Source organism: Curtobacterium sp. ER1/6 (genome assembly GCF_001742745.1).
GTDB classification, from domain to species: Bacteria; Actinomycetota; Actinomycetes; order Actinomycetales; family Microbacteriaceae; genus Curtobacterium; species Curtobacterium citri.
Map to the genome: position 1 here is coordinate 170130 of NZ_MJAK01000005.1, position 97113 is coordinate 267242.

The 97113-nt window shown below is 71.1% G+C and carries 91 protein-coding genes and 1 tRNA gene (1 of these 92 cut by a window edge); 49 read left to right on the forward strand and 43 right to left on the reverse strand.

Annotated elements, in window-relative coordinates; translation table 11 throughout:
• The 8 genes from Cus16_RS09935 to Cus16_RS09970 all read left to right on the forward strand — a co-directional run.
• Positions 1–921, forward strand: the 3' portion of a protein-coding gene (locus Cus16_RS09935; RefSeq protein ID WP_223246581.1) for a molybdopterin molybdotransferase MoeA. It extends 330 nt beyond the left edge of the window; only the last 921 of its 1251 coding nucleotides appear in the window; its start codon lies off the left edge, out of view; the stop codon is at positions 919–921.
• On the forward strand, positions 918–1433 hold the full coding sequence (moaC, locus tag Cus16_RS09940) for a cyclic pyranopterin monophosphate synthase MoaC (protein ID WP_069712503.1): 516 nt from the start codon (positions 918–920) through the stop codon (positions 1431–1433). Before Cus16_RS09935 ends, moaC begins: the two co-directional genes overlap by 4 nt.
• Positions 1430–1942, forward strand: a complete 513-nt coding sequence (locus Cus16_RS09945; protein ID WP_069712504.1) for a molybdenum cofactor biosynthesis protein B — start codon at positions 1430–1432, stop codon at positions 1940–1942. Before moaC ends, Cus16_RS09945 begins: the two co-directional genes overlap by 4 nt.
• Entirely contained in the window at positions 1939–2367 is a 429-nt protein-coding gene (locus Cus16_RS09950) for a molybdenum cofactor biosynthesis protein MoaE (RefSeq protein WP_069712505.1), read from the forward strand. Before Cus16_RS09945 ends, Cus16_RS09950 begins: the two co-directional genes overlap by 4 nt.
• 34 nt (positions 2368–2401) lie before the next feature.
• The gene (locus Cus16_RS09955; protein WP_141718922.1) at positions 2402–3043 is read left to right on the forward strand and encodes a hypothetical protein; all 642 of its coding nucleotides are present in this window, start codon (positions 2402–2404) and stop codon (positions 3041–3043) included.
• A gap of 57 nt (positions 3044–3100) precedes the next feature.
• Positions 3101–3499, forward strand: a complete 399-nt coding sequence (locus tag Cus16_RS09960; protein WP_069712507.1) for a PLD nuclease N-terminal domain-containing protein — start codon at positions 3101–3103, stop codon at positions 3497–3499.
• The gene (locus Cus16_RS09965; RefSeq protein ID WP_069712508.1) at positions 3499–4158 is read left to right on the forward strand and encodes a hypothetical protein; all 660 of its coding nucleotides are present in this window, start codon (positions 3499–3501) and stop codon (positions 4156–4158) included. Before Cus16_RS09960 ends, Cus16_RS09965 begins: the two co-directional genes overlap by 1 nt.
• Positions 4159–4368: 210 nt before the next feature.
• Positions 4369–6216: an ABC-F family ATP-binding cassette domain-containing protein gene (locus tag Cus16_RS09970; protein ID WP_069712509.1), complete on the forward strand. Its 1848-nt coding sequence runs from the start codon at positions 4369–4371 to the stop codon at positions 6214–6216.
• A 236-nt stretch (positions 6217–6452) separates the two neighbouring features.
• Here the strand turns inward: Cus16_RS09970 and Cus16_RS09975 are convergent, their stop codons facing one another.
• Genes Cus16_RS09975 through Cus16_RS09990 form a run of 4 tightly spaced genes read right to left on the reverse strand, consistent with a single transcriptional unit; the run spans position 6453 to position 9177 of the window.
• A complete protein-coding gene (locus Cus16_RS09975) occupies positions 6453–7016 on the reverse strand; it encodes a hypothetical protein (protein WP_069712510.1) in 564 nt (187 codons plus the stop codon).
• Between the two features lie 18 nt (positions 7017–7034).
• Complete coding sequence (locus tag Cus16_RS09980; protein WP_069712511.1) at positions 7035–7532, reverse strand: VOC family protein; 498 nt, start codon at positions 7530–7532, stop codon at positions 7035–7037.
• Positions 7533–7562: 30 nt separating this feature from the next.
• Positions 7563–8057 carry a MarR family winged helix-turn-helix transcriptional regulator gene (locus tag Cus16_RS09985; RefSeq protein ID WP_069712512.1) on the reverse strand — a complete coding sequence of 165 codons (495 nt, stop codon included), beginning with the start codon at positions 8055–8057 and terminating at the stop codon, positions 7563–7565.
• A gap of 55 nt (positions 8058–8112) precedes the next feature.
• Positions 8113–9177: a hypothetical protein gene (locus tag Cus16_RS09990; protein ID WP_141718923.1), complete on the reverse strand. Its 1065-nt coding sequence runs from the start codon at positions 9175–9177 to the stop codon at positions 8113–8115.
• Between the two features lie 72 nt (positions 9178–9249).
• On the opposite strand from Cus16_RS09990, the gene Cus16_RS09995 reads away from it, so the two are divergent.
• Together Cus16_RS09995 and Cus16_RS10000 are read left to right on the forward strand one after the other, a co-directional pair.
• Positions 9250–9321 (forward strand) — tRNA-Gln (locus tag Cus16_RS09995).
• 333 nt (positions 9322–9654) lie between these two features.
• Complete coding sequence (locus tag Cus16_RS10000; RefSeq protein WP_069712514.1) at positions 9655–9975, forward strand: hypothetical protein; 321 nt, start codon at positions 9655–9657, stop codon at positions 9973–9975.
• A 335-nt stretch (positions 9976–10310) separates the two neighbouring features.
• Here Cus16_RS10000 and Cus16_RS16330 read toward each other — a convergent pair whose 3' ends face one another.
• Genes Cus16_RS16330 through Cus16_RS16335 form a run of 3 tightly spaced genes read right to left on the reverse strand, consistent with a single transcriptional unit; the run spans position 10311 to position 13643 of the window.
• Positions 10311–12089 carry an ATP-binding protein gene (locus Cus16_RS16330; RefSeq protein WP_141718924.1) on the reverse strand — a complete coding sequence of 593 codons (1779 nt, stop codon included), beginning with the start codon at positions 12087–12089 and terminating at the stop codon, positions 10311–10313.
• Between the two features lie 46 nt (positions 12090–12135).
• Positions 12136–12600, reverse strand: coding sequence for an ABC-three component system middle component 2 (locus Cus16_RS17125; RefSeq protein WP_411266606.1), 465 nt, complete (start codon positions 12598–12600; stop codon positions 12136–12138).
• On the reverse strand, positions 12597–13643 hold the full coding sequence (locus Cus16_RS16335; protein WP_141718925.1) for an ABC-three component system protein: 1047 nt from the start codon (positions 13641–13643) through the stop codon (positions 12597–12599). The genes Cus16_RS17125 and Cus16_RS16335 overlap by 4 nt, the downstream gene beginning before the upstream one ends.
• Before the next feature lie 348 nt (positions 13644–13991).
• Here Cus16_RS16335 and Cus16_RS10005 point away from each other — a divergent pair, with 348 nt between their 5' ends.
• The 3 genes from Cus16_RS10005 to Cus16_RS10015 all read left to right on the forward strand — a co-directional run bounded on the left by Cus16_RS10005 (position 13992) and on the right by Cus16_RS10015 (position 16415).
• A complete protein-coding gene (locus Cus16_RS10005) occupies positions 13992–15023 on the forward strand; it encodes an SHOCT domain-containing protein (RefSeq protein ID WP_141718926.1) in 1032 nt (343 codons plus the stop codon).
• Positions 15024–15090: 67 nt separating this feature from the next.
• Positions 15091–15822, forward strand: a complete 732-nt coding sequence (locus tag Cus16_RS16340; protein ID WP_141718927.1) for a hypothetical protein — start codon at positions 15091–15093, stop codon at positions 15820–15822.
• An 11-nt stretch (positions 15823–15833) separates the two neighbouring features.
• Positions 15834–16415, forward strand: coding sequence for a hypothetical protein (locus Cus16_RS10015; RefSeq protein ID WP_069712517.1), 582 nt, complete (start codon positions 15834–15836; stop codon positions 16413–16415).
• Between the two features lie 122 nt (positions 16416–16537).
• Here the strand turns inward: Cus16_RS10015 and Cus16_RS10020 are convergent, their stop codons facing one another.
• Positions 16538–17113 (reverse strand): DUF2510 domain-containing protein, encoded by a 576-nt coding sequence (locus Cus16_RS10020; protein WP_069712518.1) that lies wholly within the window; start codon positions 17111–17113, stop codon positions 16538–16540.
• Between the two features lie 57 nt (positions 17114–17170).
• Positions 17171–18211: a LacI family DNA-binding transcriptional regulator gene (locus Cus16_RS10025; RefSeq protein WP_069712519.1), complete on the reverse strand. Its 1041-nt coding sequence runs from the start codon at positions 18209–18211 to the stop codon at positions 17171–17173.
• Positions 18212–18395: 184 nt separating this feature from the next.
• On the opposite strand from Cus16_RS10025, the gene Cus16_RS10030 reads away from it, so the two are divergent.
• The 10 genes from Cus16_RS10030 (at position 18396) to dapA (ending at position 29969) form a co-directional block, all read left to right on the forward strand.
• Positions 18396–19646, forward strand: a complete 1251-nt coding sequence (locus Cus16_RS10030) for an extracellular solute-binding protein (RefSeq protein ID WP_069712587.1) — start codon at positions 18396–18398, stop codon at positions 19644–19646.
• A 58-nt stretch (positions 19647–19704) separates the two neighbouring features.
• Positions 19705–20676 (forward strand): carbohydrate ABC transporter permease, encoded by a 972-nt coding sequence (locus Cus16_RS10035; protein WP_069712520.1) that lies wholly within the window; start codon positions 19705–19707, stop codon positions 20674–20676.
• 130 nt (positions 20677–20806) lie between these two features.
• On the forward strand, positions 20807–21568 hold the full coding sequence (locus tag Cus16_RS10040; protein ID WP_069712588.1) for a carbohydrate ABC transporter permease: 762 nt from the start codon (positions 20807–20809) through the stop codon (positions 21566–21568).
• Between the two features lie 32 nt (positions 21569–21600).
• The gene (locus Cus16_RS10045; RefSeq protein ID WP_069712521.1) at positions 21601–23535 is read left to right on the forward strand and encodes a glycoside hydrolase family 127 protein; all 1935 of its coding nucleotides are present in this window, start codon (positions 21601–21603) and stop codon (positions 23533–23535) included.
• An 82-nt stretch (positions 23536–23617) separates the two neighbouring features.
• Positions 23618–23839 (forward strand): LacI family DNA-binding transcriptional regulator, encoded by a 222-nt coding sequence (locus Cus16_RS10050; protein ID WP_069712522.1) that lies wholly within the window; start codon positions 23618–23620, stop codon positions 23837–23839.
• Positions 23840–23889: 50 nt separating this feature from the next.
• The gene (locus Cus16_RS10055) at positions 23890–25659 is read left to right on the forward strand and encodes a hypothetical protein (protein ID WP_069712523.1); all 1770 of its coding nucleotides are present in this window, start codon (positions 23890–23892) and stop codon (positions 25657–25659) included.
• Positions 25660–25971: 312 nt separating this feature from the next.
• Positions 25972–27222, forward strand: coding sequence for a sialidase family protein (locus tag Cus16_RS10060; protein ID WP_083263866.1), 1251 nt, complete (start codon positions 25972–25974; stop codon positions 27220–27222).
• Positions 27219–28652 (forward strand): SLC13 family permease, encoded by a 1434-nt coding sequence (locus Cus16_RS16015; protein ID WP_083263867.1) that lies wholly within the window; start codon positions 27219–27221, stop codon positions 28650–28652. Before Cus16_RS10060 ends, Cus16_RS16015 begins: the two co-directional genes overlap by 4 nt.
• Before the next feature lie 14 nt (positions 28653–28666).
• Positions 28667–29023, forward strand: a complete 357-nt coding sequence (locus Cus16_RS10075) for a 2-dehydro-3-deoxyphosphogluconate aldolase (RefSeq protein ID WP_069712589.1) — start codon at positions 28667–28669, stop codon at positions 29021–29023.
• Between the two features lie 49 nt (positions 29024–29072).
• Positions 29073–29969, forward strand: coding sequence for a 4-hydroxy-tetrahydrodipicolinate synthase (gene dapA, locus Cus16_RS10080; RefSeq protein WP_069712524.1), 897 nt, complete (start codon positions 29073–29075; stop codon positions 29967–29969).
• A 90-nt stretch (positions 29970–30059) separates the two neighbouring features.
• On the opposite strand, the gene Cus16_RS10085 is transcribed toward dapA, so the two are convergent.
• The gene (locus Cus16_RS10085) at positions 30060–31031 is read right to left on the reverse strand and encodes an aldo/keto reductase (RefSeq protein WP_069712525.1); all 972 of its coding nucleotides are present in this window, start codon (positions 31029–31031) and stop codon (positions 30060–30062) included.
• Between the two features lie 163 nt (positions 31032–31194).
• Here Cus16_RS10085 and Cus16_RS10090 point away from each other — a divergent pair, with 163 nt between their 5' ends.
• The 3 genes from Cus16_RS10090 to Cus16_RS10100 are packed head-to-tail and all read left to right on the forward strand — an operon-like array spanning position 31195 to position 34317.
• Positions 31195–32496: a four-carbon acid sugar kinase family protein gene (locus Cus16_RS10090; RefSeq protein WP_069712526.1), complete on the forward strand. Its 1302-nt coding sequence runs from the start codon at positions 31195–31197 to the stop codon at positions 32494–32496.
• Entirely contained in the window at positions 32496–33518 is a 1023-nt protein-coding gene (pdxA, locus tag Cus16_RS10095; protein WP_069712527.1) for a 4-hydroxythreonine-4-phosphate dehydrogenase PdxA, read from the forward strand. Before Cus16_RS10090 ends, pdxA begins: the two co-directional genes overlap by 1 nt.
• A gap of 34 nt (positions 33519–33552) precedes the next feature.
• Positions 33553–34317 (forward strand): DeoR/GlpR family DNA-binding transcription regulator, encoded by a 765-nt coding sequence (locus Cus16_RS10100; RefSeq protein WP_069712528.1) that lies wholly within the window; start codon positions 33553–33555, stop codon positions 34315–34317.
• An 11-nt stretch (positions 34318–34328) separates the two neighbouring features.
• On the opposite strand, the gene Cus16_RS10105 is transcribed toward Cus16_RS10100, so the two are convergent.
• The 11 genes from Cus16_RS10105 to Cus16_RS10160 form a co-directional block, all read right to left on the reverse strand.
• The gene (locus tag Cus16_RS10105; protein ID WP_069712529.1) at positions 34329–35747 is read right to left on the reverse strand and encodes an AMP-binding protein; all 1419 of its coding nucleotides are present in this window, start codon (positions 35745–35747) and stop codon (positions 34329–34331) included.
• Between the two features lie 4 nt (positions 35748–35751).
• Complete coding sequence (locus Cus16_RS10110; protein WP_069712530.1) at positions 35752–36897, reverse strand: MSMEG_0565 family glycosyltransferase; 1146 nt, start codon at positions 36895–36897, stop codon at positions 35752–35754.
• 2 nt (positions 36898–36899) lie between these two features.
• The gene (locus tag Cus16_RS10115) at positions 36900–38297 is read right to left on the reverse strand and encodes an MSMEG_0567/sll0787 family protein (protein WP_069712591.1); all 1398 of its coding nucleotides are present in this window, start codon (positions 38295–38297) and stop codon (positions 36900–36902) included.
• Between the two features lie 10 nt (positions 38298–38307).
• A complete protein-coding gene (locus Cus16_RS10120; RefSeq protein WP_223246582.1) occupies positions 38308–39387 on the reverse strand; it encodes an MSMEG_0568 family radical SAM protein in 1080 nt (359 codons plus the stop codon).
• Between the two features lie 5 nt (positions 39388–39392).
• Complete coding sequence (locus tag Cus16_RS10125; RefSeq protein WP_069712531.1) at positions 39393–39938, reverse strand: MSMEG_0572/Sll0783 family nitrogen starvation response protein; 546 nt, start codon at positions 39936–39938, stop codon at positions 39393–39395.
• Positions 39939–40141: 203 nt separating this feature from the next.
• Positions 40142–40990, reverse strand: coding sequence for a carbon-nitrogen hydrolase family protein (locus tag Cus16_RS10130; RefSeq protein ID WP_141718928.1), 849 nt, complete (start codon positions 40988–40990; stop codon positions 40142–40144).
• Between the two features lie 48 nt (positions 40991–41038).
• Positions 41039–42316 carry an MSMEG_0569 family flavin-dependent oxidoreductase gene (locus Cus16_RS10135; protein ID WP_223246583.1) on the reverse strand — a complete coding sequence of 426 codons (1278 nt, stop codon included), beginning with the start codon at positions 42314–42316 and terminating at the stop codon, positions 41039–41041.
• Entirely contained in the window at positions 42313–42603 is a 291-nt protein-coding gene (locus tag Cus16_RS10140) for an MSMEG_0570 family nitrogen starvation response protein (protein ID WP_223246586.1), read from the reverse strand. The genes Cus16_RS10135 and Cus16_RS10140 overlap by 4 nt, the downstream gene beginning before the upstream one ends.
• A gap of 1 nt (position 42604) precedes the next feature.
• Positions 42605–43510 (reverse strand): carbon-nitrogen hydrolase family protein, encoded by a 906-nt coding sequence (locus tag Cus16_RS10145; RefSeq protein ID WP_069712534.1) that lies wholly within the window; start codon positions 43508–43510, stop codon positions 42605–42607.
• A 652-nt stretch (positions 43511–44162) separates the two neighbouring features.
• The gene (locus Cus16_RS10155; RefSeq protein ID WP_069712536.1) at positions 44163–45185 is read right to left on the reverse strand and encodes an LLM class flavin-dependent oxidoreductase; all 1023 of its coding nucleotides are present in this window, start codon (positions 45183–45185) and stop codon (positions 44163–44165) included.
• 40 nt (positions 45186–45225) lie between these two features.
• Positions 45226–45726: a BLUF domain-containing protein gene (locus Cus16_RS10160; protein ID WP_223246584.1), complete on the reverse strand. Its 501-nt coding sequence runs from the start codon at positions 45724–45726 to the stop codon at positions 45226–45228.
• A gap of 132 nt (positions 45727–45858) precedes the next feature.
• Between Cus16_RS10160 and Cus16_RS10165 the strand changes: the two genes are divergently transcribed.
• Positions 45859–46161, forward strand: a complete 303-nt coding sequence (locus tag Cus16_RS10165; protein WP_069712537.1) for a hypothetical protein — start codon at positions 45859–45861, stop codon at positions 46159–46161.
• Between the two features lie 84 nt (positions 46162–46245).
• Here the strand turns inward: Cus16_RS10165 and Cus16_RS10170 are convergent, their stop codons facing one another.
• On the reverse strand, positions 46246–47088 hold the full coding sequence (locus Cus16_RS10170) for a formate/nitrite transporter family protein (RefSeq protein WP_069712538.1): 843 nt from the start codon (positions 47086–47088) through the stop codon (positions 46246–46248).
• Between the two features lie 57 nt (positions 47089–47145).
• Positions 47146–48930, reverse strand: coding sequence for a discoidin domain-containing protein (locus tag Cus16_RS10175; RefSeq protein ID WP_069712539.1), 1785 nt, complete (start codon positions 48928–48930; stop codon positions 47146–47148).
• Between the two features lie 140 nt (positions 48931–49070).
• Here Cus16_RS10175 and mtnN point away from each other — a divergent pair, with 140 nt between their 5' ends.
• The 3 genes from mtnN to Cus16_RS10190 all read left to right on the forward strand — a co-directional run bounded on the left by mtnN (position 49071) and on the right by Cus16_RS10190 (position 52497).
• Entirely contained in the window at positions 49071–49781 is a 711-nt protein-coding gene (gene mtnN / locus Cus16_RS10180) for a 5'-methylthioadenosine/S-adenosylhomocysteine nucleosidase (RefSeq protein ID WP_083263868.1), read from the forward strand.
• A gap of 438 nt (positions 49782–50219) precedes the next feature.
• Positions 50220–52169: a potassium transporter Kup gene (locus Cus16_RS10185; RefSeq protein WP_069712540.1), complete on the forward strand. Its 1950-nt coding sequence runs from the start codon at positions 50220–50222 to the stop codon at positions 52167–52169.
• A 112-nt stretch (positions 52170–52281) separates the two neighbouring features.
• Positions 52282–52497 carry a hypothetical protein gene (locus tag Cus16_RS10190; RefSeq protein WP_069712541.1) on the forward strand — a complete coding sequence of 72 codons (216 nt, stop codon included), beginning with the start codon at positions 52282–52284 and terminating at the stop codon, positions 52495–52497.
• Between the two features lie 45 nt (positions 52498–52542).
• On the opposite strand, the gene Cus16_RS10195 is transcribed toward Cus16_RS10190, so the two are convergent.
• On the reverse strand, positions 52543–53421 hold the full coding sequence (locus Cus16_RS10195) for a DUF808 domain-containing protein (RefSeq protein WP_069712595.1): 879 nt from the start codon (positions 53419–53421) through the stop codon (positions 52543–52545).
• Positions 53422–53626: 205 nt separating this feature from the next.
• Between Cus16_RS10195 and Cus16_RS10200 the strand changes: the two genes are divergently transcribed.
• Complete coding sequence (locus tag Cus16_RS10200; RefSeq protein ID WP_069712542.1) at positions 53627–54442, forward strand: glycoside hydrolase family 16 protein; 816 nt, start codon at positions 53627–53629, stop codon at positions 54440–54442.
• 58 nt (positions 54443–54500) lie between these two features.
• Here Cus16_RS10200 and Cus16_RS10205 read toward each other — a convergent pair whose 3' ends face one another.
• A complete protein-coding gene (locus Cus16_RS10205; RefSeq protein WP_069712543.1) occupies positions 54501–54809 on the reverse strand; it encodes a hypothetical protein in 309 nt (102 codons plus the stop codon).
• 66 nt (positions 54810–54875) lie between these two features.
• Between Cus16_RS10205 and Cus16_RS10210 the strand changes: the two genes are divergently transcribed.
• Positions 54876–55145: a hypothetical protein gene (locus tag Cus16_RS10210; RefSeq protein ID WP_069712544.1), complete on the forward strand. Its 270-nt coding sequence runs from the start codon at positions 54876–54878 to the stop codon at positions 55143–55145.
• Between the two features lie 34 nt (positions 55146–55179).
• Here the strand turns inward: Cus16_RS10210 and Cus16_RS10215 are convergent, their stop codons facing one another.
• The gene (locus tag Cus16_RS10215) at positions 55180–55596 is read right to left on the reverse strand and encodes a glyoxalase (RefSeq protein WP_069712545.1); all 417 of its coding nucleotides are present in this window, start codon (positions 55594–55596) and stop codon (positions 55180–55182) included.
• Between the two features lie 38 nt (positions 55597–55634).
• Positions 55635–56228 carry a TetR family transcriptional regulator gene (locus Cus16_RS10220; RefSeq protein ID WP_069712546.1) on the reverse strand — a complete coding sequence of 198 codons (594 nt, stop codon included), beginning with the start codon at positions 56226–56228 and terminating at the stop codon, positions 55635–55637.
• A 68-nt stretch (positions 56229–56296) separates the two neighbouring features.
• Between Cus16_RS10220 and Cus16_RS10225 the strand changes: the two genes are divergently transcribed.
• Complete coding sequence (locus tag Cus16_RS10225) at positions 56297–57055, forward strand: SDR family NAD(P)-dependent oxidoreductase (protein WP_069712547.1); 759 nt, start codon at positions 56297–56299, stop codon at positions 57053–57055.
• Between the two features lie 107 nt (positions 57056–57162).
• On the opposite strand, the gene Cus16_RS16675 is transcribed toward Cus16_RS10225, so the two are convergent.
• The 3 genes from Cus16_RS16675 to Cus16_RS10240 all read right to left on the reverse strand — a co-directional run bounded on the left by Cus16_RS16675 (position 57163) and on the right by Cus16_RS10240 (position 61626).
• Positions 57163–58521 (reverse strand): hypothetical protein, encoded by a 1359-nt coding sequence (locus tag Cus16_RS16675; protein WP_069712548.1) that lies wholly within the window; start codon positions 58519–58521, stop codon positions 57163–57165.
• A gap of 188 nt (positions 58522–58709) precedes the next feature.
• Positions 58710–59300, reverse strand: coding sequence for a TetR/AcrR family transcriptional regulator (locus Cus16_RS10235; protein WP_069712549.1), 591 nt, complete (start codon positions 59298–59300; stop codon positions 58710–58712).
• Positions 59301–59418: 118 nt separating this feature from the next.
• Entirely contained in the window at positions 59419–61626 is a 2208-nt protein-coding gene (locus Cus16_RS10240; protein ID WP_069712550.1) for an MDR family MFS transporter, read from the reverse strand.
• Between the two features lie 183 nt (positions 61627–61809).
• On the opposite strand from Cus16_RS10240, the gene Cus16_RS10245 reads away from it, so the two are divergent.
• The 4 genes from Cus16_RS10245 (at position 61810) to opgC (ending at position 68916) form a co-directional block, all read left to right on the forward strand.
• Positions 61810–63657 carry a DEAD/DEAH box helicase gene (locus Cus16_RS10245; RefSeq protein ID WP_069712551.1) on the forward strand — a complete coding sequence of 616 codons (1848 nt, stop codon included), beginning with the start codon at positions 61810–61812 and terminating at the stop codon, positions 63655–63657.
• A gap of 239 nt (positions 63658–63896) precedes the next feature.
• Positions 63897–65924: a glycosyltransferase gene (locus Cus16_RS10250; RefSeq protein WP_069712552.1), complete on the forward strand. Its 2028-nt coding sequence runs from the start codon at positions 63897–63899 to the stop codon at positions 65922–65924.
• Positions 65921–66334 carry an ATP-binding protein gene (locus Cus16_RS16680; protein ID WP_069712553.1) on the forward strand — a complete coding sequence of 138 codons (414 nt, stop codon included), beginning with the start codon at positions 65921–65923 and terminating at the stop codon, positions 66332–66334. The genes Cus16_RS10250 and Cus16_RS16680 overlap by 4 nt, the downstream gene beginning before the upstream one ends.
• Entirely contained in the window at positions 66331–68916 is a 2586-nt protein-coding gene (opgC, locus tag Cus16_RS10260; RefSeq protein WP_141718929.1) for an OpgC domain-containing protein, read from the forward strand. Before Cus16_RS16680 ends, opgC begins: the two co-directional genes overlap by 4 nt.
• Positions 68917–69333: 417 nt before the next feature.
• Here opgC and Cus16_RS17020 read toward each other — a convergent pair whose 3' ends face one another.
• The 9 genes from Cus16_RS17020 to Cus16_RS10305 all read right to left on the reverse strand — a co-directional run bounded on the left by Cus16_RS17020 (position 69334) and on the right by Cus16_RS10305 (position 80509).
• The gene (locus tag Cus16_RS17020; protein WP_069712554.1) at positions 69334–71814 is read right to left on the reverse strand and encodes a fibronectin type III domain-containing protein; all 2481 of its coding nucleotides are present in this window, start codon (positions 71812–71814) and stop codon (positions 69334–69336) included.
• Between the two features lie 410 nt (positions 71815–72224).
• Positions 72225–73103, reverse strand: a complete 879-nt coding sequence (locus Cus16_RS10270; RefSeq protein WP_069712555.1) for a hypothetical protein — start codon at positions 73101–73103, stop codon at positions 72225–72227.
• Between the two features lie 101 nt (positions 73104–73204).
• The gene (locus Cus16_RS10275) at positions 73205–73819 is read right to left on the reverse strand and encodes a response regulator (RefSeq protein ID WP_069712556.1); all 615 of its coding nucleotides are present in this window, start codon (positions 73817–73819) and stop codon (positions 73205–73207) included.
• The gene (locus tag Cus16_RS10280; protein ID WP_141718930.1) at positions 73816–75198 is read right to left on the reverse strand and encodes a sensor histidine kinase; all 1383 of its coding nucleotides are present in this window, start codon (positions 75196–75198) and stop codon (positions 73816–73818) included. Before Cus16_RS10280 ends, Cus16_RS10275 begins: the two co-directional genes overlap by 4 nt.
• A gap of 140 nt (positions 75199–75338) precedes the next feature.
• Complete coding sequence (locus tag Cus16_RS10285) at positions 75339–76466, reverse strand: Gfo/Idh/MocA family protein (RefSeq protein ID WP_069712558.1); 1128 nt, start codon at positions 76464–76466, stop codon at positions 75339–75341.
• Positions 76463–77302 carry a ThuA domain-containing protein gene (locus Cus16_RS10290; protein WP_069712559.1) on the reverse strand — a complete coding sequence of 280 codons (840 nt, stop codon included), beginning with the start codon at positions 77300–77302 and terminating at the stop codon, positions 76463–76465. The genes Cus16_RS10285 and Cus16_RS10290 overlap by 4 nt, the downstream gene beginning before the upstream one ends.
• A 50-nt stretch (positions 77303–77352) precedes the next feature.
• Positions 77353–78246: a carbohydrate ABC transporter permease gene (locus Cus16_RS10295; RefSeq protein WP_069712560.1), complete on the reverse strand. Its 894-nt coding sequence runs from the start codon at positions 78244–78246 to the stop codon at positions 77353–77355.
• Complete coding sequence (locus tag Cus16_RS10300) at positions 78243–79193, reverse strand: carbohydrate ABC transporter permease (RefSeq protein WP_411266607.1); 951 nt, start codon at positions 79191–79193, stop codon at positions 78243–78245. The genes Cus16_RS10295 and Cus16_RS10300 overlap by 4 nt, the downstream gene beginning before the upstream one ends.
• A gap of 65 nt (positions 79194–79258) precedes the next feature.
• A complete protein-coding gene (locus Cus16_RS10305; RefSeq protein WP_069712561.1) occupies positions 79259–80509 on the reverse strand; it encodes an ABC transporter substrate-binding protein in 1251 nt (416 codons plus the stop codon).
• Between the two features lie 242 nt (positions 80510–80751).
• On the opposite strand from Cus16_RS10305, the gene Cus16_RS10310 reads away from it, so the two are divergent.
• The 4 genes from Cus16_RS10310 to Cus16_RS10325 all read left to right on the forward strand — a co-directional run bounded on the left by Cus16_RS10310 (position 80752) and on the right by Cus16_RS10325 (position 85140).
• Positions 80752–81771: a LacI family DNA-binding transcriptional regulator gene (locus Cus16_RS10310; RefSeq protein WP_189319572.1), complete on the forward strand. Its 1020-nt coding sequence runs from the start codon at positions 80752–80754 to the stop codon at positions 81769–81771.
• A 206-nt stretch (positions 81772–81977) separates the two neighbouring features.
• A complete protein-coding gene (locus Cus16_RS10315; RefSeq protein WP_069712562.1) occupies positions 81978–83297 on the forward strand; it encodes an ABC transporter substrate-binding protein in 1320 nt (439 codons plus the stop codon).
• The gene (locus Cus16_RS10320; RefSeq protein ID WP_189319573.1) at positions 83294–84292 is read left to right on the forward strand and encodes a carbohydrate ABC transporter permease; all 999 of its coding nucleotides are present in this window, start codon (positions 83294–83296) and stop codon (positions 84290–84292) included. The genes Cus16_RS10315 and Cus16_RS10320 overlap by 4 nt, the downstream gene beginning before the upstream one ends.
• Entirely contained in the window at positions 84292–85140 is an 849-nt protein-coding gene (locus tag Cus16_RS10325) for a carbohydrate ABC transporter permease (protein ID WP_069712563.1), read from the forward strand. The genes Cus16_RS10320 and Cus16_RS10325 overlap by 1 nt, the downstream gene beginning before the upstream one ends.
• 132 nt (positions 85141–85272) lie before the next feature.
• Here Cus16_RS10325 and Cus16_RS16685 read toward each other — a convergent pair whose 3' ends face one another.
• A complete protein-coding gene (locus Cus16_RS16685; RefSeq protein WP_182045501.1) occupies positions 85273–85425 on the reverse strand; it encodes a hypothetical protein in 153 nt (50 codons plus the stop codon).
• A 162-nt stretch (positions 85426–85587) separates the two neighbouring features.
• Entirely contained in the window at positions 85588–86034 is a 447-nt protein-coding gene (locus tag Cus16_RS10330) for a MarR family winged helix-turn-helix transcriptional regulator (RefSeq protein ID WP_069712564.1), read from the reverse strand.
• Between the two features lie 121 nt (positions 86035–86155).
• On the opposite strand from Cus16_RS10330, the gene Cus16_RS10335 reads away from it, so the two are divergent.
• A complete protein-coding gene (locus Cus16_RS10335) occupies positions 86156–87136 on the forward strand; it encodes an AraC family transcriptional regulator (protein ID WP_069712565.1) in 981 nt (326 codons plus the stop codon).
• A 165-nt stretch (positions 87137–87301) separates the two neighbouring features.
• On the opposite strand, the gene Cus16_RS10340 is transcribed toward Cus16_RS10335, so the two are convergent.
• A complete protein-coding gene (locus Cus16_RS10340; RefSeq protein ID WP_069712566.1) occupies positions 87302–88336 on the reverse strand; it encodes a LacI family DNA-binding transcriptional regulator in 1035 nt (344 codons plus the stop codon).
• Positions 88337–88494: 158 nt separating this feature from the next.
• Here Cus16_RS10340 and Cus16_RS10345 point away from each other — a divergent pair, with 158 nt between their 5' ends.
• The 5 genes from Cus16_RS10345 to Cus16_RS10365 all read left to right on the forward strand — a co-directional run bounded on the left by Cus16_RS10345 (position 88495) and on the right by Cus16_RS10365 (position 95637).
• Positions 88495–89790, forward strand: coding sequence for an ABC transporter substrate-binding protein (locus tag Cus16_RS10345; protein WP_069712567.1), 1296 nt, complete (start codon positions 88495–88497; stop codon positions 89788–89790).
• A gap of 5 nt (positions 89791–89795) precedes the next feature.
• Entirely contained in the window at positions 89796–90812 is a 1017-nt protein-coding gene (locus Cus16_RS10350; protein ID WP_069712568.1) for a carbohydrate ABC transporter permease, read from the forward strand.
• Positions 90809–91687: a carbohydrate ABC transporter permease gene (locus tag Cus16_RS10355; RefSeq protein ID WP_069712569.1), complete on the forward strand. Its 879-nt coding sequence runs from the start codon at positions 90809–90811 to the stop codon at positions 91685–91687. The genes Cus16_RS10350 and Cus16_RS10355 overlap by 4 nt, the downstream gene beginning before the upstream one ends.
• A 134-nt stretch (positions 91688–91821) precedes the next feature.
• On the forward strand, positions 91822–94260 hold the full coding sequence (locus Cus16_RS10360) for a beta-glucosidase family protein (protein WP_083263880.1): 2439 nt from the start codon (positions 91822–91824) through the stop codon (positions 94258–94260).
• Positions 94261–94464: 204 nt separating this feature from the next.
• Entirely contained in the window at positions 94465–95637 is a 1173-nt protein-coding gene (locus Cus16_RS10365) for a PP2C family protein-serine/threonine phosphatase (protein ID WP_069712570.1), read from the forward strand.
• A 9-nt stretch (positions 95638–95646) separates the two neighbouring features.
• Here the strand turns inward: Cus16_RS10365 and Cus16_RS10370 are convergent, their stop codons facing one another.
• Complete coding sequence (locus Cus16_RS10370; RefSeq protein ID WP_141718931.1) at positions 95647–96051, reverse strand: hypothetical protein; 405 nt, start codon at positions 96049–96051, stop codon at positions 95647–95649.
• 346 nt (positions 96052–96397) lie between these two features.
• On the opposite strand from Cus16_RS10370, the gene Cus16_RS10375 reads away from it, so the two are divergent.
• The gene (locus Cus16_RS10375) at positions 96398–96589 is read left to right on the forward strand and encodes a hypothetical protein (RefSeq protein WP_069712572.1); all 192 of its coding nucleotides are present in this window, start codon (positions 96398–96400) and stop codon (positions 96587–96589) included.
• 80 nt (positions 96590–96669) lie between these two features.
• Positions 96670–97113: alpha/beta fold hydrolase (locus Cus16_RS10380; protein ID WP_141718932.1), on the forward strand; the 444-nt coding region annotated here is incomplete at its 3' end.

A 97113-nucleotide genomic window follows, 5' to 3' on the forward strand; every position in this document is an offset into this window, starting at 1 on the left:
GACGCGGTCGTGCCGGTCGAGGAGACCGCCCCGGGCGCGTTCCCCGCGGCCCTGGCGCTCGCCGAGCTCACCGTGCCGGACGGCACGACCACGGGCACCTTCGTCCGGACCGTCGGCAGCGACGTGCGGCGCGGAGCGGAGCTCGCCCCGGCGGGTGCCCCCGTGACGCCGGCGCTGCTCGGGACGCTCGCCGCCGCCGGCATCGACGTGGTCGACGTGGTGCGGCCCGTGCGCGTGCTCGTCGTCTCGACGGGCAGCGAGCTGGCGGACGGTCGTGTCGGGCGCGGCGGTGCCGGGGGCGGTGGAGCGGGTGCGATGATCCGCGACGCGAACGGCGTCGCCCTGCGGGCCGCCCTGGCCGAGGTCGCTGCCGCGGCGCGGACCGTCCGGCTCACCGACGACGTCGACGCCTTCCTGCCCGCGCTCGAGGACGCCGTGGGGGAGTGGGCCGACCTCGTGCTCACCACCGGCGGGATCAGCGCCGGGGCGTACGAGGTCGTGCGCCAGACGCTCGAGCCGCTCGGCCTCGCCGTCACCCCGGTCGCGATGCAGCCCGGCGGCCCGCAGGCGCTCGGCCGGCTCCCGCTCGCCGGACGCCGGGTGCCCGTCGTCGCGTTCCCCGGAAACCCCGTCTCGGCGCTCGTCTCGTTCGAGGTGTTCCTGCGGCCGGTGCTCGCAGCGGTCGTCGGCGCTCCCGACCGGGCGGCGCAGGAGTTCCCCGCGGCGGAGTCGGCGACGTCGCCGATCGCCAAGCACCAGGTGCGCCGCGGCATGGTCGTCGACGACCGTGTGCACTTCGTCGGCGGACCGAGCTCCCACCTGCTCGGGCACCTCGCCGCCGCGACCCACCTCGTCCACGTCCCGGTCGGTACCGACACCGTCGAGCCCGGGGACCCGCTGACCGTCTGGAGCCTGCGATGACCGACGACCACGCTGCCGAGCCGTTTGGCGCCGACCTGACCGGCGCTGACCTCTCCCACGTCCGGTCCGACGGGTCCGCGCACATGGTGGACGTGTCCGACAAGGACGTCACCGCGCGCAGCGCCACGGCCACCGCCACCCTGGTGACCCGGGCCGACGTGGTCGCGCGGATCATCGACGGGTCGCTGCCGAAGGGCGAGGTCATCGGCACCGCCCGGATCGCGGCGATCATGGCGGTGAAGAAGACGTCCGATCTCGTGCCGCTGTGCCACCCGCTGCCGATCGCGGGCGTCGAGGTCGACATCACCGGGGCGGGCGACCGCGTGCACATCGAGGTCGCCGTCCGGACCACCTCGCGCACCGGCGTCGAGATGGAGGCGCTGACCGGCGCGAGCGTCGCCGCCCTGACCGTGTACGACATGGTGAAGGCCGTCGACCGTGCGGCCGTGATCACGGACGTCCGGGTGCTCGAGAAGCACGGCGGACGCTCCGGGGACTGGAGCGCTCGATGACGTCCGAACCGACCAGGGGCCGCGCCGGCGTGGTCGTCGTGTCCACGCAGGCGGCGACGGACGCCTCGCTCGACAGCACCGGCCCGACGATCGCCGCCTGGCTCCGCGAGCGGGGCTTCACGGTCGCCGAGCCGACGATCGTGCCGGACGGCGGTGCGATCGCCGAGACCGTCACCGCCGAGCTGCTCGCCGACGCGAGGGTCGTCGTGACCACGGGCGGGACCGGCGTCACCCCGACGGACCGGACGCCCGAGGCCGTCGCGCCCCTCATCGACCTGGAGCTCCCGGGTCTCGTGGAGGAGATCCGCCGGCGGGGCCTCGCCGGTGCCGGCCCGACGGCGCTCCTCAGCCGTGGTGTCGCGGGCATCGCCGGCGGCCGCACGCTCGTGCTGACCCTGCCCGGTTCCCGTGGCGGGGTGGCCGACGGGCTCGCGGTGCTCGACGGCGTGCTCGACCACGTCCTCGCGCAGCTGCACGGCGCCGGGCACGCACCCCGGAGCGCGTCGTGAGCGGGGAACGCGTCGTCATCGCCGACGTGGTGGACCGGGTCATCACCGTCGACGAGGTCTCGGACGCCGTCGCCACCGACCGCGACGGCGCGGTCGTGACCTTCGCCGGGGTCGTCCGCGACCACGACGACGGCAAGGGCGTGACCGCACTCGACTACGAGCGGCACCCGAGCGCCGGCGACGTGATCGCCGAGGTCGCCCGGTCGATCGCCGTCGACCACCCCGAGGTCCGCATCGCCGTGCTGCACCGCGTCGGCGCGCTCGGCATCGGGGACGTGGCGCTCGCCGCCGCCGTGTCTTCGCCGCACCGGGCGGAGGCGTTCGCGGCGTGTGCAGCCCTGATCGACCTGGTGAAGGAGCGCACGCCGATCTGGAAGCGCCAGGAGTTCACGGACGGCACGGACGAGTGGGTGGCTGCGCTGTGATGCAGTACGGCGTCGTGCCGACCGGCGGTGGCCGTTGAGCGACACTGTGGCGGCAGCCGAGCACCGGTGGGACCTCGCCGAGCAGCGCGCTCGACTCGTGCTGCGACGGTTCGCGGCGGGGCGAGGGCCTCGTCCCGCTCGACGGGCCCTGCTCGTGTCCGTCAGTGTCGTCGTCGAGCTGGCACTGCTCGTCACCGCGGTCGTGCTGCCGCCGGACGCGCCCGTCCGGTGGCTGCTCGCCACCGTGGTGGCATCCGTGGCACTGATCGTGTTCATCGCATCGGTGATCGTGGCGGTCCGCCGACGCGGGACCCCGGATCGACAGCCGGTCATCGGATCGCTCTCAGCGCGGGAGCAGCGCGCCGTCAAGCGAGTCGTCCGTGGTCGCGGAACCGCTCCCGACGACCGGCGCACCGTGGTCCGCGCAGCCGCGGTGCAGATGGCGGCGGCCGACGGACTGCCCGGCCTGTACGCGTACCCGGTCCTCTGGAGCGCGCTGGCAGCGTCCGGAGTGAGCTCCTTGTCGGTCCTGTACCTCCTCCCGGCCGTGGCCGCGGTCGGGAGTCTCGTCGGCACCGCCCGTGACGCAGCGCTGGCCCGACGTCTGCTCGCCGACGAACCCGCGACCGGCCCTGGCAGCTGTGGAGCCCCGCAGGAGACCGACGCAGGATCGTGATCCCGGCACCCGTTCAGGGCGTGGTCCCGCACTCGGCGGATCCATAGACTCCCGAACATGAGCGTTCTGCTGTACGGCGCGGGGATCGTGCTGCTCGTCTTCGCCCTGATCGACATCATCACGAGGGGCGACGACCAGGTCCGTGGGCTCCCGAAGTTCGCCTGGATCCTCATCTGCATCTTCCTGCCCCTGGTCGGCAGCATCGTGTGGTTCGCCGTCGGGCACGACTGGAGCGCGAACGACCGGAACCACGGCCGGTACATCGAGCCGAACCGCCACGAGGACCGGTACGCCAGCATCGGCCACGCCCGCGCGGCGCACGGCGACAAGCGCGTGAACGGCACCGAGCAGGAGCTCGCCGAGCTCGAGCGGGAGATCGAGTACTGGGAGGCCCAGGCGCGGCTGCGCCGTGCGAAGGAGGCCGCCGGCGAGGGCGACCCGACCGCGGGCAGCTGATGCGGCGCGACCCGGACGACCCGATCTCCGACGCGACGTGGGAGACCGTGGCCGAGACCATCGCCGGACGGCCACTCCCCGCGGTGCGTCGGCGTCGGCAGCAGTGGCGGGTGGTCCTGGTCGTCCTGGTGATGGTCGCCATCGTCGGTGGCGTCTTCGTCGGCGTGTGGTCCGGACCCGAGATCGACCTGCACACCGAGCCGCGGGACGGCGCCTGGGGCACGGTGGGCGCCGTGTGCCTGGTCGCGTCCCTCGTGGCCTGGGTCGCCGCGATCGTCTGGCTGCTCCGCCGCGACGCGTTCCCACCGCTCGGGAACGACCCGACATCTGGCCTTCGGGCGCGCGAGCGACGAGCGATCGACCGGATGGCACGCGGTGTCACCGCACGGCCTGACGGACGGACGGACGTGTTGCGCGCCGTGGCGGAGCGGCGACGGCGGGACACCACGGTCAGCGTGGCGTTGGCGCCCGGCTTCCTGCTCCTCTGGTGCGGGAACCTGTTGACGACCACCTGGTCGACGTTGACCGCGGTCCAGGCCGTCGCGCTGGTCTTCTTCGCGGTCGTCCTCGCCCTGGCGCTGCGGTGGCGGGCGCAGTACCGGGCCTTCGTCGAGCGCAACCCGCCCCGCGCCGAGCGCGAGCCGGAGCCCGCGGGCTGAGCCGCGCCTCCCGGCCGGGCCGAGAGCGGCCGTCCTGCGGTCGCGCACAACGCGGAGCACCTCGCGCCACGGAACTCCGTGGCGCGACGTGCTGACGCTTGTTCGAGAGCGCAGCGCACCACGGACCAGCCGAACGCGCCAACGGACGCTCGGCCCCCACAGCACCCCCGGGCGGTACCCGCACCCCGCCGCGCCGCCTACCCTTGACGGGTGGCTCATCTCCTCGGCGCCGAGAACGTGCATCTCGAGTTCCCCACCCGTGTCGTCTTCGACAGCGTCACCCTCGGCCTCGACGAGGGTGACCGCATCGGCGTCGTCGGCCGGAACGGCGACGGCAAGTCGACCCTGCTCGCGTTGCTGGCCCAGCGCCTCGAACCGGACGCGGGCCGCGTCACGCACCGCCGCGGGCTGACCGTCGGGTACCTCGACCAGCGCGACGTCCTGCCCGCGGGCGCGACCGTCGGCAGCATCGTCGTCGGCGAGCTCGAGGAGCACGAGTGGGCCGGCGACCCGAAGATCCGCGACGTCATCGGCGGGCTCGTGTCGGACATCCCCTGGGACGCCGTCGTCGACGACCTGTCCGGCGGGCAGCGCCGCCGGATCGCACTCGCGAAGCTGCTCGTCGGTGACTGGGACGTGCTGTTCCTCGACGAGCCAACGAACCACCTCGACGTCGAGGGCATCCAGTGGCTCGCCGACCACATCAACCGCCGGTGGTCGTCGAACCAGGGCGGCATGGTGGTCGTCACGCACGACCGGTGGTTCCTCGACGCGGTGTCGACCGACACGTGGGAGGTGCACGACGGCGTCGTCGAGCCCTTCGAGGGCGGCTACGCGGCGTACATCCTGCAGCGCGTCGAGCGTGACCGGCAGGCGGCCACCATCGAGCAGCGCCGCCAGAACCTCGCCCGCAAGGAGCTCGCCTGGCTCCGCCGCGGCGCACCGGCCCGCACGAGCAAGCCGAAGTTCCGCATCGACGCCGCGAACGCGCTCATCGACGACGTCCCGCCGATCCGCGACACCGTCGCGCTGTCGCAGACGGCGACCGCGCGACTGGGCAAGGACGTCGTCGACCTGCTCGACATCGGCGTCTCGTTCGGCGACGCCGTGATCCTGCGCGACGTCGAGTGGCGCATCGCGCCGGGGGAGCGCACCGGCATCCTCGGCCCGAACGGCGCGGGCAAGTCGACGCTCCTCAACCTGGTGTCCGGCAAGCTCCAGCCGACGAGCGGCCGCGTCAAGACGGGCAAGACCGTGCAGGTCGCCGTGCTCGACCAGCAGCTCGCCGACCTCGCGCAGTTCGCGGACGACCGCGTCCGCGAGGTCGTCGCCCGCAAGAAGACGAGCTACGTCGCCGACGGCAAGGAGATGACGCCGTCACAGTTGCTCGAGCGGCTCGGCTTCACGTCGGAGCAGCTGTCGACGCCCGTCAAGGACCTGTCCGGCGGGCAGAAGCGACGGCTGCAGCTCATGCTCATCCTGCTCGACGAGCCGAACGTGCTCATCCTCGACGAGCCCACGAACGACCTCGACACCGACATGCTCGCCGCGATGGAGGACCTGCTCGACACCTGGCCGGGCACCCTGCTCGTCGTCTCGCACGACCGGTACCTGCTCGAGCGCGTCACCGACCAGCAGTACGCCGTGCTCGGCGGGCACCTCCGGCACCTGCCCGGCGGGGTCGACGAGTACATGCGACTGCGTGCGTCGGGTTCCGTCCCGCAGACGGCTGCTGCGGCTGCCGCCGCGACGGCCGGGAGGCCCGACACCGTCGGCGGGACCGGCTCGGCCGGTCCCGTGGCCGGGTCAACCGCAGCCCCCGCCTCCTCGCTCTCGGGTGCGGACCGGCGGACGGCCGAGAAGGAGATGTCGGCGCTCGACCGGAAGATCGCGAAGGTCGGCGCGGACCGCAAGAAGCTGCTCGACGCGTTCGCCGCGCACGACCAGTCCGACTACGCCGGGCTCGGGGCGCTGCAGACGCAGCTCGCCGGGCTCGAGGCCGAGGTCGAGCAGCTCGAGGAGCGGTGGCTCGAGGTGGCGGAGCTGCTCGGGGTGTAGTCGGGCCGGGTCTGGTGGTCGAGCGGCGTGGTCAGGCGCCGTGACCCGGGTCGCCGGGTCGCCGGGTCGATCCGGGCACACCTCGTCGTTCCGGGCGTACCCGGTCGTCCGTTCCCGCCGGGTACGCCCGAAGCGGCTTGGTACCGCAGGCGTTCTGGGAAGGAACGAGCCGCGCCTCCTGGAAGAGGAACGAGGTGGCGGAGCGGCTCGGGGCGCCGTCGGCTCCAGCCGCGTGGTCAGGCGCCGTCGCAGCCGAACTCGTTCCTCTCGTGGTCATCGCCGACGCCGACTCCGAAGGCCGACCGCTCCACGACCGTGCGGAGTCGGCCGAGGCGGTCCACTTCGGTGACGGTGACGCCTCGGACGTACCCGGCCTGCCGATCACGGTCGAGCACCATCCGGCCCGTGACGTCGAGGTGACCCCGCGCCGGGACGACGACTCCGCTGTCGACCGCCACCGTGCGGCCGTACTCCGGTGGTCGGGTGTCGTCCTCGGTGACGATCAGCCCGGGTGCGTCGGTGGCAGGGTCCGACGCCACTGCGAGGTGCTCGAGTCGGACGCCGTGGACGGTGGCGACGCGGACGGAGCGGACGCGGACGTCGTGGCCGGAATCGTTGACGAGGTCGGCCATGAACCACGACGCTGCGTCGGTCGTGCCGTCGGGGTAGGTGCCGCTCACGCAGGCACCCGAGAACTCTGCCGAGAGACCCGCGCTGGGCGAGGTCTCGACCACGAGCCCCGCGGCGAGGACCAGTGCCCCGATGACGCTCGCTCCGACGATGGCCCGCCCCTTGTCCATGCCGCAAACGTAGGGGAGTCAGTGCCCGCCGCGCGCCCCCTCTTCGCGTGCGGTGGTCGGCACATCCGCGGCGGTGTCGTGGTCGGGCCGCACCTCGGCCGGATCCCCCTCGCCGGGGTTCGCCACGACCTCCCACAGGTGGCCGTCCGGGTCCTGGAAGAAGCCGGACCACATGCCCCACGGGCGCGTGTACGGCTCGGCCGACATCGTCGCGCCGGCTGCGCGTGCGCGGTCGAGGAACGCCTGCGCTGCCGCCTGCGACGGCTCGAAGTGCCCGATCGTCGTGCTCGGCGCGGTCGCCAGGTCGACGCCGGAGTCCTTCCGCATGTCCTCGCGGCCGTACACGCTGACGATCAGGCCGTCGTCGAGGGTGAACATCGCGGTGGTGCCGCCCGCCGCGGTCTCGGTCGCGGGGTACTCGGTGCCGATGATCCCGCTGCCCTCGATGCCGAGCAGGGCGCGGTAGAAGGCTGCCGATCGTCCGACGTCGGCCACGGCGAGGGTGATCGCGTGCATGCCGCGCACGCTACGCCGGGCCGGCGACCCTCAGTCGCCGAGACCGAGGATGAGACGACGGAGCAGCGCGGCGAGCTGGCCCTGCTCGTCGTCGGACACCCCGGTCAGGATCGCCCGCTCGGCGCTGAGCAGGTCGGCGATCGCCGCGTCGACGGCCGCGCGCCCGCTCGCCGTCAGCGACACGAGGATGCCGCGGCCGTCCCGCGGGTCGGTCCGGCGGCTGACGAGTCCGCGTGACGCCAGTCGGTCCACCCGGTTCGTCATGGTGCCGCTCGACACCAGGGTCTGCTGCAGCAGCGTCTTCGGGCTGAGCTCGTACGGCTCGCCCGCACGCCGGAGCGCCGACAGGACGTCGAACTCCCACGGTTCGACGTCGCTGGCGTCGAACGCGGCCCGGCGGGCCCGGTCGAGGTGCCGTGCGAGGCGGTCGACGCGCGACAGGACCTCGAGCGGACCGAAGTCCAGGTCGCCGCGCTCCCGGCCCCACGCCGTGACGATCCGGTCGACCTCGTCCTGCTGCGGCATCCCTCCATCTTGGCCGATGCGGTGCCGCGCGGCCAGCCTCGGATGGTCCCGAGGATCAATGCGTCGTGCGCAGCGCAGAGCGTACGAGCGAAGCTCCATCCGCGAGCAGGCGTCGGCAGTCATCGCGGGTCAGGTGCCGCAGCGCTCCTCCGGAAGCGTGCTCGAGCGAGCCAACGTCCCACAGCCGAACGTCGACCGCACGGCTGAGGACTAGGTCGAGCGCGACCCGCATGGGCTGCGGCAACATGGGGTGGCGGAGAGCGGTAGTCCGGGAGTAGGCGCGATTGAACGCAAGGCCGCGTTCGTCGATCACCCGGTCCTCGCCTCCAGCCAGAGCGAGGAGCAGTGCGTCAACGGTCTCAAGCAATTCAGCCTTCGCCTCTGACACTCGTCGATGTGTGCTCCAGAGGCTCCTCACCAGGGCGGTGGCCCCGGCGAGGACGACCGTCGCGAAGACCGCCGTCGTTCCGAGACCCGCTTCCGCTGCGACGAAGATCGCCGCCGCTCCGTACGCGACCGCGACGAGACTGGTCACGAGCACGGGGAACAGGACGCTCCCACGTCTGAAACTCACGACGCCGGAGTACTCGGGCGCTCTTGACTGTGCAGTCGTGAACACCATTGCGAGCGACATGAACGCGAGCAACGTGCTGATCGCGACGGTGGTGGGTGCGGACGGAGCTTCGTCTCCAAACCAGAAGCGTTGAGGTCCACCCGGGACCACCGCCGCGAGCGTCCAGGCGCCGAACACGCCGAAGAAGACCGCCAGGACACCGCTCGACCAGAAGAACAAGACAAGGATGCCGTCGAGAACCGAGAGCGTTCGTCGCCACTGGGCAGCCGGAACACCGGCGACCGCGCAGTAGGAACCCAACACGACGAGCACCGCAGTGACCGGAACGGTCAACAGGCTTGCGAGGGAGGGCGTCGTCAGCGCCGTCGAGAGGAGCGCGATGGACACCACCACCTCGGCCACGCCGACCACGGCGGCGGCGGTGCGAACCACCTGAGGGTGGTTCGGCCGACGAGCGCGATCTGGTGTCACGACCAGGTCGACGACCTGCGGGAAGGTGGGTACAGGTCTATGCGAGGACGGCCGTCGCCCCGAGACGGTGAACATGCCGGAACTGTACGAGGCGCGACTGAAAGGGCCGGGCATGGGAGGATGGAGGGGCATCCCATCGGGGTGCGTTCCGCCTTGGTGTAACGGCAGCACGACGGCCTTTGGTGCCGTTAGGTCCGGGTTCGAATCCTGGAGGCGGAGCGGTCGTCGGTCCTCCTCGACCCTGACCTCCTCGACTGAGCCTGTCGGTAGCGACGTCCGCTTGCGGTGACCGTGTGGCCGCTGTTGGATAGCCGCGCCGAGGCCTTCGAAGCGCCGCTCACTGGTGAGCGGCGCTTCGTCATTCCGGCGACGTGTTACGCGCCGATCCTGGTTTCTCCCAGCTGAGAGGGCAAGATCGGCGGGAGGAGATGCCCGCTCTCCTGATGATCTCCCAACTGCTGCGCCGAACTCGGTCCTAAGGCCGGCGAGCCCGACGAGGGATCGGCAGCTCGCGGTGTCCCCGCGTTAAGCGCACTCAGTTGAAGCATCCGGATGACCGACACCACGAATCAACCCGCGCCCGGAAGGTCGCTGCCCATCGCCCTGACGCAGCATTTTGCCGACATGCTGTGGCACACCGGCACCACGAGCGCTCACATCCTCGGGGAGCAGCGAGATCGCTTCGAGAGCGACCCCGCCCTGCCCGACCCAGACGATCCGATGTTCGCCGAGGGGTATCTGCGTTGGTGCCGCACCGCCGCCGACGCGGTCCTCCTCCTCGCTCACGAGCGCGCTGCTGGTCACTCCGCGACCATGCTCTGGGGCCTCGACGAAGACGAGCGCGTTGTCCTCAGCACCCGCCTCCACGAGTAGCCGCAAACGACGGACTGGGAAAGGCTGCGCTTCGAACCGTCACACGCGCTTGATGAACCCGATCGTCTGCGTGGGCTCGCCGGATCCCGTGCCTGCGGCCACTATCCGGTTGACCGAATTAGCGTTATCGGCGGGAAATCGCGCCCTTGAGTCAGTACGAAACGTAGGCCGAACTGCGAAGGGTGGACGGTTCGAAACCTCTGAAACTTTCGGGCCCAGGGCCACCGCCTCCAGCCATGCCTCGTGTCTCACGAACTTAAGTGAGACCTCCTACGGAGTGCGCAGGGACCAAGCCGAAGGCGCACTGGACCTATCTCGGCGTCGAGTGGACTGCATTAACCGACCGACTTTACGCCGCCTCCACTTCGGGGAAAGAATCCGAAGCGTCCGTTGATGTTTGCAGTGAAGGCGACATCTCCGGATTCCTCTTGCAGTTTACTCTCTGCCTCGACGTTTTCCATGATGATTACTTGCCCCTCAAAGCTTTCCTGGAGATCCCGATACATTTTGCTCGCAACTGACTCTATGGCCTGAAACGGCCAGCCGATGAAATCTGGTGCCCGATATGTGATCAGTGGTGAATCAAGCACGATGAATCCTGGATGAGGCAGGTCCCGCGCGAGACAGTAGTCCGCCAAGCCGATTGTGAAAGCAGCCTGCAAGATTGAGCGGACCCCCTTACCGTGATCCGATCTGAACTGGCCGTTCGCCCAGACATCCTGGGTGTTGCGGTCGAAACGTGCATCGAGAGCTTCGTAGCCCCACTTACGCAGACGCTGTGCGATTGCTGTTGAAAATTCATCAGCGATTTTGGCTGGCAGTGCGTTCGCCCTCGCCGCGACTTCGGCGACATCCTCCTCTAAGAGGCGGGACCGGAGCGACACCAACTCGGAGTGCTGTTGCCATTCCCTCAGACCTGACTCTGCGCGAGTCTTCCTGTCGAGCAACCTTCTCAACTCATCGCGTCTGATGCGTCCGCGGTTAGAGAGGTCGCGAAGCGCAGCTTGCGTGACTGCAATACTCTGCCGTGCACGATCGCCGATCGCTCGAGCATCGAGAACTTGGGCATCGAGTTCTTGGAACGTAGGTTGAAGGTCAGCAAGGTTGGCTCTCACTCTCGCTTGCTCTGCTTCCACCGAGACTTGCAAGTGCTCAGGGTCGATGTCGAAGTCGTCTCTGTGTTGATGCTCTGGAGCGGCGCCACAAAGCGGACAATCGCCGGATGAGAAGTAATCGAGGAGTGATCCGCCCTCGAGGATTGCTTCGAGACGCCGTAAGTCAAGTGCATACTGAGCTTGCAGTAGTTCGAAACGCGCTTTGAGAGTGGATGCTTCTTCGAGCCGTAGACGCATGATACGAACGCGACGCTCGTCTCGACTGACCTGTTCAGATCCTCGGCGAATCTCGACGAGACGCTGCTGATCTTCGCTCTCGCTGACATCAATTGCTCGCTGAATTCGTCCGAGCTGAGCCTCGAGCTCCTGACGATCGGGGATGCCATGCAGGCCCTCCTCAGTGCGAGCTATCAATCGGTCTACGACCTCGACGCGAGCATTGCGCAATCTGCCCGCGTCCCGTGGTGCGGCAACGGCGACTAGATCGGAGTCGTCATCCCCTTCAAGAAGCAACTTGAGAGCTGCTGTTTCTTTCGTCTTGGTAGTGTATTGGCCGGTTTGAGCTGGAGCCTCTCGCGCCTGCATTTTGGTCTCGTTGATAACTGTGAGATGCACTAAGTCTCTGAAACTCAATGCGACAGTCTCGTTTCGAGCGTTCTTCTTAAGACGGGCCCCCTCGAGCCCGCAGGCTTCGAGCAACCAGGCTGACACGTTCTCGGAGTCTGGACCGTGCTTGGCGCGTAACTCGTCGCCTGGCTTGGAAGGGACCGCCTTATGCAATCCGCTATAGCGGGTGAAGCCGCCGCCGTTGAGGCGGCGTGCCAATGTAAAAGGTTCCCCCTGTACATCGAGACCCAATAGAAGATGTGTGTAGTTTCCAAGCTCCGGAGGCTGCGGGAGCTTTGATGCACCGAGCATGTAATCAATAGCGCTTACAATAAATGATTTGCCGGTATCTGAGGGGCCGTGAATCAGCGTGAGTCCGTCTACGAAATCCACCGAAGCAGCCTGTCCATTAGAATGCCACGCGGTGAGGTGCCGAAGTTCAATCCGAGTCATCGATGGATCCTTCAATTGTAGACCAGGTTGAGACTATGTCGCGGAGAGTGGCGCTGGTTCGCTCTGGAGTAGATATGAATTCGCCATCTCTCACCCAGTCCGCGCGGACGCGGTAATCTCTGAGGTAGCTGGCCCGAAGCGAAGCAACGACCGACCTGGTATTCAATCCGGCCATAACTTGAATGGAGTCGGCCGCAGGATGAAGCTGCGCCAACCCTCGGTGCGCGAGTAGTTCAACGGCTGTTCGAACCTGAGCCCGACGGGCGCCGAGGTCCGCCGCGCGTAACGGCAGGGCGGGGTGCAGCGATTCCGGTCCGTCGAAATCGGCCGAGTGCATGCATAAGTGATCGAAAACCATCAAATCGTCGATTGAATGGCGCTCCGGTTGCAGAACGTCCAAAGCCACCATGACGCGCAGGCTCGCTTCGAGGCCCGTCCCCAAAAGCCTCAATGCTCAACCCACCAGAGCTGGTCCTCATTTGCTAGCTGATGGCAGGCTCCCTTTATGTCGTCTTGTTCAGCCCTCGTGTGGAGAAGATGACTCGTAAGATTGAGCTGCCCTGCGGTGGTTAGGACTCCAGTGAGCCGTTGCCGCCCGCTCTGATTGGGCAGGGCAAACACGTCATAAACGCCATCATAGATGTCACTTCTGAAAGCTTCATAAACACCCTCTGGCACGCTGTCGCGAGCGTACGATTGCAGTTCTTCTGCTTTGAAGAAACGTACTCGATGCTTCTGTAGGTCGGTGCGAGTCCGTTTGTCCATTTCTGCTTCTGAGAGGGTGTCTATTTCAGGGAATTGCTCGCGGTACACGTCGAGAAGTTTGGTGAGGTACGGCATCTCGTGGTCACCGAAAGTGGTCGGTGGAGGCGTGACAGCGGAACGTGCCGGTAGCGCGGTTCCAAATCGGAAGCTGTGCCAACGAGTCCTAGCATGCTCATCGAGAATTTCCAGCAGGTTTGCGGAAGTGAAGCGGTCAAAAAGGTCCTTCGAGGCAAGCGCAACAATCGCGTCGTAGTCTGCATCTTTCTGCCAGTGCTTGGCAAGATCGTCCAGGAACCGGGCTCGCATCCGCTCCGGACTGTTCAGGGTGTTCTCTAGGTCTGTAGAGACTCCCTTCGGTGCAACAATGACGTACTTGCTCGGAAAGGTGTAATCGCCACGAGCGCTATGCCTGAACACTTTTAAGAGTTCCGGCATTATCCCGGACCAATTCACCGCATTCTCGTAATGCTTGCATTGGTAGCAGTCCCAGTCGCCGTCAAGTCCTTGGGTAGTTCGAAGATGAGCGATATCGATCCCGCGGTCTCCGGCGCCTCCCAAGCGTTTGACCTCGGCGAACAATGCGTGACGAGCCGTGACCCACTCGAAGATGAACTGTTCCCATTCTGACGGTGGGTAGAACATGATGAGTTGAACCGGCGAAAGGATTTGATGGCCACCGCCCACCTTCCTTTCGGGGCTTGACGGCGCATCCACCTCGACTAGCTCCATGACCACCCCTCAGTTCCAGGTGCTTAGGCTATCGTTCGCCGAACGGGCGCGCTTCGCTCCTGGGGGTGTGTGGCGTCCGCAACGCGCAGTCCGCCCCCCTTGGGGATTACTGCGCGCGCTCGTCATGCTTCCCGTGGACGTCGGAGTTCGCAATCGCGGAGGCTCGACGCTCGAGTTCGCGCACGCTGTGAAGCATCCTCCGGGTGCTTCGGTCCACGACTTGGTCTGCGTGCCCCCGTCTGGGGCGATGCGGTGCTATCGCGTGGGGCTGTCCGCGTGGGATGCTCATGTTCGGCCGCACGTCCCTGCTCCGCGGCTGACGCCAACCCGAAGGCAGAGGGCCGAATGATGACCGAGTACACGACCAAGTGGAAAGCAGCCAAGGCTGAGAAGAAGGCCGGGACTGCGCGCGACGCGCTCCTTCCCGGCGAAGATGTCTGGTTCCTCGGAGTATGCAACAACCTCCGCCCCTTCATGTCGGAGGTCGCGCTGACTTCACTGCGGGTGGTTGGTCTTCAGGATCGCTCGATCAACTTCGAGCTGCGGTACGCCGACATCGCGAACGTCGTGTTCGATCCCAAGAAGGAAACCGTCGAGGTCACCTCACGAGCGGGAGTCCGCACGGTCCTGAAGATGGTACCCAGGGCCGATCACGACGTGATGTCTCGGTTTGTGGACGAGGGTCGGTCATCGACGCCGCCCGAAGAGCTGCTCCAGGCAGCTGATGCGGCTGCAGACGAGGCCGCTGCGTCTACTGCTCGCCTCGAGGCGGCGAAGGGGGCGGATTGGCCGAATTCGATCGTCAGAGGGAAGATCGGACGGAAGGCGAGCGAAGCGATCCTGCGCCAGTGCCACGAGGACGAGCAGCCCTGGTTCATCCTCACCTCCTCAGTCGGAGCTGGCACGCTCGCGGCGTTCGATGACAGAGCAGTCATCATCAAGACTGGTGCCCTGACGAGCTTCATGGCTGGCTCGCTGGGAGGTGAGCGCTCGGCGACCTTCCACTTCACCGACATCACGGGCATCGAGTACAACTCCGGCTTTGTGAATGGCGTACTGGAGGTGCTCACGCCGAGCTACAGCGGCACGGCGAACCACGACTTCTGGAGCGGTGCCGGCAAGTCACGCAACTCTGCAGCGTCCGACCCGTACACGCTGAGCAACGCTCTGCCCTTGGGCAAGTCGGAGTACAACGCATGCCTCGGCGAGATCAACGAGCTGAAGGCTCGCATCAGCCGAGCAAAGACGCCCACCGTGGTCGTCGCCCCGGCGACCGATGGGCTGGCCGAGCAGATCCAGAAGCTCGCCGACCTCCGAACCGCCGGAGTGCTCTCTGACGACGAGTTCGCCAGCGCAAAGGCTCGCTTGATCGGACAGTGACGCGCAGTCGCTGGCTCGTTGCGTTGCGAGTGGAAGAAGAAGTTGGTCGTGAGCAAGGGGACAGTCGTTGAACGACGAGCACGTGCGGTATGAAACAAAGACCGTGAACGCTATCCGCGGTTCTGAAGGGAAGACGCGGTCGAAGATGGAACAGGACGGGTGGGAGCTCGTCCAGCAGAACCAGGGAGCGTTCCGGTCAAGTCTCGTCTTCCGCCGGCCGAAGAAGCCGCTTCCGAAGAAGGCGCTGGTCATCGGCGGTTCCTTGGCTGCTGTAGCAGTCATCGGTATCCTCATCGGAGCGATCACTGAGGAAGATCCTGCTCCTGTCGAGAAGGCAACCGCGATCGCAAAGCCGGAGGCCTCCGCAAGAGCAACCACCTCTGCCGTGCCGACACCTTCGGCCACTGCATCTACAGGGGCTGCAGCCGCCTCCGCCTCGGCTGATGCCCCAGCTGTAACTGACGCCGAGGTGCTTCAAGTCTTCGACGACTACTTCGCCGAGCGTTCTTCCAAGGGTGTCGTCCTCGCGAAAGCCGTCTCCCAAGTGCGGTTCGAAGGCGGGATAGTGCAGGTGACCTTCGACCCTGCCAAGGCCGGGATCACGAGGGACCAGTTCGACTACATCAACCCGTTCCCGAACCTCGCGAGCTTCGTCGCCAGCCCAATCGCCTTCAACGATGAGGTCGGCAACCGCATAAGGCCGTCCGTGCAGTCGATCACCACAATCGCTTCAAACGGAGCACCCCTCGGGTCCTTCACCCACGACCAGATCCTCGCGCTCAACGAGCTCGACCGCTGAGGCCATCCGCGATGACGGGACTCGCGGCGGCCGCACAACTGGCGGCACTCATCTCCATCGTCGTCACGGTCGCGCTGTTTGCGTACACACAGATAACGACCGTCCGCGCCAGCCGGTCGCATGCGCGGGAGGCGGCCGTGCTCGAAGTACTCGACGCACTCGACCGAATCACAAGGCGCCGCACGTGGCCGACTGTTGCGAGGCTGTGGCACAAGCCAGAGTTGGACTACGCGCTCCTTGTCCCACGACTCCTCGTTGGACTGCCCAAACGCGACAGGGCGATCGCCACGTGGCTTGCCACCCAAGTGAACCTGATGAACGCCGCGTCCACGCAAAGCCAGGTCTTCAAGGTCGCCCTCGAGGCGAGCAGCCGCATCGCGAACTGGCACATCGGCGAAGTGCCAACGTCGTGGTTCGAAAGCGCGGTCCGCGTGCACTCACCGCGCAAGCCTCGCGGGAATCTCCGAGTACTCATGACCAGCATCGCGGCCGCAGCCGGGCTGCTATTGACCGGCCTGACGGCCAGCGCGGTCGCGGGAGTCGTCGCCGGTCTAGCGCAGCTAAGCGTTCGGAAGGCGGCCGACAACGGCTGACGTCGAGGTGCCGTGGAACAGAACCCCGAAATCCGTGGAACGCCCGTCGTTGCTGGGATCAGCGATCCGCGCCGACACTGGCATCCGCGAATTAGACCGAACGCCTCGCGGGGGCCGGTCAGCTACGGCAGCATCTGCTGGAACAGCGCCGCAGCGCGCACCACGCCGAAGACCGTGCCGACGGCGCAGACCGCGAGGTACGTCCACAGCGGCCACATCGCCCGACCCGGTGCCACCTTCCGCATGACGACGAACCGCCCGATCACGTAGACGATGGCGGACAGGAACGCCCAGGGCCAGGGGAAGGGCCGGACGACACCACGCCGTCGGAGCGCACGGTGGTCGAGGAACGCGAGCAGCACCGATGCCCCGTAGAGGAGCAGTCCGCCGACCTGCAGGACGAAGTAGCCGACGGTGTAGACGGATGCCGGGTCGAGCGCCTGCAGGCCACCCGGGCCGATGGTGCGGAACCGGAACTCCGGCCTGTAGGCGAACTGGAGCAGCACGACGAGGACCGGTTGGAGTGCCATCAACCAGATCGGGAGGGTGTCCGTCGCCACTCCGTCCGGGATCCGGGGACGCTGCACCGGCCCGGCGGGCGGACTGACGTGCTGCGTCCAGGCGGTGCCGTCCCACCAGCGGTACCCGGGCTGTCCGGACGGGTCCGGGTACCAGCCGGGCGGCGTCGTGGTCGACATCGGATCCCCTCGTGCATCGGCGGGAGCAGCGTGCCCCACACCGTCAGAACCTAACGGTCAGGAATCCGCGCCGCTCGAGCCCCTCGCCACCAGCCGCACGGGGTTGCGGACCCGCCCACGCCGCACCCGCCCCTCGATGCTCTCGACGAGTGCCTCCGCAGCCAGCCGTCCGAGCTCCTGCAGGTTCATGTCCACGCTGGTCAGGTGCGGCCGAGCGCCCTCGACCAGGATGTCCCAGTTGTCGAACCCGACGACGGCGACGTCGTCCGGGATCCTCCGTCCGGACTCACGGACCGCGTCCATGACCCCGCGGGCGATGTGGTCGCTCCCCGCGACGACCGCGTCGACGTCGGGGTGTGCCGCGAGGAGCCGGCCGGCCGCCTGCCGTCCCCAGGACTCGTCCCAGGCACCGAACACCAGGCCCGGGTTGCCGACGAGCTCGAGACCGTGGTCCTCCATCGCGGCGGCGGCCCCGCGCAGGCGGTCCCGGGCTGCCGCGTAGGTGTCCTCGCCGTTGACGATCGCGATGCGGCGACGGCCGGCGGCGACCAGGTGCTCGACGGCGATCCGCCCCGCCAGTTCGTTGTCCGGCTCGAAGGACAGGTCCTGTTCGTCGGTCGAGGGTGCGTAGACGTAGACGACGGGGACGTCCGGCTTCGCCTGCATCGGCGGCCGGGGGTTCGTCGTGCGGCCCACGACCAGCACGCCGTCGACCCGCCGGGTCAGCAGGGACTGCAGCTGCAGCTGTTCCCGGAGCGCGCTGTCGCGGGCGTCGGCGAGCAGGACGCTCAGCGACCCGGCACCGAACGCGTCCTCGGCGCCGAGCAGGATCGGCAGCACGAACCGGTTGTCGAGGTCGCTCGTGAGCATGCCGATGGTGTTGGTGGACGCGCGGTTCAGGGCACGGGCGAAGGGGTTCGGCGTGAACGAGAGTGCGGCGGCGGCGGCGAGGACGGCCTCTCGAGAGCGGGCGCTCACGTGCGCCCGACCGTTGAGCGCCTTGGACGCGGTCGCGACGGAGACGCCGGCTGCGCGCGCGACGTCGGCCAGCGTCGTGGTCTCGGTCGTGGCCCCGTTGCGGTGATCGTCGTCGTCCATGTGCCCCTCCGAAACCAGTTTACGAAAGTTCTTGACACTGCGGCAAGCGTCCTCGTACATTGCTCCCGAAACCGGTTTCGGTTCTGCTCGACGAAGAGTTCCTCTTGGGGAGGTGCGCTCGCCGGGACGGACGTTGCCGGACCCGAACGGCGATCACGTCGCATTCAGAGAGGAACCCGTGATCATGCGCACCAAGACTGTTGTCCGCATCGGCGCGCTGGTGGCAGCAGCCAGCGTCGTCGCCGGTCTCACCGGATGTTCTGCCCAGTCCTCCGGCTCCGGTTCGTCCGGCGCCGCGAAGGGCACGTACACCTTCTGGGACCCGTACCCCCAGTACGACGCCTCGTCGGACTGGGGCAAGCTCGTCGCCCAGTGCGGCAAGGACGCCGGCGTCACCGTCAAGCGCACCGGCTACGACACGTCCGACCTGACGAACAAGGCGCTGCTCGCCGGCCAGCAGGGCAAGTCGCCCGACGTGCTGCTCGTCGACAACCCGGTCGTCTCGACCCTCGCCCAGGCCGGCATCCTGACCGACACCGCGACGAGCGGGCTCGAGACCGGCGACATCGCGCAGAACATCCTCGGCGCCGGGGTCATCGACGGCAAGACGTACGGCGTCCCGATCGGCGCGAACACCCTGGCGCTGTACTACAACCCCAAGGTGCTGCAGGCGGCGGGCGTCGACCCCTCGTCCGTCAAGGACTGGGACTCGCTGACCGCGGCACTCGCGAAGGTGAAGGCGGCGGGGAAGAAGGGCATCACCTTCTCCGGCATCAACACCGAGGAGGGCTCGTTCCAGTTCCTCCCGTGGTTCTGGGGCGCCGACGCCGACCTGACCAAGCTCGACTCCGCGAAGGCCGAGGAGGCGCTGAACCTCTGGAAGGGGTGGATCGACGAGGGGTACGCCCCGAACTCGGTGATCCAGAACACCCAGACGACCAGCTGGCAGGAGTTCCAGTCGGGCGACTTCGCCTTCGGTGAGAACGGCACCTGGCAGAAGGACGCGGCGAAGCAGATGGGCGCCGGCGTCATCACGATCCCCGCGAAGGACGGCGGAGCGGCCCCGGTGCCGACCGGCGGCGAGTTCTTCACGATCCCGGTGCAGCAGGACGACGCCCGCTACGCGACCACGAAGAAGATCGTCGAGTGCCTGTCCTCGGGCGACAACGTCGTGAAGACGGACAACACGCTGAACTACGTCGCCGCGTCGAAGGACCTCCAGCAGCAGCAGCTGTCCGGCAACGCCGACCTCAAGACCTGGGTCGAGGCCGTCGGTGCCGCCCGCGCGCGCACCGGGGACGACCTCGGCGTGAAGTACCCGGTCATCTCCGAGCAGCTCTGGACGGCCGTGCAGAAGGCCGAGTCCGGCTCGGCGTCGCCGTCCGACGCCCTGCAGTCCGCCCAGCAGGCCGTCGACGAGAAGCTGCAGAAGTAGCCGACGGCGGCACCAGCACCACCACCACCCGCACCACCGAACGGAAGCCGACACGACCATGACGACCGACACGACGTCACTGCGACCGTCGGCTGCGCGTCCCCGGGCCGAGGACACCAGCTCCTCGGCCCGGAGCCGCCGCGCACACGCGCAGCGGAGAGCGCAGCTCACGGCCTGGGCGTTCCTCGCCCCGGTGGCCCTCTACCTCGTGCTCTTCTACGCGTACCCGCTCTGGAAGAACATCGAGCTGAGCCTCAAGCACTACACGGTGGCGTCCTTCGTCTCCGGCAACGCCCCCTTCGTCGGCCTGCAGAACTTCGTCGACGTGTTCTCGAGCGCGACCTTCGCCCCGGCGATCTGGCACACGGCCGTCTTCGTGCTCGTGTCGATCGCCGTGCAGTTCGCCCTCGGGCTCGCCCTCGCGGTGTTCTTCCACGAGCACTTCCCCCTGTCGGGCCTGCTCCGCGCACTGTTCCTCGTGCCGTGGCTCCTGCCGCTGCTCGTGTCCGCGAGCACGTGGTCGTGGATGATGAACAGCGACTCGGGCATCGTGAACGCGTTCCTCGAAGCGGTCGGCATCGGACAGATCAACTGGCTGACGAGCCCGGAGTGGTCGCTCTTCGCCGTCCTCGTCGCGAACATCTGGATCGGCATCCCGTTCAACCTCGTGATCATGTACTCCGGCCTGCAGGGCATCCCGGGGGAGCTCTACGAGGCCGCGTCCCTGGACGGGGCGAACGGCTGGCAGCGCTTCTGGCGGATCACCTTCCCGCTGCTCCGTCCGGTCACGGCGATCACCCTGCTGCTCGGCTTCGTCTACACGCTCAAGGTCTTCGACATCATCTGGATCATGACGAAGGGCGGCCCGTCCGGCTCGTCCACCACCCTCGCCATCTGGTCCTACCAACTGGGCTTCGGATCGCTCCTGCCCGACTTCAGCTTCGCCGCGACCGTGGGCAACGTGCTCATCGTCATCGCCCTGGTCGTCGGCCTGATCTACGCGCGCGTGCAGCGCCGACTGGAGGTGTGAGGTGGCCACCACGACCGTCACCCGAGCCGTGACGACCCGGAGCACCCGCGGCCGGCAGCGTGGCACGGGCACTCCGCCCGCGGCGAAGCGCTGGTGGCGGACCGCCCTCGGCGTCGTCCTCACCGCCGTCATGCTGTTCCCGGTCTACTGGATGGTGAACGTCTCGCTCACCCGCGACCAGGACATGCGCAAGAGCCCGCCGAACCTGATCCCGATCGACGGCACCCTGCACGGGTACAGCACCGTGCTCGGCCAGCAGCTGCCGTTCCTCGGCACGAGCCTGCTCGTCGGCCTCGGCACCGTGGTGCTGACGCTCGCGCTGTCGGCCCCGGCCGCCTACTCGCTCGCCAAGCTGGGCCCCCGGGGCGGCGGCGCCATGAGCTTCGTGCTCCTCATCGCGCAGATGATCCCCGCGATCATCATGGCGATGGGCTTCTACACGATCTACGTGCAGCTCGGGATCCTCGACACCGTGTGGGGGCTCATCCTCGCCGACTCGACGATCGCGGTGCCCTTCGGCGTGCTCATCTTCACGGCGTTCATGCGGGGGATCCCGGACGAACTCCTCAACGCGGCCCGCATCGACGGCGCGAGCACCTGGCGCACCTTCACGTCCGTCGTCATGCCCGTCAGCCGCAACTCGATCGTGACGGTCTCGCTCTTCAGCTTCCTGTGGGCCTGGTCGGACTTCCTGTTCGCCAACACCCTCGACGGCGGCGGGGACGCGAAGCCGATCACCCTCGGCATCTACGCCTACATCGGCAACAACAACCAGGAGTGGAACTCGATCATGGCCACCGCCGTGGTCGCGTCGATCCCCGCCGCGGTGCTCCTCGTCCTCGCCCAGCGCTACGTCGCCGCCGGTGTCACCGCCGGCGCCGTGAAGGACTGACGCACCCGCACCCCACGTCCCAGGAGGACATCGTGACCATCACCCACACCACCGTCCCGGCCGGTCCCGTCGTGCCCTCGACCGGTGCGCTCCGCCCCCTGCCGCTCGGCGACCTGCGCCTGACCGGCGGCTACTGGGCCGACTGGCAGCAGCGGAACGCGGACACCGTGATCCGGCACTGCGAGACCTGGATGGAGCGCATCGGCTGGACCGGGAACTTCGACGCCGCGGCGACCGGCGCGCCGTTCGACCACGCCGGCATCGAGTTCGTCGACTCCGAGGTCTACAAGCTGCTCGAGGCCATGGCCTGGCAGCTCGGCGTGCAGCACGACGACGACCTGGCCGAGCGCTACGACCGGCTGGTCGACCGGGTCGCCGGGGCGCAGGACGCCGACGGGTACCTCCACACGAGCTTCGGCCGACCCTGGCAGCGGCCCCGGTGGTCCGACCTGGAGTGGGGCCACGAGCTCTACTCGATGGGGCACCTGCTGCAGGCCGCGGTCGCGCGGCTGCGCACCGCCGGCGGCGGACGGCTCGTCGACGTGGCGGTCCGCGTCGCCGACCACCTGGTCGACGTGTTCGGGACGGGCGGACGGGAGGCGGTGTGCGGCCACCCGGAGATCGAGCCGGCCCTCGTGGAACTCGGCCGGGCGACCGGCGACCACCGGTACGTCGACCTGGCGCGGACGTTCGTCGAGCGCCGCGGCCACGGTCTGCTCGCGCCGATCGAGTACGGCCAGGAGTACTTCCAGGACGACGTCCCCGTCCGCGACGCCGACGTGCTGCGTGGCCACGCCGTCCGGGCGCTCTACCTGGCGGCCGGAGCGGTCGACGTCGCGGTCGAGACCGGTGACGCCGAGCTGCTCCGCGCGGTCGAGACGCAGTGGGCGAACACCGTGGCGAAGCGGACCTACCTGACCGGCGCGATGGGCGCCCACCACCAGGACGAGGCGTTCGGTGCCGACTACGAGCTGCCGCCGGACCGCGAGTACGGCGAGACGTGCGCGGCGATCGCGTCGAACATGCTCTCGTGGCGGCTGTTGCTCGAGACGGGGGAGTCGAAGTACGCCGACCTGATCGAGCGCACGCTGTACAACGCGGTGATGGTCGCCCCGCGCGAGGACGGCCGGGCCTTCTTCTACGCGAACACCATGCACCAGCGCGTCGAGGGCACCGTGCCGCCGGAGGACGAGGTGCTCCGGCGCGCCCTGTCGAGCCTGCGTGCCCCGTGGTTCGAGGTGTCGTGCTGCCCGACGAACCTGTCCCGCACGATCGCCAGCGTGCAGTCCGTCTTCGCGACCGTGAGCGACGACGGCCTGCAGCTGCACCAGTACGGCGACTACGAGGTCGACACCGTCGTCGGCAACGGCACCCGGGCGGCGTTCTCGGTGCGCTCCGACTGGCCGCACGCCGGCCGGGTCGAGGTCGTCGCGACCGCTGACTCGGACGGCCCGGTCGCCCTCCGACTGCGGGTACCGTCCTGGTCTTCGGGAGCCACCCTCGACGTGGCTGGCCAGGCGGTGCCCGTGGTGGGCGACACCGTCACCGTGACGCGGGCCTTCGCCGCGGGCGACCGCGTCGTCCTCGACGTGCCCGTCCGTGCCCGCATCACCGTGCCGGACGCCCGGATCGACGCGGTGCGCGGCACCGTCGCGGTCGAGCGCGGCCCCCTGGTCTACGCGCTCGAGTCCACCGACCTGGGCGCCGACGTGCGTGACGTCACGGTGCCGACCGGTGTCGAGCCCGAGGACGGCGGTGTCGACGACGTGCGCATCGCGGTCCGGGTGCACCCGACACCGGAGCCGGACGCGCTGCCGTACCGGAGCGCCGACGGCACGACCGACCACGAGACCGGCCGCGCCGCGGACGGTGCGGCCGGCGACGGCCGGACCGTCCGCCTGGTGCCCTACGCGTCCTGGGGCAACCGCGGTCCCTCGACCATGCGGGTCTTCCTGCCCGTCGGGTAGGTGCGCTGCGGACGGGAGGCGAGCCGCGCCTCCCGTCCGCCGCGGACCCGGCCACCCGCCGAGCGGGCCGAGAGGAGGAGCGATGACGCTCGACCACACCGAGCGGCCGACGATCTACGACGTGGCGCTCGTCGCCGGGGTGTCGCACCAGACGGTGTCCCGCGTCCTGAACTGCCCGGAGACGGTGCGACCGGTGAACCGCCACCGCGTCCTCGCGGTCATCGCCTACCTGGGCTACGAGCGGAACGCCGAGGCGGAGCGCCTCGGCCGGCTCCACAAGCACCCCGCCGACAGCGCGGAGTGACCACACCACCGCACCGGGACCACCACCCGGTGCACCACGAGGAGGAAGCAATGACGCATCTTCGAACACCGATCCGGTCCGAGCGCCGCCGTGGCCGTCCACGTCGTGCCGCAGCGGTCCTCTCCGCGCTCGCCGTCGCCGGGACGGCCGTGTTTGGCCTCGGGTCGGCGGCGCCGGCCTTCGCCGCCGGCAACACGCTCACGGTCGACGTCGGGACCACCGTCCGCCCGGTCACCCACGTCGCCGCCGGAGGCCTCTACGGCGTCGACACGGGCAGCACCCCGCCGCTGAGCCAGCTGTACCCGCTGCACGTCAACACGTTCACCCAGCCGCCGCCCGGCACCCAGCAGCTCGGCAACGGTGCGACGCACCCCTGCTGCGACGGCCTGCAGGTCGCCGACAAGATCACGGCCGCCGGCGGTCAGCAGTACCTCCGGCTGCCCGACGTCTTCAGCACGTTCCCCTACAACTGGGTCAGCTGGCCCGACTGGGAGTCGAAGATCCGGACGATGATCACGGCCCGGGTGAACGCCACGAGCACCACGAACATCGCCGGGTACGAGATCTGGAACGAGCCGGACGCCAACTGGGCGACCAGCACGAAGAACGACCCGAACGCCGGCAGCTACCTCGACATGTGGACCCGCACCTACCGGGACATCCGCGCGATCGACACGCTGACCCCGATCATCGGTCCGGGTGCCAGTGCGTACGACCACTCCTTCATGCAGTCGTTCATGACGAACGCGAAGAACACGAACACGCTGCCCTCCGTCGCGGTGTGGCACGAGCTCGGCGACTTCAGCTACCAGGACGTCCAGGCACACGTGGCGGACTTCCGTGGGATCGAGGACTCCCTCGGGCTGCCGCACATCCCGATCTCGATCAACGAGTACGCGTCGCCCGGCCAGGTCGACGAACCGAGCATCGGCGTGCACTACATGGCCGCGTTCGAGCGGGCCGGCATCCACGACGCCGAGCGGGCGTACTGGTACGAGGCCGGCACGATGGACGGGCTCCTGTACGACAACCTGCCCACGGCGTCCTACTGGGCCTACAAGTGGTACGGCGACCAGTCCGGGAACGTCGTCCGGACCGTCCCGCAGTCGTACCTTGACGGCGTCGCGTCCTACGACGCGAGCCGGAAGCAGGTGAACGTCGTCTTCGGCGGTGACAGCGGCTCGAACACCGTGCAGGTGAACGGGCTCGCGGGGCTCGGCAGCCAGGTGAGCGTGCGGCTCTCGTCGACGAACACCACGGGGCGCACGACGAACCAGGCCGCCCCGAACCTCGTCTCCACGACGACGTACTCCGTGGTGAACGGCTCGATCACCGTCCCGGTGGCGAACATGGACGCGGTCGCGGCGTACCAGCTCCTGATCACGCCGACGTCCGGGACCCCCGCGTACCAGCAGACGTACGAGGCCGAGAACGCGACCGTCGTCAACGCGAGCCGACTGTCCTCGTCCACCGCATCGAACGGCGGGTACGTCGGACGCATCGACGGGACCGGTGACGTCCGGACGGACAGCTTCGTGGACTTCCTCGTCGACGTGCCGACCGCCAAGGCGTACACGATGACCGTCAAGTACGCGAACGCCACGGGTGCGACCGCGACGCAGGGGCTCGCCTACAACGGTGGCGGGTTCTCCACCGTGAGCTACCCGCCGACCACGTCCGGCTGGGGGAACCCCACCGGCAGCGTCGACGTCACCGTGCAACTCAAGGCCGGCTACAACGTGATCCGCCTGGCCAAGGGATCGCCGAACTACGGCGGTGGCACCGGGTACGCGGAGCTCGACAGCATCCGCCTGCAGTAGACCCAGACCAGGACGAGCCCGTTCCGTGCGCGGAACGGGCTCGTCCTGCTGCGCCCGGACCGGACGGGCCAGGTCGACCTACAGCGCGCGTCTCGTGCACGGACGGCGCGTTCCGTCCGTCTGCTGACGACGGCGTGCACGACTCGCGCAAACCGGTTGCGCGATTCGAGCAGGAATGTCAGGATGGCCTCCTCGCTCGATCGGCGGAGGATGCATCAGGTCTGATGCGCACCGCTCCCGGCGAGGACCGTTCACCGCAGAACTGCACCAGACCGCTGGTGCCCACCGTCAGAGTCGACCGGAGGACCCCGCATGCACGACCCCGATGGCCGCTTGCGAGCCCGGACCGACGGAGGAGCCGAGGCGCTCCTGCCGACACCGACGGTGCAGTGCCACGCGGCGAACCTCGCCTTCCTGCCCGGGGGAGACCTCGCGTGCGTGTGGTTCGGTGGCACCCAGGAGGGCGTCTCCGACATCTCCGTCCACCTCTCGCGGCTGCCCGCGGGGACGGACCGCTGGCTCGAACCCGTCCAGCTGAGCTCCGACCCTGCGCGTTCCGAGCAGAACCCGATCCTCTTCACGGCGCCGGACGGTGCCGTCTGGCTGCTGTACACCGCGCAGGTCGCCGGGAACCAGGACACCTCCGAGGTGCGGCGCCGGCTCTCCCGCGACGGCGGCGTGACCTGGGGTGAGCCGTCCCCCTTGCTCGGTGCCGACGCACCGGTCGGCGTCTTCGTGCGGCAGACGCCCGTCGTGCTCGAGGGCGGCCGGATCCTGCTGCCGGTGTTCAACTGCCGGACGGTGCCCGGCGAGAAGTGGGTCGGCAACGACGACACCGCATCGGTCTGGTACTCCGACGACGGCGGCGAGACCTGGTCCGAGGTCGCCGTGCCCGAGTCGAGCGGCTGCGTGCACATGGACATCGTGCCCCGTGCGGACGGCGTCCTCTGGGCGTGCTTCCGCTCCCGCTGGGCCGACCACGTGTACGAGTCGTGGTCGACGGACGGCGGCATGACCTGGGCGCCCTGTCGTCCGACCGACCTGCCGAACAACAACTCGTCGATCCAGGCGCGCACCCTCGATGCCGACGGCCGGATCGCGATGGTGATGAACCACGCGAGCAAGGCCGACGCGACGAGCCGCAGGGTCTCGCTGTACGACGAGATCGACGACGACGGGATCGCGGCCGACCAGGCCGACGGTGGTCCCCGGGTCGCCGAACCCGCGCTCGACGCCGACGGGCCCAGTGCGTTCTGGGGTGCGCCACGTGCTCCGATGACGCTCGTGGTGTCGACCCCGGACGGACGGTCCTGGCCGACCGCCTACGACATCGAGAACGGCGACGGGTACTGCCTCTCGAACAACAGCCGCGACGGCCTCAACCGCGAGCTGTCCTACCCCTCCGTGCTCCCCGACCCGGCCGGGGGACTGCACATCGCCTACACGTGGCACCGCAAGGCGATCAAGCACGTGCACCTCGGTGCCGACGTCCTCGCGGGGATCGTGTCGACGTCGTCCACCTCCGCCGGTCCGGACCTCTCTGCGAAGGAGCAGCGAGCATGACCCTCCCCATGGTCTTCGCACTCGCGATCACCGTCTTCATGATCGTGCTGATCATGATCGACCGCCTGCCGTTCGGTGTCCCGCCGTTGATCGCCTGTCTCCTGATGGTCGTGTTCAACGTCGTGCCGATCAACGTCGCGTTCAGCGGCTTCGCGAACGCGACCATCATCATGCTGGCGTCGTTCATGGCGGTGATCGCCGCGTTGCAGAAGACCGACCTCGTCTCGGGCTTCAAACGGATGATCACGAGACTCGGGACGAAGGGCGGGTTCCGGGCCTACGTCCTCATCATCGTGTTCGTCATGCTGGGCTGCAGCATCTTCGGCACGGGCTCCACCGCCTACTACGTCCTGGTGATCGGGCTGCTCTCGACGCTTGCCTACAACAAGAAGCTGCCGCCGTCGAAGGTCCTCATGCCGGCCGGCTTCGCCGCGAACCACCCCATGCTCCCGTTCAACGTGGCGCTGCAGTACGGCATCGTCGTCGCGGTGCTGGAGGCGACCGGCGTGCGGGAGAACATCGACCTCGTCCGGTTCTCGATCGTGAACCTCGTGCTCAGCCTCGGGTTCCTCGTCTGGTGCCTCATCGCGTACCGCCTGCTGCCCGACCACCCGATCACCGACGAAGAGTCCGACCCGCAGCGGGCGGCCGAGGCGCAGGAGCCGGCCACGGTCGGCGCGCGCAGCACCGCTGCCGGAACCGGCCCGGGCACGACCGGCCCGGGCGCGGCCGATCCGGCGACCCCCGGTCCGCACGCCGCCGAGGCGAACGCCACCGCGATCGCCTCGTCGAGCGCGACCGCCGCGGTGACCGCGCCGACGCTGGACCGTCGGAAGCAGCTGGCGACCTACGCCTGCTTCGTCCTGGCGATCGCCGGCATGATCTCGTACAGCTACATCGGCGATGCGGGCTACGCGATCACGGGCCTCTCGGTGGCGTTGCTGCTGATCATGAAGGTCCTCGACTTCACCGAGATCCGCGACGCCATCAGCCAGCCGATCATCATCATGTCCGCCGGCGTGATCGGCATCGCCGAGGCGCTCGGGGCGACCGGCCTCACGAAGCTCGTCGGCGAGTCCGTCGCCGGACTGCTCGGCGGCAACGTCAGTCCCTTCCTGCTGGTATTCGGGTTCTGCGTCCTGACGAGCGTCCTCGCGACCCTCACGGGATCGACGATCGGCACGGTGTACGTGTTCGCGCCGCTGGCCATCGCGACGTGCGTCAGCCTGGGGCTGAACCCCGCGGCCGCGGCCGTCGCCATCGTCATCTCCGGGTGGAACGGTCACTTCCTGCCGATCGACGGGCTCCCCGCGATGGTGATGGGCGTCGGCAGGTACTCCCTCCTGCAGTTCTGGAAGTTCACCATCCCGATGTACTTCATCCGCCTGCTGGCCCTGACCGCCGGCGCCCTCCTGCTCTTCCCGATGTGACGGAGCCACCCGACGTGCAGAACACCTTCCAGCTCGCCCACGTGGGCATCAACAACCCCGACGCAGCAGCCGCGCAGGAGCTGTGCGACCTCTTCTGCCTCATGTTCAACCTCGACGCCCGCCAGGGGAAGAAGTCCGAGTTCGCCGGCACGTTCTTCGAGTGCGTCCGGTCGCAGTACCTCGGGACGCACGGCCACATCGGGATGTCGACCGACGACCTGGAGGCAGCGGTCGAGGAACTCACCGCGAAGGGCTTCGGCTTCGACCAGGACACCGCCGCACACTTCGAGGACGGACGGCTGCAGAACATCTACCTGGCGGGGGAGTTCGGCGGCTTCGCGGTCCACGTGATGCAGCAACCCCGTCCCTGACCCACCACCCGACCGCCTGGCCCCCCCCAGCCGACAAGGAGCACCTGCAGTGACCACCACGATCAGCGGCAGCATCCACGCGCTCGTCACCCCGTTCCACGACGACGAGTCGCTCGACCTCGACCAGATGCGGCTGCACACCGACCGCGCCGTCCGGGCGGGCGCCGACGGCGTCTTCTGCCTCGGCACCAACGGCGAGTTCTTCCAGCAGACCGAGGACGAACGGCTCGCCGTGCTCGAGGCGGTCGTCGACGCCACCGCGGGCCGGGTCCCGGTGTACGGCGGCGCCGGTGCCGTCGGGACGAAGGAGACCGTCCGCATCGCCCAGCGCATGCAGGCGGCGGGCGCCGACGTGCTCTCCGTCATCACCCCGTACTTCGCCGCGGCGTCGCAGGACGAGCTGTACCGGCACTTCGCGGTCGTCGCCGAGGCCGTCGACGTCCCCGTGCTCGTCTACAACATCCCCGCGCGGACCGGCAACACCATCGCCCCGGCGACCGTCGCCCGTCTGGCGGAGATCGACAACATCGCGGGCGTGAAGGACTCGTCGGGCAACTTCGACGCGATCCTGCAGCTGATCGAGCTGACCGATCCCGAGCACTTCGCGGTGCTCGCGGGGACCGACTCGCTGGTCCTGCCGACGCTGCAGGCCGGCGGCGCGGGCGGCATCACCGCCGTCGCGAACGTCTACCCCCGGACCATGGTCGAGATCACCCGGAAGTGGGCGGCGGGCGACCTCGAGGGGGCCCGCGCGGCGCAGGCGTCCATCCGCCCGCTGCGCAACCTGTTCGCGCTCGGTAACCCGAACACGATCGTCAAGGCGGCGACCAACGCCGCCGGCGAGTCCGTGGGGCCGTGCCGCGCGCCGTTCAACCTGCTGAGCGAGGCGGCGCTCGAGAAGATCGCGGACACGGTGCGTGCGGACCAGGCGGCGGGACTGGGCTGAGCCAGCGCGCCCCACGAGACGGACGGGAGGCGCGGTGCCGGCTGGCACCGCGCCTCCCGTCCGTCGAGTGGCTGAGCCGCCACCTCGTCCTCAGCGGTTGTAGGCCGGCATCGGTCCGCGGAGCGAAGCGGCCACGTCGTCGACGGCCTGCTGCACGTCGTCCGGCAGCGCACCCGCGGCCAGCGCGGCGAGGTTCGCCTCGATGTTCGCGAGCCGCGACCCGCCGATCAGGACGGCGTCCACGACGGGGCGGCCGATCGTCCACCGCAGCGCGAGCTCGGCCATCGGAACCCCCGCGCCGTCCGCGATCGAGCGGAGCCGCTCCACGGCGGCGAAGACCTCGTCGTTCCAGTACCGGTCGCGGTACATGCCGGCGAGCGGCGAGGACCCGAAGCGTCCCTCCGCCGGGTGCTCGTCCGGTCGGTGCCTGCCGGTCAGGAGCCCGCCGCCGAGCGGGTTGTAGACGACCGTCGCGAGTCCGGTGCTCCTGGCGTACTCGGCGTACTCGTCGTCGATCCGGGTCGCGATGACGCTGTACACCTGCTGTCCGAGGACGGGCGCGTCGAGTCCGAGTCCCGCGGCCGTGTGCCGCAGCTCTGAGATCTGCCAGGCCGCGAAGTTCGAGACGCCCCACGTGCGCACCGCGCCCGCGTCGACGAGCGCCCGGACGGCGGTCAGTGTCTCCTCGGCCGGGGTCGAGCGGTCGGGCTGGTGCAGGTACAGGACGTCGACGTGGTCCGTCCGGAGCCGCCGGAGGCTCGCGTGCACGCACCGCTCGACCGCCGCGGCGGACAGGGGCGCGGCACCCTCGGCGTCCGGGTTCGGCATGCCCACCTTCGTCGCCAGCACGACGTCGTCCCGGCGTCCGCCGAGCACGGTGCCGAGGATCTCCTCGCTGCGGCCGCCGGCGTACCCGTTCGCGGTGTCGATGCCGGTCCCGCCCGCCTCCAGGAACACGTCGACCATCCCGGCCGCCGTCGTCTCGTCGACGCTGTCGCCGAAGGTCATGGTGCCGAGGACGGCGGGGGCGAGCCTGCGGCCTCGGATGTCGGTGTCACGCACTGGGTTCCTCTCGTTCGGACGCCGTCGGAGCGACTCGTCGTCGAGTCGCCGGGCGACAGCCGTGCGCACTACTATTGCGTGTTTCACGCAGGTCGTCTAGCGTGTTTCGTGCACACCGTCGATCCGTCGACGGGACCGTCCACCGAGCCCGAGGAGGGGTCCGATGTCGAACCGCCTCGCCGCGATCGCCGACGACCTGTCCGGAGCCGCCGAGGTCGCCGCGGTCCTCGGCGCCGGGTCGGTCACCGTCGCCCTCACGCTGCCCGCCGCGCTCGAGCACGTCGCTCGGTCCCGGTCCGACGTCGTCCTGGACTGCGACACGCGGTCGCTCGACCCGGACGCGCGGCGCGCGGCCGTCAGGCAGGCGGCGCAGCGGATGCGCGCAGCCGGAGCGCCGGTGCGGCTGGTGAAGACCGACTCGCTGCTGCGCGGCGGCGTGGGGGACGTCGTCGGCGGGCTCCTCGACGCCGGCGCACCCGTCGTGGTCGCCACAGCGCTCCCGGCACTCGGGCGGACGGTGGTCGACGGCGCACTCCACGTGCACGGCAGGCCGGTGGCGGAAGCGGGACTGCACGGCCTGGAGGCACGGGTCGTCCCCGGTCCGCTGGCCGCGGTCGGGCAGCGCGCCCGGTCCGTCCCGCTCGCGGTCGTGCGCGCCGGCAGCGACGCCGTCCGCGACGAGGTCGGGCGGGCGCTCGACGCCGGCGAGGTCCCCGTGCTCGATGCCGTCTCCGACGACGACCTGGACCGGATCGCAGCGGCGCTCGACGGCGTCGACTGCACGGTCCTCGGCTCCGGCGGCATCGCCGCGGCGATCGGGCGGCTCCGCGGAGCGGCACCTTCCGACCCGGTCGTACCCGACCTCCACGAGCGGTCGGCGCGCACCGGGGACGTCCACGGCGTGCTGCTCGTCGTCGGGACGGCGAGCACCGAGGCGACCGCCCAGCTCGAGGTCCTCGCGACGAACGGCGTCCCGGTCGTCCCGGTGCCCCGCAACGTCCTGCTCCGTGCCGTCGACCGCCGCGAGGTCGACGACATCGACCACCCGGCGCTGCACACCGTGCGGACGGCACTGCGCAGCGGGAGCGCGGCGATCTGCGTCGAGGACCGGCACGAACCGGTTCCGCACCTCGCCCGACGGCTCGCCGACGGCCTCGGCATCGTGGCCGCCGCCGTCAGCGGGCAGGCCGCGCTCGTGCTCACCGGCGGGGAGACGGCCCGGTCCGTGCTCACCCGCCTCGACATCACGAGCCTCGTGCCGGAGGGCGCCGTCGAACCGGGCTGCGTCGTGTCCCGCGCGGACGACGGCCGTCGTGTCGTCACGCGTCCCGGCAGCTTCGGGACCGTCACCAACCTGCTCGACGCCGCCACGGTCCTCCAGGCCGGCTCGACCGATCACACCCCGCAGCCGGAGGCCGCTTCGAAGCGGCCCCGGGCAGACCGAACCGAAAGGCAGCACCTGTGATGAACGCCACTCCGATCGTCGCCGTCACGATGGGCGACGGGGCCGGTGTCGGCCCAGAGATCGTCGTCGAGGCCATCGTGTCGCCGGACGTCCTGGCCGTCTGCCGACCCGTCGTCATCGGCGACCTCGCCCGCCTCCGCCAGGCCGCGGCGATCCGGGGCGTCGACGCCACGTTCAACGTCGTCGCGGACGTCGCCGACGCGGCGTTCCAGGACGGCGTCGTCGACGTGGTCGACCTCGGTCTCCTGCCCGAGGACCTGCCGTGGGGGCGGCTCTCGCCGGTCGCCGGTGACGCGGCCTTCCAGTACATCCGCGTCGCGTGCGAGGCGGCGACGACCGGGAAGGTCCAGGCGATCTGCACGGCGCCGCTCAACAAGGAGGCCCTGCACGCCGGTGGTCACGTCTTCCCCGGGCACACCGAGATGCTCGCGGAGCTGATGGGCGTCGACGAGGTCTCGATGATGCTCTCGACCGCGAAGCTCAAGGTCGTCCACGTGACCACCCACGTCGGACTCATCGACGCCGTCGCGCGGATCGAACCGGGACTCGTCGAGCGGACGATCCGGCGCGGCAACGAGGCCCTCGTGCGCGCGGGCAACCCGCACCCGAAGATCGGCGTGGCGGCGATCAACCCCCACGCCGGTGAGAACGGCCTGTTCGGCCACGGCGAGGAGGCCGAGAAGATCGCTCCGGGCGTCGAGGCCGCGCGTGCCGACGGGATCGACGCCGTCGGGCCGCTGCCCGCCGACACCCTCTTCTTCCTCGCGGGCCGCGGGGACTACGACCTCGTCGTCGCGATGTACCACGACCAGGGCCACGGCCCCGTGAAGGTGCTCGGGATCGAGGCCGGCGTCAACATCACGGTCGGGCTCCCGGTCATCCGCACGTCGGTCGACCACGGGACGGCGTTCGACATCGCGGGCACCGGCAAGGCCGATGTCGCTAGCATGATCGAGGCGCTCCGCCAGGCGGCCGAACTCGCCCCGACGTCGGGCGCGATGAGCCCGGCCCGGGGCGCCTGACCCGTCCGCAGTCCCTGCCGTCCGGAGGTGCCCGGTGTCGATCTCGGCCAGAGCGCGGCGTGACGCCATCGTCACGCTCGCGACGACGGTCGGCCTCGCGAGCGTCGACGAACTCTCCGAGCGGTTCGGCGTCACGGCGTCGACGATCCGGCGCGACCTGGCGACCCTGCAGGAGCAACGGAAGCTCACCCGCACGTTCGGCGGTGCGATGGCGGTGGCCGCGCACCCCGAGGCCTCGTTGCGACAACGGCTCGGCGAGCACTTCGACGCGAAGCGCGACATCGCCCGTCGGGCCGCGGCGACCGTCGCGCCCGGGGCGTCGCTGTTCCTCGACAACGGTTCGACGGTCGCGGCGCTCGCCCACGCGCTGCCGGTCGGAGCGGACCTCACCGTCACGACCACCAGCGTCGGGGTCATCACCGACATGGCCGAGCGCGACGACGTCCGCCTCGTCACGCTCGGCGGCGAGTACCGCGCGCTGAGCAACGGGTTCGTCGGTCCCCTGACGGAGGCGGCGCTCGAGTACCTGACCTTCGACGCCGCCTACCTCGGTGCCGATGCGGTGTCGCCGGAGCGGGGGATCTGCGAGGCGGACCTCGGGCAGATCCGGCTCAAGGAGCTCCTCGCTCGTCGGGCGGCCGCGGTGTACGTCCTCGCCGACTCGTCGAAGACCGCGCAGTCGGAGTTCCACGCGTGGACGCGCCTCGGCGGCGGGTGGACGCTGGTGACGGACGACGGCGTGGCGCCGGAACTCGTCGAGCGCTTCACGGCAGCGGGCATCACCGTCACCACGGCCTGATCCACCGTCGCTCAGCGCCACGCGCTCCGCCGCGCCTTCCCGGTGTCGTCCCGGAGCGGCTCGTGCACGATCGTCCAGCTCCGGGGACACGTCTCCGGGTCGAGCGCCGTCGCCGCCCACGCGTCGAACTCCGCCGCGGTGACGTCGGCGTCCCCGACGTCGACGACCGCGTGCACCCGCTGCCCGAGGTCCGGGTCCGGCTGGCCGACCACCAGGCAGCTGCGAACCGCGGGGTGGCGTTCGAGTGCGGACTCGACGGCGGCGGGCCACACGTTCACGCCGCCGCTCACGATCAGGTCGTCCTGCCGGTCCGCGATGTACAGGTAGCCGTCGTCGTCGAGCCACCCGCTGTCACCGAGGCTGTGCCAGGCATCCGCAGGGGGCGCGTCGACTCCGAGGTAGCGGTAGGTCGCCGGCCCGGGCCGTGTCATCTCGATGCGACCGACTTCGCCGACCGGGGCTTCGCTCCCGTCCGCTCGGAGGATCCGGACGACGGTCCCGCCGGTGGGCCGGCCGACGCTGCCCTCGTGTCGGAGCCACTCGTCGCCGCGGATCGTGGTCAGCCCGTTCGACTCGGTGCCGGAGTAGACCTCGACGACCCGCTCGGGTCCGAGCCATCGGATCCACTCCCGCTTGACGTGCGGCGGGCAGACCGCGCCGATGTGCAGGACCGAGTCCAGTGCCGTCGTGTCCGTCGCGTCGAGGCGCGAGGGACCGAGGGCGGCGATCCGGGACATCATCGTCGGCACGACCATGCCCCAGGTCACGTGTGCGCGAGCGACGAAGTCGAGCCAGGTGCCGGCGTCGAAGCGCGGCATGAGGACGAGGGAGTGTCCGGTCATCAGACCGCGCATGGCGTAGACGAACGGCGCGGCGTGGTGCAGGGGACCGGCGACGAGCTGGCGGGCGTGCCGGGGGACGAAGGCGGCGACGCGTCCGTCCGGGTCGACGTGCGCCGAGGCCGCTGCGACGACGACCTTGGGGGTGCCCGTGCTGCCGCTCGAGGTCGGTGCCTTCCAGGACGCGGCGGCCAGGTCCTCCGCCAGTGGCTCGGCGTCGGCGGGGGACGGCGTGGTGCCGGCGGACGTGAGCGGCATCCACGGGTGCCCGTCGACGGGGTCGTCGGCGACGACGAGGGCGGGACGGACGAGTCCGAGCACCGCGCGGAGGTCCGCTCCCGGCAGGCGCGGGGAGAGCGGTTGCGGGGTCGCGCCGGCCTTCCACGCGGCGACCGTGGCGACCACGGTGTCGACCGTGTTCGCGCCGGTGATCGTCACGATGTCGTCGGTGCGGACCCCGGCGTCCCGGAATCGCCGAGCAAGGGCGTTCGCGCGGGCCTCGACCTCCCCGCGGGGGACGTCGTCGACCGCCGGTGCGTCCGGATCGCGCTGCGCGAGTTCCGTGAAGGCGCGTGAGATCGAGGTGCGCACGGCGTCAGGCCGGCAGGGGAGCGCTGCGGGTCCGGCCGATCCCGACTCCGTCGGAGGCTGCCAGGAGTCGCTCGTACAGCGCGGTGTGCGCCACGGCGGCCGCAGCCCAGGAGTACCGCGCGGCCAGTGCCCGACCCGGTGCCGGGTCGCGCGGGTCGGACAGCGAGACCTGCAGGGCGTCGGCGATGCCGTCGACGTCGTCGGCGAACCGGACGGTGTCGCCGAACACCTCGCGCAGCACCGGGAGGTCCCGGGCGACGACGGGCACCCCGGCCGCGAGGGCCTCCATCGCCGCGAGGCCGAAGCCCTCCTTCGTGGAGACGAACGAGAACGCCGCTGCCCCGGCGACGAGGGCGGGGAGGTCCGGGTCCGGGACGACGCCGAGCTCGGTCACCGGGATGCTCCGCCGGGCGACGAGCTCGTCGAAGGCCGCACGGTACGGCCGGTAGTCGAACAGCGTCTCGCCACCGGCCAGGACCAGGCGGACGTCGGTGCCGTGCCGCTCGCGCAGGCGGTCGTAGGCGGCGACCAGGTCGATCGTGCCCTTCCGGGGCTCGATCCCGCCGACGGCGAGGACGTACCGGCCGAGCCGGTCGGTCCAGCCGGTCCGCGCCGCGACGGCCTGCTCCGTCGGAGCGGCGGCGGACCCGAACCGCTGAGCGTCGACCCCGTTCGGGATGACCGTGGCGACCCTGCCGTACCCGGCGGCGACCTCGGCGGCGACGGACGCGGACACGCAGACGAGCGCCGCGGGTTCGCGGACGGCACGGTCGTGGCAGGCCACGAGCTGCGCGGTGGTGAACGTGTCGAGGTGGTGCACGGTCCGGACCGCGCCGTCGCAGGCGTTGGCGGAGATGCAGTCCTGCGCGTGCACGACGTCGAGGCCCTCGAGCCCGAGGCCGTCGCGCAGGGCGGCGATGGAACGGACGATGCGTTCGCCGACGGTCTCGCCGTCCGGTCCGTCGGGGAACGACACGACCTGCAGTCGCACGCGCGGGTCGACGTCGCGGAAGAACACGTGGTCACCGCCCCGGCCGAGCGTGCCGACCGTGACGTCGTGACCCAGCTCGACGAGCGCCTCCGCGAGTGCGAGGGTGTGCACGACACCGCCGCGCGGCCGAGTGGAGTAGGTGAGCAGGGCGATCCGCACGCTCAGGCCGCCGCGCTGCCGAAGCCCGTGACGCCGCCGGTCACCACCGTGGTCTCCTCACCGTCCGGCCAGCGGAGGCGGACCCCCGGCTCGCTCGTGACCTCCCCGCACTCGCGGGTGGTCGCCGCGGGGGAGGCCATCCGGCTCGCCCCGGCATCGTCCGCGGTGAGCATCGCGAATCCGGGGAAGCAGCCGAGCCAGTCCGCCGTCGCCGCGAGCCGCGGGATCGGGACGTCGGCGACGTCGAGGACGGCGCCGCCACCGGACGCCTCGGCGAGCATCCCGGCGGTGCCGACGATCCCGGCCATGCTGACGTCCTTCGCGGCCGCGGGTCGCGCGCGGCCGACGGTCGCGGCGAGGTCGCGCAGGGCGGCACGGTCCCGCCCCTCGGTGCTGTTCCACTGGGCGCCGGTGTGCCCGGTCCGCCACCCGCCGGACAGGTCCGCCGTCAGCGAGATCCGCTGGCCCGGCCGCGCGCCGCCGCCGGGCACCGGGTGCTCGGTCCGGCCGAGCGCCGTGACCGACAGTGCGGCGGGGACGCCGACCTGCGTGTGGCCGCCGATGATCGGGACGCCCCAGGCGTCGGAGGCGCGGCGCAGCCCCGCCACGACCCGCGCGACGAACGAGGTGTCGCGTCCGGCGACGGCGTCGAGGAGCGCCGTGGGTGCAGCACCCATCGCGGTCAGGTCGTTGACGTTGACGAGGACGCCGCACCACCCGGCCCACTCGGGGTCCCGCTCGACCATCGACGGCAGGATCGCGTCGCACGCGGCGATCACGTCGGTGCCCGCGAGCGGTGCGCCGTCGTCGCCGACCCAGCCCGCGCCTCCCGGCCGGTCACCGGCGAACAGGGCGGCGAGGTGCGCCTTCGTCGCGTCGACGAGGCGCTGGTAGCGGTCGACGGGCCAGCGCATGCGCAGGTGCGGGACGCCGCCGAGCACCTCGCGGCCCGTGGGCTGCCAGCCGATGCGGGTGAAGAGCGCCGCTGCGCGCTCCTGCACGAGGGCGTCGAACCGCAGCGCACCGCGCTGCTCGACCAGTGCGCACGCAGCGCGGACGAGCGCCGAGCCGACCCCGGCCGCGTTCCGCGCCGCGGGACCGACGACGAGCCGACTGCCGGTCCACCAGCCGATGTCACGGACCGTGGCCGGGGCGACGCGGACGCCGCCGAGCACCGCGCCGCTGCCGTCCGTCGCGCGGGCGACGAGGACGACCGTGCGGTGGTCCTGGTCGAGGTGGTCCACGTCCGTCCGGTCGAACAGGCCCTGGTCGTCGACGAACGCGTCGTGCCGGAGCCGCCGGTACGCGGCGACCTCGACGGCGTCGGCGATCCCGACGACGAAGGGTGCGGGTGCGACCGACGCGGTGGGCGCCGGACCCATGAGCGCGGGGACCTCCATCGACGGCACGTCAGGCCCCCGTCGTGCTGAGGACGGAGCACGCGCCGCAGGCGGCGCAGCCGGCGGCCTGGTCGGCGCCGTGCATGCCAGCGGCGAGCAGCAGCGCGGAGACCCGGCGGGTGACGTCGTGCATCACGTTGCGGGACGGCGTGGTCGCCCCGTCGACGTCGACGGCGAGCGTGCCGCGGATCGGACGGAACGGGACGACGAACGGGTAGACGCCCATCTCGACGAGCTCGCCGGCCGACGCGACGAGCTCGTCCGGGTCCTCGCCCATGCCGACGATCAGGTAGGTCGAGACCTGGTTCCACCCGAAGACCCGGACGGCTTCGCGCCAGGCGGCCCGGTACTCGTCGAGCGGCACCCGCGCCTTGCCGGGCGTCCACCGGCGTCGTACGTCGTCGTCCATCGACTCGACGTGGATGCCGATGCTGCGGGCGCCGGCCTCGTACAGGTCGGTGATCGTGCGCAGGTCGGCCGGGGGCTCGCACTGCACCTGGATGCCGAGCTCCGGGACGCGCTCCTTGATCGCGCGGACGCAGCGGGCGAGGTGCGTCGCGCCCCGGTCGCGCCCCTTCGAGGTGCCGGTCGTCATCACCATCTGCTCGACGCCGTCGAGCCGGACCGCTGCCTCGGCGACCTCCGCGAGCATCGCCGGGGTCTTCACCGCGATGGTGTTCCCGGCACGGAGGCTCTCCTCGATGGAGCAGAACCGACAGCGCTCGGCCTCGTCGTACCGCATGCAGGTCTGCACGACGGTGGTGGCGAGGACCTTGGCGCCGTGCAGCCGGGCGACCTCTTCGTACCGCACACCGTCCGCTGTCACGAGGTCGTAGAACCGTGGACGGGCGACGGGGTCGACGCTCAGCCCGAGGTCCGCACCGTCGAGCATGAGCTTCCCGCCCGACACCGTGTACGGGCTCGTGGCGTTCACCGGCAGGGCCGCCTGCAGCCCCTCGAACAGCACGTGTCCGTCGTCCGACGGACCGGCTCCGCCCTCACGGTGGACCGGTGCGGCGACGCGGACACCGAGGAGGGAAACCGCGACCCGGTGCCCGACGCGGTCGGTGCCGTTGTTGGTGATCGTCACGACGGTCACACCATGTAGGTGCTGTTGATGATCGCGCCCTTGCGGGCGTAGTGGATGACGGCGTCCTGCACGTCGAGCGGGTGGCAGGGTGTCACGCCCGCGATGAGGTCCTCCTCGCGGTTGCCGTGCAGCGCGAGCCCGAAGCGGCAGCAGAAGACCGTGCCGCCCTCGGCGATGAAGGTCTCGAGGGCGTTGTTGATGTTGTTCTCGCCCGGGAAGCCGTCGGATCCGGTGGTCGGGAACCCACGGTTGGCGATGCAGTTCATCGCGCCCGGGCCGTAGAAGTACAGGACGCTGGTGAAGCCCTTCCGGAGCGCCCGCGTCGCCTGGAGCACCGCGACGAACGACACCGAGGACTCGTGCGCGATGCCGTGCACGAGCTGGAAGTAGTACTGGTCCTTCGTGGCCTCGTAGTCGGGGAAGACCTTGGTGGAGCCGTAGATGTTGCTGCCCTTCGGCAGCGACGGGTGTGTGATCTCGTTGCGCGACTTCTCGGCGTTCTCCGCGACGATCGCGTCGTAGTCCGGCGTGTCGGTGGCTGCATCGGTCATCGAGTGCTCCTTGCTCTGCGTCGGGAGGCGACGAGGAAGCTGTTCCGCGCCGGTGGTCCCAGTGTTCGGGCGTGCGGTTTCGGAGTGGTTTCACCTGGAACAACGCTGCGTTTCATCCGTGACGATTGCGTTTCGGAGCCGGGGCGACCCGCGCCCGCCGGGCAACGGCCGTCGGGCAGGGCCCGCCGTTCAGCGGCCGTCGGTCAGTCGAGGCGGTAGGCCCCGGGGGAGCGCTGACCGACGTGGTCGAGCGACCGTCGTGCGCGGGCGATCGTCGCGGCGACGTCGAACTCGGCGACCGCCATGCCGCCCTTCGCCCAGGTCTTGGCGACGATCTCGCCGCCGGGGTCGACGATCTTCGCCTGGCCCAGGAACCGGAGGTCGCCGAGCACCCCGGTCTGGTTCGAGGACACGAGGACGACCTGGTTCTCCGCCGCGCGGGCGCAGTCGTACAGGTCGAACAGGTGCGCCTGCCGGTCGGAGCGGATCCGGTCGGAGCGGTCGGTGACGCTGGCCGGCCAGGCGCTCAGGCATGCCAGGACCTCGGCACCGTCGAGGGCCAGGGTGCGCGCCGCCTCCGGGAAGGTCTTGTCGAAGTCGATGAGCATGCCGACACGGCCGACGGGGGTGTCGAAGGCGCGGAACGCGTCGCCCGGCCGGTACGCCTCGGACTCGCCGAGGGGCAGGTGCACCTTCCGGTGCGTCCCGAGGACCCCGTCACCGGTGAGGCAGACCGCGGTGTTGTACCGCACGGGCTCGCCCCCGACGACACCGCGTTCGGAGATGCCGAAGCAGATCGTCATGTCGCCGGCCATCTCCTGGACGGCACGGACCTCGGGACCGTCGAGGTCGATGGCGCCGGGGATGCCGTCCTCGGTGGCGGCCGGGTGGTGGAGGTCGAGCAGGTAGCCGCCGATGGTCGCGTCGGGGAGGACGAGCAGGTCGACGCCGCGCTCCCGGGCCTGCTCGACGATGCCGGGCAGCTTGGTGAGCGTGCGCTGCACGTCGCGGCCGAAGTGCGCGGCCACCGCTGCCATCCTCACGGTCGTCACACGGTCAGCGTAGGGCGAGGTGTCCGTTCCGGCGCCGGCGACCGCCGATCAGCGCGTCGGCGCGGGCACCGCGGGGCGGACCGTCGCGGTGACGACCCCGGCGACGTGCTCCGCGTCGCGTGCGACCGCGTGGAAGCGGCCCGACCCCCAGGTGTGCATCCACGGCAGGCCGATGAACTGGAATCCCGGGACCTCGGTGACGCCGCGGTCGTGCACCGGCATCGACTCGGCGTCGAGGACGCCCAGGTCCCCGAGCCACGACCAGTCGGCCCGGAACCCGATCGCCCACACGACCGTGCCGATCGCGTCCAGCGGCAGGGCCGGCGGCGCACCGGGCGCGGTGTCGTCCGGCCGCCACACCGGCACGTACCGGGGCTCCTGCGGCACGTCGAGCCCGACACGGTCGATGTACCGGTCGATGTCGTCCTTGATCGACTCGGCCACGGAGTCTGCGTGGTCGAGGTCCGCGGCGAGGCCGTCGCCGAACGTCACGCCGCCGTCCGCGATGCCGGTCGCGCGTCCGTGCAGGTGCATCCCCTGGAGGGCGAAGGCGCGGAGGTCGACGTCGCGGCCACCACCGCGGCCGGTGACGTAGTGGTTCGTCGACTCCCGCTTGGCGAGCCCCCGCGTGGCGACCGGGACGTCGTACACGCCCATCTCCGCCAGCCAGGTCATGCAGTCGCGTCCGCGGTACGAACGAGCGACACGGGGAGCGCGACCGAGCGCCAGGTGGACCTCGCGGCCCTCGAGCAGCAGGTCCTCGGCGATCTGCGTGCCGGACTGCCCCGTCCCCACCACGAGCACCGCCCCGTCGGGCAGCGACCGGGCGTTGCGGTACTCGTGCGAGTGCACCTGGTGCACCCGCGCGGGCAGCTCGTCCGCCCACGTCGGGACGACCGGCCGGTGGTAGCCGCCGGTGGCGGAGGTCACCGTGTCGGCCGTGACGGTCCCCGCGGAGGTCCGCACCGTGAACCCGCCGCCGGCCCGTCGCTCGACCCGCTCGACCGCGATGCCCTCGGTCACGGGGGCGTCGAAGGTGTCGGCGTACCGACGGACCCAGGCGTACGTCTCGTCGCGCGTCATGAAGCCGTCGGGGTCGGAGCCGTCGTACGGGTACCCCGGCAGGCGGCAGTGCCAGTTCGGCGTCACCAGGGTGAACGCGTCCCAGCGGCCGTCACGCCACTCGTGCGCCACGGTGTCGCGCTCGATCACGACGTGGTGGACGCCGGACGCCACGAGCTCGTGGCTCACCGAGAGGCCGGCCTGTCCGCCCCCGACGACGACGGCCTCGAAGTGGTCGCCGTCGTGGAGCGTGACGGCGATCACGCGGGGGCTCCGTCGAGCGGCGGTTCCATCCGGAGCACCACGACCTCGCCGTCGTGCACGCCCCGCGCGGCGTCGGCGATCTCCTGCCGCGTGTGGGCGGCGGACGTGCAGGCGAACCCGAACCGCGCACGGACCCGCTCGCTCGCGATGTCGAGCGCCCGTCCCGCACGGTCGACGAACTCCGCCACGGGGTAGGTGCCGCCGACCTCGAGGTGGTCGTGGACGACGAGACTGGGGGAGTAGTAGGAGGCCTCCGAGCCGTCCGGCCACCGGACGGCGAACTGCATCTCAGGCACGGGCGAGCTCCCGCCAGCCGGTGACCGAGGCCGAATCGGACTCCGCGACCGGGCCGTAGACGTCGGGGCGGCGGTCGCGGAGGTGGAACATGCCGCCGCGCATCGCCCGGAAGGTCTCCTCGATGTCGATCTGCGCGACCGCCAGCCCGGCGTCGAGGAAGGTGTTCGCCAGCACGTTCCCGCCGGGGTCCACCACCTTCGCGTTCCCGACGTAGCGGAGGGAACCGAACGTGCCCGACTGGTTCGACGCCATCCAGAACACCTGGTTGTCGAGGGCGCGCGAGACGTCGAAGGTGTTGTGCCGGTACGTCCACCGGTCGTCCTGCAGGTCCTCGGCAGTGGCGGTGCGTGCTGCGGGCCAGGCGGAGAGGCTGACGATGACCTCCGCGCCGTCCAGGGCGAGCATCCGAGCCGCCTCGGGGAAGGCCTTGTCGTAGCAGATCTGCAGACCGACCCGGGCGAGCGGGGTGTCGAACGCGGCGTAGGAGTCGCCGGCCGCGTACGACATGTGCTCCCCGAGGGGCTGGTGCACCTTCCGGTAGGAGCCGTACACCTGACCGCCGTCGAGGCAGGCGGCCGCGTTGTAGCGGGTCTCGCCGTCGTCGTCGAGCTCGCAGAAGCCGATGGCGACCAGGGTGTCGCCGGCGAGCTCCTGCACGCGCCGGATCTCCGGCCCGTCCAGCCGGATCGCCGGGGGCAACGAGCGCTTCGTCGTCGCGACGGTGTCCCCGTGGTTGCCGAGCGACGACAGGTACCCGCCGATGGCTGCCTCGGGGAACGCGACGAACTGCACGCCCTGCGTACGGGCGTCGTGCAGGGTCTGCTCGATGAGCGCGAAGTTCTGGTCGAGGTCCCGGGTGAAGTTCGCCGAGACCGACGCGACCGTGATGGGTGGCATGGTGCTCCTGCAGGGTCGGTCGACGACACCGGGACCGCTCGAGGGTCGGCGGTCTCGTCTGGTCGGACCCGTCCGACGACTGCCGGGCGGTGCGTGGAGAAGCGCTGCGACCAGTCTGCGGAGCAGGTGTTTCGGGATGGTTTCGAGCGGAATGAGAGTCTGTTACCGGTCGCTGCGGACGGGAGGCGCGGGTGCGGTCCGCCGCGCCGCGCCCCGGCGAGGTGGTCACCACCGCGACGGTGCCGCATGTGCGTCGGCTCCACCACTCGGGCCGGGCACGAGCTCGGCGACCCGTGCACGCGGCGTGCACGGCCGCTCTCGACGGCAGCTCCGCGATCGTGGGGAGGTCGTCGCCGCGTCGGGCGAGGACGGGGTGCTCCTCGGCATCGCGGTCGACCAGTGGGACTGCGTCGACCTGTCCGACGCGCTTCCGGTCCGGTCCCCGAGCCGCCGCGTCGACCACCGCGCCAGGTCCGCCTCCCACGCCGCCGGGTCCCGGGGCTCCGTGACCTCGTCGAGGATCACGAGGCCGGCGGTCCGGTCGATGCGGAACCCGCGCACGGCGTAGCGGAGCCGACACCACCCGGCGAGCAACACGTCGGACACGGCCGTCCTCGTCGAAGTCGAACACGTCGACGCCGCCGACCCGACGTCAACCGGCGGCCGGCGTCCACCCCAGCTCCGGCCCCAGCCGCTCCGCGAGGTCCGACACGATCTGCGAGTAGTCGTCGGCCTCGAACGAGAACGGCAGCGCGAACGCCACTTCCGTCGCCACCTGGTACCCGGCGTCGGCGCGCAGGCGGTCGGCGATCTCGGCCGAGGTCCCGACGAGGTCCGCGGCGAACAGCAGCCCGGCCGGCCCCTGCGGGACGCCGACCCGCCCGGACCGTGCCTCGACGTAGGCGCGGTACCGCGCCTCCTGGTCGGCGGTCGCCGTGTCCGTGGGGATCACCACGAGCCCCTGTGACACCCGTGCGGTCGTGGGGTCCGGGTGCGCGCCGAGGTAGGCCTCGACCTGCGCCCGCTGGTTCGTCGCGAAGTCGGTTCCGACCTCGCTCCGCGTGACGCTCGAGGTGAGGAGGTGGAAGCCGTTCTCCGCCGCCCAGACGGCGGAGCGCGTGCTGCCGGTGCCGTACCAGATGCGATCGGCGAGCCCGGGGCTCTGCGGTTGGACGGTCGTGGCGAACTCCTCGATCCCGCGGCGCTGGACGCCGTCCGTCACCCGGTCGCCGCGCACGAGGTCGCGGAAGCGCAGGAGCCGCTCGTTGCCGAGGTCCTCGTGCTCGGCGGTGTCCGGGTGGATCGCGTCGCGGTACAGGTCGTAGTGCATGGGGGTCCCGACCGAGAACCCCGGCTGCAGACGTCCACCGAGCAGGACGTCGACGGTGCCGAGGTCCTCGGCGAGCCGGAACGGGTTCTCGGCGCCGATCGGGGTGACGGCGGTCCCGAGCGCGATCCGGGAGGTCCGCTGCGACGCGGCCGCCATGACCGCGACGGGGGAGGAGATGCCGTGCTGCAGGTGTCGGTGCCGCAGCCACGCGCTGTCGTACCCGAGCGACTCGGCCCGCTCGATCACGCGGAGGGTCTCCTCGTGGCCGGCGGCGGGGTCGGCCGGGTCGAAGGACCCGAGGGTCAGGAAGCCGAGGCGTTCGAGCGGTCGTCCGTCGGAGGGCATGCCCCGATCGTCCCAGACGGACGCCCCGGCGGCACGGGGATCACCGGGGGCGGGCGGTCCCGACGCCGGACGCGGCGGTCGGCTGGTGCTCCCGGAACCAGCGCAGCAGCTCGCGCAGCTCGGGCAGGTTCGGCCCGAGGCGGTGGTCGTCCGGGATGAAGTCGATGTCGTCGAAGGTCGTGCGGTGGCCCGGGACCTCGGCGCGCTGCAGCGTGTCCTCGGCGGCGTAGCCCATCGTCCACTCGGGGAACTGCCGCGTCGGCACGTCCTCCTCGAGCAGCACGGTGACGTGCTCGTGGCGGGGGTCCTCCGCGATGAACGCCATCTTCTCGCGGACCGCGGTCGCCGGGCCCTCGAGCAGCTGCAGGAACCGGTGGTCCTTGAACAGGAGCAGACCCGTGACCCCCGAGACGGCGTTCGCCCGGCGGGAGTGCGCGAGGAGCTCGTCGAGGTCGTCGAGCCCGAAGCCGACGACCGCGCGGCTCGCGTAGACGAGGGACAGCAGGGGCTGCTGCGGCTGTTCCGGGGTGACGGGGTGCACGCTCCCACTCAACCCGTGCTCGCCGGGAAGCCGCCCGGGATCGGGCCGGACCGGGGCCCGACCGCGGCTGGCGAGCAGCGACGTCCCCCGGCTTCCTGTGACCCTCGGCAGGTGCGGCTCTACGGTGGAGCGATGCGTGAGGAACTCGAGGCAGCCCTGCTGGTGCACAGCACGTCGCCGCTGCCCGAGGGCGTGGACCGTGCGAGCGTGTGCGACCCGGAACTGCCGAGTGCCGAGATCGTCGGCTGGGGCACGCTGGTCGCCGCCGGCGTCCCGCTGTCGGCAGCCGAGCAGCAGCGGCTCGCGGACACCGCGGCGAACGCCTTCGCACTGATCGCCCTGCTCCCCGTCGGGGTCCGCCCGTACTTCGCCCGGCTCGGCCTCATCGCGACGCTCGCGTCCGCGCTGGCCGTCGCCACCCCCGCCGCTCACTGACCCCTCCGGCGCAGCGGGACCCGGTGCCGGACGGGAGGCCCGTGGCGGCGCCGCCACGCGCCTCCCGTCCGTCCCGTGCCGGCGTCAGCCCTGCTCGCCCGCCCCGCGGTCCGGTGCGTCCGGCGCGGTGCGCCGCCGACCCTGGAGCAGGTCGGCGGACCGGATGATCCGCAGCGACGTGACGAGCACGACCCCGCCGAGCACGTTGAACAGCAGCGTGTAGCCGAACCACCCCAGCCACTGCCCGTACGTGATCGACGACCCCGCCTGGATCGCGCCGAACACGAGCAGCGAGTCGAGGATCGAGTGGAAGAGCTGCAGGCCGGCGAGCAGGAAGCCGCCGACCACGGCGGCGACGAGCTTCGCGGGGTCGGAGTCGGTGCCCTGCTGCATGCGGGTCATCAGCGTGATCGTGCTGCCGCCGAGCACCGCGAGCACGACGGCCTGCAGCCCGAAGGGCGTGTCGACGTAGTGCCGTGCCGACTCCTCGAGCACCGTGTGCCACTGCGGGAACGCCTGCACGACGAGCCACATCACCACCCAGCCGCCGGCGAGGTTGCTGAGCAGGGTCCCGAGCCAGAGCCGCAGGAGCTGTCCGACGGTGCCCTCGCGGGCGATGAGCGCCACGATCGGCATGAGGAAGTTCTCGGTGAAGAGCTCGCTGTGCGCCAGGTGCAGGGCGATCAGCCCGACGCTGAAGGCCAGTCCCGCGAGCAGGTGGCTGTCGGTCTCGTGCAGCACGGCGAGGTAGCCCATCACCCCGAGCCCGATCTCGAGGCCCCCGGCGAACCCGGTGGCCAGGACCACGCGGGTCGTCCGCTGCAGTCGCTCGGCACCCTCGTCGACCACGGCGTCGAAGGACTCCTCGATCTCGTCCTCGACGGGTGCGTCGCCCTCGCCGACCTCGCGGCGTCGATCATCGGTCACCGGTCCGACCGTAGCCCTGCGGGGTCCGTGGACGTCGGTGACCGGCGCGTCCCGACCTCAGCGCACCCGCACCGAGGTCGTCCCGATGCCGACGTTGCCGTGCCCGTCGAGGGCGTAGACGGCGATCTTCCACGCACCCGGGGTCGTGGGTGCGGTGATCCGGAGGGTGCCGTCCGCGGCGCGTGTGACCGGCGTCTCCCGCAGGGCTCCGTTGCCGTCGATGTACCGGCTCGACGTGTACGCGCGCCAGGTGACCGCGTCGCCGTCGGGGTCCGAGACGGGTGCGTTGACGGTCACCGTCGCGCCGGGGGTGACGCCGGTCGACGGGCTCGCGGTGGTGGTGCCCACGACGGGCGGCCGGTTGCCGGCGACGGTGCCGCGGTACGCCTGCTGCACCGCGTACCAGGACGGCCGCTTGAGGCCGTCGGTGCGGAGGTTCAGCCAGACGCCCGGCTCGTCGTTCTCGACGCCGTAGTGGAACATCGTCGCGCCGAGGGCGACGCCGGGTGCCGCGGTGACGGCACGCCACGCGTCCGTGTACGCCTGCGCGGTGGCGGTCTCGTCCGGCTGGCGGGGCACGCCGTTCGCGTCGCTCGGGACCTCCCACGAGCCGGCCGGGCCGGTCTCGGTGACCAGGTAGGGCTTCGTGTAGCCGCCGTCGCGCCACTTCTGCTGGACCCAGCCGATGCCGCCGTAGGAGTTCACGGCGTACAGGTCGAGGCTCGGCGTGTACCGCTGGTAGTAGTCCCACGCGCCGGTCCAGGCGTCCGTCGAGGTCACCGGGTGGCCCGGGTCGGCGCGGTGGATCGCCTGCACGACCTGCTCGACGTACTTCGCGTACGCGACGCGCTGGGCCTCGCCCTGGCCGAGCATGACCTCGTTCCCGACGTCCCACATCAGCAGCCCGCCGTGGTCGCGGTACGACGTCACCGTCCTCGTGATGCTCGCGAGCGTGTCGGCCTTGTACTTCGTGTCCCCGACGTAGTCCGCCCCCTGGTCGAGCCAGAGCCCGGCGACGACCCGGATGCCGCGTGCCCGCGCGGCGTCGAACAGCTGCGCGGAGGACGCGTCGGTGCCCCAGGTCCGCACGGTGTTGACGCCCGTGCTCGCGATGTCGTCCATGTAGTCCGCCGCCTGGGCGTTCGACGGGCCGTACGTCACGCCCTTCACGAGCCACGGCTTCCCGTCGACCGTGAGCTGCCACGCCCCCTGGGTGCCGGTGACCCGCACGCCGGTCGTCGGGGTCGTCGGGGTCGTCGGGGTCGGGGTGGGCGTCGGCGTCGCGCTCGGCGGGGTCGTCGGGGTCGGGCTCGGTGTGGCGGCGGGCACGGTGCCGTAGACCTGGAACTCCCAGAGCGAGTACCCGTACCGGGTGCCGCGCTGCACGCCGAGCATCCGCACGTAGCGGCCGCTGCCGGACAGGTCCGTGGTGACGACCCCGCCCTTGCCCGAGCGGGTGCTCGACACCGTGCGCCAGGTCTTCGCGTCCGCCGACACCTGGATGTCGTACGCCTTCGCGTAGGCGACCTCCCACCGGAGCACCACGCGCGAGATCGTCGCCGTCCGACCGAGGTCGACGCGGAGCCACTGCGCGTCGCTCCGGGCACTCGCCCAGCGGGTGCTCGTGCTGCCGTCGACCGCCTTGCCCGGAGCCCTGCCGGTCGCGTCGTTCGACGACGCCACGGCCGGTCGGCCCTGCGACAGCAGCGTCGGGGCGGCGCTCGCCGCCGGACCCCTGGTCGCCACGAGCAGTGCGGCGAGCAGGACGACGGCGAGCACCGCGGCGGCGACCCGGACGGTCGTGCCGGCGGTCCTGCCGAGGGTGGTGGTGACGGCGCGCATCGGGCCCCTTCCGATCGTGACGAGCGCAACGGTACGGACACCGTTCCGCGACGGTCAACGGGGCGTCGACGCCCCAGTCCGAGGGGCCGGCCGGGGTCGATCCGTCCCGCGACGTCCGGGCCGCGTGCGAGGATCGGTCGGTGCAGCCCGAAGGAACCCCCGTCGCCGTCGTCATCGCCGCGATGACCGAGGAGCTCTCCGCGGTCGCCGACCTGCTCGGCGGCGTCGTCATCGACGACGGACCCGTGGGCGGCCACGACGAGCACCACCTGCTCGACGTCGACGGGTCGCTCGTCGCCCTCCGCCGCAGCGGCATCGGCTTCACCAACGCGACCGCGGCGGTCGCACACTGCTTCCACGACTTCGGGACCGTCCCGGTGCTGAGCGTCGGCACGGCCGGCGGCCTCGAGCGCGGCATCGAGATCGGCGACGTCGTCGTCGGCGACCACTACGTCAACATCAACGCGGACGCCACCGCATTCGGCTACGCCCTCGGCCAGGTGCCGGGCATGCCGCCCCGCTACGACCCGGACGCCGGGATGCTGGCGCGTGCCGCCGCGGCCGACACGCCGTACCGCGTGCGCGTCGCGTCGATCGGGTCGAGCGAGGTCTTCGTGACCGACGCGCGTGCCCGCGACCTGCGCGTGACGTTCCCGACGATCGCGGCGGTCGACATGGAGTCGGCGGCGATCGCGCAGTTCGCCCACGTCCACCGCATGCCGTTCCTGTCGATCCGGGGGATCAGCGACCTCTGCGCGCCGGACGGCGACGAGTTCCGCGAGCACCTCGACGACGCGTCGGCGCGCGCCGCGCGCGTCGCGCACGACGTGCTGCTGGACCTGGCGGTCTGACCGGGGCCACGCTCCGCGCGGGGCACCGACGACGGACGGGAGGCGCGGTGCGCGTCCGCACCGCGCCTCCCGTCCGCCGTCCGCTCGCCCTGCCCGGTCTGGTCGGGTCAGCGGGTCAGCGTCGGCGTCGGCTGCTCAGCAGCCCGCCGAACACCAGCGCCGCCGCGATGACGAACACGATCAGCTGGACCGGTTGGAAGCCGTCGAGGTCCATGGGGTGCTCCTTCCGTGTGCGCGGGCGCCCACGCGTCCCGCGTCGGACCGTACGGTAGGTCGCCGTTCCTGTACGCGTCGAGGGGACGGGGTACGACCCCTGCACAGCAGCCGGTCCCCGCACCCGTGCCACCCGTTGGGCGTCCGCTGCGAGCCGCAGGGCCGCGGCGGTGCGATGATGATCCGCGGCCGTCGCCCGGACGGCCCTGCACGGAAGAGACGAGCGTGACCGAGACCCGCTCCCAGACACCGACGACCGACGGTGTCGACGCGCCCTCGCACGGCCCCGCGAAGGGCGTCGCCGCCCTGGCGCTCGCCGCCCTCGGCGTCGTGTTCGGCGACATCGGCACCAGCCCGCTCTACGCGCTGCGCACGGTCTTCACCATCGACGGCGGCCTCGTCAAGGCGAACCAGGAGGACGTGTACGGCGTCATCTCCATCATGTTCTGGAGCGTCACGATCGTCGTGTCGATCAAGTACGTGCTCGTGCTCATGCGCGCCGACAACGACGGTGAGGGCGGGGTCATGGCACTCGCCGCGCTCGCCCGACGGCTGTACGCGAAGCGCCGCGGGGGAGCGACCGTCTTCCTCGTGATCGGCATCATCGGCGTCTCGCTCTTCTACGGCGACTCCGTGATCACCCCGGCGGTGTCGGTGCTCTCCGCGGTCGAGGGCCTGTCGACCGCCGCCCCCTCCGTCGAGCACCTCATCGTGCCGATCGCCGCGGTCATCCTCGTGCTGCTGTTCGTCGTGCAGAAGTTCGGCACCGGCAAGGTGGGCAACCTCTTCGGACCCGTCATGCTGCTCTGGTTCGTCGTCATCGCCGCCGCGGGCGTGCCGCACATCGTGGCGCACCCCGGCGTGCTGCAGGGCCTGTCGCCGACCTGGGCGATCGCGTTCCTCGTCGCGCACCCGTACATCACGTTCGTGGCGATGGGCGCGGTCGTGCTCGTCATCACGGGTGCCGAGGCCCTCTACGCCGACATGGGCCACTTCGGCCGGCCGGCGATCCTGCGGGCCTGGTTCTTCGTCGTCTTCCCCGCGCTCGTGCTCAACTACCTCGGGCAGGCGTCGCTCGTGCTCGAGGACCCGGCCGCCGCGAAGGACCCGTTCTTCCTGCTCTTCCCGGACGCCCTGCAGATCCCGGTGGTCGTGCTCGCGACGATGGCGACGGTCATCGCCAGCCAGGCCGTCATCTCGGGGGCGTTCTCGCTGACCCGCCAGGCGATCCAGCTCGGGCTCCTGCCGCCGCTGACGATCCGGCAGACCTCGCGCGACGAGGGCGGCCAGATCTACCTGCCGGCCGTCAACCTGCTGCTGTTCATCGGCGTGATGGCGATCATGCTCGCGTTCCGGTCGTCCGCCAGCCTGGCGACCGCGTACGGGGTGTCCGTGACCGGTGCGCTGGTCGTCGACACGCTCCTGCTGCTCCTCGTGGTCAAGCCGCTCTGGCACTGGGCGACGTGGAAGCTCGTGCTCGCCGCGGTCGTGTTCGGCGGCCTCGAGTTGACGTTCCTCGCCGGCAACCTGTCGAAGATCCTGCACGGTGGGTGGGTGCCGCTGCTCATCGCGCTGGCCGTCATCACGCTCATGACGACGTGGCGCCGCGGTCGCCAGCTCGTGCAGGACGAACGCAAGGAGCGCGAGGGGTCCCTCGCCGACTTCATCGACCGGATCAACACGAAGCACGTCCCGCGGGTGCAGGGGATCGCGGTCTTCCCGCACCCGAACAAGGAGACCACCCCGCTGGCGCTGCGGGCCAACGTGGAGCACAACCACGTGGTGCACCGCACGGTCCTCATCGTGTCGGTCCTGACGGCGAACGTGCCGCACGTGCCGCACTCCCGGGCGTTCTTCCGCGACGACCTCGGCTACGAGGACGACGGCATCGACCACATCACCGTGAAGTTCGGCTTCTCGGACGACCAGGACCTGCCGCGGGCCCTGCACGCCGCGTGCCTGGCCGAGGTGCTCGACATCGACCCGGACGACATGGCGAAGGCGTCGTACTTCATCTCGCGCGGGGCGCTCCGGCCGCAGCCCGGCAACGGCGGCATGGCCCGGTGGCGCAAGAAGCTCTTCGTCGGACTGGCCCACAACGCCGCCGATCCCGCGGCCCGCTTCGGGCTGCCGGCACAGCGCACCGTGACGATGGGCAGCGACGTCGAGATCTGACGCGGGACACCACCGCGGCGCCGGACCTGGGCAGGGTCCAGGACCACGGCGTACCGTCCGACTGGTCGTTCCGCCGTACGGGCTCCCGCGGCACCGAGCGGAAGCCGCAGCGATGATGCACCAGCACAACCTCACCTGGCGACAGGACACCGAGACCTCGTGGTCGGCGGTGGCCGGTGACCGGGTCGTGGCACGCATCTCGCTCGAGCGGCAGTACGAGCTCACCTCGGCCGACGGCGCGGTCCGCGGCTCGCACAGCGCCCTCGGCAGCGCGCAGGCGCAGCTCGAGGCCTGGTACCAGTGGGAGTCGTCGGTCGACCGTCACTGACCCGCAGGGCACCCGCTCCGGGGCGGCCTCGCCGCCGTGCGGCGGTCAGTGCGCCGACGAGCCCCGCAGGCGCCCGATCCCGAGCACGATCCCGACGACGACCATCCCGAGGACGAGTCCGACCACGGCGGACACGGCGGTGTCGACGATCCAGGTGACCACGGGCCCCGCGGCCTCGACCGCGTGCTCGACGACGTGCAGCAGGTCGTACGGGCCGGACCAGAACGTCTCCGCGAGGTTCGCGATGACGAGGTGCCCACCGACCCAGAGCATCGCGACGGTGCCGACGACACTGATCAAGCGGAACACCGTCGGCATCGCGTCCACCAGTCGGGCGCCGGCGCGTCGGGTCCGGACGGACGGGCTCGCCGTCATCCGGACACCGATGTCGTCGACCTTCACGAGGAGCGCGACGGCGCCGTAGACCAGGACCGTCATGCCGAGGCCGATGACGGCGAGCGCGCCGAGGGTCGGCCAGAACCCGAGGTCCGGGTCGAGGCTCGCGAGCCCGATGAGCATGATCTCGGTGCTGAGGATCAGGTCGGTCCGGATCGCCCCGAACACGAGACCCTTCTCGGCGACGGTCTCGGTGCCGGCGGACCCGTGGTGCACCCCGAACCACTCGGTCACCTTCTCGGCGCCCTCGAAGCACAGGTAGGTGCCGCCGACCAGGAGCAGCCAGGGCAGCACCCCCGGCGCGAACGCGGACAGCAGCAGCGCCAGCGGGATGATGATGACGAACTTGTTGAACAGGCTGCCGAGCGCGATGCGCCCGACGACCGGGAGTTCGCGTGCGGGCTCGAGCCCCTGGACGTACTGCGGTGTGACGGCGGCGTCGTCGATGACGACCCCGGCGGTCTTCGCACTGGCCTTGAGGGCCGCGGAGAGGATGTCGTCCACCACGGCGAGCAACCCGACTGACATGTCGCTCACCCTACTGGAGTGCTGCACGTCCTCTCAGCGACGGTGGCGCAGACCGCTGTGACCCCAGACGGGGGCACGCGGCGCGATCCGCGCACGGTTCCACTGACGGACGCCGTCGCGGAGCCGACACGGCAGGACGGACCCGAGCACCACCACCCACACCGCCGACGTCACCCACCGTCGGCGATCGCAGGCAGGAGCGCACATGAAGACCTCGATCGTCGCCGCACTCACCGTCGCCGTGCTCGCAGCGGGCACGGTCGCCGACACCACGGCCGCCGCCCCGGCGTCCGCGGCACCGCCGGCGAACGCGTACACGACGACGGCGCCGAAGGGCAACGTCGTCTCGAACGGGCGGACGTGGAAGCAGACGTACCGCCAGGACTTCGACACGGCGGCACCGGCGGGTACGGTCGCGAAGCGGTACCCGGGCATGGGTCTGTACGACGGCTTCGCCGACACGAGCGGGCAGGGCCGGTACACGCCGTCGAAGGTGCTCAGCGTGTCGAACAGTTCGCTCGACTTCTGGCTGCGGCCGAACGCCGGTCGACCCATGGCCGCGGCCGTCATGCCGGACGGCTACAAGCCCCACACGACGGGTCGCGTGTCGATCCGGTACAAGACCACGAACACTCCGGGCTACAAGTTCGTCGTGATGCTCTGGCCCAACAGCGACAACTGGAACGAGGGCGAGATCGACTGGCCCGAGGCCACGCTGGGTGCCAAGCCTCGACCGGCGTCCGCGGTACCCGGCAGCATGTCGGCCCGCGGGATGGTGTTCCAGCCCGAGCGTGAGACCTTCGCCCCCACCGACACCGCGCTGTACCACGTCGCGACCACGGAGTGGGACAAGACCGCCGTCCGCTTCTACTGGGACGGCAAGCTCGTCGCCTCGACCACGAAGGCCGTGCCGAAGAAGCCCATGCGGGTGACCCTGCAGGCCGAGACCGACACCGGCTCGCGGACCCCCGCCAAGGCGAGCGGGCACGTCAAGGTCGACTGGGTCACGATCTACGACTGACTGACGGGAGGCGCGGTGCGGGTGGGCGGGCCTGCCCACCCGCGTCGCGCCTCCCGGCTCAGCGCGTGGTGCGTCCGACGGTCAGCCGTCCCGGTCCGACCGGCAGCACGCCCGATCGGTGGGTGAGGACGACGGCGTCACCGACGGTCGTGCGAGCGGCGCCGAAGCGCCAGAGCCGGTTGAAGCAGTACACGCCGACCTCGGTACTGCCGTCCTCCGCCACCGCCCAGGTGCCCGTCCCCCATTGGGCCGGATGCCCGACGCCGTCGATCGTCACGGTCGGGCGAGCGCCCCAGGTGACCAGGGGACGCCGGACGTCGAGGGTGATCCGGCGCTTCGTCGTGCCGGACGGCTGCGGGCTGTCCATGTGCGCCAGGCTACGGCCAGCGGCGGTCCTGGGAGTGCTCGGCGTGCCGTCCGTAGGCTCGCGGGCATGGCTGACTTCACCGCTGCCCAGGCCGCCGTCGTCCGGATCGAACGCGCCGAGGAGGGACGCTGGGACCTCACGCTCATCAGCGACTCCGGCGTGCGGATGGGGCACGGCGTGCACCTGTACGACGCGGCGTCCGACGACCCCGCGGACGAGCAGGCCGCTGCCCTCGACTTCGTGCGCGAGTACGGGTTCCGGTTCGAGGCGGACGCGGTCACGGCGGACGGCCCGGACGCGTTCTGGGCCCCGCTCCTGCCGCTCGACGCCGCCTAGGGGCGAACCCCGAGCCGGGCTGGTCCGGCGGCGGTCAGTCGTCGAGCGCGCTCCGCTCGAACCCGATGAGCCACGTGACGCCGAACGCGTCGCGGACGGTGCCGTCCCAGTCGCCCCACGGGCGCTCCTGCAGCGCGTCGACCACGGTGCCGTCGGTCGACAGGTCGGCGAACCAGCGCTGGAGCACGTCCGGTTCCGCGGTGCCGAGGAGTGCGAAGAGGACGCCGGAGGCCGAGAAGGGCTCGTCGCCCGGCCCGGCGTCGGCTGCGGCGAGCCGCACGGGGCCGACGAGCTCGCCGTGGGCGACCGCCTGGGGTGGGCCGTCGGTGCGGGCGAAGTCGCCGTACGAGGCGATCCGCAGCTCGCCGCCGAACACCTGCTGCCACCGGGCGAGGGCCACCCGCGCGGTGCCGGGGAGCAGGAGGTACGGGGTCGGTCCGCTGCGGTCCATGCGCGCACGGTACCCCTGACCGGACCCGCTGACCAGGGTCAGGTCATCTCGAGGGCGCGGTCGACGGCGTCGGCCGGATCGCCGCCGTCCTGCTGCGCCCACCACTCCAGGGCGGCGTGCGCGGCGGCCGCGAGGGTGCTCGCGCGGACCGTGACCCGGAGATCGTCCGGTCGCGCGCCGTCGTGGTCGGCGACGAACCGCACGATCGTGGCGGTCAGGCGCGCCTGTGCCTCGGCGCCACCCGGAGCCAGGCCGGGGTTCGCCCGGATGACGCGGAGCCGGTGCCGTGTGGTGTCGACGGTGTCCGCCGGGAACGTCGCGCCCGCGCGGTACGCGGCACGGAGGCCGTCCCGGGACGGCTCGTCCGCCGGCCGTGCGTCGAGCTCGTCGGTGAACCGCTGCGAGAACTCGGCGAGTCCGCCCCAGACCAGGTCGGCCTTGGTCGGGAAGAGCCGGAAGAGCGAGCGTCGGCTGACCCCGGCGGCCTCGGCGACGTCGTCCATCGACACGACGTCGAACCCCCGCTCGTCGAACATCCGGAGAGCCACGAGCGACACGGCCTCGGGGTCGATCGTGCGGGGACGGCCGGTCGTGCGGGGTCGTCCGGGCTGGTCGGCTGCGGGAGTCCCCATGGCGTCCTTTCGGCACTGAGTGCTACAACTGTGTCGCGCAGGCAGCGCACACTCGACGAGGAGCACACATGAGCGACACCACGGCCGGACGGTTCACCGGCAGGACCATCATCGTCACCGGAGCGGGTTCCGGCATCGGACGCGCCACGGCGACCCGGATCGTGCACGAGGGCGGCCGCGTGGTCGCCACCGACGTCGTCGCTGAGCGGCTCGACGCCCTGCGCGAGGAGCTCGGGTCCGCCGCACTCGAGACGGTGGTCGGCGACGTCACCGCAGCCGACACCATCGACGCGGTGCTCGCCGCCGCCGGCGACCGCGTGGACGGGCTGGCGAACGTCGCCGGCATCATGGACGCGTTCCTGCCACCGAGCGAGGTCGACGACGCCACCTGGGAGCGGGTGTTCAGCGTCAACGTGACCGGTCCGATGCGGCTGACCCGGGCCGTGCTGCCCCGGATGATCGGTGCCGGCAAGGGCGCGATCGTGAACGTGGCCTCGGAGGCGGCGCTCCGGGCGTCCGCGGCGGGTGCCGCCTACACGGCGTCGAAGCACGCGATCGCCGGCTTCACGAAGAGCGTCGCCTTCTTCCACGGCCCGCAGGGGATCCGCGCGAACGCGGTGGCCCCGGGCGCCGTCGCGACGAACATCGAGGCGCCGATGCGCAGTGAGTACGCGGCGTCGCGCGTCGGGCCGGTCATGCAGGTCACGATCCCGCCGGTTGCGCAGCCCGAGGAACTCGCGGCGGCCATCACCTGGCTCCTGAGCGACGACTCGGCGAACGTCAACGGCGCGGTGCTGCCGAGCGACGGCGGGTGGTCGGTGGTCTGACCGGCGCTGCACCTCCCCGGACGCCGAGACGCCGCCGACCGGCCGGGACGCCGCCGGAGGTGGCGGCGTCCCGTGCGGTCGGCGGCGTCTCGCGGCCGTGCGGGGTGTCAGGCGCGGTGGCGGGACCGCCGGACGCGACGGAGGCCGAGCAGCGCCGCTCCGACGGCGAGGAGCCCGGCGGCCCAGCCCATCGGAGCCGCGGTGTCGGCACCGGTGTAGGCGAGTGCGTGCGCCGGCGTCGCCGTCGTCCTGGTCGCGACCGGGGCGAGTGCGTCGCTCGTGGTCGGCGTCACCCGGACGACGGGCACGATGCCGCCGTCCTGCGGGGTCGTGTCGACCGGTGCGGCGGGCGCCGGGTCGGCGGGCGTCGGCTCCGTGGGCGTGGGGTCGGCGGGCGTCGTCGGCTCGGTCGGGGTCGTGGGCCCCGCGGGCTCGTCGGCGACCGCGACGCTGAACTCCGCGCAGACGCCGTCGACCGACACCCAGACGGTGTGCGTCGCCGCGGTCGCGAAGGTCACCGTGAAGCCGTCCGGACCCTGCTCGACCCGGTCGGCGTCGTCGCTCGCCCAGACCTGGGCGCGGTCGGTCGCCTGCACGGTGTTGCCGTGGGCGTCGATGGTCCACGGCACGAGCGTGATCGAGCCACCGGGGACGACCGCGATCGGGATGGGGCTGCCGGTCTGGTCGCCCTCGACCCAGGTGTACGAGCCGTCCGCCGCGGCGGGGACGCCGTGCACCACGACGCCGACGCCGACGACCGCGGCGGGTTCGACCGTCTGCCGGATCCACTGCGTGGCGGTGCCGCCCGCGGTGGTCGCGGTCACCCGGAGGGTGAAGGTCCCGGCGACCGTGGCGGTGCCGCGGAGGAAGCCGTTGCGGAAGGTCAGTCCCTCGTTGAGCCGCGCGGGGCTGCCGTCGGTCTCGGTCAGGGTGTAGGTCGCCCCGCGGGCGTCCTGCGCGCGGAGGTCGGCGGCGACCGTGCCTCCCGCGGTCACGGTCGGCAGGACGCGCGGGGACGACTCGCTCGTGCCCTCGCTGTAGGACGGCGCGGCGGCGGAGGCGCTGGCGGGCGCCGACGCCGCGGGTGCCGGAGCCGCGGGCGTCGCCGGCGGGGCCGTCGTGTCGGTGTCGGTGCCGGTGGCGGGTGCGGCGGGGGTCGTGGCCGGGGCCGCGGGAGCCGCCGGTGCGGTCGTCGCGGTCGGAGCAGGGGCCTTGGTCGGCACCGCGGCGGGGGTGGCCGGGACGGTGACCGGAGCGGCTGCGTCGCCCTGGTCGGTCGACGGCACGGCGGTGCCGGTCGTCACGGTGTCCGGTGCCGACGGCGACGACACTGTCGACGCCGACACGGGCTCGGGGACGTCGGTGGCCGCGGTCGCGGGCAGGACGCCGAAGGCGGTGGTGACCAGCACGGTGCCGGTCGCTGCGGTGATGAGCGCCAGGGAACGGCAGCTCGGAACGGACTTCATCGGTGCTCCTCGCGGAATCCCGGTGCGTCGGGTGGGCTGCACCGGGACCGGACGTCGGGTACGTCCGGTGCTGCGAGCGTAGGGCCGGATCGACCCCATCTGAGGGCTTCCTGCGGGTTGCCGAACGGCGGCTGTGGAACCACGCAGCGGCGCGGGATCCCGCAATCCCGCACGGCAGCGGAGGGCGCTCAGGCCGAGGCGAGTGCGCCCATCTCGGCGACGACCACGCGCAGTCGTGCCGCCAGTTCGTCGCTGTCACCGACGGTGTCGCGGTGGGCGACCTCGGACAGGGCGGACAGCACGAGGCCGACGACCGTGCGCGCCGTCTGCTCGTCGGTGCGTGCGGACACGGTGGCGAGGAGCGACTGCCGTGACTCGGCCATCCACTGCATCACCATCGGGGCCATCTCCGGGCGGAGCACCAGGAGCTCCTTCATCCGGCGGCGGTCCTGCGACAGGGGCACGGTGCCGGCGATGAGGGCACAGACGTCGTCGACGAGCCGGCCGTCGGCGGCGGCGAACCGGGTGGCCGCCCACTCGGGGACCTCGACCGTGTCGAGCCCGAGTGCGGCGTGTGCCTTGGACGTGAAGTAGTTGAAGAACGTCCGCGGCGAGACGTCCGCGTCGCTGCAGATCTGCTCGACCGTGACGCCGTCCAGGCCGTGCTCGGACACGAGCGTCAGGGCGGCGTCGTGGAGCGCCTGCCGGGTCTGCTGCTTCTTGCGTTCGCGCAGCGTGCACGGCGCGGTGGCCGGCTCCGGTGCTGCTGTGGTGCTCACGTGCACTCCTGTACTGCTGGGCGGCCACCGTGTCCACCGGTGGCCCGGGTCGTCCTGCCGGACGTGTCCGGCACGGGGAGGCCGCCCGCACCCCGGGCGGGGTGCGGGCGGGCGGGGGTCACCGACGCTGGGTCGGCGTGGAGCCGGTCATCGGACCGGTGAACGATCCGGCCTCGGCTGCTGCGAGCCCGGCGCGGGCCTCGAGGTCGGCCTGGGCCGACGGTGCGGAGCCGTCCTCGTCGGCGGACGACGCCCCGTTGGCCGCGTCGTGCTGCTCCTGCAGCGCCGACCGCTGCCGCAGCGGCGGCACCTTGAAGAACCAGGTGAGGACGAAGGCGAGCAGGATCACGCCGAGTCCGACCCAGTAGATCGTCACGGACGAGGCGTTGAAGCCTGCCATGAACGGCCGCGTGAGGCGGCTGTCGGCACCGGTGAGGAACGAGGTGTCGTTCGTGCTCGTCGCGGCCGAGTCGGACTCTCCGCCCTTGCCGATCTCCTTCGCGAGCGCCGGGGTGAGCTCGTCCACCCAGTACGAGCGCTGCGAGGCGTCCGACCAGTCGACGGACACGGTGCCGTCCTGGACGCTGGCGTGGGCCTGCTCGGCGACCGCCGTCAGGGCAGCGGACTCGGCAGCCGGGGTGGCCGCCGCGACCTGCTGGTCGATGACACCCTGCGCCGCGGCTGCGGGCACGGCGCCGGCTGCGACCTGCTGCTGCACGGCCGCGGTGACCTGCTGCGTGACGGCCTGGTCGGCGGCCTGCTTCGCCTGCGCCGACGCGTCGTCGAGCCGCGACTGCACGGTCTGCTGCAGCGGCGTCGTGATCGGGGCCCAGATCTTCTCGATCGCGCCCTGGTTCGCCGGCTTGCTCGCGACGGACGGGTCGAGTGCCGCGGACAGCGCCGGCTCGAGGTCGGCCTGGTTCGCGGTCGCGGACAGGATGTTGTTCGGCATGACCGAGAACAGGATCGAGAGCAGCACGGCGGTACCGAGCGTGCCGCCGATCTGGCGGAAGAACGTCGCTGAGCTGGTCGCGACGCCCATGTCCCGGGCCTCGACCGAGCCCTGCGAGGCCAGGGTCAGCGACTGCATGACCGACCCGAGCCCGAGGCCGATCAGGAACATGCCGATCATGAGGAACCAGAGCGGCTTGTCGATCGACATGAAGGTCAGGACGACGTAGCCGGCCGACACGAGGAACGTGCCGATGACCGGGAAGATCCGGTAGCGGCCGACCCGGGCGACGATCTGACCGGAGGTGATCGACGCGATCATCAGGCCACCGACGAGCGGCAGCGTGGCGAAGCCGGACTCGGTCGGGGTCAGGCCGACGACGATCTGCAGGTAGAGCGGGATGGTCAGCATGGCGCCGAACATCGCGAAACCGACCAGGAAGCCGATCACGGTCGCCATCGAGAACGTGCCCGAGCGGAAGAGCTTGAGCGGGATGATCGCCGCGTCGCCCATCTTCGACTCGACGAGCAGCAGGGCGACGAGGCCGAGCGCGCCGATCACGTAGCTGGCGATGGCGGCGGGGGAGCCCCAGCCCCAGGTGCGGCCCTGCTCGGCCACGAGCAGCAGCGGGACGAGCGTGACGATGACCGCCGTCGCGCCCCACCAGTCGACCTTCGGCTTGTCGCCCGTGCCGTGCACCTTCGGCAGGTGCAGGAAGACGATCACCATGATGAGCGCGGCCACGCCGATCGGCACGTTGATGAGGAGCACCCAGCGCCAGCCGGTGATCCAGAGGATCTCGGACGAGCCGGCGAGCAGGCCGCCGATGAGCGGTCCGATCACCGAGGAGATGCCGAACACGGCGAGGAAGTACCCCTGGTACTTCGCGCGCTCACGAGGGGCGAGGATGTCGCCCATGATCGCCAGCGGCAGCGACATGAGCGCGCCGGCACCGATGCCCTGCACGGCGCGGAAGGCCGCGAGCATCAGCATCGAGGTGGACATCGAGGACAGCACGGCGCCGAGGATGAACACGACGATGCCGAAGATGTAGAGGGGTCGACGGCCGAAGATGTCGGAGAGCTTGCCGTAGATCGGCGTCGCGATCGTCGACGTGATCAGGTACGCGGTCGTGACCCAGGCCTGCTGGTCGAGGCCGTGCAGGTCGTCGCCGATCGTGCGGATGGCCGTGCCGAACACCGTCTGGCCGAGGGACGACAGGAACATGCCCGCCATCAGGCCGTAGATCACGAGCAGGATCTGGCGGTGCGTCATGAGCGGCTGCTGGCCGGGCGCGTTGGACGCTCCGGGTGCCGCGTCGGCCCCGGCGCCGTGGCGGCCGGGCTGCACCGAGACGGGTGCGGTGGCGGTCATCGAACTCCTTTTTCGTACTGTGTAACTTTGCAGACCGCGCAACGATACATCCGATGGTTCCGGAATGCAACCAAATACGGGACGGACGGGAGGCGCGTGGCGGGCCCGCCACGCGCCTCCCGTCCGTCCACCGATCGCCCGCTCGCGTCAGCGGGCGTCCGCCGTCCGAGGTACCGTTTCCGCATGAGCACGGACACCGCCACCACCACCGAGACCACCGACGAGGGGCCCGTGGTGACCTTCGCCGACCTCGGCCTGAGCGATGCGGTGCTCAAGGCCGTCAAGGACATCGGCTACGAGACCCCCTCCGCCATCCAGGAGGCGACCATCCCGACGCTGCTCGAGGGGCGTGACGTCGTGGGCCTCGCGCAGACCGGCACGGGCAAGACGGCCGCGTTCGCGCTGCCGATCCTGTCCCGTATGGAGTCGGGCAGCAAGGTGCCGCAGGCCCTCGTCCTCTCGCCGACGCGCGAGCTCGCACTGCAGGTGTGCGAGGCGTTCGAGCAGTTCGCGTCGCACATGAAGCACGTGCACGTCCTGCCCGTCTACGGCGGTCAGGCGTACGGCGTGCAGCTGTCGGCACTGCGCCGCGGCGTCGACGTCGTCGTCGGCACCCCGGGCCGCATCATGGACCACATCGCGAAGGGCACGCTCGACCTGTCCGAGCTGAAGTACCTCGTGCTCGACGAGGCCGACGAGATGCTCAAGATGGGCTTCGCCGAGGACGTCGAGACGATCCTCGCCGAGACGCCGGACGACAAGCAGGTCGCGCTGTTCTCGGCGACGATGCCCGCGCAGATCCGTCGCATCTCGCAGCAGTACCTGACCGACCCGTCCGAGATCACGGTCAAGACCAAGACGAAGACCGCCGCGAACATCACGCAGCGGTACCTCATGGTGTCCTACCCGCAGAAGGTCGACGCCCTGACCCGCATCCTCGAGGTCGAGGACTTCGAGGGCATGATCATCTTCGTCCGCACGAAGAGCGAGACCGAGACCCTGGCGGAGAAGCTCCGCGCCCGCGGGTACGCCGCCGCGGCCATCAGCGGCGACGTCGCGCAGGCCCAGCGCGAGCGCACGGTCAACCAGCTGAAGTCCGGCAAGCTCGACATCCTCGTCGCCACCGACGTCGCTGCCCGCGGCCTCGACGTCGACCGCATCACGCACGTCGTGAACTTCGACATCCCCGTCGACATCGAGTCCTACGTGCACCGCATCGGCCGCACCGGTCGCGCCGGCCGCAAGGGCGACTCGATCAGCTTCGTGACGCCGCGTGAGCGCCGTCTGCTCTCCGCGATCGAGCGGCACACCAAGCAGCCCCTCACGCAGATGCAGCTGCCGACCATCGACGACGTCAACGAGACGCGCCTGACCCGCTTCGACGACGCGATCACCGCGGCGCTCGAGCAGCAGGACCGCATCACGGCGTTCCGCGACGTCATCGCCCACTACGTGCGGAACCACGACGTCCCCGCCGAGGACGTCTCCGCGGCGCTCGCCGTGGTGGCGCAGGGCGACGACCCGCTGCTCCTCGACCCCGCCGACGACCAGCTGCGCAACCAGGTCGACCGCGACGGTCGTCGTGCCGAGCGCCGCGACGACGACCGCGGCGGGCGCGAGGACCGCGGTCCCCGTCGGTCGCAGCCGATGACCGCCTACCGCATCGAGGTCGGGCGCCGTCACCGTGTCGAGCCGCGTCAGATCGTCGGCGCGCTCGCGAACGAGGGCGGCCTGCGCCGCGACGACTTCGGCGCGATCCAGATCCGGCCGGACTTCTCGATCGTCGAGCTGCCCGAGGACATGGACCGCGGCGTGCTCGACCGGCTGTCGGACACCCGGATCAGCGGGAAGCTCATCGAGATCAAGCCGGACCGTCGCGGTGGCGGGCGCCGCTACGACCGCGACGACCGCGACGACCGGGGACCCCGCGGTCCCCGCCGGGACGACCGTCCGCGTCGGGACGACCGTGACGACCGTCCGCGTCGCGACGACCGCGACGACCGTCCGGCCCGCAAGCCGCGGCACGGCTGACGCCGGTCCCGGCCGGGCGGGGCGGGCGCTGACCCGAGCACGCGGGGACGCGGGCGGCCCGCCGGGGCCGCGCCGCGCCTCCCGGCCGACGGCTCGGACTGGTCGGACGGCGCCGACTCCTCGCGGGTCCGGTCCCCAGATCGGGGCGTCGGGCTGACAGGTGGGCAGCGCCTGCGGTAGACAGGCCTGTACGCAGCGCACTCACCAGCGCTGTCCGGCTGCAGCAGGGAAGGACGCCGATGACCGCGCTCGACGTCAGCCGTCAGGATCGTCGCCGACTCACCACCGGCACCTCGCCACGTCGACTCGCGACCGTGCGCACCGTCGCGCTGCTCGCGTCGATCGCGGGCGTGAACTACATCGCGTGGCGCTGGGCCGCGTCGGTGAACTGGCACTCGTGGTGGATCGCGGTGCCGCTCATCCTCGCCGAGACGTACAGCGTGATCGACTCGCTCCTCTTCGCCTTCGGGGCGTGGCGGCTCCGCGAGCGCGGCGAACCACCGACGAAGCCGGCGGGTGACGTCACCGTCGACGTCTTCATCACCACGTACAACGAGCCGGTCGACCTGGTCGTGCGGACCGCCCGCGCCGCGAAGGCCATCAGCCACCCGCACGCCACCTGGATCCTCGACGACGGCAACCGCCCCGAGATGCGCGCCGCGGCCGAGTCGCTCGGCATCGGTGTCATCACGCGCGGCGCCGACTGGGTCGACCGCCCGCGGCACGCGAAGGCCGGCAACCTCAACAACGCCCTGCTGGCGACGCAGGGCGAGTTCCTGCTCATCCTCGACGCCGACCAGGTCCCCGAGCCGTCGATCCTCGACCGGACCCTCGGGTACTTCAAGGACGACCGGATGGCGCTCGTGCAGACGCCCCAGTGGTTCGAGAACGTGCCGGACGCCGACCTGCTCGGCAGCCAGGCCCCGCTGTTCTACGGCCCGATCCAGCAGTCGAAGGACGGCTGGAACGCCGCGTTCTTCTGCGGGTCGAACGCGATCCTCCGGCGCGAGGCGCTCATGCAGCTCGGCGTCACGCGGTACGTGCGCGAGGTCGAGGAGTCCGTCGAACGGACGATCAAGACCTCGCGGAAGCTCCTCGCCCGGGCCCGCGAGACCGAGACCGACCCACGGGTGCTCGAGGCGCTCGACGGTGCCGAGGAGGTCGTCGACCGTGCACGGGACCAGATCGACCGCGGCGAGCCGCTCGGAGACGTCACCTACGACTTCCAGCGCGGCATCGACGCCATCGCCTACCGCTTCGCCGCCGCGGACCTCGAGTCCGTGCGCCGTGACCTGCAGGAGCTCGCGGCGATGTCGACCGAGGCCGACACCTTCGCCGGGCTCGACGACGCGGCGCTCGACGTGCTCGGACGGCGCGAGGCCTCGCCGGTCGCCGCCATCGAGTCGATCGCGGTCCTCGCCCGCGCGCTCGACGTCAACCGCGACGACGAGGCACAGCCGATCATGCCGCTGGCGACGATCTCGGTGACCGAGGACATGGCGACCGCGATGCGCCTGCACGGGCTCGGCTGGAAGTCGGCGTACCACGACGAGATCCTGGCGAAGGGCCTGGCCCCGGAGGACCTGCCGACCATGCTCGTGCAGCGCCTCCGCTGGGCGCAGGGCACCATGCAGGTGTTCTTCCGCGAGAACCCCCTCGTGCAGAAGGGCCTGTCGTGGGGGCAGCGCCTCATGTACTTCTCGACGATGTGGAGCTACCTGTCCGGCTTCGCCGCGATCGTCTACATCGCGGCACCGGTGCTGTGCCTGTCGTTCGGCGTGGTGCCCGTGCAGGCCTACAGCGTCGACTTCTTCGCGCGGCTCATCCCGTTCCTCGTGCTCAACCAGCTGCTCTTCTGGGTGGTGGCGGCGGGCAGACCGACGTGGCGCGGGCAGCAGTACTCGCTCGCGCTGTTCCCGGTCTGGATCGAGTCGGTCACGAGCGCGTTCGAGAACGTGTTCCGGGGCAAGCCGCTCGGCTTCCGCGTCACGCCGAAGGTCCGCGACGAGTCCGAGCAGAAGCCGCGGTGGGACCTCGTGAAGCCGCAGCTCATCGCGATGGGGGCGCTCGTCGCCGCCCTCGTGCTCATCGGGATCCGGTACCTGACCGGGCAGGCGTCCGGCATCGCGCCCCTCGTCAACACCGCCTGGGTCGTCTTCGACCTCTTCATCTTCAGCATCGTGGTCCGCGCGGTGCTCTACCGGGGACCCGGATCGGGCACCGTGCAGTCCGAGCACGTGTCCTCGACGGCAGGAGGCCCGCTGTGACCGACCACCACCTGACCTTCGACGTGCCCGCGGTGGCGGCGTCCCTCGACGAGGTCCAGGACCGGTTCGGCGCGTGGTGGGACTCGCTCGGGATCGACGACGTGCGCCTCCGGTTCTCGTTCGAGACCGCGCTGGCCGAGGTCGCGGCGAACATCGTCGAGCACACGCGTCGCCGTGACCAGGTCGCGGGGCGGCGCTACGCCGTCGAGCTCTGCGCGACCGAGGACGAACTCGTCGCGGTGCTCACCGACAACGGGATGCCGGCCGACGTCGACCTGTCGGCGGTGACGATGGCCGACGTCGACGAGGAGAGCGGGCGGGGGCTCGCGCTCGCGATCGCCGCGCTCGACCGGCTCGAGCACGAGCACACCGGCGGGCACAACATCTGGACGCTGGCGTGCAGCCGGTGAGGGGCACCCTGGCAAAGGTCGTCGCCTCGGTCGTGGTGGCGGGGACGCTGCTGCTCGGGGGAGCGCTGCCGGCGTCGGCAGCCTCGACGGCGCCGTCCGGGTCGCCGTCGCCGTCCGGGTCGCCGTCGCCGTCCACGTCGTCGGCACCCGCCGCGTCGTCGTCGCGCTCGCCCTCCGGTGGCCTGCTGCCGGCCGACGGTCGGGCGTGGTTCGGACCGGACCTCGACTGGGGCTCCGACGCCCCCGACGGCTACGCCGGACGGCTCGGTGCGGTGCCCTCGGTGTACGGCGTCGAGATCGAGTACCCGTTCGACCGCAGCGCCCGCGAGGAGTTCCTGCGGGCCACCCGTGCCGCCGCTGCCCAGGGCGCGGTGCTCGCCGTCAGCCTCGAGCCGTCGCGCGCGCTCGACACCCTGACCCGGGCCGACGCCCGCACCGCGAACCGGCTGTTCCAGCAGGTGCACGAGCAGTACGACACCCAGCTGCTGGTCCGCTTCGCGCCGCAGATGAACGGCACGTGGGTGCAGTGGGGGCAGCAGCCGACGGCGTTCGTCTCGGCCTTCCGGACCCTGGCCGCCGCCGTCCACGCGGGCGACTCCGACGCCGCCATGGTGTGGTCGCCGTCCTACGGCGCCGGCTACCCGTTCGGCGAGTCGGCCGGACGGCTGGAGGACCTGACCGAGGCCGACGTGGCGCGGCTCGACACGAACGGCGACGGCCGGCTCACCGCCGCCGACGACCCCTACGGCCCGTACTGGCCCGGTGCGAGGAGCGTCGACTGGGTCGGTCTGTCGATGTTCTCCTTCGGCAAGGGCAAGGCGACCGAGGCCGCCGGACGCGACGTCCCCCTCACGAGCAACGAGCTGCCCGAGGCCGGCGAGGTCGAGGCCCGCTTCGACGAGACCTGGGGCTACGAGGAGCCGCAGACCGCCGGGTCGTTCACCGAGCGGTTCGCACAGGGGCAGGACCGTCCGATGGTCCTCGACACGGGCGCGCTCTACGACCACTCGCTGCGCGGCGCCGACGAGCTGGCGGTCAAGCAGGCCTGGTGGCGCCAGGTGATCGCCGCCGTGCAGGACCGCCCCGAGGTGCGGGCCGTGACCTTCCTCGAGACGAACCGCCGCGAGCCGGAGGCCGGCAACCGCGTGGCCGACTGGCGGGACACCGCGGTGCCGGGCATCGCCGGGTCCTTCCGCACCGACCTCGAGCAGTCGCGACACTTCGTCGACGGTCCCGTCACCGAACGTGTCACCCCGCAGGAGGGCGCCGCCGCGATCAGCCAGGAGTACGAGACCGGCGGCGACCAGATGGCGTGGATCGTCTGGTGTGCGTTCGGTCTGGCGGCGGCGTTCCTGCTCAGCGGGATCGTCGGACGCCTGCTGCCGAGCTGGCGGTACCCCGACGACGGGAAGCCCGGGCGTGACCTCCGGCTCGACCTGTTCCGCGGCTTCATCATCCTGGCGGTGGTGATCACGCACATCGAGATCGGCGGCCCCTACTCGTACATCACGCTGCACGCGGTCGGCGCGATCACGGGTGCCGAGATGTTCGTGTTCCTGTCCGGCATGGTGCTCGGCATGACGTACCCCTTCGCCATCAAGAAGTTCGGCGAGTGGGTGGCGGCGGTCGGCGCGTGGAAGCGTGCCCGCAAGCAGTACGTCGTCACCCTCGCGGTGATCCTGGTCGTCTTCGCGCTGAGCTTCGTCCCGTTCCTGAACACCGACGCCATCACCACCTTCACCGACCGCGGGACCGGCACCGGCGGTGTCGGCGCGGAGGGCCGGGTCTACGACCTGTACCCGAACGCGATGCAGCTGCTGGCCTACCCGCCGCCCTGGTTCGCGATCCGGCAGTTCCTGCTGCTCGAGATGGGCCCGTGGCCCTTCAACATCATGGGGCTGTTCGTCGTGCTGAGCCTCTTCATCCCGCTCTGCATGTGGGTGGTCCGGCGAGGCTTCTGGTGGGCGCTGCTCGTGGTGAGCTGGGGCCTCTACGCACTGCAGGCGCTCGTGCCAGAGCTGCGGCCGCTGAACTCCCAGTTCGAGTCGGTCTTCCCGCTGCTCACCTGGCAGGTCGTCTTCACGCACGGGCTCGTGCTCGGGTACTACCGACGACAGGTCATCGGGGCGCTCACCGGTCGGCTGGGCAAGGTGCTGATCGGCATCGGCATCACCGGGTACGCCCTGTTCCTGGTCTACGTCTGGGCCGGCGACCACTTCGGCTTCACGCCGGTGCCGTTCCCGGCGTCGATGTACGACACCCTGTACAACACGGCGTACCAGCGCGTCGACCTGCAGTGGGGACGCCTCGTCGACATCGCGTTCTTCGCGATCGTGTCCTACGCGATCCTCACGGTGTTCTGGAAGCCGATCGCGACGGTGCTCGGCTGGCTCTGGATCCCGATCGGTCAGGCGAGCCTCTACGTGTTCGTGTGGCAGGTCTTCTTCGCGTTGGCGATCGCCTCGATCCCGGGCGTGGACTGGTACAACGGCTGGATCGGCTTCGCGGCCCACACGCTGCTGATCCTGCTCGTCTGGTACATGATCCGGAAGCGCTTCCTCTTCTCGGTCATCCCGCGCTGACGCTGCTCGTCCCGTCCACGCGTGCTGCGGGCGGGACCGCGCGGTCGCTCCTGCCCGTTCCTTCCCATGGCGCATGCGGTGGGAAACGGGATCGGGCGTACCTGGTGATCCTGGTCGACCGGGTACGCCCGTTCCTGGCCGGTACGCCCGGTAGAGGCCGGTGCGCGGGAGTCTGGGGAGGCACCCGGGCCGTCCGATGCCCGGTCCTTCCCATCGCGCGTGCGGTGGGAGGCGGGATCGGGCGTACCTGGTGGTCCTGGTCGACCGGGTACGCCCGTTCCTGCCCGGTACGCCCGGTTCCGCCCGGTACGCGCCACCCGATGCCCGCCCGGCACACAGTGGCGTGGTCCGGGCGACGGACGCACGGGAGGCACGGTGCGGGTCCGACCCGCACCGTGCCTCCCGTGGGTGGTCGCGTCAGACGCGCCGGCGGCGGGCAGCCAGGGCGATGCCGAGCCCGGCGGCGATCGCCAGGGCACTGCCCGCGGCGAGCGGCAGGACGTCGGCACCGGTGAAGGCGAGCTCGCCGGTCGGCTGACCGGTGACCGGGTCGATCACGAACGCGAACGTGGCCCACGTGGCGACGCTGCCGTCGGTGCGCTGGGCGACGAGGGTGTGCGTGCCGGACGCGAGGTCGACCGGCAGCTGCAGCGTCAGCACGCCGTCGTCGTCACTCGCGAGCTCACCGAGGTACTCCGCGTCCGAGTGTACGAACCAGTCGAACGGGATGCCGGCCAGGGCGCGGGGGACGGTGACGGTGACGGTGCCGGCCTCGACGTCGACGGCGTCCACCCGCAACGTGTGCGTCGCCTCCGTCAGGGTCGACAGGTCGGCGGCGACGGGAGCGTCGTCGGCCGGAACGGTCGGCTCGTCACCGGGCTCGGCCGGAGCGGACGGGTCCACGCCGGGCTCACCGGGCTCGGTGGGCTCGGTGCCCGGATCGGTCGGCTCGGACGGGTCCGTGCCCGGATCCGTCGGGCCGGTGCCCGGGTCGGACGGCTCGGACGGGTCCGTCGGCTCGGCCGGCTTCTGCAGCGTCACCGCGTCCACCACCGACAGGTCCTCCGACCGGTACGTCGTCATCGCGATGGAGTCGCCCGAGACCTCGACGTTGGTGAAGTTCGGCGTGTACTCCTGGTTCTGCACCGCCGCGAAGTCGAACGGACCCGGCTTGATGTCGTAGTACTTGCTGCCCGACGACGAGTTGGCCGTCACGTAGAGCACCTCGTCGCCCGACGGCGTGACCTCGGCGGCCGGCTCACCGGAACCGGTCGGGGTGGTGCCGCTCATGAGGTAGCTGCGGACGTACACGTGGTCGTGGCCCATGAGCACCAGGTCCACGTCGAGCGCGCTCAGTGCCGGCGGCAGGTCGGCGCGACGCGTGATGATGTCCGAGTCGTCGGCGTGCGAGGCCGTGCTGTAGACCGAGTGGTGGAACGTGACGACCTTCCAGCGGGCCTCGTCACCGTGCTCGGCGAGCACCTTCCGCGCGAACTCCGCGTGGCCGGCGTCGTCCATGTCGTTCGAGTTGAACGAGATGTAGAGCGTGTCGCCGTAGACGAACCAGTAGTCGCCGCCAGCGCGTACGGCGTCGGGCTTGCCGTGCTCGGCGCTGACGTTCGGCAGGTTGAAGTGCTGCTCGTAGGCCAGGCTCGCGACGTCGTGGTTGCCGATGTTCGTCACGAGCGGGATGCGCTGCAGCTGGTCGGGCGAGAGGAAGCCCTCGTACTGCGCCTCGTTCGAGGCCGTGTTCACCTGGTCGCCGGCGGAGAACACCATCTCCGAGTCGGGGAAGGCGCGCTCGGCGACGTCGAGCGTGTCGTTCCAACCGGCGGTGTCCGAGGCCGCGTTGCCGGACGCACCGATCTGGGCGTCGCCGATGAACAGGAACGAGTAGTCGCCGTCGCCGTCACCGGTGCGGAACGTGGTCACCGGGCTCCAGCCATCGGTGTCGCTGCCGACGCGGTACGCGTACTCGCTCGACGGCGCGAGGCCGGCGAGCGTGGCGTGGTGGTACTGCTGCCCGTCGGTGGCGGTGCCCGAGGTGCTGGCGACCTCGGTGACGCCGGCCGTCGGGAAGGCGCCGTCGACGAGATTCGCCGCGGGGACGACCTGCGCGCCCTCCGCCGCTGCCGAGTCGGAGTACCAGGCGAGGTTCCGCGAGGAGGCGTCGGCGCCGATCGTCATCACGACGTCGGATATCGTCGCGGGCCGCGCAGCGTCCACCGGGGTCAGGGACGGCATGTCGAAGTAGACGTCGGAACTGTTCGAACGGCCCTGGTACAGCGCGACCGCGATGTCGTTGGCACCCTCGTGCAGGAGCGCGGCGTCGACCGAGAAGGTGCTGGTGTCCGGGTCCGACCCGTTGTCGCCGGCGTACTGCACGTTCTGCGTGACGCCGCCGTCCTCGAAGCCGGCCACCTTCGTGCCGTTCACGTACACGACGAGCGCGTCGTCGTACACGACCTCGGCGGTGAGCGACTTCCACGCGGCGAGGTCGGTCGCGTCGGCCTCGAACGAGGTCCGGAAGAAGAACGTCGGGACGTCCTTGCCGTCCGCGAGGTACTGCTTGAGCAGCGTGTCGACGGCGTGGCCGCCGCCCATGCCGGTCGCCGCGCCGTTCTTGGCACCGAACGACCCCTTCGCGGTCTTCCAGTCGCCCGTGGGCAGCGCGCCCGTCGTCCAGGCGGTGCGGTCGGTCTGCCCGGCGGCGGGGTCGGACCCGTCCTCCAGGTACTGCCACTCGGTGGTCGCCGAGGTGACGAGCGGTGCCTCCTCGGCGGAGGCGGCGGGGACGGAGCCGATCATCGTGGTGGCGGCGATCGCGGCGAGGGCCGCGGTGGCGGCTCCGACCGTTCGTGCGGTGCGCCGCCGTCGTGCGGGGTGCTGCGGGGTCATGGTGTCCTTGTCGTCGAGACCCCCTCGTGGGGGCCGTGGACATCCGACCCGGCTGAGGTGACGTACAGGTTTCCAGCGGTCGTACGCAGGCGGAACTGTCAGCCCGCTCAGCCTCCGAGGCCGCGTCCGCCCGTTCCTTCCCATAACGCCCGCGGTGGCAAGCAGGATCGGGTGTACCTGGTGATCCTGGCCGACCATGTGCGCCCGTTCCTGCCCGGTACGCCCGGTCCCGCCCGGCGCGCGGGGGCGCACGGGTGCACCAGCGCACGGGCGGGCGGGACCGGGCGCACAGACGGACGGGAGGCGCGGTGCCAGCCGGCACCTGGGCCCACGCCGCCGGTTCCGCACCGACGCGCCAGCGGCGGGGCGGCCGTGCCGGTGGGGAGCCTCCCGTCCGTCTCACGGTCGCGTCAGCGCGACGTGGTCCCCAGCGGCTGCGGGTCCACCGGGTCCGGCGGGACCGGCAGCGAGCCGCGGATCTGGTTCTGCGCCTGGCAGTCGCTCGTGCAGTTCGTCGCGCCCTGCGAGAGCTCGACCGCGTCCTCGCCGAGCACGCCGCCGAGGCGTCCGCCGGGCTGCACGGTCCAGGTCGTGGTGGTCGCGGTCTGCGAGGTCTTCGTCGCGACCTGCGGGCTGTCCTTCCCGAGGAGCATCTGGTGCGCGTCGCTGCCCGAGGACACCGCCGCGACGCCGTCGCCGAAGTTGATCTTCCCCGTGTACGGGTTCGCGAAGTAGAACAGGCCGGCGCCGAGGGTGTGCGTGAACGTCACCGGCTGCGCGAACTCGGTCTCCATCTGGAAGATGCCGCCCTGCGCACCGTCCTTCGCCTGGATCTTGTACTTGCCCGCTCCGGTGCCGAAGATCGCGACGAGCGTGTCGTCGCGGACCTCGAGCGAGGACAGCTTCGTGCCGGCGAGCTGCGCGGCCGTGAGCGACGGGACCTTCGACGCGAACACCACGGTCGGCTTCGTCACCATCCGCTGCGAGTCCGGGGCACCCGTGAGCGTGTAGTCGTAGACGCCGAGGTCGGCGACGCGGATGTCGAAGCCGTTGTGCTTCCCGCGGACCGCGATGGTGCCGGAGACGGCGACGTCCTTGAGCTTGAAGTCCTTGCCCACCGCGGGGTTCGTCGTGGTGCCGTTGACGGTGACGGCGTAGTCCCCGCCGGTCGAGGTCTTGCCGGACGCGTTCGCGGGGGAGACCCCGACGAGGGCTGCTGCGGCGACGGCGCCGAGCGCGACGACCGCGGCGATGCCGGCGGAGCGGCGTCGGGAGCGCTGGGTGTGCATGTGTGCCTCCTGAGGGCGACGGTGCGGGACGGAGCGTCCCTGGGAACGATCGTCGCCGCAGCGCCGCGCGGGCACCATCGGACCTTGGTACTAGTACCCGGTCACCAGCCGTGGTCGCGGGCCCACAGGGCGGCGCTCGTCCGGTCCGCGACCCCGATGCGTCGGAAGAGCGAGCCGACGTGCACCTTCACGGTCCGCTCGGCGATCCCGAGCTCGGTCGCGATCTGCCGGTTCGACAGGCCCCGCGCGATGCGCACCAGCACGTCGCGCTCCCGCGGCGGCAGCTCCGGGCCGTCCTCCCGCGGTGCCGCTCCGGGCAGGAGCGCCCGGGCGACCCGGGGGTCGATCGGGGTCTCGTCGCGCGCGGCGGCCCGCACGGCGGCGACGACCTCGTCCGGCGCGGCGTCCTTGAGCAGGTACCCGGTGGCGCCGGCCGCCAGGGCGTCGCGCACGCGGCGGTCGTCCGAGAAGGTGGTGAGCACGAGCACCCGCACGGCGGGCATCGCGGTCCGGAGGCGCGCGGTCGCGGCGACCCCGCCCTCGCCCGGCATCGACAGGTCCATCACCACCACGTCCGGTGCGGTCTCGGCGGCGCGTTCGACCGCCTCCTCGCCGGTCGCCGCCTCGCCCACCACCGTGCAGTCGTCGGTCGTGCCGAGCACGGCCCGCAACCCCTGCCGGACCAGGGCGTGGTCGTCGACGAGCAGGACCCTCATCGCAGGGCCTCCGTCTCGGCGGGCACCGTCAGCTGCCAGGTCGTGCCGGCACCCGGCGCGGTCCGGAGCACGAGCGATCCGCCGGTGTCCTCGGCGACCTCGCGCAGCAGCGTCGTCCCGAGGTGTCCCGGCCGCGACGGTGCGTCGAGGAGGTCCGGCTCGAAGCCGGTCCCGTCGTCGGCGACGGTCAGCCGCAGGTCCGGGCCGTCCACCCGCACCCGGACGTCGATCCGGTTCGCGCGGGCGTGCTGCGCCGCGTTCCAGACGGCCTCGCGGACGAAGCGGACGGCGGCCGTCATGGCCGCCGGCGACGCCGCGACCGTGTCGGGGACGTCCACCACGGTCACCGTCCCCGCGCCGCGGGCCCGTGCGCACGCGTCGTCGAGCGCCGCGCGGAGGCCGTCGCGTTCGGGTGCGGCCGGACGGATCGTCGACATCGAGGTGCGGAGCGAGGACACGGCGGCACGGAGGGTCGTCGCGGCCGCCCGGGTCTCGGGCACCGACCCGAGGGACAGCGCGAGCCCCGCGACGTCCTGCACGGGACCGTCGTGCAGCTCGCGGGCGAGTCGGCGCCGCTCGGCGACCTCGGCGTCCAGTGCGCGTCCGAGCAGGCGTTCGCGCTGCCGCTGGCCGGACCGGATCCGGACGAGCAGCCACAGCAGCATCGGTACGAGCAGCACCAGCACCACGCCGACCGTGCCGAAGGCCAGGGCGGCGAACGCGCCGCGCAGGTCGGCGGCGCGGGCGATCACCTCGCCGTACGGGCGGTACGCCTCGAAGAGCAGCGCTTCGCCGGAGGGCGTGTGCACGGCCTGGTACGCCTCGAGCAGCGGGCCGTGGCCCCGCTCGTACCGGTTCTCCGCCCCCTCGAGCTCGGACACCTCGGCGTCGGAGCGGTCGGTGCGCAGCGCCTCGAGGTCCTCGTCGGACAGCGGGAAGCGCTCGCCGACCAGCCGCGGCTCGTCGGACCACAGCACCGTGCCGTCGGCCGACCAGAGCTTCATCCGGACGGTCGACCCGGCGCTGACCTGGCCGGCGAGGGCGTCGTCGAGTCGCGCGCGTGCGGCGGCACGGTCGGTGGCGCTCGCCGCGGGGTCGGCGACGGTGTCGGTGAGCGCGGGTTCGACGACGATCCGGGCGAGGGCCGCGGTGTCGGCGGTCGCGTCGCGCACCGCGAACGACTCCGCGACCCGCTGTGACACGAGCGTGCCGACGGTCGCCACGGCGGCACCGCCGACGAGCGCGGCGAGGACGACGCCGACCAGCACGCGACGCCAGGGGGTGCGACCGGTGCGGCGGCGCGGGTCGGCTGCGACGAGCACGAGGGGTGCCGGGGGCGTCCCGCTGTTCCCGCTGTCCGACGACCGTTGTCCGTGCACGGAGCAACCGTAACCCGAGCGCTGCTCGTGCCCCGACGGGACGGGACCACGGGACCGGACCACGAGACGGACGGGAGGCGCGGTGCCAGCCGGCACCGCGCCTCCCGTCCGTCCCGGATCGGGTCCGGAGGCCGCTCGTCTCAGGCCGCCGTCGCGCGGTCCGCTGCGTGGATGGACGCGAGCGCCTGCCGCACCGACGTCCACGCCGCGAGCCGCTCCCGGACGGCGTCTTCGCGTTCGACCTCGAGCGCCGTGGCGTGCGCCTGCTCGAGCACGTCGTCGACCACGACCCGCTGCCCGGACCGCGCCGACGCGATGGCGGCGTCGACCATCACCAGGCTCATCACGTTGCCGTGGACCTCGCCGTCGGGGACGACCCCGGTGCGGACCGCCCGGACGAACGACGCCAGCGACCCGGCGATCTCCGTCCCGACGCCCGGTGCCGCGGCCGGGGCACCAGGTGCGCCGTCGACGACGCTCGACGGGTCGTGGTCGCCGTCCCACACCGCGGAGCCGGCCGCGCCGGTCGCCCGCCAGTCGCCGTTCCACGAGGTCTCGTCGCCGGGCGCGCACCACGAACCGTCGTAGACGTACCGGACGTCGTCCTCGAACGTGAAGACCGCTGCCGCGTTCGCGTCCCCGCGGTACCAGGACCACGACGGGTTCCACGACTCGCAGTAGACGGACACCGGGTCCCGGTCGAGCACGTAGCGTGCCGAGTCGAACGCGTGGATCGCCATGTCGAGGAGCAGGACGTCGTCCATCTCCTCGCGGAAGCCGCCGAAGTGCGGGGCCTTCGCGAAGCGCGTGTTGAGGCCGCCGACCGCCCCGAGCGCCCGGACGTGCTGCCGGAACGCGACGAGCTGGTCGTTGTACCGGCGTGACTGGGACACCATGAAGAGCTGTCCGGTCGCCTCGGCGGCCGCCGCCAGGGACAGGGCCTCGGCGACGGTCTGCGCGGCGGGCTTCTCGCCGAGCACCGGCAGGCCGGCGTGCAGGGCGTCCATCGTGACGGGGTGGTGGGCGACGGGGACGGTGATGTCGAGGACGGCCTCGGCACCGGTGTCGGCGAGGAGCGCCGGCAGGTCGCGGCCGACCGGGATCGACGGCGCCCCGGCCAGCTCGGCCCCCGCGCGTGCGGCGTCGAGGTCGAGGTCGACGACGCCGACGAGCTCGACGTCCGGGTCCGCCGCGACGGTGCTGAGCCAGGCCCGGCCCATCCCGCCGGCGCCGACCTGCACGACCCGCAGCGGGGCGTGGTCGGTCATGCGCGGGCCTCGACGGTCTCGGTGGCTGCCGCGTCCTCGGGCGCGTCGGTGGTCGCCTCGTCCTCGGGGGCGTCGTCGAACGGACCGCGGTAGTGCTGGCCGTCGAAGTACTCGCCGAGGTCGTAGCGGCGGAGCGTCGGCAGCTCGCGCTCCCGCTCCGGACGGGCCCACTCCGCGCCGTTGGCGACGACCCGACGGACGTCGGGGTGGTGGTACACGGGGAAGTCCTGGTCGCCGGGGGAGAAGTAGAAGATCTTCCCGAGCCCGCGGCGGTACGTCATGCCGCTCCGGAACACCTCGCCGCCGGTGAACCCCGAGATGAAGACCAGCTCGTCGGGCGTCGGCACGTCGAAGTACTCGCCGTACATCTCCTGCTCGGGGATGACGATCGGGTTCGGGACACCGCGGGTGATCGGGTGCTGCGGGTCGACCGTCCAGACGAGCTCCTGGTCGTGCTCGCTCCGCCAGCGCAGCGTGCAGGTGGTGCCCATCAGCTTGCCGAAGATCTTCGACCAGTGGCCGGAGTGCAGGACCACGAGCCCCATGCCGGACAGCACGTGCTTGTGGACGCGGTCGACCACGGCGTCGTCGACGTCGGCGTGGGCGGCGTGCCCCCACCAGGTCAGGACGTCGGTCTCGGCGAGCACGGCGTCGGTCAGGCCGTGCTCGGGCTCCTGCATGGTCGCGGTGCGGACGACGGCGTCCGGGAGGTTCTCGCGGATGCCGTCGGCGATCGCGCCGTGCATGCCGTCCGGGTACCGCTCGGCGACGTGCGGCTCGACCTGCTCGTGGACGTTCTCGCCCCAGACGGTGACGCGGAGGGGGGTGCTGGTCATGGTGGGCCTTTCTGGCTCGGAGGGTGCGGGGGTCGTGTGCGGTGGCGTCGTCACTTGACGGCACCGCCGAGCGCACCCGCGGAGATGTAGCGCTGGGCGACGATGAGGAGGACCGCGGCGGGGAGGGACGCCAGGACGCTGGTCGCCATCACGGGCCCCCAGTCGGTGACGTTCGACCCGATGTAGTTGTAGATGCCGAGGGTGATCGGACGGACGGCGTCGGTGGACGTCAGGGTGAGGGCGATGAGGAAGTCGCCCCAGGCGCCGAGGAACGTGAACAGCGCCGCCGTGACGATCGCGTTGCGGCTGATCGGCAGGACGATCGACACGAAGGCCCGGAGGTCGTTCGCGCCGTCGACCAGCGCCGCCTCGACCAGGCTCGGCGGGATCGACTCCATGAACGCCCGCATGAGCAGGATCGCGAAGGGGACCTGCACGGCGCTGTCGGCGAGGATCAGGCCGAGGTAGCTGTTGAGCAGCCCGACGTTGTTGAACAGCGTGTACAGCGCGTTCGCGATCACGATGCCGGGGACCATCTGCGTGACGAGCAGGACGAGCAGCAGCGTCCTCGTGCCGCGCATCCTGAAGCGCGCCAGACCGTACGCCGCCGGGGTGGCGACGGCGAGCGTCAGGACCACGGTGCCGAGCCCGATGATCATGCTCGAGACGAAGTTCTGCCCCTGCTGGGCGAACGCCGCCTGGTAGCCGGCGAAGGTCGGGTTCCACGGGAACCAGGTGGCGGTCGCGGCGCCCGAGGTGGCCTGCAGGCTCGTGTTCACCATCCAGTAGACGGGGAAGATCATGATCGCGAGGAACACGATCCCGAGGACGGTGAACGGCAGGCCCTTCACCGAGCCGCGCGGGCGACGGGTGCGCTCGCCGCGTCGACGGGTCGTGATGGCCCTGGTGGCCGTGACGGTGCTGCTCGCGAGTCCGACGCTCATTCGTCGACCGCCTTCCTGGAGATCGCGATGTAGATCATCGCGAAGACGAACGAGACGACGATGAGCACGTTGCTCACCGCGGCTCCGATGCCGAACTGGAAGTTGATGAACGACTGGTGGTACGCGTTCGTGGCGAGCGTCTGGGTGGAGTTCGCCGGGCCGCCGCCGGTCAGGCCGAGGATGATGTCGACCACCTTCAGCGTGTAGACGACCCCGAGCACGATCACCACGCTCACGACCGACCGGATGCTCGGCCAGGTGATGTACCAGAAGGCCTTGAACCCGGTGGCGCCGTCGAGGGCACCCGCCTCGTAGAGCTCCGGCGGCACGGACTGCAGGCCGCTGTAGAGGATCGTCGTGTTGAAGGGGATCCCGAGCCAGACGTTCACGCCGATCACGGCGATGAGGGCGAGGCTCGGGCTGACCAGCCACGGCACCGGGCCGATGCCGACGACCCCGAGCAGCTGGTTGAGGGCGCCGCTGTCCTGGTCGAGGAGCCACTTCCACACCGCGCTCGACGCGATGAGGGGCAGCAGCCAGGGCAGGAGCAGCAGGCCGCGGAGGAAGCCGGACAGCGGGAAGTGCCGACGGAAGAACAGTGCGAGGCCGAGCCCGAGGACGAACTGCAGCACGATGGAGCCGGCCGTGAACAGGGCGGTGTTGACGACGCTCGTCGTGAACACGCTGCTCGAGAAGACCGAGACGTAGTTGGCGAAGCCCACCCAGGGCGCCTCGCCGGTGAAGAAGGTCTTGGTCGTGTAGTCCTGGAACGACATCACGACGTTCTTGACGACCGGGTAGCCGAAGAACACGGCGACGAAGACCGCCGCCGGGACGACGAACAACCAACGGGTGAAGCCGGAGCGGAGCCGCGCGCGGCGCTGTCCCGGGCGGACGGGGGCCGCGGGCGTGGTCGCCCGGGGCCGGATCTGTGTCGAGGCGCTCAATGTCAGGTCCTTTGCGTCTGGGGACGGGAGGAGCCGGTCGTGCGGACCGGCTCCTCCCGTTTCCGCTACTGGTTCTGCGACTGCGCCTGCTCGAGCGCCTGCTCGGGGTCGGCCTTGCCGGTCAGCGCGAGCTGGACGGCGGTGTAGATCTTCGTGGCGGCCTTGGGCCAGTCCGGGCCGAGCTCACCGGTGCGGGCGCGGGCGGTCTGCACCGTGGTGACGAACGAGGCGACGTCGGCGTGGTCCTTCGCCCAGGCCTTGCCGACCTCGATGTTGGTCGGCACGTTGCCGCTGACGCCGGCCAGGACGGCCTGCATCTTGTCGCTGTTCAGGCACCCGACGAACTTGCCGGCGAGCTGCATCTTGTCCTTGTCGCCGGTCTGCGGGACGGTGAACGCCTCGCCGCCGAGCGGGGCGACGGTCTCCGAGCCGGTGCGGGTCGGGATCGGGACGCTGTCGAACTGCAGGTCCTTCGCCTTCTTCAGCGCCGGCAGCTGCCACGGGCCGTTGATCATCATCGCGGCCTTGCCCGCGATGAACTGGTTGTTGACGTCGGCCTGCGCCCAGTTGATCGAGCTCTTCGACATCGAGCCGTCGGCCTGCAGGTCCTGCACGAGCTGGAGCGCCTGCGCCGCCTCCGGCGTGGCGATGTCCTTCTCGTCGCCGCCGTTGGACCAGAAGAAGGGCAGGAACTGCCAGGTGCCCTCGTAGGTGTTGATGTTGCTCATCGCGAAGCCGTAGGTCGACCCCTTCGTCAGCGTCTTCGCGGCGGTCTTGAGCTCGTCCCACGTCTTCGGCGGCTGGACACCGGCGTCCGCGAGCAGCTTCTTGTTGTAGTACAGCGCGATCGAGTTCGTGTTCGGCTGCAGGCCGTAGAGCTTGCCCTCGAACGTGTTCGCGCCCTTGACGCCGGGGACGTCGTCGTCCGCGTCGAGGCCGTAGTCGGACAGGTCGGAGAGCGCCCCGGACGAGGCGATCTGCTGGACGTCGGGGTTGTCGAGCATGAGGACGTCGGGCAGGGTCCGCGAGGACGCCTGCTGCAGCACCTTCGAGATGAGACCCGCACCGGCGACGTGGTTGATCTTCACCTCGACGCCGACGTCCTTCGCGCACTGCTGGTACACGGGGTCGTAGTTCGCGTCGTAGTAGTCCTCGATCGTGAGGGTCTTGCCGCCGCCGCCGCCGCCGCCGCCGGACGACGAGGCGTTCCCGGAGCCGGAGCAGCCGGCCAGGACGAGGGGGACCGTCGCGGCGACTGCCACGGCGCCGACGAGGGCGCGGGTCCTGCGGGACGTGGAGCGGGAACCAGGCTTCATTGCACTGCTCTTCTCTTCGCGTTTGCGGGGGAGGACGCGGTGCGACGACTCCACTGACGTCGTCGTCGCGGTGGTCCTGGGGCGAGAAGCTAACAGAAAAGCGCTTCACCTGTAAAGCGCTTTTCTGGATCCGTCCGAGGGATATGCTCATCTCGTCGCGGTGGTGCCGCGACGCGTCCGTTGCGTCACCGTGACGGCGTCCCGACCGCCCCGGCGACGGTCCGACCGCTCGAGGAGGCGTGATGGCGACGATGCAGCAGGTGGCCGACCGCGCGGGCGTCTCCATCGCGACGGTGTCCTTCGTCGTGAACGGCACGAAGTACGTCACCCCCGCGACGACCGCCAAGGTGACCGCGGCCATGCGCGAGCTGAAGTTCCGGGGGAACGTCGTCGCACGGGCGCTCGCGAGCCGGCGGACCCGCATCGTCGCGCTGCTCTTCCCGACGACCGGCAACCGCTTCAGCTCCACCACGTCCGACTTCTTCATGAGCGCCGCCGAGCGGGCATCCGAGCGCGGGTACCACCTGGTGCTCTGGCCCGTGGACCCGGCGGGGGAGGACCTCGACGACCTCGTCTCCGGCGGGCTCGTCGACGGCGTGGTCCTCATGGAGGTGCGGATGGAGGACCCCCGGGTGGTCAAGCTCGCCGACCTCGGCGTGCCCTTCACCCTGATCGGCCGGACGCGGGACAGCACCGCACTGCCGTTCGTCGACATCGACTTCGAGACCACGATCGAGGACGGCCTCGACCACCTGCAGGGCCTCGGGCACCGTCGTTTCGGACTGGTGCTCGAGAACCTCGAGGGCACGCCGATGGCCGGGTACGCCCCGCACCTCCGGGTCGAGGACACCTTCCGGCGCTCCGTGGTCGACCGGGGCTGCACCGGCACCGTCGTGTACGCCGGTCCCGGCAGCGACGGCGGACGCGAGGCCGCGCGCGAACTCCTCGACGCCGACCCGGACGTCACCGCCGTGCTCGTGATGAAGGACGACTCGGCGGCCGGGCTCCTGGTCGGGATGTACGCCGCCGGGCGCCGCGTACCCGACGACGTCTCGGTCCTGAGCATCGCGTCCTCCGCCGCGGCCGGCGACCAGCACCACCCGCGGCTCTCGGTGATGATCGCCCCGGGTCGCGAGCTCGGCGTCCGCGCGGCCGACGCCCTGATCGACCAGCTCGACAGCACTTCGGCCGAGCTCCCGCACTTCCTGCTGCCGTGCGAGCTGCGCCCCGCCGAGTCGACGGCCACCGCGCCCACGCGCTGACGCGCTGACGCGCCGCGCGAGGCTCGCCGCTGCGGACACTTTCGTGGCACGCGCCCCGCGAAAGTGTCCGCCTGGCCGAGACTCGTGCACCGCACCCGGCCCGCGCCGGCGCCGCACCGCACCTGTGCGTGCACTCAGGCTCGCTTGCCAGGGTGGACGGACAGGTACGCCGGGTGCACCGCCGCACCCCTCGTCGAGGAGGACGCATGGCCATCGACCGCAGACTCTTCCTGCTCGGGGGCGCGGGGGTGCTGCTGCTCGCCGGCTGCTCCACCCGACCCGAGCGCACGACCGTCGACCAGTGGCCGACGGACCCGCCGGAGGGCGACGTCACGATCAGCTGGTGGGCCGGGCAGATCGCCTCGAAGGACGGCGGGGACCTCCGCCGGCGGCTCATCGCGGAGTTCCAGAAGGAGCACCCGAACATCCGCGTCCGGATCGTCAGCGCGCCGAGCGACACGGACACGAACCGGACGAGCCTGACGACGCAGATCGCCGCCGGCAGCCCCACGCCCGACGTCTACCTCGGCGACGTCGCCTGGCCGGGGCAGTTCGCGAAGAACAAGCTCGCGACCCCGGTGAACCAGCTCGTGGGCGAGGACTTCTTCGAGCAGTTCCCCGAGGGCCTCCGTCTGGCGGCGAGCGTCGACGGCACGTACTACATGTTCCCGCTCTACATCGACGAGTCGTTCTTCCTGTACCGGAAGGACCTGCTCGACAAGCACGGTCTCCAGGTGCCGCGGTCGTGGGAGGAGGTCAAGGACACCGCCGCGAAGCTCGTGGACACCGGGGACGTCGACTACGGCTTCGCGTTCCAGGGCGACGTGTACGAGGGGCTGACCTGCAACGTCACCGAGTTCGTCGCGGACGCCGGCGGCTCGCTCCTCAACGACGACCTGACGAAGCCCGAGACGACGAGCTCCGAGACGAAACGCGCGTTCGAGTTCATGCGGTCGCTCATCACCGACGGCGCCAGCCCCCGGGCCACCCTGACCTACCAGGAGCAGGACACGAACGACGCCTTCTCGGGCGGGCGCGCGGCGTTCCTCCGCAACTGGTCGTACGCGTGGGGCATCGCGAACGGTCCGGACTCCGCGGTCGCCGGCAAGGTCGGGCTCGCCGCCCGGCCGACCTTCGACGGCATGCAGGACAACCACTCGACGATCGGCGGGTGGGGCAACTACATCAACCCGCACACGCAGCAGCCCGCTGCCGCCCTGACCTTCGCGGCCTGGATGTCGAGCGAGACGGCGCAGCAGTTCCTCACCCGAGAGGGCGGCGTCCTGCCGGCCCGGTCCGCGTCCCTCGTGAGCGCCGACGCGAAGCGGCAGCAGCGCCCGACCTACGACACGGCGGCGGGCATCACGCTCGTGCCGCGCCCGACCTCGACGGCGTACTACCCGAAGGTCTCGCAGGGCGTGTACCAGAACGGCAACAGCATCCTCGGCGGGCAGACCTCGGTCGACGGCGGCACCGGCGCGATGGCCTCGGCGATCTCGCTGGCCCTGACGGGTGACGCGCTGTGAGCGCCGGCACCGAGACGCGTGCGGCAGCGACGCGGTCGCAGACGACGGGCGCGGGGCGGACGGGAGGCGCGGGTCGCCACGACGGGTACCGCCAGACGACGGGGCGGTCGCGCATGGAGCGCATCCGTGCGCGGGGTGCGTGGGGCTTCGCGGCCCCGGCGCTCCTGGTCGTCGCCGCGGTCACGATCTTCCCGGTGGTGTACTCGATCGTCCTGAGCTTCGCGGACGTCGAGATCGGCTACGACGGGTTCAGCATCCAGGGCTTCGGCCTCGGCAACTACGCGGCGCTGCTGCAGAGCGCCGACTGGTACCGGGCGCTCGGCTTCACGGTGCTCTACACGGTCGTGACGGTGTCGGTCGAGCTCGTGCTCGGCATGCTCGTCGCCCTCGTGCTCGAGCGGCTCGGGGTCACCCGCGGGTGGATGCTCGCGCTGCTCCTCGTGCCGTGGTCGCTCGTGACGATCGTCAACGCGCAGCTCTGGAAGTACATCTACGACTCGACGTACGGCGTCGCGACGTGGTTCTTCGGCCTGTTCGGCGACGCACCGGTCATCCTCGGCGAACCGGTCCCGGCGATCACCGGGCTCATGGTGGCCGACATCTGGAAGACGACGCCCTTCGTGGCGATCATCCTGCTCGCCGGTCTCGTGCAGATCTCCGAGGACCTGTACGAGGCCGCCGAGCTCGACGGGGCGAACGGCTGGCAGACGTTCTGGCGGGTCGTCGTCCCGCAGCTGACCCCGACCCTGACGATCGCGGTGCTGTTCCGCGTGCTGCAGGCGTTCGGTGTCTTCGACCTGCCGTTCGTGCTGACGAACGGCGGGCCGGGCACCACCACCCAGTCGCTCGCGATCATGGGTTACAAGGTGCTCTTCCAGGACATCAACATCGGACCGGGCGCCGCGATCGCGACGAGCACCGCGGTCATCGTGGCCGTCGGGTGCCTGCTGTTCCTGCGGGCGTTCCGGAACCAGGCGAAGGGAGGGGATGCCTGATGCCCCGTCAACGTGTCCGCAGGGGCTGGCGGAAGTGGATCAACACCGTGAACGTCAGCGGTGTCGTCATCGCGGTGCTCACGGCGCTGCCGCTGTACTGGCTCGTGTCGACGTCGCTCAAGCCGTCGTCCGAGATCGCCCAGTCGCCGCCGACGATCTGGCCCCGATCGCTGACCTTCGACAACTTCGTGGTGGCCTTCCGGGACAACGCGCTCGGTCAGTACATGGTGAACAGCGTGATCGTGTCGGTGTCGACGACCGTGATCGTGCTCGCGCTGTCCTTCCTCGCCGGGTACGCCCTCGCCGGTCGGTGGATCAAGGGCCGCACGGCGATCATGACGTCGCTGCTCATGCTCTCGGTCTTCCCGGCGATCGCCGTCCTGACCCCGCTGTACCTGCTCGAGCGGAACCTCGGTCTGCTCAACTCGTACCCGGGCCTGATCATCCCGTACGTGGCGTTCAACCTGCCGTTCGCGATCTGGATCATGCGGAACTACCTGCAGGGGATCCCGTCGACCATCGAGGAGGCGTCCGAGATCGACGGCGCCGGCGCCTGGCGCACCGTCCTGTCGGTGATCCTGCCGATGGCGAAGCCCGGGCTCTTCACGGTCGGCGTGTTCACGTTCACGGCGTCGTGGAGCGAGTTCCTCATGGCGCTGACGTTCAACAGCGAGAACTCGTTCCGGACGATCCCGGTCGGCATCGCCCTGTTCGGCACGCAGTTCACCGTCCCGTTCGCGCAGATCTTCGCCGCCAGTGTCGCCGCGACGATCCCGATCGTCATCCTCGTCCTGGTGTTCCGCCGGTCGATCGTGTCGGGCCTGACCTCGGGCGCGGTGAAGGGCTGACACCCGGTCCCGGTACCCGGTGCGGGTCCCGGACCGGCCCCACGACGGGACGGGAGGCCCGTGGCGATCCCGCCACGGGCCTCCCGTCCGTCTGCCGGTGCCGTCGTCAGCGACCGGTCCGACGTGGTGCCGTCAGTGCCGCCCCTCGCGGGCGGTGTCGGTGAAGAAGTCGGCGTACAGGCCGTTGGCGTCCTGCAGCTCGCCGTACTTCCAACGCTTGCGCATGCGACGGAACGTCTCGATGCGCACCGGGTCGATGCCCGGTTCGGACTGGTACGAACCCATCGTTCCTCCCGTTTCCCTGTTGCTCACCCCCGACCGGGGGTACCCACCGGAGACGCTACGGGCTCGTGCCCCCTACGTCCGGCCAGATAGATCGGGAATCTACCTAACTGCGCTTGTTGGACAAACGTCCGAGGGGGGTCCTCGACCGCCCGTACCCTGCCGTCAAGGGGTCGGAGCGCCGTGCTCGAGCGCCTCGACCACGCGGTCGATCACCCGCACGTACCGGTCGCTCTCGCGTTCGGAGAAGGAGGACAGGAGCTCGTGCAGATGCTCGTTCGTACTGTCCATCGCGACGGCGTACGCACGCTGCGTCTCGGGCGTCAGCTCGATGAAGCGGCTGCGTCCGTCGTCCGGGTTCGGGACGCGGCACAGGTGCCCGGCCCGTTCCAGACGGTCGACCGTGCCGGTGATCGCCGGACCCGTGAGGCCGAGGTGCGACACCAGGTCCTTCACCCGCACGCGACGTTCGGCCGCGGCCGCCCGCGCGACGAACTGCAGCACGGTGAGGTCGGAGCCCGACACGGACAGCCGCTCGCGGAGCCGGCCACGCAGTGCGCCCATCGCCGCCTCGAGCCGGGTGAGCGCCGCGGTCAGGTCGATCTCACTCACGTGGTCGTCCCTCCGGTGCGTGTCGGTCGTCCGCGACGTTACGCCGCCCTCACCCTGCAACCGTATCCGGAGAACGCGAACCATGGCGCAATGCGGATGATCGAGCCCGGACGGGGTCGTCGTGGCTGACCCGCTGATCGAGGCGTTCGGCGCCGAGGAGACGATCGCACCGGTGCGCTTCGAGGTCGCCGGCACGCGTCCCGAGGCTGCCGTCCGCGACCTCGGTGGCGTCTACGCAGGGGAGCGGTGGAGTGCTGCGCCGTCGAACGGACGGTTCGACTACCGGTACACGGCGATCGGCGACAGCGAGGTCACCATCCGCCGCTCGCAGATGCACGGCGAGATCCGCGGACACATGCCCGGCGGGGGCGACTACGTGGTGACGTGGATCAGCGCGGGGACCGGCGAGCTCGAGATGCGCGGCGAGCGGTGGCCGATGGAGCAGGACGTCCCGGTGATGTTCCCGGCCGACGAGGAGTTCTCGTTCGTCACGGCCGACTACGACCAGCGGCTCGTGCACTTCGACCGCGAGTTCGTGCGCCGGGTGGCCGCGTCGCGCGTCGACGGCGGGAGCGCCCTGCGGTTCGACCCGCGCCGTGGCGCTGCCGAGACGGTGCACCACCGGTGGCAGGGGGCACTGACGGCGCTCTCGCGTGCGCTGCGCATCGGCGGCCCGGACTCGGACGCCTGGCAGGACGCGAAGGTCACCGCGGCCGAGGTCTTCCTCGACATGTTCCCGCCGCAGACGGGCGGGTTGCCCGACGTCCTGGAGCAGCCCCGGAACGCCCGGCTGCGCGCCGCGGTGGAGTACATCCACGCGCACGCTGCCGAACCGGTCACGATCGTGGACCTCTCCGAGGCGGCGGGGCTCAGCGTCCGCTCGGTGCAGGAGTCGTTCCGGCGCGTGTTCGACGTGTCGCCGCTGACGTACCTGCGGCAGGTGCGGCTCGACCGCGTGCACGAGGAGCTCCTCGAGGCGGGGCCGCAGGCCGGTGCCGTCGGCGACGTCGCTCGGCGGTGGGGGTTCGCACACCTCGGGCGGTTCTCGGCGTCGTACGCCGAGCGCTTCGGCGAGTACCCGAAGCAGACGCTGCGGCGCTGACGCGGGCGCGGCGTGCGTCCGCCGCGCGGGCGCGCGCGGGCGCGAATCGGTCCGCGGGTGTCGAACCACGGAACCGACGTCGAACCACGCGTCGCAAGTGGTTCGACGTCGCAAGCGTGGTTCCACTCCCGAGCGCGCCGCGCCGTGCCGCACCACGCGCCCGCGTCAGGCGAGCGTGGGCGCTGGCGCCGTGCTGCTCCGCACCCGGAGCGTCGAGCGCAGCCGCACGTGGTCGCTCGTCGGCTCGCCGCGGAGCATCGCCATGAGCATCGCGACCGCACTCGCACCGATGTCGGCGAGCGGTTGCGCCACGGTCGTGAGCGGCGGCGTGGTGGTCGAGGCCTGCGGGACGTCGTCGAACCCGACCACCGACAGGTCCTCCGGCACCCGGAGCCCGAGGGCCGCCGCGGCGTGCAGCACGCCGATGGCCGACGAGTCGTTCGCGGCGAACACCGCGGTCGGGCGGTCGGGCAGCGTGAGGAGCTCGTGCGCGACCGCCGCGGACCGCTCCTCCTGGTAGTCACCGGCACGGACCAGGCGTTCGTCGACCGCGACCCCGGCGGCGGACAGGGCCTCGCGGAAGCCGGTCTCGCGCAGCTGGGACGACGCGAGGTCGCCGCGGCCCTGCACGTGGGCGATGCGGGTGTGCCCGAGCGCGAGCAGGTGCTCGACGGCGTCACGGGCGCCGGCGGCGTTGTCGGTGTCGACCGTCGCGTGGCCCTCGGGACCGGTGTGCGGGTCGATGGCCACGACGGGGATCGACGACCCGGAGAGTGCCGCGGACGGCGTGACGACGATGGCGCCGTCGATGAGCGTGCCGGACAGGCGGGACAGCGACCGGCGCTCCCACCCCGGGCGACCGGTGCCAGCCTCGAGCCCGGCGTAGGCGAGGAGCTCGTACCCGCTGCCGATCGTCGCGGCGGACACGCCACGCAGGAGCTCGGTCGAGAACGGCTCGAACTCGGGCACGAGGATCCCGATGACGTTCGTGCGGGAGCTCCGCAGGCTCCGGGCGACCAGGGACGTCTCGTAGCCGAGGCGCTCCACGACCTCCTGCACACGGACCATGGTCGCGGGAGCGACCCCGTCGCGGTTGTTGACGACCTTCGAGACGGTCGGGATCGAGACGCCGGCGGCGCGTGCGACGTCCGCGATCGTGACCCGGCCCGGTCCGGGCGGGTGGTCGACGACGGTCTCCATGTGCACACCGTACCGCCGGAGACGGTTTCCGCCAGTGCGCGGATCACGGTTAGAAAACGTTATCGATAACGATTGACAAGGCCGTGCAGCACCTGGCACGCTCTCCGCAGCGGCATCGACTGCCGCGAACGTCAACGACGACACCGAGGAGTTCCACGATGACGAGGAAGATCCGTGCCGCGGCAGCCATCGCGCTGATCGGGGCGACCGCGCTCACAGCAGCCGGCTGCTCCGCCGGCAGCGACGCTTCGAGCGACGGCGGGAAGGTCTCGATGACCTTCTGGCACAACTCCACCACCGGCCCGGGCAAGGCCTTCTGGGACCAGACGGTCAAGGACTTCGAGGCGAAGAACCCGAACGTCACGATCAAGGTCCAGGCGATCCAGAACGAGGACCTGGACGGCAAGCTCCAGACCGCGCTCAACTCGGGCTCCGCCCCCGACGTGTTCCTGCAGCGCGGCGGCGGCAAGATGTCCGCCATGGTCAACGCCGGCCAGCTCCTCGACATCTCCGACTCGATCGGGTCGACGGCGAAGTCGCAGATCAGCGACGGGTCGTTCAAGGGCTACCAGCAGGACGGCAAGACCTGGGCCATGCCGGTCGACGTCAACCCCGAGGGCATCTGGTACAGCCAGGACCTCTTCGAGCAGGCCGGCATCGAGGGCACCCCGACCACGATGGAGGAGCTGAACGCCGACATCCAGAAGCTCAAGGACGCCGGCATCCAGCCGGTCGCCGTGGGTGCCAAGGACGCCTGGCCGGCAGCGCACTGGTACTACAACTTCGCGCTCCGCGCCTGCTCCGAGAGCGTGCTCAACAAGACCGCGCAGGACCTCAAGTTCACGAACGCGTGCTGGAAGCAGGCGGGCGAGGACACGAAGGACTTCTTCGACACGAAGCCCTTCAACGACGGCTACCTGACCACCGCCGCACAGCAGGGCGCCGGCAGCTCCGCCGGTCTCGTCGCGAACCACAAGGCCGCCATGGAGCTCATGGGAGCCTGGGACCCGGGCGTGATCTCGTCCCTCACCCCGGACGGCAAGCCGCTGCCCGACCTCGGCTTCTTCCCGTTCCCGGAGGTCTCCGGCGGCAAGGGCGCTCCCGGTTCGATGATGGGCGCCGTCGACGGGTACTCCTGCTCGGCGCAGGCCCCGAAGAAGGCCTGCACGGACTTCCTGAACTACATGACCGAGAAGGACGTGCAGGAGAACTACTACAAGGCCTTCAACGCCATCCCCGCCAACAAGTCGGCCCAGTCGGTCGTCACCGAGCCGTACCTGAAGAGCGTCCTCGAGGCGTACAACAAGGCGCCGTTCGTCTCGAACTACCTCGACACCGTCTACGGCCAGAACGTCGGCAACGCGCTCAACACCAGCGTCGTCAACCTCCTCGCCGGCAAGGGGTCCGTCTCGGACATCGTGTCGACCGTGAACCAGGCAGCAGCGAAGGGCTGACACCCATGACCACCTCCGTCGCACCCCGCTCCGAAGCGGAGCGGTCCGGGACGGGGCGTCGCACGGGCGGGGCCGACGGTTCGCCGTCGGCCCCGGCCCGCCGGGCCCGCAGGGGCAACGACGTCCGCACCCGGATCGAGATCGCCGTCCTGGCCGGCCCGGCCACCGTCATGTTCGTCGGGTTCGTCATCCTGCCCGTCGTGCTCGCCGCGTACTACGGCTTCTACAAGTGGCAGGGGTACGGCACCCCGACCGACTTCGTCGGTCTGCAGAACTACGCGATCATCTTCACCGACCCGGACTTCCGGGGCGTGCTCTGGCACAACCTGTTCATCGTCGTCGGGTCGCTCATCGTGCAGGGCCCGATCGCGATCGTCCTCGCGCTGCTGCTCAACCAGCGGATCCGCGGTCGCGGCCTGATCCGCGTCCTCATCTTCGTGCCGTACGTGATCTCCGAGGTCATCGTCGGCACCGGCTGGAGCCTCATGCTCCAGTCGAGCGGAGCCGTGAACGACCTCCTGCAGGCCGTCGGCCTCGGGGCCCTCCGCAACGACTGGCTGAGCAACCCGGACATCGCGATCTGGACGCTCCTCGCGATCATCTCGTGGAAGTACATCGGCTTCGCGGTGATCCTGTTCCTCGCCGGCCTGCAGAGCATCCCCGAGGAGCTGTTCGAGGCCGCGCAGCTCGACGGCGCGAGCTACTGGCAGATCCAGCGGCGGATCACCCTGCCGCTGCTCGGTCCGACCATCCGGATCTGGGCGTTCCTGTCGATCATCGGCTCGCTCCAGCTGTTCGACCTCGTCTACATCATCTGGGGTCAGTACATCGCCGCCACGGCCGGGACCTCGACGATGGCGACGTACATGGTCGCCAACGGCCGGCTCTCCGGCAACTACGGGTACGGCAACGCCGTCGCCGTGGTCATCTTCCTCATCTCGTTGGTCGTCGCCCTCGTCTACCAGCGCTTCGTCCTGCGTCGCGACACCGCCGGCGCCCTGACCGAGAAGGGCGACCGATGACCGCCACCGCCTCCATCGTCGCGCCGAACCGTCGGCGCTCCGCCGACCACGGTCCGGTCCGCAAGGAACGCAACCTCGGCACGTACTTCATCGCACTCGTGTTCATCGCGGTGTGCATCGCCCCGGTCGCCTACATCATCCTGGGCGGCTTCCGCACCAACTCGCAGATCACCGCGAGCCCTGCCGGCCTGCCGTCGCCGTGGCAGATCGGGAACTACGTCTCGGTCCTGACGAGCGGCGTCTTCTGGCAGCAGCTCGGCAACTCCGTGATCGCGGGCGTCACCACCACGGTCGGCGTCGTCGTGCTCGGCCTCATGGTGAGCTTCGTGCTCGCTCGCTACCGCTTCCGCGGCCGCGGCGCGCTGTACTCGCTGTTCGCCGCCGGCCTGATGTTCCCGATCACCGTCGCCATCACGCCGCTCTACCTGCTCGTGAAGGACCTCGGGCTGACGAACAACCTGGCGGGCGTGATCCTGCCGCAGATCGCCTTCGCCCTGCCGACGACCGTCATCATCCTCGTGCCGTTCCTCCGGGCGATCCCGGACGAGCTTGAGGAGGCGGCCTCGATCGACGGTGCGAGCCGACTCGGGTTCTTCTTCCGCATGGTCGTCCCGCTGTCCCTGCCGGGCGTCGTGACCGTCGGGATCCTCGCGTTCATCGGCAGCTGGAACAGCTACATCCTGCCGCTGTTCATCCTCAACGACGCGTCGGCCTACACGCTGCCCCTCGGCGTCCAGGCGTTCTCGTCGCAGTACTCCGTCGACACGGCGCGGGTGCTCGCGTTCACCTCGCTCTCGATGATCCCGGCGCTCGTGTTCTTCGCGATCTTCCAGCGCCGCATCGTCGGCGGTCTGACCGGGGCGGTGAAGGGGTGACCGCGCTGGACGCGACGACGCACCCGACGGACGGACGGGAGGCGCGTGGCGGCACCGGCACGCGCCTCCCGTCCGACGCCACCCACCTCGACGACGCGACGGGCCCGGACCGCGTGACCGCGCTGCTGGCCGCGATGACGCTCGAGGAGAAGACGGCGCAGCTCGTCGGCTACTGGCTCGACCAGGACGGCGTCGTCGCCCCGATGCAGGGTGAGATGGCGGCGGTCCAGGACGGCGACACGCTCACCGACGTCACCCGGCACGGCCTCGGCCAGTACACCCGCGTCTACGGCACCCGGCCCGTCGAACCCGACGAGCGGGCCGCGTGGCTGTGGGCGGAGCAGCGGCGGCTCAAGCGCGAGACGCGCCTGGGCATCCCCGCGCTCGTCCACGAGGAGTGCCTGACCGGGCTCGCCGCGTGGCAGGCCGCCACCTTCCCGACGCCGCTCGCCTGGGGGGCGTCCTTCGACCCGGAGCTCGTCGAGCAGGTCGGCGCGGTCATCGGCCGGTCGATGCGCGAGCTCGGCGTCCACCAGGGGCTCGCCCCCGTGCTCGACGTGGTCCGTGACCCGCGGTGGGGCCGGGTCGACGAGTGCATCGGCGAGGACCCCTACCTCGTCGGCACGGTCGGCACCGCCTACGTCCGCGGCGTCCAGAGCGCCGGTGTCGACGCGACGCTGAAGCACTTCCTCGGCTACTCGGCCTCGCGGGCCGGACGGAACCACGCGCCGGTGCACGCCGGGCCGCGCGAGGTGGCCGACGTCTTCCTGCCGCCGTTCGAGATGGCCCTGCTCGACGGGGGCGCCCGGAGCGTCATGAACTCGTACGCCGAGGTCGACGGCGTGCCGGTCGCGGCGGACCCGACGCTGCTCACCGACCTGCTGCGCGACCGTCTCGGCTTCGACGGCACCGTCGTGGCGGACTACTTCTCGGTCGCGTTCCTCGAGGTCATGCACGGCGTCGCCCGCGACCGCGGCGAGGCGGCCGCGATGGCGCTCGAGGCCGGCATCGACGTGGAACTGCCGACGGGGGACGCCTACCTGGCGCCGCTCGTCGAGCGCGTCCGGAGCGGCGAGGTCGACGAGGCGCTCGTCGACCGGGCCGTGCTCCGGGTGCTCCGGCAGAAGGAGCGACTCGGCCTGCTCGACCCCGACGCGTTCGAGGACGAGCCGCCGACCGGCGTGGACCTGGACTCCGCGGAGCACCGTGCCCTCGCACGCCGGCTCGCGGCGGAGTCGCTCGTGCTGCTGTCGAACGACGGCGTGCTGCCCCTCGGCGGCGCGACCGGTCCCGACGCGACCGGTGCCGACGCAGCCGGTCCCGACGCGACCGGTGCCGACGCAGCCGGTCCCGACGCAGCCGCCGGCGACGCCGGCCACCACACCCCGGGCGCCGTCCTGCAGGGTCCGGTCGCGGTGATCGGCCCGAACGCCCACCGCGCCGAGGCCCTGCAGGGCTGCTACTCCTTCGCGAACCACGTGCTCGCCTCGCACCCCGGGCTGCCGCTCGGCTTCGCGATCCCGACGGTGCTCGAGGCGTTGCGGGACACCCTCGGCTCCGACGTCGTCCGGTACGCCCGCGGCGCCGACGTCGAGGGCGCTGACCGCGACGGCTTCGCCGAGGCGGTCGAGACCGCACGGGACGCCGCGGTCGCCGTGGTCGTCGTCGGCGACCAGGCCGGGCTCTTCGGTCGCGGAACCGTGGGCGAGGGCAACGACTCCGAGTCGCTCGACCTGCCCGGCGTGCAGCGCGAGCTCGTCGAGGCGGTCGTGGCGACCGGCACCCCGACCGTGGTGGTGCTGCTGACCGGTCGTCCGTACGCGATCGGCTGGGCGCTCGACGGCGACCAGCCGAAGCCCGCGGCCGTCGTGCAGGCGTTCTTCCCCGGTGAGGAGGGCGGTCCCGCGATCGCCGACCTGCTCACCGGTGCCGCCGCCCCCTCCGGTCGGCTCCCGGTCTCGCTGCCGCGCTCGGCCGGGGCCCAGCCGTACTCGTACCTGCACCCGCGCCTCGGCGGCCCGTCGGACGTCACGGCGACCGACTCGACGCCGGTCCGCCCGTTCGGCTTCGGCCTGACGTGGACGTCGTTCGCGTACGAGGACCTCGTCGTGGACGACACGGTCGCCACCGACGGCGCGTTCACGGCCGAGGTCACCGTCCGGAACACCGGGGAACACGACGGCGACGAGGTCGTGCAGCTCTACGGGCACGACCGGCAGGCGTCGGTCACGCGTCCGGTCGCGCAGCTGCTCGGATACGCGCGGGTCGCCGTGTCGGCCGGGCAGACCGTGCGGGTCCGCTTCGACGTGCCCGTGCAGCGGTTCGCCTTCACGGACCGAGCGATGCGCAAGGTGGTCGAACCCGGCGACGTCGAGGTGTGGGTCGCGTCCGACGCGGCGGCGTCGCGGCCGGGAGGCCCGCTGGACACCGGCGGGATCGTCGCGTCCGGCGACGGGCCGGTCCGGCACGAGGTGCCCGGTTCGGCGACCCCGCGTGCGGTCCTGCGCGTGGACGGTGCGGTGCACGAGGTCGGCCGCGAGGACCGGCGCACGGTCAGCTGGACGGTCGTCTGACCCGTCCCCGCCGCGGAGCGCCCGGGACGGTGCTCCGCGGCGGTCGCGCGTCGCGGTTCCTCCGCTCAGGGACGCGCGTCGCGCGCCCGCTCCGGGGTCGCTCCGGGCCACCGACCGGTAGCGTGTGACGCGTCCACGTCGGGCCGCGTCCCGCTGCGCCACCACGCAGCGGCGGTCCCGACGGATCAGGGGAGGGCAGGACGGATGAGCACGGAGGACCGGGCACGCGTGCGAGGTGCACTCGTGGCCGCGCTGGACGTCGTCGACGCCCCGCCCGCGGAGCGCTTCGAGCGCATCGTCCGCGTCGCCCGCGAGGTCTTCGACGTGCCGCTGTCGTACATCAACGTCCTCGACGCGGACCTGCTGCACACCCTAACCCCGAACGTCCCCGACGAGCTCGCCTCGGGCCCGATCGGCTGGTCGTTCTGCCAGCTCACGATCCAGGACTCCGGACCGACCGTCATCCTCGACACCGCCGCCGACCCCCGGACCCTGGACCTGCCGGGCGTGACGAACCGCGGCATCCGGTTCTACGCCGGCGTCCCGCTGGCCATCGCCGGCGGGGAGCCCGTCGGGACGCTCTGCCTGATGGACACGGCCCCGCGCGAGTTCTCCGCCCAGGACACCGCGGCGCTCATCGACCTCGGGCGGTGGGCGGAGCGGGCGCTCGGGCAGGGGCTGCACCACGACCGGCTGCTCGAGGTCGCCGGAGCCCTCGCCCCGGACGCACTCACGCTCGACGGGTACCGGGTCGTCGGACTGACCGTGCCGTACGGCGACCTCAGCGGCGACCTGCACGACTGGTCGGTCGTCGACGGCGACCTGGTCCTGACGCTCGCCGACGTGATGGGCAAGGAACAGCCCGCCGCGCTGCTCGCGGCGGGAATCCGCGCCGCGCTCCGGCAGCACCGTTCGCTCGGACCGGTCGCGGCCCTGGCGGCGGCGGAGCCCGCCGTCGCCGAGGACCTGGCACGGGCGAACGCGTTCGCGACGCTGTTCCACGCGCGGCTGCACCCCGCGAGCGGCGTCGTGGAGCTGGTGGACGCCGGACACGGGCTCGCGGTCCACGTCGCGACCGAGGGCGCGCCCCGGATCCTGCGCTCGCACGGCCTGCCGGTCGGCCTGCACCACGAGGGGACGCCCCGCACGGCGAGCGCGGTGACGCTCGCCCACGGCGACGCGCTCGTCGTCGCCAGCGACGGTGCGCTCGACCTCGGCGACGGCACGGTCGACACGCTGCTCGACCTGGCGCGCACCCTCGGCCGGGCCCGCGACGTGCACGCGTTCCTCGAGACCGTGCGCCTGCGCGCCGCCGAGCGGGCCGAGGACGACGTGACCGTGGTCGTCCTGGTCCGCGAGCCGGCGCCCGGAGCCTGACCCGGACGCTCAGCCCGGCTGCGCTGCGAAGTGGACGACGGTCACCGCGAGGGCGAACAGGGCGAGGACGGTGAGGACCGCCCCTGCTCCGCACGACCACGCGCCACGACGGCGACGCCGACGGAGTCCCGCGACCCACGCCCAGAGCACCGTGCTGACGACGGCTGCGATCGGGAAGCCGACGTAGACGACCGATCCGGCGGTGTAGTCGCACCCTCCGCCGCCGCAGGCGTCGTACGCGAACATCGAGATCAGGACGCCGAACCAACCGACGACGAGCATCGGCAGGCTCAGACCGAACAACGTCAGCGTGACTGCGAGGTCCTTCCAGCCCGCAGGGGCCCGGACCGGGTGCGTGTGGCGGTCAGGACGTCCGAGCGGGAACAGCTCGTCATCGTCGTCGTCCTGCCGCATGGTCACCAGTGTGCCGTGCAGCACCGCTGCGCTGCCTGTCACGCCGATCGCGGGGCCGGGGCGGCTCCGAGATGATCGACCTTGCACGACGGGAAGCGCGACGTCAGATCGGCGCATGCTGCGGGCGCCCGTGAGGGAACGGCCAAAGCACTCGTTCACTGGCGTTCCCTCACCGAACGAGTCGGGACGCCGTTCGGCAACGCCGAGACCCGCGCCCTCGGACCACGAACTGCCGGGCGCTTGCAGAGCGATGTCGGGCCGCACGCCCAGGTCATCTCCTACGCCGGCGTGTCAGCGCCGTACCGCCCCGACGAGGTCGACTGAGATCGTCACTGTCCGACAGCCGATGAGCCACCGGACGGCGGTCGCTGCACTCGTGCGTCCAGCGCCGATCGCCCAGTACTTCGTCGACGCTCAGCGGGGCAGCCGCGGTCCGCAAAGTGCGATGACGCCGGGACTCGTGCGGCTGCTCGCTGCCGGGCTGGCGATGATCGGCATCGTTCGGACACTCCTCTCGATCTTCGGTCATCCAGAGTGACCGGAGCGTGCGAGGGCACGACCAGACAGAGTCCGGGTAGCCGATCGGCTATCGGTACGGGCTGCTCATAGGCTTGCTGGGTGATCGCGCGAGTTCTTGGTTCCGGTCGTCCGCTCGTCGCTCTCCACGGCTTCGGGGTGGACCACCGCATCATGCTGCCACTGGCGGACGCGGTGCAGGATCTGCCGTGGCGGCTGGTGTTCCTCGACCTGCCATGGGCCGAGGCCGCCGCGGCGACCGCAACCGCGGAGAGCGCGATTGACGTGGCCGACGAGGTACTCGCCGAGATCGACGACCACCTCGGCGACGAGCCCTTCGCCGTCATCGGGAACTCCTTCGGCGGCATGATCGCCCGACACGTCGCCCACGAACGCCGAGACCATGTCCTCGGCGTCGCAACCCTGGCGGGTGTCGTGCACCCAGCGCACACAGACCGCGCCGTCCCCGAGCGCACCGTGCTCCACGCCGAACCGTCCGTCCTCGAAGCCGCCGGCGACGCGCGAGAAGCGTTCGAGGAGGTCAGC

Coding starts and splice junctions, on each gene's coding strand:
- moaC (WP_069712503.1), top strand. CDS start 918: ATGACCGACGACCACGCTGCCGAGCCGTTTGGCGCCGACCTGACCGGC.
- Cus16_RS09945 (WP_069712504.1), top strand. CDS start 1,430: ATGACGTCCGAACCGACCAGGGGCCGCGCCGGCGTGGTCGTCGTGTCC.
- Cus16_RS09960 (WP_069712507.1), top strand. CDS start 3,101: ATGAGCGTTCTGCTGTACGGCGCGGGGATCGTGCTGCTCGTCTTCGCC.
- Cus16_RS09965 (WP_069712508.1), top strand. CDS start 3,499: ATGCGGCGCGACCCGGACGACCCGATCTCCGACGCGACGTGGGAGACC.
- Cus16_RS09975 (WP_069712510.1), bottom strand. CDS start 7,016: ATGGACAAGGGGCGGGCCATCGTCGGAGCGAGCGTCATCGGGGCACTG.
- Cus16_RS09980 (WP_069712511.1), bottom strand. CDS start 7,532: ATGCACGCGATCACCCTCGCCGTGGCCGACGTCGGACGATCGGCAGCC.
- Cus16_RS09985 (WP_069712512.1), bottom strand. CDS start 8,057: ATGCCGCAGCAGGACGAGGTCGACCGGATCGTCACGGCGTGGGGCCGG.
- Cus16_RS09990 (WP_141718923.1), bottom strand. CDS start 9,177: ATGTTCACCGTCTCGGGGCGACGGCCGTCCTCGCATAGACCTGTACCC.
- Cus16_RS10000 (WP_069712514.1), top strand. CDS start 9,655: ATGACCGACACCACGAATCAACCCGCGCCCGGAAGGTCGCTGCCCATC.
- Cus16_RS16335 (WP_141718925.1), bottom strand. CDS start 13,643: ATGGAGCTAGTCGAGGTGGATGCGCCGTCAAGCCCCGAAAGGAAGGTG.
- Cus16_RS10005 (WP_141718926.1), top strand. CDS start 13,992: ATGACCGAGTACACGACCAAGTGGAAAGCAGCCAAGGCTGAGAAGAAG.
- Cus16_RS10015 (WP_069712517.1), top strand. CDS start 15,834: ATGACGGGACTCGCGGCGGCCGCACAACTGGCGGCACTCATCTCCATC.
- Cus16_RS10020 (WP_069712518.1), bottom strand. CDS start 17,113: ATGTCGACCACGACGCCGCCCGGCTGGTACCCGGACCCGTCCGGACAG.
- Cus16_RS10025 (WP_069712519.1), bottom strand. CDS start 18,211: ATGGACGACGACGATCACCGCAACGGGGCCACGACCGAGACCACGACG.
- Cus16_RS10030 (WP_069712587.1), top strand. CDS start 18,396: ATGCGCACCAAGACTGTTGTCCGCATCGGCGCGCTGGTGGCAGCAGCC.
- Cus16_RS10035 (WP_069712520.1), top strand. CDS start 19,705: ATGACGACCGACACGACGTCACTGCGACCGTCGGCTGCGCGTCCCCGG.
- Cus16_RS10040 (WP_069712588.1), top strand. CDS start 20,807: ATGCTGTTCCCGGTCTACTGGATGGTGAACGTCTCGCTCACCCGCGAC.
- Cus16_RS10050 (WP_069712522.1), top strand. CDS start 23,618: ATGACGCTCGACCACACCGAGCGGCCGACGATCTACGACGTGGCGCTC.
- Cus16_RS10055 (WP_069712523.1), top strand. CDS start 23,890: ATGACGCATCTTCGAACACCGATCCGGTCCGAGCGCCGCCGTGGCCGT.
- Cus16_RS10060 (WP_083263866.1), top strand. CDS start 25,972: ATGCACGACCCCGATGGCCGCTTGCGAGCCCGGACCGACGGAGGAGCC.
- Cus16_RS16015 (WP_083263867.1), top strand. CDS start 27,219: ATGACCCTCCCCATGGTCTTCGCACTCGCGATCACCGTCTTCATGATC.
- Cus16_RS10090 (WP_069712526.1), top strand. CDS start 31,195: ATGTCGAACCGCCTCGCCGCGATCGCCGACGACCTGTCCGGAGCCGCC.
- pdxA (WP_069712527.1), top strand. CDS start 32,496: ATGAACGCCACTCCGATCGTCGCCGTCACGATGGGCGACGGGGCCGGT.
- Cus16_RS10115 (WP_069712591.1), bottom strand. CDS start 38,297: ATGGAGGTCCCCGCGCTCATGGGTCCGGCGCCCACCGCGTCGGTCGCA.
- Cus16_RS10125 (WP_069712531.1), bottom strand. CDS start 39,938: ATGACCGATGCAGCCACCGACACGCCGGACTACGACGCGATCGTCGCG.
- Cus16_RS10140 (WP_223246586.1), bottom strand. CDS start 42,603: ATGCAGTTCGCCGTCCGGTGGCCGGACGGCTCGGAGGCCTCCTACTAC.
- Cus16_RS10145 (WP_069712534.1), bottom strand. CDS start 43,510: ATGCCACCCATCACGGTCGCGTCGGTCTCGGCGAACTTCACCCGGGAC.
- Cus16_RS10155 (WP_069712536.1), bottom strand. CDS start 45,185: ATGCCCTCCGACGGACGACCGCTCGAACGCCTCGGCTTCCTGACCCTC.
- Cus16_RS10165 (WP_069712537.1), top strand. CDS start 45,859: ATGCGTGAGGAACTCGAGGCAGCCCTGCTGGTGCACAGCACGTCGCCG.
- Cus16_RS10175 (WP_069712539.1), bottom strand. CDS start 48,930: ATGCGCGCCGTCACCACCACCCTCGGCAGGACCGCCGGCACGACCGTC.
- Cus16_RS10190 (WP_069712541.1), top strand. CDS start 52,282: ATGATGCACCAGCACAACCTCACCTGGCGACAGGACACCGAGACCTCG.
- Cus16_RS10195 (WP_069712595.1), bottom strand. CDS start 53,421: ATGTCAGTCGGGTTGCTCGCCGTGGTGGACGACATCCTCTCCGCGGCC.
- Cus16_RS10200 (WP_069712542.1), top strand. CDS start 53,627: ATGAAGACCTCGATCGTCGCCGCACTCACCGTCGCCGTGCTCGCAGCG.
- Cus16_RS10205 (WP_069712543.1), bottom strand. CDS start 54,809: ATGGACAGCCCGCAGCCGTCCGGCACGACGAAGCGCCGGATCACCCTC.
- Cus16_RS10210 (WP_069712544.1), top strand. CDS start 54,876: ATGGCTGACTTCACCGCTGCCCAGGCCGCCGTCGTCCGGATCGAACGC.
- Cus16_RS10215 (WP_069712545.1), bottom strand. CDS start 55,596: ATGGACCGCAGCGGACCGACCCCGTACCTCCTGCTCCCCGGCACCGCG.
- Cus16_RS10220 (WP_069712546.1), bottom strand. CDS start 56,228: ATGGGGACTCCCGCAGCCGACCAGCCCGGACGACCCCGCACGACCGGC.
- Cus16_RS10225 (WP_069712547.1), top strand. CDS start 56,297: ATGAGCGACACCACGGCCGGACGGTTCACCGGCAGGACCATCATCGTC.
- Cus16_RS16675 (WP_069712548.1), bottom strand. CDS start 58,521: ATGAAGTCCGTTCCGAGCTGCCGTTCCCTGGCGCTCATCACCGCAGCG.
- Cus16_RS10240 (WP_069712550.1), bottom strand. CDS start 61,626: ATGACCGCCACCGCACCCGTCTCGGTGCAGCCCGGCCGCCACGGCGCC.
- Cus16_RS10245 (WP_069712551.1), top strand. CDS start 61,810: ATGAGCACGGACACCGCCACCACCACCGAGACCACCGACGAGGGGCCC.
- Cus16_RS10250 (WP_069712552.1), top strand. CDS start 63,897: ATGACCGCGCTCGACGTCAGCCGTCAGGATCGTCGCCGACTCACCACC.
- Cus16_RS17020 (WP_069712554.1), bottom strand. CDS start 71,814: ATGACCCCGCAGCACCCCGCACGACGGCGGCGCACCGCACGAACGGTC.
- Cus16_RS10270 (WP_069712555.1), bottom strand. CDS start 73,103: ATGCACACCCAGCGCTCCCGACGCCGCTCCGCCGGCATCGCCGCGGTC.
- Cus16_RS10275 (WP_069712556.1), bottom strand. CDS start 73,819: ATGAGGGTCCTGCTCGTCGACGACCACGCCCTGGTCCGGCAGGGGTTG.
- Cus16_RS10285 (WP_069712558.1), bottom strand. CDS start 76,466: ATGACCGACCACGCCCCGCTGCGGGTCGTGCAGGTCGGCGCCGGCGGG.
- Cus16_RS10290 (WP_069712559.1), bottom strand. CDS start 77,302: ATGACCAGCACCCCCCTCCGCGTCACCGTCTGGGGCGAGAACGTCCAC.
- Cus16_RS10295 (WP_069712560.1), bottom strand. CDS start 78,246: ATGAGCGTCGGACTCGCGAGCAGCACCGTCACGGCCACCAGGGCCATC.
- Cus16_RS10305 (WP_069712561.1), bottom strand. CDS start 80,509: ATGAAGCCTGGTTCCCGCTCCACGTCCCGCAGGACCCGCGCCCTCGTC.
- Cus16_RS10310 (WP_189319572.1), top strand. CDS start 80,752: ATGGCGACGATGCAGCAGGTGGCCGACCGCGCGGGCGTCTCCATCGCG.
- Cus16_RS10315 (WP_069712562.1), top strand. CDS start 81,978: ATGGCCATCGACCGCAGACTCTTCCTGCTCGGGGGCGCGGGGGTGCTG.
- Cus16_RS10325 (WP_069712563.1), top strand. CDS start 84,292: ATGCCCCGTCAACGTGTCCGCAGGGGCTGGCGGAAGTGGATCAACACC.
- Cus16_RS16685 (WP_182045501.1), bottom strand. CDS start 85,425: ATGGGTTCGTACCAGTCCGAACCGGGCATCGACCCGGTGCGCATCGAG.
- Cus16_RS10340 (WP_069712566.1), bottom strand. CDS start 88,336: ATGGAGACCGTCGTCGACCACCCGCCCGGACCGGGCCGGGTCACGATC.
- Cus16_RS10345 (WP_069712567.1), top strand. CDS start 88,495: ATGACGAGGAAGATCCGTGCCGCGGCAGCCATCGCGCTGATCGGGGCG.
- Cus16_RS10350 (WP_069712568.1), top strand. CDS start 89,796: ATGACCACCTCCGTCGCACCCCGCTCCGAAGCGGAGCGGTCCGGGACG.
- Cus16_RS10355 (WP_069712569.1), top strand. CDS start 90,809: ATGACCGCCACCGCCTCCATCGTCGCGCCGAACCGTCGGCGCTCCGCC.
- Cus16_RS10360 (WP_083263880.1), top strand. CDS start 91,822: ATGACGCTCGAGGAGAAGACGGCGCAGCTCGTCGGCTACTGGCTCGAC.
- Cus16_RS10365 (WP_069712570.1), top strand. CDS start 94,465: ATGAGCACGGAGGACCGGGCACGCGTGCGAGGTGCACTCGTGGCCGCG.
- Cus16_RS10370 (WP_141718931.1), bottom strand. CDS start 96,051: ATGCGGCAGGACGACGACGATGACGAGCTGTTCCCGCTCGGACGTCCT.
- Cus16_RS10375 (WP_069712572.1), top strand. CDS start 96,398: ATGAGCCACCGGACGGCGGTCGCTGCACTCGTGCGTCCAGCGCCGATC.